Source organism: Providencia sp. UF-224 (assembly GCF_058245955.1).
In genome coordinates, this window is record NZ_JBSICC010000004.1 from 1 (window position 1) to 115,343 (window position 115,343).

The window sequence follows — 115,343 nt, forward strand, 5'->3', positions numbered from 1 at the left end:
TATTTAAGTCGTCATATTTTGCACCGCAGCGTTGTTGGCGACACTTAGCTACCCTAATCACATACTTTTTGTATGCTTGTAGGGATAGCTGCACTGTAAACTATTTACGTTGTTGAATAACTGAAAATGAAAACAAGATAATTCATCTATCTAAATGGCTGATTTTAGATGCTCATCAATAATAGAGAGTGCTACACTTTACTGCCTAAGTTACGGGTTAACATGCACGGCTAGGATGCCTAGCTATCTTAAACTAATAAAGGGTTAACGATGTTTGGTTATCGCTCAAATGTACCCAAGGTACGCCTGCTCACTGATAGAATGATTATTCGTTTGACTTATGAGCGAGATAATTATCGCTTAGCTGACTATTACAGCTTGAATAAAGACTTTCTTATCCCTTGGGAACCAACTCGAGATAACTCCCATTATCAGCCCGCGGGGTGGCAAAATCGTTTGCAAGTGATGAACGAAATGCATCGCGAAGGCAGCGCTTATCATTTTCTTTTATTAGATAAAGAAGAAAACGAGGTGATGGGTGTGGCAAATTTCAGTAATGTCCTGCGTGGCTCATTCCATGCGTGTTATTTGGGGTATTCACTGGGCGAAAAATGGCAAGGTCAGGGCTTAATGTTTGAAGCGTTAACGCAAGCTACTCGCTATATGCAACAACATCAAAAAATGCACCGTATCATGGCGAACTATATGCCGCATAATATGCGTAGCGGTAATCTATTGACCAAACTCGGTTTTGAGCGTGAAGGTTACGCAAGGCAGTATCTGCAAATCAACGGTGAGTGGCGTGACCATGTATTGACGGCGCTAACGGATAATTCGTGGACAACCAACAAAGCGTAAACTCTTAATTTACTTTTCAATCGTAGTCAGTGGCAGCACGCGCTGTTAAACTGATACGATTGTTTACTTTTAGCCTATCAATCATGAATTTATTAAAATCGCTGGCGGCAGTAAGCTCAATGACCATGATGTCTCGGGTCCTTGGGTTTATTCGTGATGCCATCATTGCTCGGGTTTTTGGTGCTGGCGCGGCTGCCGATGCCTTTTTTGTGGCATTTAAACTGCCAAACTTGTTACGCCGAATTTTTGCCGAAGGGGCATTTTCTCAAGCGTTTGTCCCGATATTAGCCGAATATAAAAACCAACAAGGTGAAGAAGCCACTCGCACGTTTGTCGCTTATATTGCGGGAATGCTAACCCTCGCTTTAGCAATCGTGACCGTGCTGGGTATGATTGCAGCACCTTGGATTATCTATGTAACGGCTCCCGGGTTTACGGATGATGCGGATAAATTTGTCTTAACAACGGACCTTCTGCGAGTCACATTTCCCTATATTTTTCTGATCTCACTCGCTTCCCTTGCTGGGGCAATTCTCAATACGTGGAATCGCTTCTCAGTACCTGCGTTTGCACCCACATTACTGAATGTGAGTATGATCATTTTTGCCGCCTTTGCTGCGCCGTATTTTGATCCGCCAATTATGTCACTGGCGTGGGCGGTGTTAGTGGGTGGGGTGCTGCAATTGGTGTATCAGCTTCCTCATTTGAAGAAAATTGGTATGTTAGTGCTACCGCGCCTTTCGTTTCGCGATAGCGGTGTTTGGCGCGTAATGAAAATGATGGGGCCTGCGATTATCGGGGTGTCAGTCGCACAAATCTCATTAATTATTAACACGATATTTGCCTCATTTCTGCAATCAGGGTCTGTTTCGTGGATGTATTATGCGGACCGATTGATGGAGTTACCCTCTGGTGTGCTTGGCGTAGCATTGGGAACGATTTTACTGCCATCCCTCGCAAAAAGTTTTACGAGCGGAAACCAGAATGAATATCGTCAATTAATGGATTGGGGGCTGCGTCTTTGCCTATTATTAGCATTACCGTGTGCTCTTGGTTTGGCTATTTTATCGGAAGCGTTGACCGTCTCATTATTCCAGTACGGTAACTTTACGGCTCATGACTCCTTAATGACACAATATGCCTTGATAGCCTACTGCGTGGGTTTAACAGGCATGATTTTAGTGAAGATTTTAGCGCCAGGCTTCTATTCACGCCAAGATATCCGTACACCCGTTAAAATTGCGATTGTGACCTTAATTTTGACGCAATTAATGAACCTAGCCTTTATCGGCCCATTACAGCATGCCGGTTTGGCGTTATCTATTGGTTTGGCAGCGTGTTTTAACGCAGGCGTTCTGTATTGGCAATTACGTAAACAAGATATTTTTCAACCACTCGCGGGTTGGAAAGGCTTCCTATTTAAATTACTCATCGCGTTAGTGGTGATGGGAGCAGTGTTGTTTGGTTTGTTGCATTTTATGCCATCTTGGCAAGAGGGCAATATGCTGATGCGTATGCTGCGTTTAATTGGTGTGGTGATTGTTGGTGCAGGAAGCTATTTCGTTGCTTTATATGCGTTGGGCTTCCGACCACGTGATTTTATGAAAAGAAGCATCGCGTAACACGCGGAAAGTCCGTTAATTTAATGAAAGCCCATTAATTTGGGCTTTTTTGTCTCGATATTCTATCGTTTTACACCCCATTGTATTTTCTATCCATTTTCAATCTTTTCGTCTCTTTTAATAATTCCTCAATCAATAATGCCATAATTATTTTATGATATATCAAGTAATTGTTTTTGTTGATAAAAATTACAAACATTGTTGATTTTACGATATATTTAAGGTGCGCTTATTTATTTACCAATAAAGCGTAGGAGGCCACTAGAAATTGGCATAAATCGCACTGTTGACTAATGTCAACGTTTTTGGTTATAGTGTATTTATCGGAGGGCGATGAAAAAACATCCGAATAAGCATATTCAAGCAGCCATTGAATATGCGATCGCTAACGGCTGGTTTTGGGTGAGTGCAGGGAGTTCATCACATACATTTTGTAAATTACGATGTGGTAACGCTGTTGATGAGCACAAAACACATATGATGAGCGTTTGGTCAACACCAAGAGTGATGGAAAACCATGCCAAGCAGATCATCCGGAAAGTGGATCACTGTATTGCACTTTCGAAATAATTATAGCGGCTTAGGCCGCTTATTAGATGAAAAAACAGAATAAGGAGCTTTGATGGCGCAACACACATTCATATTAACACTTTCTGGGGTAACGGTAGATACTGCGGGTTTAGAAGATGCCTTATTTGCAGCAGGTTGTGATGATGCCTTGGTTTGCTACTATGGTAAGTCCGTTTATTTAGAGTTTGATAGAGAGGCGAGTTCACTGGATGCGGCTATAGAAGCGGCAATTGCTGATATTGAGAGCGCAGAAATCCCAATGCAAGTGGCGTCAGTAGATAGCACGTTGGTTGGTTTAAGTGATATTGCAGAGTTAGCAGGGTTAACACGCCAAGCTGTTGCATTATTAAAAGATGGAACGAGAGGCAAAGGCAATTTTCCAGCTCCAGTGCAACGTTTAAGTGGCAACTCACCTTTGTGGGATTGGGCTAGTGTGGCTAGGTGGTTAAAGGATAATAATCGTTTAGGGCATGACCCTGAACTTTGTGAAAAAGCAAAAACATTGTGCAAGTGGAACCTAGTCTTACAAAATTGTGCAAATGAAAACGTTGAAGAAATTCAGATTTTGACGCGAAAATTATTTGCACAGCGTAAAGAAAAACAGCCCACCGAGGCGAGCTGTTAATCAAATAACGACAAGTAATTACATTCTTTCGACAGTTTCAATACCTAGTGTATCTAGACCTGTTTTTAAGGTTTTTTGCGTTAAAGCGGCTAATTTTAAGCGGCTTTGGCGTACGGCTTCATCTTCTGTCGATAAAATTGGGCAATGTTCGTAGAAACCAGAGAATAAACCAGCCAGTTCGTACAGGTAAGCACACATAACGTGTGGCGTTCCGTCACGTGCAACAGTGAGAATGGTTTCTTCAAACTGCAATAAACGTGTTGCCAGCGCGATTTCTCGTGGGTCTTGCAGTGAGATTGGTAACGTGAGATCTGCTTGCGTTAAGTTGGCTTTTTTGAAGATTGATGCAACACGGGTATAGGCATATTGCATATAAGGCGCGGTGTTTCCTTCAAAGGCTAACATGTTATCCCAATCGAAAATGTAATCCGTGGTTCTGTTTTTTGATAGGTCTGCATATTTCACGGCACCGATACCAACGACATTTGCCACATTCTGTAACTCATCTTCTGGCATGTCAGGGTTTTTCTCGCGGATCAGTGCTTGCGCACGTTCAACAGCTTCATCTAATAAATCAGATAGGCGAACAGTGCCACCCGTACGGGTTTTAAATGGCTTGCCATCTTTGCCTAACATCATGCCAAACATGTGGTGCTCAAGTGCCATAGACTCAGGGATGTAACCCGCTTTACGGACAATGGTCCAAGCTTGCATTAAGTGTTGGTGCTGACGTGAATCGATATAATACAATGAGCGATCAGCATGAAGTGTTTCATAACGGTATTTCGCACAAGCGATGTCAGTCGTGGTGTATAAGAAGCCGCCGTCTTTTTTCTGGACAATCACGCCCATCGGCTCGCCTTCTTTATTTTTAAATTCATCAAGGAAAACGACCGTTGCACCTTCACTTTCAACGGCTAACCCTTTGGCTTTTAAATCCGCGACGATACCCGGTAACATGCTGTTATATAAGCTTTCACCCATAACATCATCTTCTGTTAGCGTCACGTTTAAGCGTTGATAAGTTTCTTGGTTCTGCTTCATCGTGATATCAACGAGCTTACGCCACATTGCACGGCAGTACTCATCACCAGATTGCAGTTTTACAACATAGCCACGTGCGCGAACTGCGAATTCTTCATCTTCATCATAGTGTTTTTTGGCTTCACGATAAAACTCTTCCAGATCAGCCAGTGCCATATCATTGGCATTTTCATTTTGCACTTTTTCAAGATAGGCAATCAACATGCCGAACTGGGTTCCCCAGTCGCCAACATGGTTAGCGCGGATCACTCGATGGCCGATAAACTCTTGAGTACGCGCTGCCGCGTCACCAATAATGGTTGAACGCAGGTGACCTACGTGCATCTGTTTGGCGACGTTAGGGGCGGAGTAGTCGATAACAATGGTTTCGGCTTTTACAGGTGCAAGGCCTAAACGTTGGGATGCTAGCGCTTCTTCAACGTGTTTTTCAATCCACGAAGGCTCAAGAAAGATATTAATAAAGCCAGGCCCGGCAATTTCGACTTTGCTGGCAATGCCGTCTAAATCTAAGTGAGTGAGGATCTGTTCAGCGAGTTGTCGTGGTGGCATCCCCAGTTTTTTAGCCGCGCCCATCACGCCATTGGCTTGATAATCACCAAACTGTGCTTTAGCGGATTGACGCACGAGCGCATCACTGTCAGCTGGAGCACCCGCTGCAAGCATTGCAGCACTAATTTTATCTGAAAGAATCGCCTGAATATTCACTGAATTACCTTAAATTACCAACATAGTTACCACATTGTGCCATCACATGCGAAGAACTAAAAGGTGGAAGAGAAAAATCGGCAGGTTTTATACCATATTTTGGGGGAGTCATGCTACAGTCAGCGCCATTGTTTAGCGGATTAGTAAATAAAAAGAGGTTTTTGTTGTGCTGCCATTTTGTGACGTTCCACAATTAAACGATTTATGGGAAGACTTACCTAAATTTGCCGACCAATTAAAATCAATGGCGCGAGTGCTTGATATATCATTAACAGATTACGTTATTGACCACATTTCAATGCGTTGCCATCACCTTGAAACTGCTTTGCGTTGGCATGAGGGTTTACAGCAATGCAGTCAGCTTATTTCCGATAACATCATCAATGGCAGGCCAATTCGCTTGTATGAGCTTGACGAACCTTTGCAAATTGCGGGGCAAGACGTGTTTATTATCGAGTTACCGTTTCCTAAAGATAAAAAATACCCACAAGAAAGCTGGGAACATATTGAAATGGTGATTGATGTACCACCGACTGAACTGGAGAAAACTGCGCGAGCCTTGTTATCTAAGGTGTTACCTGCAGGGATTAGCATAAAAGTGAGTCAACCCAAAGGTCAGCAAGAACGGTTGCCTAATCCAACATTGGCAGTATCAAATGGCAATATAACCGTTAAATACCATCCATTTTCGCTAAAAAAGATAATTGAAAGTGAAAAATAAGTGATGCAATTAACGTTATTGATCAATAATGCCAGTGTTTTTTTCGGGGTGTGATATCCATCCGATAACATTTTTTAATAAATGGCATTATTCGAAACGGAATCAACAATACATATTCTGCCCCTAACTATTTGTATTAGGGAAATTTAAAGCATGGGCTTTATTACCACAGTTGGAGGTAATCATGGCAAAACTGGAAATTTGCTGTTTCGGAATTGAATGTGCTCAAGTAGCGCAAGAATACGGGGCTGACCGTATCGAATTATGCTCTGGTGCCGCAGATGGCGGTTTAACACCAAGCTACGGCTATCTGAAATTAGCAAGGGAAAAACTCCACATTCCAGTTCATCCTATTATTCGTCCTCGTGGTGGTGATTTTTGCTATAACGTCAGTGAGTTTGACGTTATTCGTGAAGATTTAATCATGATTAAGGAAATGGGGTTTCCGGGGGCTGTCATCGGTATTCTTGATAGCGAAGGGCGCATTGATATTAACCGCATGCATGGGTTGATGGAAATCGCCAAAGGAATGAATATTACTTTCCATCGTGCGTTTGATATGTGCATTAATCCACTCCTCGCCTTAGAGCAATTAAATGAATTGGGCGTAGCACGAATTCTCACGTCAGGCCAACAGCAAAATGCTGAATTAGGCTTGCCATTATTAAAAGAATTGCACGAAAAAAGCCAAGAAATCAATGGCCCGAAAATCATGGCGGGAGCTGGGGTTCGTTTAGCCAATTTAAGCAAGTTTATGGAGATTGGACTCGCAGAGGTGCATAGCTCAGCGGGCAAAACGGTTCCTTCAACCATGAACTACCGCAAAGTCGGCGTGACGATGGCATCTAACAGTGAAACGGATGAGTTCACACATTATTGCGTTGATGGGCCAACAGTCGAAGCCATGAAAGACTTTATTTCTATCACGGAAAAAGTGTTGGTTTAGTGCACCATCAGAACATAAAGGAGAAACCTGTTTTAGGTTTCTCTTTCTTTTATTTAATCCAACTTGGTTCGGTCATAAATAAAAGTAGTAACATTATAATTTCTATAAATATTCTCTATTCGTCATCTTCCCTGCAATAGTCAATTATGCGCTAAAATCAAACAAAACATATGGATTATTTGGTTTACGTAGACAACATATTCACAAACTCGCCTTGGTTGATGCACATCAATTAACCACATGAAATACATGCCTACTATCTAATTATTATAAAAATATATTTTTTAGTTAATTTAATAATAATTAGAAGGTAGCAATGTAATGATTAATCACTTTGGAAAGAAAACGTTAAGCAGGAGGCGATTTATTCAAGCCTCAGCTTCGGTCGCAACAGCAACCGCTGTTGCAGGTTCTATCTCATTACCCTTCACGGCACAAGCCGTTCCAATCACGAAAATTCAGCCAGATGAAGTGAATGAAAAAATCAAATATAGCGCTTGTTTAGTGAACTGTGGCAGTCGGTGCCCACTAAAAGTGCATGTCAAAGACGATGTTATCACGCGCATCTCTAATGAAACGATGTATGACGACAGCCAATTTGGCTTACATCAGATACGCCCGTGCTTAAGGGGGCGTTCGGTACGTTGGAAAACGTATAACCCAGACAGAATAAAGTACCCGATGATACGTGTCGGTAAGCGTGGAGAGGGCAAATTCAAACGCATTACTTGGGATGAAGCGACGACTATCGTTGCTGAAAAACTAAAAGAAACAATAAATAAATATGGTAATGAAGCGATTTATTACCAGTATGGTTCAGGCTCGACAGGGGCAAACTTACAAGGGCGAAATGCCTGTAAACGCCTTTTAAATCAATTAGGTGGCTTTCTTGATCAACATGGAACGTACTCAACGGCGCAGATAAACGGGGTGATCCCGTATGTATATGGCAAACTGGATGATTCCTTGCTCTCTGAAATTGCCAATAGCGATTTGGTCGTTATGTTTGGGCACAACATTGCGGAAACACGGATGTCAGGGGGCGGGCAATTTTATGAAACCTTGCAAGCGTTAGAAAAAAGTAAAGCCAAGGTGATTATTATCGACCCTCGTCGAACCGACAGTGTAACAACGTTAGGGGCGGAGTGGATACCCATTTACCCCGGCACGGATGGTGCGCTAGTCGCTGCCATTATCCATACTTTAATTAAAGAAGAATTAACGGACGAAGCCTTCCTTGCTCAATATTGTGTTGGCTGGGATAGCAAAACATTACCCGACTCAGCCCCTGAAAATGCGTCCTATAAAGATTACATTTTAGGGTTTGGTGACGATGGAATCGAAAAAACGCCGGAATGGGCGAGTAAAATTACTGGGATATCACCAACCCGTATCATACAACTGGCGCGTGAGTTAGGGACGGCTAAAGCAGCTTGGATTTCACAAGGGTGGGGTTTGCAAAGAACTGCGTCAGGGGAGCAAGCTGCACGGGCGGTGATGATGTTGCCTATCGTGACGGGGAATATTGGTCGAGCAGGGACGAATGCGGGAGGATGGGGTGGTAACGTCGCTTACCCAGTTCCCGGATTTGCAATACCAAACCCAGTGAAAACCAAAATTCCGTGCTTTATGTGGACTGACGCTATTGTGCGTGGAACCGAAATGACGGCGGAAAACGCCACATTGCTAGGGAAAGAAAAACTTGACACTAACGTGAAATTTCTTTGGCATTACGCCAGTAATGTGACGGGAAATCAGCACTCAGATCTAAATAAAACCCATAAAATTTTGGCTGATGAATCTCTTTGTGAATTTATTCTTGTGTGGGATATCCACATGACGCCATCCACAAACTATGCGGATTTAATTTTACCGGATGTGAGCAGTGTTGAATCAAATGATTTAATTAATAACTCCTATGCCAGTGGGGCATATCATTATGCTATACGCTTGCAAAATGCCATTACACCGCTGTGGGAATGCCGCCAATCTTACGATGTATTAGCTGATATTGCTGAAAAACTGGGAATTAAAGACCAGTTTACAGAAGGGCGAACGCATGAGCAGTGGATAGAGCATTGTTATAATCAAATGCGAGAAAAAAATCCGCAGTTACCGACATTTGAAGAAACAAATGACATGGGGATTGTCGATAGAAAACTGGCGAATAGTGCAGATTATATTGCCTTGAAGTCTTTTAGAGATGCACCAACGGAAAATCCACTACCAACACCGTCAGGGAAAATTGAAATCTACTCTGCGCGATTGGCGAAAATTGCCCACGAGTGGGAATACCCAGATGACCAGCGTATTCCAGCCGTACCAGAATATTGTGTGAATACCGAAGGGGTTGAAAACACACAGGCAAGGGAAAAATATCCGCTACAAATGACGGGGTTTCACGATAAAGGCCATGCTCACTCATCCTACTTTAATGTTGCCGTATTGCGTGAGGCAGTACCCCATCAATATTGGATAAACCCAATCGATGCAGCGACCCGTGGCATTCAAGATGGAAATATTACTGAAATTTTTAATGACAGAGGGCGTATCAAAATAAAGGCGAGGGTGACCGCGCGAGTCTTACCGGGCGTGATTGCCGTACCGCAAGGGGCATGGCGTGAGCTCGATAGCGAAGGGGTTGATATTGGCGGTTGTATTAACACGTTAACAACTCAGCAGCCTTCAGCTTTAGTGAAAGGCAATCCTCAACATACTAATCTCGTTGATGTGAAACGTGCATAAGGAGTGGCAAATGAAACAGTATGGTTTTTATTTTGACTCGACCAAATGCACGGGATGTAAAACCTGTCAGGTGAGCTGTAAAGACGAAAAGGATTTAGACCTTGGCCCTAAGTTTCGCCGCATTTATGAATTTGGTGGAGGGAGTTGGCAGCAACAAGACGGTATTTGGCAACAAAATGTGTATAGCTATTATTTGTCAATCTCATGCAATCACTGCTCAAACCCAACGTGCGTCGAGGGGTGCCCAACGGGTGCGATGCATAAAAGAGAGCAAGATGGTTTAGTGGTTGTCGATCAAACCATTTGTGTTGGCTGTCGTTATTGCGAATTACGTTGCCCTTACGGTGCACCGCAATACGATGAAAAGAAAAAGCTGATGAGCAAATGTGATGGCTGTTATGAAAGAGTTGAAAAAGGCATGAAGCCTGTGTGTGTCGAGTCGTGCCCGCAACGTGCGTTAGATTTTGATGATATTAACGTGTTACGAGAACGCCATGGCCAAATCAGTGGAATTGCCCCAATGCCAGACCCAAGTTTAACAAATCCCAATATTGTCATTAAGCCACATAAAGATGCTAAGCCATCGGGTGATAAAAGCGGCACACTACAAAACCCTGCGGAGGTCTAACATGCACGAGCTTCCTCTTGTCTTTTTTACGGTGTTTGGTCAATCCGCAGCGGGGCTTTACCTGTTTGCCTATTTAAGCAAACGAATCGGTTGGTCAAGTAGTGAACAACTGCGTAGCGCTAACATGCTGGCCTTTGTGTTGATGCTTATTGCATTAATTATTGGTAGTTTGCATGTGGGGCAACCGCTACGTTTCTTTAATATGTTGTTAGGTGTAGGGCGTTCACCAATGAGTAACGAAGCCCTATTAAGCGGGATTTTTGTTGCCTTTGGTGCGGGCATTGTCTTTTTTACGTTGTTTGTCAAAAATGCGATGCTGCGCGAAGTGTGTAATGTGGGCGCAATTATTTTTGGACTCGCATTCACTTGGTCAATACCGCAAGTCTATAACATTGAAACAGTTGCTAATTGGTATACGGTTTTCACCACGCTGCAAATGTGGATGACATTGTTTGTTGGCGGTGGGGCACTGGCGATTTTAATGGGGGCACAGCGGCTCGGTTCGATGGCTTTCCTACTTGGGGCAGTGATTATTTTCGCTACAAGGGCTGCCTATATCTCATTTCTCGGTGAAACAGGGCCTGTACTCAGTGGTGAACAAGCGGGTTTTTGGGCATTCCAGTTAGTGGTTATTGCGGTGATGCTTTTTGTTTATCCTGCGCTGCTATACCGAGGTCGAAATGCAGTTTTCGTTCTGGGGATTTGTGCATTAGCGGTGATCGTTGCCGAATTATCTGGGCGAGTTGCATTTTACAACTTATGGCAGATAACAATGTAGTGATAGGGTGATTAAATGTGCCTATGGGCTAGACCGATAGGCACATTATTTGTTACGGCTTACGTGCGACTAAAATTGCACGTAACGGAGCAGGATAGCCTTCAATGGTCTTGGTTTGATCGTTCGGGTCTAAAAATTCGGCGAGTGAGTCCGTCTTCATCCACTGCGTTCGGCGCTGTTCGTCTAACGAGGTCACCGCTTGGTCAACAATACGTACATCCACAAAACCGCATTTTTCTAACCATACTTTGAGCATTTTAGCAGAAGGAATAAAATAGACGTTACGCATTTGGGCGTAGCGGTCACCTGGGATAAGGCATTGAAATTCATCACCCTCAACCACTAAACTTTCAAGCACTAATTCACCTTCACTCACTAACTGGTTTTTCAATTGCCATAAGTGATCAAGTGGGGAACGACGGTGATACAGAACTCCCATGGAGAATACGGTATCAAAGGCTTTTAACTCAGGAAGTTGTTCAATACCAAGGGGTAACAAATGTGCCCGTTGGTCATCCCCCAATAACTTTCTAACAGCTTCAAATTGGCATAAAAAAAGCTCTGTAGGGTCAATGCCGACAACAAATTTGGCTTCTTGCCCTAACATACGCCACATATGGTAGCCACTACCACAGCCAACATCTAACACATATCGGTCTTTGAGTGATGAAATATGGGGCAAAACGCGATCCCATTTCCAATCGGAACGCCATTCGGTATCAATATTGACGCCATAAAGGGAAAACGGGCCTTTACGCCATGGCATTAATTGCTCAAGGATATTATTCAAACGGCGTGTTTCGCCAGAGGTAAGCTCAGGCTCGCGAGTTGCGGTCACACTGTTCACTAAGTCCAGCTGAGTTGGGTGCATGATAGGCAAATTATCGAGCATTTTTTCCCACGAGGAAAAACCACCGTGTAAACCTTGTTTTTTCCACTCAGTTAACTGCGCAGGTAATGTTTCTAACCAATGGCTTAATGGGCCAACGGCAATTTGTTGGTAGAAACGACCGAAATCAATCATTTTTAAGCCTCTTTAAGCGCTAACAGTGAGCCGAAATTAAAACATTGGAACCACACTTCGCAGTGGCTAAACCCAACCTGTTTAAGACGTGCTTTGTGTGTTTCAACGGAGTCAGTCAACATGACGTTTTCTAACATGCTGCGTTTTTGGCTGATTTCGAGCTCGCTATAGCCATTCGCACGTTTGAAATCATGGTGCATATTGAACAGTAACTCGCCGATTTCGTTATCTTCAAAATTAAACTTTTCAGAAAGCACCAAAATACCGCCGGGTTGTAACCCTTGATAAATTTTTTCGAGTAATAACAGACGGTCATTTGGGTTGAGGAATTGCAAAGTAAAATTGAGTACAACCATTGATGCATTTTTAATTTTCACATCACGAATATCCCCTTCGATGACCTCAACAGGGGTTTCTGCACGATAGGCATCAATATGACGGCGGCATCGCTCCACCATTGCAGGGGAGTTATCAATAGCAATTATTTTGCTATTTTCAACGGCAATATTGCGCCGAATAGAAAGCGTTGCAGCACCTAATGAGCAGCCCAAATCATAGACGTGGCTGTTTGGTTTTACAAAACGGCCAGCAAGCATGCCAATCATGGTAATAATATTGGAATAACCCGGCACAGAGCGCTGGATCATATCGGGGAAAACTTCGGCGACTTTTTCATCAAATTGCCAATCACCAAGGTTAGCAATCGGCGCGGAAAAAAGACTGTCTTTGTGGTTAGGATCCTGACTTGACATAAGTTCTGTATTAATAAGCAAACAAAAGTAGTGGGGGATTGTACCAGAAAGGCGGCGTAGTGAAAATCAATCCATTAAGAATGAAATAATGAGGCGGCACATTAGGTTGTGCCGTAGAAAACCGCTAAAGATTGAATGACACGATTTGCAGCCACGGTAGGTAATAAGTATTGGCGATAACCATTAATGCCATCGAAAGGTAAGTGGCAACCATACCTGAGCGACGATAAGAATAATCATGGTTTTTTAAACCATAAGAGTGAAGTAGTCGACCTGCAATCAAAATTAAACCACAAAGATGGATCATCCAAACTTGTGCACCGTTCATCTCCATTAAAAGCAGTAAAATAAGGGAAATAGGAATATATTCAATGGCGTTACCATGAACACGGATTGCGGTTTGCAGTTCATAAAAACCACCATCACCATAGGCTATACGGTACTGGCTACGCAGCTTCACAACATTTAAAGATAATCTAAGTAGCAGTAAGGCACCCAGTACAGCGTACAAAGAGCTGACCATTTTTTACTCCACCATAAAACGAATCAAATTATGAAAACACCTAAAAATATAAGTTATAGTAATGGGTATTAACGATATTTTCTAAATTGTAAATCCTAAAATGCCGTTCGACAAATGAATTCACAACTTTTTTGGGTAATCACGTAGGGTTATTTGACCAAACCATCTTGTTTTAATTGGGATAGAACAGCGGCGGCGGTTGTGGAGCATTGAGGCAAATCTTCACTGGTAAACCACGCTAATTCAGCAATCTCAGCCGCGGGCTGTGGTTTTCCTTGGTAATCAGCAAAGTAACAACGTATACACACTTGTGTCCCGTCTTGTTTTCCATCCGCAAGGCCCAAAAATTCACCGTAAAAACGAACTGTTTCGGTGTCTAATTGTAATGTTAATTCTTCTTCAATCTCGCGGCATAAAGCTTGCTCATCACTTTCACCTTGCTCGCGTTTCCCCCCAGGGATGTAAAACAAGCTTTTATTGTGAGAGCGCACCATGGCAACTTTATTTTCAGACAAAGCAATTAACCCAAGCTTATCAATAATTTTAGCACTCATGATTTTACCACTCTTGTTATTAACGATGGTTATTTGAATCAATCTGGTTGAAATGAAATAAAGCCATTAAGCAGGTAATAGACCTACCTAATGGCTATCAAGAATTAAAATTTATTTCTTTTCAACAATTTTTACAAGTTCATAGCGGATGCTAGGTGCATCAGCCGGTGGGTTTGGTACATCAAATTGTTTAACTTGTAAGATATAAGAGAAGCCAGGTTGATATTCAAAACCTTGAATAGAGTTGTAAAATAACTGCCAGTCATCATTCGGATTTTCTTTGACTTTCATACATTTCATCGGGGCAACACCCATACAGTCTGCGAGTGTAGAATCAACATAAAATGTTTTATTGTTATCAATATCTGCGGTTTTCGCGGTTTGGCATCCAACCAATAACATCAGCATAGATGAAGCAAGTAACAGTTTTTTCATGTGCAATCCTTAAGCGGCAGACGATGATTAATTAGGTTTATTACCTAGTTGAAGGGATTATAGCAAACAGGAAAAGGTAACAATTCCTAAATCGACCTAATTATCGAAATGAATAAGTTTTTTTATGTGATAAAAAGACGTTTGGTAGAATAAAAAGGGGACAAAGACTTTATGGGAAGGGTTCGTGTGCTTTTTGTACAGTAGTCAGTAAATAGAGAAATAAACCTTTACCACAATATATACATGGCGACTTTAGTCCCTTAAAATCAACTTAACCATGTTCTTCATTTATCCCTGTCAAGGGTTGATAATTTAATTGGAATTGATTAACCATCGTAAAATTGATGAAAATATGATTAAAAACAAAATGGTTTAGGCGATAAGCGGTATTCGCAACTATTTGTCTAACAGAATTTCCTGTATAATGTCTGCCTTTTTGACATTCTGAATTTTCAGCCCGTGTTTCGCCAATAGGGTTCAGCAAAATGCCAAAATCCCGCAGCAAGCAAAAGCACAACAGCTGAGTAAAAGGATATTGTATGCGTACTAATTATTGTGGGCAGTTAAACATCGCTCACGAAGGCCAACAGGTCACTCTTTGTGGATGGGTAAACCGCCGTCGCGACTTAGGTGGTTTGATTTTTATCGATATGCGTGACCGTGAAGGCATCGTTCAAGTTTTCTTCGATCCGGATCGTAAAGACATATTTGAAAAAGCGTCAGAGCTGCGTAATGAGTTCTGTATCCAAATCACAGGGACAGTACGCGCGCGTCCAGATAGCCAGAAAAATAAAGATATGGCGACTGGGGAAATTGAAATTTTTGCGCAAGAGCTTCACGTATTTAATAAATCAGAACCGTTGCCGCTCGATAGCAACCAAACGAATACTGAAGAACGTCGCTTAAAATACCGTTATTTAGATTTACGTCGCCCAGAGATGTCTGAGCGCTTACGTACTCGTGCGAAAATCACCAGCTTTGTTCGTAATTTTATGGACACAGAAGGTTTCGTTGACGTTGAAACGCCAATGTTAACCAAAGCAACCCCTGAAGGTGCTCGTGACTATTTAGTCCCAAGCCGTGTTCACAAAGGTAAATTTTACGCGCTGCCACAATCTCCACAACTGTTCAAACAGTTACTGATGATGTCTGGCTTTGACCGCTATTATCAAATCGTAAAATGCTTCCGTGATGAAGACTTACGTGCTGACCGTCAACCTGAATTTACCCAAATCGACGTTGAAACCTCATTTATGACCGCAGAGCAAGTGCGCGAAATCATGGAACGCATGATCCGCAACTTATGGTTAGATGTGAAAAACGTTGACTTAGGCGACTTCCCAATTATGACGTTCGCAGAAGCCATGCGCCGTTATGGTTCAGATAAACCAGACCTTCGTAACCCAATGGAGCTGGTGGATGTTGCTGATATCGTTAAAGATGTCGAGTTTGCAGTATTCTCTGGCCCTGCGAATGACCCGAAAGGCCGTATTGCTGCATTAAAAGTGCCGGGCGGCGCAGCAATGACCCGTAAACAAATTGACGATTATGGCCAATTTGTGGGTATTTATGGTGCGAAAGGCTTGGCTTGGATGAAAGTCAACGAGCGAGCTAAAGGCTTAGAAGGTATTCAAAGCCCAGTGGCGAAATTCCTCAATGAAGAGGTAATTAACCAACTGTTAGACCGTACTGGTGCAGCAGATGGCGATATCATTCTATTCGGTGCGGGTGCGAAAAATGTCGTTACCGACTCTATGGGCGCACTGCGCTTGAAAGTGGGTCGTGATTTCGAGCTGACAAACTTAAACAGCTGGCAGCCTCTGTGGGTTATCGACTTCCCAATGTTTGAAGAAGATGGGGAAGGCGGCTTAACAGCGATGCACCACCCATTCACATCACCGAAAGATTTCTCACCAGAAGAGCTGGCGGCAAAACCTGAAGATGCAGTTGCCAACGCTTACGATATGGTGATCAACGGTTATGAAGTGGGTGGCGGTTCAGTGCGTATTCACCGCAATGAAATGCAGCAAACCGTGTTTAGCATTTTAGGCATTAATGAGGAAGACCAACGTGAGAAATTTGGCTTCTTATTAGATGCACTGAAATACGGTACACCACCACACGCAGGTTTAGCATTTGGCCTTGACCGTTTAGTGATGTTGTTAACTGGAACGGATAACATCCGTGATGTTATTGCCTTCCCGAAAACAACGGCTGCGGCATGTTTAATGACCAATGCGCCAAGCCATGCAAACCCAGATTCACTGACTGAGCTGGCGATTGCTGTTGTGGCGAAAGACGAAGAGTAAGACGGCGAATGACTGCATTTAAGCGCCCTGAATCGGTATTAGTCATCATTGTGGCTGAAACAAGCGGTCGGGTGCTAATGCTACGGCGTAAAGATGACCCAGACTTTTGGCAGTCCGTGACCGGAAGTCTGGAATCTAACGAAAAGCCGTATGAAACAGCGTGTCGTGAAATCAAAGAAGAGACAGGTTTTGACGTCGAACAAAACGGCTTACAAGACTTGTCCCATAACATCATCTTTGAAATTTTCCCGCATTTCAGGCATCGTTATGCACCTGATGTAACACATTGCAAAGAGCACTGGTTTAAATTGGTGCTTGATGAAGAACACATGCCATTACTGGCTGAACATACTGAATTTCGTTGGTTAAGCCCAAATGAAGCGGCGAAACTCACTAAATCATGGAGTAACAGTCAGGCTATTTTAGAATTTGCTAATTAATTATTGTATTGACGTTTTTGGAGATATTTCATGGCAGGTCATAGTAAATGGGCCAATACCAAACACCGTAAAGCAGCCCAAGATTCTAAGCGCGGTAAGATTTTCACAAAAATTATTCGTGAGCTCGTCACCGCTGCACGTTTAGGTGGTGGTGATACCGGCACTAACCCACGTTTACGTGCCGCAGTGGATAAAGCATTATCAAATAACATGACTCGTGACACCTTAAACCGTGCAATTGCACGCGGTGTGGGTAATGATGAAAATGATAATATGGAAACCATCATTTATGAAGGTTATGGCCCTGGCGGTACCGCTGTTATGGTTGAGTGCTTAAGTGACAACCGTAACCGTACCGTATCTGAAGTTCGCCATGCGTTCACAAAAACAGGTGGTAACTTAGGCACTGATGGTTCCGTCTCTTATTTATTTACCAAACGTGGTGTGATTACGTATGCACCGGGTGTGGACGAAGACGCATTGATGGAAGCTGCGCTTGAAGCGGGTGCAGATGACGTTGAAACTTATGACGATGGTGCTATCGATGTTTACACCACGTTTGAGACGTTTGGTATCGTTAAAGATGCGTTAGATGCAGCAGGTTTTACCAGCGAAGCGGCTGAAGTTTCGATGATCCCATCGATTACCGCAGAACTCGATGCAGAGACAGCGCCAAAATTAATGCGCCTTATCGACATGTTAGAGGACTCTGACGACGTTCAAGAAGTTTACCATAACGGTGATATTTCTGACGAAGTTGCAGCGACACTGTAATCAGTGGCGTACTATTTTACATCTGTAATCTAGTCCCTCCGCGTAGAGAAAGCGGGCTGACGCAGCCTGTTTTCTCTAACGCCTTTGTTTTTTCTTCTTCTATACTTTTTGTATATCCCTTGCTTAATACGAAGAATCAAATAGCTATTTAATTGAAATAGATAGTATTATGCTGCTAAGTAATATAATGAATAACGAGTAATAAATATTAAGAGGCACAAATCGATTCTTTATGGCAATTATATTAGGAATTGACCCCGGTTCTCGCGTCACCGGTTATGGCGTCATTCGCCAACAAGGTAGACAATTACTGTATTTAGGCAGTGGCTGCATCCGCACACAAGTTGATGATTTACCAAGTCGTCTGCAACGTATTTATGCGGGGGTCTCGGAAATTATCACCCAATACCAGCCAGATGTTCTTTCAATCGAACAAGTTTTTATGGCTAAAAATCCAGACTCAGCGCTCAAATTAGGCCAAGCTCGCGGGGTGGCGATTGTCGCAGCGGCAAATTTAAGTATTCCAGTATTTGAATATGCGGCTCGCCAAGTAAAACAAACGGTTGTTGGCACTGGTGCGGCTGAGAAAAGCCAAGTACAACATATGGTTAAATCTATACTTAAGCTATCCGCAAATCCGCAGTCTGATGCCGCGGATGCACTGGCGATCGCGATTACGCACTGCCACTTTAATCAGAACTTATTAAAAGTGGGCGATCCACGTTTGGTCTTAACGCGTGGCCGGCTAAGGTAGAGTTTGTCCGAAAGCCGATGGTATGAAAACAAATAGCTTGCAACTGGATATGCATCCAGCATTTTTTGTGGTATAAACAGCACTATTAATAACAGTTGGCTAGATGAGTTTGACTTTAGGCCATAATAGAGGAATTCAATGTGATTGGTCGTTTACGTGGCATCGTATTAGAAAAGCAACCACCAATAGTTTTATTAGAACTGCAAGGCGTAGGCTATGAAGTCCATATGCCAATGACGTGTTTCTATGAATTACCTGATATTGGCCAAGAAGCGATTGTTTTCACTCATTTTGTTGTGCGCGAAGATGCCCAATTACTGTACGGTTTTAACGATAAGCAAGAAAGAGCGCTGTTTAAAGAGTTAATTAAAGTGAATGGTGTCGGGCCAAAGCTTGCATTAGCCATTCTCTCTGGTATGTCTGCTCAACAATTTGTCTCTGCTATCGAACAAGAAGCCATTGCCTCATTGGTTAAATTACCGGGGATCGGCAAAAAGACAGCTGAGCGCTTAGTTGTTGAAATGAAAGACCGTTTCAAAGGGTTGAATGGTGACTTATTCAATCAAACCAGTGATATCAACTTACCCGATGTTAATAGCAAAGTACCAAGTACTGCTGATATCGAAGCAGAAGCGGCGGCTGCATTAATTGCATTGGGCTACAAGCCACAAGAAGCTAGCCGTATGGTGAGCAAAGTCGCGAAACCGGGCAGTGATTCGGAAACATTGATCCGTGATGCCTTACGTGCAGCACTCTGACTAAGAGGCCATTAAGATGATTGAAGCAGATCGCCTAATTACCGCTGAAGTTTTACAGTCGGATGAAGAAGCCATTGATCGTGCGATCAGACCAAAACTACTTAGTGAATATATTGGTCAGCCGCAGGTGAAAGATCAAATGGAAATTTTTATCCAAGCAGCCAAAATGCGGGGCGATGCGCTTGACCATCTATTGATTTTTGGCCCCCCAGGGCTCGGTAAAACGACACTCGCTGGTATTGTTGCTAACGAATTAGGTGTCAATTTACGAACCACCTCAGGGCCAGTGCTGGAAAAAGCGGGTGATTTAGCTGCTATGCTAACTAACCTTGAGCCCCATGATGTGCTTTTTATTGATGAAATCCACCGCCTTTCACCCGTTGTTGAAGAAATTCTTTATCCTGCAATGGAAGACTACCAATTAGATATCATGATTGGTGAAGGGCCCGCTGCGCGTTCTATCAAAATTGACCTCCCACCCTTTACCTTAATTGGCGCTACAACACGAGCAGGGTCGTTGACTTCTCCATTGCGTGACCGCTTTGGCATAGTACAGCGGCTCGAATTTTACCAAGTTGCGGATTTACAATATATTGTCAAACGCAGTGCTCAATATATGGGGCTTGATATAACGGAAGAAGGGGCGATGCAAGTCGCGATGCGTTCTCGTGGTACCCCACGTATTACAAACCGTCTTTTACGCCGTGTACGTGATTTCGCGCAAGTTAAAGGGGATGGTTCAATTGATGGGCTCATCGCAAATCAAGCTTTGGATATGCTCAATGTGGATGCGGCGGGCTTTGATTATCTAGACCGTAAATTGCTTGTGGCGATTATCGATAAGTTTATGGGGGGGCCTGTTGGTGTCGATAACTTGGCCGCAGCCATTGGCGAAGAGCGCGAAACTATCGAAGATGTTTTAGAACCTTATCTAATTCAGCAAGGTTTTATTCAGCGTACCCCTAGAGGGCGAATGGCGACAGCACATGCTTATAATCATTTTGGTTTAACACCAAAAGAAGTTTAATAAAAACGCCATTGTTCAAAATAAACAATGGCGTGAATTAAACGTGGGGTTCACCAATTAGTTTTTTGCTTTAACGGTTAAACTCAGCACAAATAAAATGGCAGAAACCAGGACGACAGAAGGGCCTGCTGGTGTGTCATAAAATGCAGAAAATGCTAACCCACCCGTGACAGATATCATGCCAATTAATACCGCGACAAATGCCATTTGCTCTGGTGTACGGGCAAAACGGCGGGCGGTTGCCGCTGGAATAATTAATAGCGAAGTAATAATTAGCGCACCCACAAACTTCATGGCAATACCAATGGTTAATGCGGTTACTAACATGAGTAATAAACGCAAGCGTTGGATATTGATGCCATCGACAAAAGCAAGCTCAGGGCTAACGGTTATGGATAAAAGCGCCCGCCAACGATAAAAAAGCAATCCGCAAACGACAATCACACCAATAAATATCGTGATAATATCTTCATAGCTAACGGAAAGTAGGTCGCCAAATAAATATGCCATCAGGTCAACGCGGACATTTGCCATTAAGCTGACAACCACTAAACCAAGTGATAGTGAGCTATGTGCCATAATTCCGAGTAATGTATCAACGGCGAGTTGTGGGCGTTTTTCGAGCCAAACTAAAATTAAGGCAAGTAAAAGTGTAACGGCAATAACAGCATAAAACGGGTTGATATTCAGTAATAACCCAAAGGCAACACCCAATAAAGATGCATGCGCTAAAGTATCGCCAAAATAGGACATGCGTCGCCAAACCACGAAGGAGCCTAAAGGCCCCGCGGCGACAGCAAGTAACATGCCTGCTATCCAGCCAGGTAATAATAACTCAATCATGCTTGCAGTCCTTGCTGTGTTGGTGGCCGTTAATAATATTACCTTCTAAATCATGTTGGTGGTTATGTTGATGACGATATACCCCCAGTTGTTGCGCGCCACGGTAGCCGAACATAGCAACAAATTCAGGATGGTTGGATACGACATCAGGCGCACCAGAGCAGCAGATATGGCCATTAATACAGAGAACTTTATCTGTTTTAGCCATCACTAAATGTAAGTCGTGGGAAACCATAAGCACGGCGCAACCAAGCTCTGATCTTAATTGGTTAATTAAATCATATAGTGCAACTTGGCCAGTTATATCAACACCTTGCGCTGGCTCATCAAGCACAAGAAGGTCAGGTTTATTAAGCAACGCACGAGCTAATAAGACTCGCTGCGTTTCACCACCCGATAATTTTTGCATCGGTTGGTCTAGAAGGTGAGTGGCTTTAACACGCTCAAGTGCAGGCAATAAATGTTCTTGGCGAACCCCGAGTTTAAGTAGCATAAAACGCTTCACCGTTAAGGGGAGCGTGGTATCTAGATGGAGCTTTTGCGGTACATAACCAATAGCAAGTGACGAGGCGCGTTTAATTGTGCCTGATGTCGGTGGAAGTAGCCCTAGAACGACACGTACTATGGTTGATTTTCCTGCACCATTTGGCCCTAAAAGCGTCACGATATCGCCTTTATTAAGTTCAAAGGAGACATCTTTGAGGACCTGCTTTTCGCCAAATGAAACAGAAATTTTATTTAAAGTCAGTAATGGTTGCATATGAAAAACATCTTGCAGAAATCATGTTGTGTTATATTATAACATTTCAAAATTAAAATCACGGAAAAAGACTGCTATGATACATAAATCGAAACACATTGCTCGCAAATTTATTTTTGGGGCGGTGGCAACCTCCGTATTAAGTGCGACAATGGCGTCTACTGCGAATGCAGATGTCGTTACATCAATTCGCCCATTAGCTTTTATTGCATCCGGTATTGCTGATGGCGTGACAGAGACGCAAGTTTTACTGCCAGACGGCTCATCACCCCATGATTACGCATTAAAACCTTCTGATTTGAAAAAAATTAAACAAGCTGACTTATTCGTGTGGGTAGGACCTGATATGGAAATGTTTTTACAAAAGCCTATCAATACGTTACCTCAGAATAAACGTCTGGCATTAGCGGAACAAGCAAATATTAAATCACGACTTATGGCCGAGTCACATGAAGATGAACACGATCATGAACATGCTGATGAAGCTAATCATGACAAGGATCACGAACATCATCATCATGGTGAGTATAATATGCACATCTGGTTATCCCCAGAGATAGCAAATTTCGCCGCACAGGACATTCACGATCGCTTAGTAGAGCTTTATCCTGACCAAAAAGATAAGCTAGACGTAAACCTTCGTAAATTCAGAGAAAATATGACGCAAAATGATCAAAAAATTGCTAGTATTTTACAGCCAGCTATGAATAAGGGTTATTTTGTTTTTCACGACGCCTATGGTTACTTTGAAAAACACTATCAGCTCGCCCCTTTAGGGCATTTTACGATAAACCCAGAAATACAGCCTGGTGCGCAGAAATTACATCAAATACGAATACAACTGGTTGAGCATAAAGCACAATGTGTTTTTGCTGAGCCACAATTCAGGCCTGCTGTGATTGAAAGTGTAGCACGTAATACGGGAGTCAAAATGGGAACTCTCGACCCACTCGGAATTGGGCTGGCTCTTGGACCAGATAGCTACATGAAGTTTTTGACACAATTGTCAGAACAATACGCCAGCTGCCTGAATTAAAAATAGAAGGAATTGTTTAAGTGCAGCAAATGGCCAAAGGTCTGGCTCAGGTATATGGTAGCCTGTCTAGAACTCACAAAATTGTGTTAAGTACACTTACAGTCGCTACCATGGCCGTCGCAATTTGGCGGCCAGTACATATTCCAACCACTTCTGATAATGATGGTACACCTGATACCATCATTCCTCTTGCATTATTACCCTCTACAGATGCCACAGATGACATTATCCAAGATAGTAGTGATCAACTGCCTGATGAAGGTGTGGCTGATACGGATGCAGAAGCGGACGAAGCTGGTGGTGATACAACACCGCTAGCTCATGAATATGTTGTTGCGAGTGGCGATAATTTAACAACGATTTTAACTCAGTTTGGTATCGAAGCTGGGGATGTTGCAACACTTTCAAATCAACATAAGTCATTAAGAAATTTAAAGATTGGCCAAACGTTAAATTGGTCTTTAACGGAGCAAGGCGAATTAGAATCGTTAACATGGGAAGTGAATCGCCGCGAAACGCGGGTATTTAACCGTGTAGGCGCGACAAATAAATTCGAAGAAGTTAAGCAGGTTCGTACAGGTGAATGGACTAACAGTGTCTTAACAGGCACCGTTGACGGTTCTTTCGCACAAAGCACCAGTAAGGCAGGTTTAACTCGTAATGAAGGCCGTGAGGTTATCAAGGCTCTGCAATGGCAAGTGGATTTTCGTAAACTGAAAAAAGGCGATAAATTCAGTGTATTAATGAGCCGTGAAATGCTCAATGGCCGCAGTGAACAAAGCCAGCTTGTTGGTGTGCGTTTGCAAACCAATGGCAAAAGTTATTTTGCGTTCCGAGCTGAAGATGGTAAGTACTATGATAGCGAAGGAAATGGCTTAGAACGTGGTTTCTTGCGTTTTCCAACCGCTAAACAATTTAGAGTTTCCTCTCAATTTAACCCTCGCCGTGTTAACCCTGTAACAGGTCGGGTTGCCCCCCATAAAGGTGTCGATTTTGCGATGCCAGTTGGAACACCCGTTTTAGCTGTTGGTGACGGCGAAGTAATTGTATCGAAATACAGTGGTGCGGCAGGAAACTTCATTGCTATTCGCCATGGTCGCCAATACACCACTCGATATATGCACTTACGTCAATTACTTGTTAAGCCAGGTCAAAAAGTCAAACGTGGTGATCGCATCGCATTATCAGGCAATACAGGGCGTTCGACTGGGCCGCACTTGCATTTTGAAATGTGGGTGAATCAGCAAGCGGTTAACCCTTTAACTGCTAAACTACCAAGTTCAGGCGGGTTAACAGGTAAAGAGCGTAAAGAATATTTAGCATTAGTTAAAGAAACAAAACCTCAACTGAAGCTGTAATATATTCTTCTTCTTCTTCATAACTGGCAGGTACTTGTATCTGCCAGTTTTTTTTGAAATGCTTCCATAAATCATTATTTTAAGCTATAAAAATATAGCCATTATTCACTTGAGTGCAGTATGAATAAAGATAAAGACACAGACAGTAAAAAAGGTTATGTGCCAACATTCCACCGTTCCTATTTATTGCCTAAATATTGGGGCGTTTGGTTTGGAGCTGCAGTATTTGCAGGCCTTGCTTATGTTCCTGTTAAAGTGCGTGATCCCGTGCTGGCGAAAATAGGTAAATGGGTAGGGCGGATAGCGAAAAGTGCCCGTCGCCGTGCGAAAATCAACTTACTTTATTGCTTCCCTGAATATACAGAGGAACAACGAGAAGATTTAGTTGACCGCATGTTTGAAACTGCTCCCCAATCTTTTGTTATGTTGGCTGAGTTATGTATTCGTGGCGCAAACAAAACACTGGCTCGCACACATTGGCATAACGAAGAAATCATTCTTCAGTTACAGGCGCAAAAAAGCAATGTAATTTTTATGGTGCCACATGGTTGGGCGGTGGATGCGCCTGCGATGTTATTAGCCGCCAAAGGGCAGCAAATGGCCGCGATGTTTCACCACCAGAAAAATCCTGTTGCTGATTATCTGTGGAATAAAGCACGTTATCATTTTGGTGGCCGCCTTCATTCACGGGAAGCGGGTATAAAGCCGTTTATTGCATCGGTCAGGCAAGGGTACTGGGGCTTTTATCTTCCAGACCAAGACCATGGTGAAGAGCACAGTGAATTTGTCGATTTCTTTGGTACATACAAAGCCACACTCCCTGCCATTGGGCGTTTAATGAAAGTTTGTAAGGCGAAAATTGTTCCATTATTTCCAGTGTATGACCATAAAACGCATCAGCTACATATCTATATTCGTGAACCTATGGATGATATCGATGGTAAAGATGATGAATACATCGCACGTAGAATGAACGAAGAGCTTGAATTCCTTGTTTCACCAAATATAGAGCAATACACCTGGATCCTAAAGTTATTGAAAACCCGCAAAGAAGGGGAAATAGAGCCTTACCAACGTAAGGATTTATATCGATAACTGTGTAAAATAAACACATAAAAGCCACCACACCATGTGGTGGCTTTTTATACAAAACAATGAAAATTCGTCGCGTTATTTCCTAATTTCCTATCTATTAAATGAATTGAACCCTGTATAGTAATCTTCGTTGATAAATAATAATGAAGGCGTGAAAAGCAATGGCAATTGATCGTATGGATTGGCACTATGGCGGCGATTACCCTGAAGGGCTCCCAACTGAAAACGGTGGAACACACATCGGTTTTTACCTTACGTGGATTATTCAAAATGATTTAGTGGGCGAGTTTCACCTTGAAGAGTCAGAGGATGAAATTGCGTTAGTTAAATCGCGTAAATTGGATGGCCGCGAATTTTTAATGTCTATGTGTGATGAAAAATTCATCAGTGAAGATTTAAATGATGAAGGTAACGAATTCACTGAATTCTATTACGCTGCGGAAGAAGGTGGGTATTTCGATGATTATGAGCGCGTTTTGCAAGGCGAGCTCCCTTCTACATATCATGTCGAAAACAGCTGGGAAAATTACGATAAAATCGCTGCGGTGATCAGCGATGCTTATGCAAAATGGAAACTAGCGAAGTCTTGAAAGCAGGGATAGGGTATAGGCAGCCAATTCTAGCTGCCTTTTGTGTAACTACTTGTCTATGTCAGCATAAGGCCAAACGGGATAAAATAATGGCCTGCCATCATTGACTACACCATCGTAACTAGCTAAAAAAACTTGAATTTCTTGACTTAATAGAAAATCGGCAAGTGCTTTAGCCCCTTGATAATTGACGTTCGGGTGACGAATGGGATTCGTTTCCATAACAATATATGGCCGGCGCATAGTCGGATCTTGGTCAACAAGAATAGCCATTTTATCGTTAGCTTTCCACTTTCCAACATAGACTGGCATTCGCCCTGTAATAATGTAAGCATTGCGGTCAGCGACCTGTTGCAGAAAATTCGGCCCACCACGTAAATCATCCTTTAGCACCCAATCACCAACAGGTTTTACGCCTGCTTTTCGCCATAAGTTATGTGCCATTTCACGAGGGCCTATCCCTTGAAAATCGATCCAAGGTGACTGAGTATTGGCAATTTTTGCTAAAGCCGCAGCGCCATCCTTCATGCCTCGAATACCCGCAGGATCAGAACTTGGCCCCCAAATAACAAGGTCGTTGCGTGTCCATGGACGCATGTTGATACCATGACCATCAGCAACGAGATCTGTGGTAATATCCCCTGAGTGCATAGTCAGTAAATCAACATTGCCAAGCTCAATAGCTTCTTTAAGTTCAGGGCGCTCACCTGATATGACCACTTGAACTTCATAACCTGTTTTTTCCTCAAAACGCTGAGCAATTTGGCGCCATAAATCAGCGTAAACCATGCCCCCAATAACGGCCACTCGCACGGTTTTTTCTTGTGTAGGCTGCGCAATGCTGTGCAATGGCGTTAAAAATATAAGCATTGCCAGCAATAATAATGAACGTCTAGTTTGTCTTAACATATGTATTTCCATCAAAATTCAGTTTTTACTTGGAAGAACCATTCTCTGCCTGGACGAGGGAAGTTCAGTGCTTGCTCGTAGTCTTTATCGAAGAGGTTTTTGACGGTAAATTGCCAAGTGACAGGTTTCCATGGTGAAATGCCAGACAAGCTGAAATCCACTAATTGATAATTATCTAACTTAACGGGTGTTTGCGTTTTACCTTGATATTGCACGCTATCCCAAAATGATTGCGCTTGGATAGAGGCATGCATATCGAGAGGTAAATCTGCGTTTAATCCAATGGCTACACTGTGTTTTGGGCGACCTTGCAAAGCAGATTTTGAGTTATCATTCCCTTTATTTTTGGCTTTTAACCAAGAATAACCCACAGTTACGTCAATACCGTCGGTGATAACGTAGCTCAAGTCTGTTTCGATACCTTGAAAGCGGTAGTGATCAAAGTTTTCATAACGTTCACCAGTGTCAGTCGTTGCTTTCTCGATATAATCATAAATATCGCTTGAATATAGGCTTAAATGCAGTTGTAGATCCGTAAAAATGAGTTGCTCTAAACCAATCTCATAATAGTTAGAGGTTTCTGGTTTTAAAGATGAGTTACCAAACTCAGTTTCATATAACTGGCGCAGATCAGGGTAACGAACACGATGAGATGCAGAGCTATATAAGCGTGTATCTTCAGCAGGGTACCAAAAAGCAGAAATTTGCCCAGCATAATCAACACTGTTAGCGGGATTATTGTGGTAACCACCTCCACCAACTGCAATTCCATAGGTTTTTACGGGGTGATATTGATATTCTACTACCCATTCTTGCTGGTCAATTGTGCGATGTTGGTTTTCAGTCCCACATTCGCCCGTGCAGCGCCAGTTGTCTTGGAAAATACGTAATCCATTAGTGATTGTATGATTTTCTTGTGAGTAAACCCATTGCAGGTTACCACCATAGCTTTGACTAACAGTGCGCTGATCACCAGGGAAAGCATAATGTTTATAATGGATATCTCGGGCTTCACGTGAGTACCATGTATAGCCACGCAATGTATTTGCATCGGTTAATTGTGTATCAAATGTAGTTTGAATATTGTAATGCTCTGAAGGGTTAACACGCTGATATTTATTATTTTGTTTAGTATTATTGTTAGTTGGCACTAAGGCGTTATGAACAGCGTTGTTACCACCGCCATTTCCACCGCCGTTACCACCACCATTTCCACCGCCGTTTCCACCGCCGTTTCCGCCGCCGTTTCCACCGCCATTTCCACCGCCGTTTCCACCGCCGTTTCCGCCGCCGTTTCCACCGCCGTTTCCACCGCCGTTTCCGCCGCCGTTTCCGCCGCCGTTTCCGCCGCCGTTTCCACCGCCATTTCCACCGCCGTTTCCACCCCGATTTAATTTATCGGGTACACCCCAATTATCTCGATGATAATCGATATTAAGTCCAAGTTGAGTGAGTTCAGTCGCTTGCCAACTTAACGAGGTCGATATTGCATGGCTTTTACTATCGCTATTTTCTCGTAATCCTTTGCCTTGCTGGTTTAAGGGATCAAAATGACTAGACATAGGGAATCCATTACGGCTATCGAAAACATAACTCGCGGTGTATCCAAGTGAATCGGTTATACCTGAAGTACTGCCACTTAAATTATAATGTTCACCATTCCCAGCGCCCAGAGAAACGCGTGTTTTTGGAGTATATTGCCCATGAGTAATCACATTGATCACACCACCAAAGCCGCCCGCACCATATAACAGTGAACCTGAACCTCCTTTGATGATATCGACGCGTTCAATTTGTTCTACTGGGATCAGTTGTGGGTCAAATTGGCTATTCCATGCATTATTTTGAGGGACACCATTGACTAAAAATGTGATGTGACGAGACTTATATCCCCGAATATCAAGTTGTGGGACACCTTGTCCACCGTAACGTAGTTGAATACCAGGGGTGTTTTGTAAAACATCTGCTAGGTTCAAGCTGCCTTGTACTTCCATCATTTCTTTACTGATAGAAAGAGATGTGGATGTCATGGCCTGCTGGTTTGGCATCGTGGAGTTTACCACGATGACATCTGAGACATTACTTAAAGAAGCCAATGAAAAAGGGGAGAAGAGGAGTAGCGCCAATGAAGAACGACGGTGCATTGCTATGTTTCCTTTATTATTTTAATAAGTAAATATTGTCGCCATTACAGCGAAAAGAACGAGAGGGATTGATGATACCGATCAAACTAGCGTTATATAAGATTTAATATATCGAATTTTGGCACAATGTTATGGTTTCATTATGACTTAAGGTCGAAAAAGGAAATTAAAAAAGGAGATAGGCAAAAGAACCCCGCTCGGTTGAGCGGGGTGGGAAGATTATTCGACTTCTAAGATACGACAAGTGTTAGTGCTTCCGACTGTACCCATTAAGTCACCTTGGGTCACGAGGACAATATCACCACTCATTAAATAGCCGTTATCACGTAAACGCGTAACTGCTTCCGCCGCAGCTTCAATACCATCAGTGTGTGTGCTACAGAACACAGGGGTAACACCACGATACAGGGAACATTGGTTCAGTGTTTTTTCATGGCGCGACATAGCAAAAATAGGCAAGCCAGAGCTGATGCGGGACATCATCCGTGCTGTACGGCCTGATTCAGTCATCGCAATAATCGCTTTCACGCCTTTCAGGTGGTTAGCAGCGTACATCGTTGACATCGCAATGGCTTCTTCTGGGCTACTGAATTCAGCATCTAAACGGTGTTTAGACACGTTTAAGCCTGGCATTTTTTCTGCACCAAAACAAACTTGTGCCATAGCGGCAACGGTTTCTGCTGGGTATTGGCCTGCGGCAGTTTCGGCAGATAACATTACCGCATCTGTGCCATCTAATACCGCATTTGCCACGTCCATGACTTCTGCACGGGTTGGCATTGGGTTAGTTATCATCGACTCCATCATTTGGGTTGCAGTGATAACCACGCGGTTTAATTGACGTGAACGGCGGATCAGTTTTTTCTGAACCGCGACAAGTTCTGGGTCACCAATTTCTACGCCTAAGTCACCACGAGCGACCATCACAACATCAGAAGCAAGGATAACTTCATCCATCACTTGGTCGTTTGCGACGGCTTCTGCACGCTCAACTTTTGCGACAATTTGGCATTCACAACCTGCATCGCGGGCTAAACGGCGTGCGTAATCTAAATCTTCACCAGAGCGCGGGAAGGAGACGGCTAAGTAGTCGACGTTAATTTTCGCTGCGGTTTTGATGTCTTCTTTATCTTTGTCAGTTAATGCTTCAGCGGAAAGGCCACCGCCTAATTTATTGATACCTTTGTTATTTGATAATTGACCACCCACAGTTACTTCAGTAAAGACTTGCAAACCTTGTACTTCACGGACTTTTAATTGAACGCGCCCATCATCGAGTAGCAGGATATCGCCAGGAACAACGTCAGCAGGTAACCCTTTATAGTCGATGCCGACTTTTTGCTGGTCACCTTCACCTTTGCCTAAGTTGGCATCAAGAATGAATTTATCACCGATATTTAAGAAAACTTTACCGTCTTTAAACGTAGAAACACGAATTTTTGGACCTTGTAAATCACCGAGGATCGCAACATGGCGACCTAAACGAGCGGCGATTTCACGCACTTTATTAGCACGTAATTGATGGTCTTCTGGAGTTCCGTGGGAGAAGTTAAGGCGAACAACGTTGGCACCTGCATTGATGATTTTTTCGAGGTTATTATCACGATCGGTAGCTGGACCAAGGGTTGTAACAATTTTAGTTCTTCTAAGCCGTCTAGACATGTATGACTCCGTTGACCTGTAATGGCGTTGATAAAAGGGTGAAACCATTTCACCCCATTTCGAAACCTGTTTACTGCAAATAGGGATGCTGACACGAACACAGCTATTATATACTGCGAATTTCTTAATGCTATCAGGTCTGTAAAACTATTAAAGCCCGATAAGCATAGAAAGACACTTTATCCTGCCAGTTTTAGCTTTAGACGTTATCAAACCGCGAATCACGCAAGGCTTCTTTGACGCGCTTCAAGTTATCTCTAAATTTTTCACCTCTTCTTAACGTAAACCCAGTTGTTAAGACATCAATAACAGCAAGTTGTGCCATTCGAGAAACCATTGGCATGTACATATCAGTATCTTCTGGGACATCAATAATGATAGACAACGAAGCGGCTTGTGCCAGTGGAGAGTTTTCTGAGGTAATTGCGATGACAATTGCGTCATTTTGTCTCGCCAATTGAGCCATATCGACAAGGGCTTTGGTTCTTCCTGTGTGGGAAATCAACACAATCACATCCCCTTCAGTACTATTCATACAGCTCATGCGCTGCATGACAATATCATCAAAATACATGACAGGAATATTAAAACGGAAAAACTTATTCATCGCATCGTGTGCCACGGCAGCGGAGGCACCAAAACCAAAGAAACTAATTTTTCGAGCTTGAGTGAGTAAGTCAACAGCACGGTTAACCGCGCTGATATCGAGGGTATGCTTCACATGGTCAAGCCCCGCCATCGCAGACTCAAAAATCTTGTGCGTGTAGGTGTTTACTGTATCCGTCTCTTCTATATGGCGGTTAACGTAGGGCGTGCCATTAGCAAGGTTTTGGGCAAGGCGAAGTTTAAAATCTGGAAAGCCTTTGGTGTCCATTTTCCGGCAAAATCGGTTAACGGTAGGTTCACTGACATCAGCTAATTGTGCAAGAGCTGCGATACTGAGATGAATAGCGCGCTGTGGCATCCCTAAAATCACTTCAGCCACTTTTTTCTCCGATTTACTTAAAAAATCGAGGCTGGTTTTCATTTGTTCTAAAATATTCATATAGCAAAAGCGCCTATTTCATCAAAAGGAGAAATTTTTCTGCCATCACGCTATGTTATGTTTGATTATAGCTTGCTGTCGTGAGGCAATCACTTAGAGTGAAAATATACTATGTAGGGTAAGTAGACTATCTGAATGCGGGTGATCAATGGCAGCTTTTTTATGAAACTTTGAAGCGTATCTAATTTTCACCTCAGTAAGTTGGGTACTTTTTTTGTCATTTTATTTCAGAAGCTGGCTCCTTTCAGTTTTTGAGTAAGTTTTATGGGTAGGATGGCATAAAGTGTATAATGACAGTTAAGAACAATGATATGCTGCTTTTTTCAGCATAAAAACTGTGATCAGTATCATGAAGATTTACTGAACACCAGCAACAGGGTACATTAGCGGAATTAGGGCTAATTTTAACAAAATTACAATAAGGTCTATCCTAGTTAGGCCTTAGATTCCGCAAATTGAGGAGAACCAATATGGCGGTACATAATGCTGCTCAAGCTTGTGACTTAATTATTTTCGGTACCAAGGGAGACCTCGCGCGTCGTAAGCTGCTTCCTTCTTTATATCAGTTGGAAAAGGCGGGTTACATCCACCCTGATACCCGAATCATCGGTGTAGGCCGTGCAGATTGGACACAAGCTGATTATGTCGAATTCGTTAAAGAAGCGTTAGACAAATTCTTAAAAGAAGAACTCGATTCAGCATTGTGGGAAAAACTCAGTGCCCGCTTAGATTTCTGTAATTTAGACGTTAACGAAACAGACAGTTTTGTGCGTTTAGCGGATATGCTAAAGCAAGACTCACATCCTGCGATTCATTACTTTGCTATGCCGCCGAGTACATTCGGTGCCATGTGCCAAGGCCTTGGCCACGCAAAATTAAACAAAAAACCAAACCGTGTGGTAATGGAAAAACCATTAGGTACCGATTTGGAATCTTCCCAAGAAATCAATAACGAAGTGGCAAAATACTTTGATGAAAGCCAAGTTTATCGTATTGACCACTATCTGGGCAAAGAGACAGTTTTAAACTTATTAGCGCTGCGTTTTGCAAACTCGTTATTTATTAATAACTGGGATAATCGCACTATCGACCACGTGCAAATTACCGTTGCAGAAGAAGTTGGAATTGAAGGTCGTTGGGGTTATTTTGACCAAGCAGGTCAAATGCGCGACATGATCCAAAACCACTTACTGCAAATCCTGACCATGATTGCCATGTCCCCACCTGCGGATTTAACTACTGACCGTATTCGTGATGAAAAAGTAAAAGTGCTGCGTTCATTACGTCGCATTGACCATACAAATGTGCGTGAAAAAGCGGTTCGTGGGCAATATACATCTGGTTTTGTTCAAGGTAAAAAAGTGCCAGGCTACCTTGAAGAAGAGGGCGCTAACAAGCAGAGCATGACGGAGTCATTCGTTGCACTGCGTGTGGATATCGACGATTGGCGTTGGGCAGGTGTACCTTTCTATTTACGTACAGGTAAACGCCTACCAGCAAAATGTTCAGAAGTAGTTGTTTACTTTAAAAAACCTGCGCTGAATATTTTCTCAGAAAGCTATCAAGATTTACCACAAAACAAACTGACTATTCGTTTGCAGCCAGATGAAGGGATTGATATCGAAATTATGAACAAGGCGCCGGGTCTTGATCATAAACACCGCTTACAAACCACAAAGCTGGACTTAAGTTTCTCTGAAACGTTCAACCAAACTCACTTGGCTGATGCCTATGAGCGCCTGTTGCTTGAAGCAATGCGGGGCATTCAAGCGTTATTCGTTCGTCGTGATGAAGTCGAAGAAGCATGGAAATTTGTGGACTCCATCATGGATGCATGGGCGATGGACAACGAAGCACCAAAACCATACCAAGCAGGTACGTGGGGGCCAATTGCCTCTGTTGCAATGATTGCCCGCGATGGTCGTTCTTGGAATGAGTTTGAATAAGCGATAACTAAACGCGATTTATTGATAAAAGCCAAACCGTCGAGTTTGGCTTTTTTTATGGCTCATCGAAATAAGTTAAAGCACTAATTCACTGCGACCCGTTGCCACCATATGGATGATCCCTTGTTCGATACGTAAACATGCCATTTTTGCGGCATCAGGGACGGATAGGCCAGCAAGGAGTTGTGCCGTCAGTTCCGCCCCAAATAAATCACCTGTTCCCTTTGGCGTGACAGGGTAACGTTTATGGCGGATCACGGCAACATCATCTTTCGTCACACAGACCACTTCAATATTATCGTCATCAGGTTGGAAGGCACTGGTAATAATGACCCATTGTGTATGGCCTTTTAATAAGCTGCGAGCGGCAATAATCGCTTCGTCTAAGTCATTAACCTGCTGCCCACTTAAGGTCATCAATTCGAATTTATTCGGGATAATGCCTGTTGCTAATGGGATCACTTTGTCACGATAGACATCCGCAATTTCAGGTGGAATATAAAAACCGCTATCTTCATCTCCCATTACTGGGTCGACAATGACTGGTAATGTAGGGCGCTGTTCACGCACTTTTTCCAGCCAATCTGCTAAATCCCGCGCTTTGTCTGGTGAACCTAAATAACCCGTTAGAATTGACCTGACGGAGTCTAAGCTACCGCGTTCCACAAAACCGTTTAAATAGCCCCGAAACCATTCCCCCGGTAATTCACCACCATAGCAGGTTGGATAGTGAGGAGTATTACTTAATACGACGGTTGGAATTGCAGCGACACGTAAACCTTGCTTGGTCAGCGCGGGAACGGCGATACTGTTTCCTACACTGCCATAAATCACTTGGGATTGAATAGATACGACATCATAAGGGAGTGGCGTTGCGTCTGCGGCATTTTGAAAGCTATTGGAGGTTAGGCTGAAGGTGTTCATGTCTCTCTCTTTGGTGTAACTCAATCATATGGTTACTATAAGAAGCTTGTTCCTTTAGCTTGTCAATGTGAAAGATCAAACAGCGCACGCATTGGGCTAGCAAAGTCAAAAAAGTGGTAAAAATAAATTTTTTTATTAAAAAACACTAAAAGAAAATGTCGAAATAACGGTTGGATATTCGGTTGAAGCTTGATGGCTCTAGGGTTAGTTAGCATATTAATGAATAAGTATGCATATTTTTATGCAATATAAAAGGTGTTTGTATTCATTGACTTAATAAAAAAGGCATGCTAAAAATATGCTGTAATCAACTATCAACATGAGGGTTCGGAGTAAATTGGGTGGATGTCCGCCTGATGAAAAGAATAAGATATCATGCTTAGCTCAACTAGCGGCAAGATCAGCAAGTCCCAAAAAAGAACGACACACAGGCTTTTCCTTTCAGCTATCCTTTCCAGTGAACACTACTGGTGTGGTGCATTATAGCGTCTCTCTCGAATATTCATTTCGCTGAATAAAATCAGCATCGTATTGTTTTTATTTGAATTTTCAACAACTGCGTTAACGCTTTCTGTTTGCATGATCTGTACAAAAAACAGGCTGTGACGCGGCTGTATATAGAGAGATATTATAATGATTTATTGGATATTTTTAATATTAGCTATCGTAACTGAAGTTATTGGTACCTTATCAATGAAACACGCCAGTGTGAGCGGCGATTTCACCGGTATGGTGGTCATGTACGTGATGATAGCCACTTCTTACATTCTTCTTGCTATCGCGGTAAAAAAAGTCGCATTAGGTGTTGCTTACGCACTTTGGGAAGGTATCGGTATTTTGTTTATTACTACCTTCAGCGTTATGTGGTTTGGCGAAACCTTGTCACCAATGAAAATAGGTGGATTAGTATTACTGATCACCGGTATTGGTCTGATTAAATCAGGAACCAAAAAAGCAACAGTTCGCGGATCGGCTCAAAAAGTAAAACAAGCCACTCAACATGCGGTCAACGCAGCCAAATCAAGTGCTTTAGTTGGACGCGAAGCTAAGTCGGAGGCGTAATATGGCCAGTCATTTTGAATGGTGGCATGCTGCGTTTTTGATCCTAGCCGTTGTATTGGAAATCATTGCGAATATCTTGTTAAAAATGTCGAATGGCTTTAAACGATATTGGCTTGGGATCCTCTCGCTAGTAGCCGTACTGGGGGCATTTAGCTCTCTCGCACAAGCGGTAAAAGGTATTGAGCTATCCATCGCTTATGCGCTCTGGGGGGCATTTGGGATCATCGCAACAGTGGCAGCAGGGTGGATACTGTTTAACCAACGGCTGAATTATAAAGGCTGGGGTGGAATAGTGTTGCTGTTGTTAGGTATGGTGTTGATTAAGATGTCCTAATACGCGTTATATTTTGTGCTGTAGCGTTGTTGGCTGCACTTGCTAACCCAAGTCACATACTACTGTATGCTCCTTGGGATTAGCGCGATTGCCGCCTAGCTACACCACAAACAAAAAAGGGCTTACCAAAAATGGTAGCCCTTTTCTCTATGAGGACGTTGGCTTAATCAATTGCCGCAACAACTTTGATTTCAACTTTGTATTCGGGTTTCATCAGTAGGGCTTGAACCGTACAACGAACAGGTGCGCTACCTGCGACAACCCATGCATCCCATGCTTGGTTCATTCCCGCAAAGTCCGCTTTATCCGCAAGGAAAATAGTGGCATCAAGAATTTTACTCTTATCAGAACCGACACGCTCTAACATCACGTCAATAGCGGCTAATGTATTCGCGGTTTGAGCGACAATATCCGCATCCAAATTTTCGGGAACACTGGTGTAATAAATCACATTATTGTGAATAACAGCTTCAGACCAACGATTATCGGGGTCAATACGTTTAATAGTCATAATTATTCCTTATTATTTATTCTGTTCAAGGATAGCAGCTTGCGGACGGGATGAAAATCGCTTGATCAATGAAACCATAATTAGAACAGCACAGAGGAATAACTCATGGTAAAGTGAGCGTCTTATTTTTGCTGACAAATAGGTTTTTGTAGTGCACGACGACTTTTCTGCTGACGGCTTCTTGGCTAAAACAATTTCAGGCTTTCAACCGCGTGCCGCGCAGGTGACGATGTCTAATGCAGTCACAGAGGCCATTGAACAACAACATGTTTTAGTTGCAGAAGCGGGTACTGGAACAGGGAAAACCTATGCGTATTTAGTACCAGCGCTAAGAAGCGGTAAAAAAGTGATTGTTTCCACGGGGTCAAAAGCACTGCAAGATCAACTTTATCACCGTGACCTGCCAACGATTATTAATGCGATGAATTACACCGGGCGCACAGCTTTACTAAAAGGGCGCTCGAACTACTTGTGCTTAGAACGGTTAGATCAGCAATCACTAGGTGGCGGGAGCTTAGAGCCGGAAATTTTATCCGCCGTGGTGCGATTGCGCAGTTGGTCTATTGAATCTGAGCTAGGTGATACCAGCACTTGCCATGATATTGCAGAAGATAGCCCAGTTTGGCCGCTAGTCACTAGCACCAACGACAACTGCCTTGGTAGTGACTGCCCGCGTTACCAAGAATGTTTTGTGTTAAAAGCGCGCCGAAAAGCGCTAGAAGCGGATGTCGTGGTGGTTAACCATCACTTGTTTATGGCGGATCGTGTCGTTAAAGACACTGGGTTTGGGGAGTTGATCCCGCAAGCCGATGTCATGATCTTCGATGAAGCCCACCAAATTCCTGATATTGCTAGCCAATATTTTGGGCAACAACTCAGTAGCCGGCAGTTACTCGATCTTGCTCGCGATATGATAATGACCTATCGCACGGAATTGAAAGACCAAGTTCAACTGCAAAAAAGTGCGGATAGACTGACACAGAGTACTTTAGATTTTCGCTTGAATTTGGGGGAAAACAGTTTCCGTGGCAATTTGCGTGATTTATTAAAACTGAATGAAGTTCAGCGTGCCTTAACCTTGCTCGATGATTCCTTAGAACTTTGTTATGAAGTCATAAAAACGTCGTTAGGGCGTTCCCAAAGTTTAGACTCTATTTTTGAGCGCGTGACTATTTACCGTAACCGATTGAATCGTTTAAAAGATGTCACCATTCCCGGCTACAGTTATTGGTTCGAAAGTTATGGACGTCATTTTTTACTTGCGTTAACGCCCCTTACAGTTGCAGATAAATTTAGCGAAATGATAGCGGGTACGCCAGCGAGCTGGGTGTTTACCTCTGCGACGCTGTCTGTGAATGAAAAGTTGAGCCATTTTACGGATCGTTTAGGGCTCACTAAAGCAAAAACGTTGTTGTTAGCCAGTCCTTTTGATTACGAAAGCCAAACGATGCTGTGTGTCCCGCGTTTTCTGCCTGAACCAAATCAACGGGGTAGCGCGCAGAAGTTGGCAACCATGTTGCGGCCGTTGATTGAAAAAAATCAGGGGCGCTGTTTTTTTCTCTGTACGTCTCACTTAATGATGCGAGAGCTGGCTGAAGAGTTCAAAGCCTCGTTGACCCTGCCTGTGATGATGCAGGGGGAAAGCAGCAAAAATAAATTACTTGCACAGTTTATTGCCGCAGGTAATGCGGTGTTAGTCGCGACGAGTAGCTTTTGGGAAGGCGTAGATGTGCGTGGTGATGAGTTAACCTGTGTGATCATCGATAAACTCCCCTTTACCGCACCCGATGACCCACTATTAAGAGCGCGTATTGAAGATTGTGAACTACGCGGTGGTGATCCATTCGCGGATGTGCAATTACCTGATGCGGTGATCACCTTAAAACAAGGGGTGGGGCGTTTAATTCGTGATACCAGTGATTACGGGGTGATAGTGATTTGCGATAATCGCTTAGTCACGCGTCCTTATGGTGAAGTATTTTTGCGCAGCTTGCCGCCATCACCACGGACACGCAGCTTAACCAAGGCGATAAATTTTCTCGCGGAAAAAAAGGCACAGGCCGCCGCGAAATAACTGCGTGTTTTTCTGCAATCCTGTCGGCGGTTTATGCTACTATAAGCCGCATCTTTCAATTGAAATCTGTTAATTTGCCGGAGTTTAGGCATGTCGAGTCGTATTCTTGCTGTCGATACAGCAACTGAAGCCTGTTCTGTCGCACTATTATGTGGTGATGACATTATCTCACGTTTTGCTATTTCACCTCGCGAACACACGCAAAAAGTTTTACCGATGGTCGAGGAAGTGCTAGCAGAGGCGGGTGTCACTTTAAATCAACTAGATGCACTCGCATTTGGCCGCGGGCCGGGAAGTTTTACCGGTGTGCGTATTGGTGTGGGCATTGCTCAAGGTTTAGCACTCGGAGCTGATTTACCGATGATTGGCGTGTCATCGCTGATGACCTTGGCGCAAGGGGTATTTCGTACAACCAACCAATCAAACGTGCTGGTGGCGATAGATGCCCGTATGTCTGAAATCTATTGTGCACAGTATTCACGTACTGCTGAGGGTGTTTGGCAGGGCGAAGAAACAGAAGCTGTCTTATTACCTGATGACTTTAAAACCAAATTTGCTGGTATTTCAGGGCAATGGAGTTATGCAGGAACAGGGTGGGAAGCATATCCATCATTACTAGACGGTTATGAATCTCTCAATAACAGCCAAATAACCCTGCCTGCTGCACAAGATATGCTGCCTATTGCTGTGGAATTATGGCTTCAAGGTAAAACCGTTGCAGTTGAAAATGTGGAGCCGACCTATTTACGTAATGAAGTGACGTGGAAAAAACTTCCAGGCCGCGAATAAGTCTAACGACAAAACCATTAAAATAAACAGGCTATTTTTCACAAATAGCCTTTTTTTGATGGATAAAAAAACACATCGAATCCTTCATAAATATAGGATATGATTAATAAGTATCCTATTTACATCTATCCGATTTAACATATCGTGTCTTCTTTGCTACAGACTATTTTAAACCGTATGACCTGAATTTATACTGTTGCTAATCGGAGGTAGTCTATGAACATTGAATTAAACTGCCGTAATGCACTGAAAGGCCTTTTTATTGCAAGCGTATTAGCACTAACCGGGTGCGTTTCGATACCTGCATCAATTCAAGGGTCAGTGAAAAATCCAGCAGATAGCTTAACATCTGTACAAAATGCACCTGAAATGTATATTGGTCAGGAAGCGCGCTTTGGCGGTAAAGTACTCGCCGTGGCGAACGAGCCTACCCGGACGCGTTTAGAAATTGCGGTGATGGCACTAAGTAAATATGACGCTGCGCCTGAACTCAATGCGCCATCTATTGGCCGTATTTATGCCTATATTAATGGCTTCCGTGAGCCAAGCGACTTTACGAACCGTTATGTGACTGTTGTTGGGAAAATTACCGGAGAACAGCAGGGGAAAGTTGGGCAAGTTCCTTATAAATATGTCACTTTAGATGTGACAGGCTTCCAACGTTGGAATGTCGCACAAAGCGTGATGATCCCACCATCAGGCCCATGGGGCTACGGCTATTATGGTGACCCGTACTACTATAATCACCCTTGGGGTTATGGTTACGGTTATCCGGGAGGCCCTGCACAAGTCCATACCTACCTAACTGAATAATCATCAATTTCTGTTAAAGCTGGCATTCATGTACTGAATGTCAGCTTTATTATTAGGCATAATTTGTCTCATTATGATGGATAATGAATAATATTATAAAATTCCACATCTGCCTGATGCCGATTAATGTACGTATGCTCTTGATCAGCATTGAAGCGTAAACATTCTCCAGCCGCGACATCTTTTATCTCACCATTAATTGAAATTGATACGGAATCCTTTAAAGGCAATATGTCTTCAACCACGCCCTTATCATGGGCGCATGATGAGTGAATAGAATTTGCTTTTAATGTGATCTTTAATATTTCATAGCCGAGAACATCGCAATAAGGCTTAATATTTTTGACTGAAACGGTTTCATCTTCATGTTGCATTGTCCCGTCATTACCTGGTTCTAAGGGGATGAATTGACTTAATGAAGTATGAAATCCCATCGCTATTTTCCAGAGAGTCAAGACGGTAGGATTACTTTCTTCTCGCTCGATTTGACCTAACATCGCTTTGCTGATCCCTGTTTCTTGGGCCGTTCTATCTAAACTCCAGCCCTTTTCTTTGCGTATTGATTTTAGTGTTAACGCAATATGGTTTAGGAGAAATGACATCGATTACCTCTATTAATCTTGTGCGTTATAACATACACTGATTTCCTTGTGCATTATAACGCACAAAAGACTACCAGCCAATGTTCAATTAAACAAATAAATAGGGGCAAAATGTGCGCGCAATACTGCTTGGCTTACTGGCTTCATGCTTTTTTTCCTCAGCCTTTATCTTTAATCGGGCAATGGAGGTTGGAGGGGGAAGCTGGTTATGGAGTGCTTCCTTGCGTTTTATTTTGATGGCACCAATTCTGTTTTTCATTATTGCGATAAGAGGGCAATTAGCTGCCAGTATGCGGCATTTATCTCAACATTTCTGGGCGTACCTTATCTGGAGTACTGTGGGTTTCGGCTTGTTTTATGCTCCACTTACATTTGCAAGTGTATATTCACCAGGATGGTTAGTCGCGGGTAGTTGGCAAATTACCATTATTGCAGGTTCCTTATTATTACCCTTTCTTAGTAAAACATCGGCTCAAAAAAGAATTCCTTGGAAGGAGCTAAAATGGTCATGTGTGATTATCATTGGCGTATTTTTAATGCTTTGGGAACAAATCACGCAAGTGAGTGTATTTACTGTTCTTGCGGGTTTTTTACCCGTGGTATTGGCTGCATTTATGTATCCATTAGGTAACCGCAAAATGATGCAAATTTGTGACGATGAAATCAAAACACCAGAAAGAGTATTCAATATGACCCTTGCAAGTTTGCCGTTTTGGTTACTTATTTCACTTTATGGGGGGATAGCTCATGGAGTGCCATCAATGGCTCAACTTTCTTATTCGTTTATTGTCGCGTTATTTTCGGGGGTCATTGCAACATTGCTCTTTTTTTCTGCAACAAATAGCGTGAAAAATCAGCCAAATCAGCTAGCAATCGTAGAAGCAACACAGTCAGGTGAGGTACTTTTTACTCTATTTGGTGAAATGCTGCTTTTAGGCTCACAATTACCCTCGACTACAGCGCTATTAGGCGTTTTTTGTATTATTTTGGGTATGGCCATTCATAGTATGATATCAATGCAAGCAACAAACAATTTAGCTAAGAAGCAAATAGCATTAGATAAAAATACGTAAATAATTCATCAAAAGGTATTTTATTTCTTATTAGCTTACAATTATGATGCTTACAAGTTGAATTGGTTGCAGATTCTTCTGATAACACCTCCAAAATTAGTCAAGTTCAGTGTATAATTAGGCATAACTTATGCAGATTAACATCTGATTAACGAAATTTAAGAAAACAGGGCGGCGGATGCCGCCTTATTTTTTCTTGAAGGGACTAAAATTTATTTAGTGATAGACCTCTCAACCTTGACATTGTCTGTTTTTCAAACTGGTACAATGAGTTAATAATTTGTTAAGGAGACGTTGGGTATAATAACTTCACTAAATTCAGGAGCAACATTTTGGAAAAAATCTGGCTAAAAAATTACCCTGCTGATGTGCCGGAAGAAATCAATCCTGATCGCTTCGCTTCTTTAGCAGAGTTACTGGAAAACGCGGTTTCTCAATATGCCGATCAGCCTGCTTTCATTAATATGGGCGCAGTGATGACGTATCGGAAATTAGAAGAAAGAAGCCGTGCCTTTGCTGCCTACTTACAAAATGGACTGGGACTTAAAAAAGGCGACCGTGTTGCCTTAATGATGCCTAACTTATTACAGTACCCAATTGCTTTATTTGGAATATTGCGAGCGGGAATGGTTGTGGTGAATGTAAACCCACTCTATACCCCAAGGGAGTTAGAACATCAGCTTAATGATAGCGGCACAACCGCGATTGTGATTGTCTCAAACTTCGCCTCTACGCTTGAAAAAATCGTTTATAATACCAAAGTTAAACATGTGATTTTAACCCGTATGGGGGATCAACTATCGCGGCCGAAAGCGACAATTGTTGATTTTGTCGTTAAATACGTAAAACGCTTAGTACCCAAATACAATTTACCCGATGCCATCTCGTTTCGCCGTGCTATGCATTATGGTTACCGGATGCAATACATTAAACCCAATATTTCAGGCGGTGACTTGGCCTTCTTGCAATATACCGGGGGGACCACTGGGGTGGCGAAAGGGGCGATGTTAACCCATCGCAATATGTTAGCTAACCTAGAACAAGCAAGAGCTGCATATGGCCCTGTATTGAAATTTGGTGCTGAGTTCGTGGTGACAGCGTTACCGTTGTACCATGTGTTTGCGTTAACCGTAAATTGTTTGCTTTTCATCAACGTGGGGGGCGTTAATTTACTGATTACTAACCCACGGGATGTACCTGATACCGTCAAGCAGCTGGGGCGTTATCCTATCACTTCAATAACTGGGGTTAACACGCTGTTTAATGCGTGGATCCACAATGCTGAGTTTCAAAAGTTGGATTTCTCACGCTTGAGATTGTCAGTAGGCGGTGGGATGCCTGTGCAAAAAGCGGTGGCTGAAAAATGGCAACAATTGACAGGCAAACACTTACTTGAAGGTTATGGTCTAACTGAGTGCTCGCCGTTGGTGACAGGGAATCCATATAATCTTACGGCATACAGTGGTAGTATTGGTTTACCGGTTCCATCAACCGATGTGAAATTTCTTAATGATGAAGGCCAAGAAGTCCCTCTGGGTGAGCCCGGTGAAATGTGGGTAAAAGGCCCGCAGGTGATGAAAGGGTATTGGAATCGCCCAGATTCTACCGCTGAGGCAATCGTTGATGGTTGGATAGCGACAGGCGATATCGCAGAAATCGACAGTGAAGGTTACATCCGCATTGTCGACCGCAAAAAAGACATGATCATTGTTTCAGGGTTTAACGTCTATCCTAATGAAATTGAAGATGTTATTGCAACTCACCCTGATGTTATTGAATGTGCGGCGATTGGCGTACCTAGTGAAAGCACTGGGGAAGCCGTGAAAGTTTTTGTTGTCACGAAAAATGCGAATTTGACGGGGGATGAGCTAAAAACATTTTGCCGTCGTTCATTAACCGCGTATAAAGTGCCTAAAATATTTGAATTTCGTGAAGAATTGCCTAAATCAAACGTTGGAAAAATCCTACGAAAAGACTTACGCGATGAAGAAAAATTGAAAAGAAATAAGTCACCCGCCTAAAAGTGATTTAGAATGTATAAATATAACGAATAGATGACGCCGGTTTATACCGGCGTCTCTGTACTGAAAATAGACAAAGAGAAACGTGTTTTGAATTATCGTTTAGTGACCACAGATAGCGAACTCGCTCAAATATGCCAAGAAGCTAACGATGCACCTTGGCTTGCACTGGATACTGAGTTTGTTCGTACAAGAACATACTATCCTCAATTAGGTTTGCTACAGTTGTATGATGGAAAGCAAGTTTCGTTGATTGACCCACTTTCAATATCAGATTTCAGCCCTTTTAAAGCGCTGCTGATGAATCCAAATCAGCTTAAATTTTTACACGCTGGTAGTGAAGACCTTGAAGTGTTTATGCACGATTTTGATTGTGTACCAGAGCCTATGATTGATACTCAAATCGTTGCGGCTTTTTTAGGGTACCCAATTTCATGTGGCTTTGCGTCATTGGTTGCAGAGCACCTTGGTATTGAGCTGGACAAAAGTGAATCACGGACAGATTGGCTAGCACGTCCGTTAAGTGAGAAACAATGTGACTATGCCACTGCGGATGTATTGTATTTATTGCCATTAGCTGAAATTCTCATGCAGAAGGTTACTGAAGCAGGGTATTTAGACGATGCGAAAGATGAATGCCAGCGTGTAGTTGCGCGTCGCCAAAAAGCGCTGAAACCAGAAAAAGCGTACTTAAATATCCGTAATGCGTGGCAGTTGCGTGACGAGCAACTTGCTTGTTTACAACTGCTCGCTGATTGGCGTTTGAACCAAGCCAAAGCACGGGATATGGCAATTAACTTTGTGGTGAAAGAAGAACATTTATGGAAAGTTGCTCATTTCCTACCGACTTCCCTTGGCGAGCTAGATAACCTTGGTTTGACAGGGCAAGAAATTCGTTGCCATGGCAAGCGCTTGCTGAGCATTGTTGAGCAAGCTAAGAAGCTAGATGCAAGCCAATATCCAGCACCAGTGGCGAATATTACCGAACAAAGCCAATATAAAAATGTCTTTAAAGAAATTAAAGCCGTAGTTAAAGATATTGCTGAAAATGAAAAGTTTAATGCAGAGTTATTAGCATCAAGACGCCAAATAAATCAGTTATTATCTATTCATTGGGGGATTAAGTCTTCCAGCACACCACCTGAATTATTAGCAGGTTGGCGCGGTAAATTACTGGCTGAACCACTTACTAAATTATTGTCGAGCTTGTGATTTAAATTTAGTCTGAAAATGGCATGCCAAAAAAGGAATAATTAACGTTATTCCTTTTTTTATTTTTTATTCTTATTGGTTTTCATATAACTATCAATTTGATTATATAAATTATTAAAAAATAAATAATGAAAGGCATATTTGTATTTTAGGTGCACCTTAATATACTCGATTCGATTTAATTGAAAAGCTAACAGAGGTTAGCCTGAAATAGTATCAATCTGATTATAGAAAAGGATGAGTATATGACGAAAGTATCAACCGTAATATCAGTTGCTTCATTTATATTTTTACCTGCAATGGGAATGGCTGATGTTTTATCTCAACAAAGCCAAAGTTATAACCAAGGCAAGACAGACATTGACGTTGGTAAAACACAGTATGAAGGTGGTGGGGACGTGAAAGAGGGTGACCCCGGTTTAGGTTATCGTTTCGTGACAGAAGGCATCACAATTTCATTATCAGAGCTAAAAGAGAAAGGCACTAAAGCAGCTAATGGTGTTTATATCATAGATAAAGCAGAAGATTATCACGGCAGCATAGGTAGGTTTAATTTTACACAAGTTGCAGACGCCGAAATCTATTATGGGGATTGGTCTCAAACCGGCGATATAGCGGATTCAAAGCACACCGCGTTTTATTCTGGTAAAGAAATAAGCAACGATATCCCAATAGAAGGCCAAGCCAGTTATACAATCAGTGGTGTTAACCAGTATGAAAGTAGCAGTAAAATGCCCGGCACATTCTTGGTTAATTTTGGACAAAAAACGTACGAAGGCACATTGGATGGGCAACTGGCTAACATCAAATTTAGTGGTGAAATTGGTGAGAACGGTAAATTTTCAGGTGTTGCACTTGCTAATGACCAAGCCGAAGGCATAAGTGCTGGACAGTTATTTGGGCAAGATGCTGCACAGGTCGCAGGTATTACTAGCTTTGCAGGAAATCACCAATACGATACAGCATTTGGTGGCGTCAAAAATTAAGTTATAGATAAATTAATTATATTCAATGGGCGAATAATACTTGCCCATTTTTATTTTAAAAGATAGGTATGTTGAATCCTTATTATTAATAAACCAATTCCAAATTTCAAAATGAACTTAGTCTTAAAAACTTATCTATTTAAGTAAAATACTAACTCTAAATTTTAATTTATACCCATTAATACTATGCGGGATATAAAGTAATTTATTGAAATAAAAATAAAATAAAACTCTCTGTGAATTAATTATTTAAATTCAAATTATAATTAACCTATTTGTAAATGAAAATCATTTTCATATACTTGATCTCGGCTTAATGGAATGACTAAAGAGAGTTAGTCATTAATATGAGGATTTACCTCGTTATATCCTAAATAAGGAAATACAAATGAAAAAATTAACATTAGTTGTATTAATGGCGTCATTATCAGGGGCTTCTACCAGTGTATTTGCAGAGGCCACATCACAACAAAGCCAAAGTTATACTGACGGTGTTGTCGATATTCGTATCGATAAAACTGAGGCAATGGGGGGGCCTCATGGTGGAGTTGCGGGTGCACCGGGTATCGGTTATCGCGGTACGCATAATGGTAAGACAATCGCATTTTCAGGTTTGAAGATGATGTCCACGCAAAAACCTGATGATGTGTACCAGTTAGAAAGCAGCGGCGGCCGACATGTCAATATGGGTAAATTTCAATTTAGCCAAGTTGCGGATGCTGAAATCTATTATGGGGATTGGTCACAAACTGGGGTAAATGGCGATAGCACACATACCGCTTATTTTTCAGGTAACAATGCGAGTACCGAGGTTCCCACCAATGGAAGCGCAGTATATAACATCGAGGGAATTAACCAATTTGATGGTGAAGGCAAGCTAACGGGTACCTTTAATGCAAACTTTGAAAATAAAACGTATGAGGGCTTACTGGAGGGGAATGAATTAAAGCAATCCATGGAAGGGGATATTGTTGAAAATGGTAAATTTGAAGGAACAGCGACAGCCACTTCACATGATTCTATTTCAGGGAAAAGCATGGGGCAATTCTTTGGGGAGAATGCGGAGCACGTCGCCGGTATCACCTCATTCAAAGATAATCATGAGTTAGACACCGCATTTGGTGGCAAAAAAGCGGACTAATTATTGCTAAATAACCAATCTTAAATATGTAAGAGTAAAAAGTAGGCACAATGCGTTGCCTACTTTTTATTTTATAAAGGTAAACTATTTATGTTTAATACTATTAAAATTGGAATTAATTTTTTTATTGTTATTTTATTATCTTGTTTGTCTTTTTTTGTTTTCTCTCAACCTGAAAAACAAAAACCTTTTGTTGATATTTTAAATAAAGCAAATAATCAAAAACAACAACGCTCTCATTATTTAGAAGAAAATAATCAAAAAAACATCGACGAAATGGGTTTTCTCCTTTATGATTTCCTGCGTAAAAAAGAGCTAAAAAAAATTGATGCAATAATTAATGAATATATACGCTATCAACAGCATGATAAAAACTTGGTGAAATTTATTTTCGCCGAAAAAGAAATAATAAAACGAAGTTATGATAAGGCAATATTGTATTATCAAGAAATATTGGAAGATAAACCAAATACACTCGCTGTTGAATTAAAACTCGCACGGGTTTTATTTGATATTAAACGCGACCAAGACGCGTTATCGGTATACCAAGGGATACGCCTTAGTTACAAAAATAAATTACCGATAAGAATAGAAAGATTTGTTAATCAGCAAATAACCTACTTACAGAATAAAAACAGTTGGCAAGGCGCAATCAAGTTTGGTTCCAGTTATAATATGAATTTAAATGAGGCATCAAATAAAAATAAACAACATTGTGCTTATCGAATCTGTATGGGCAGTGGGAGTAAACCGATCGCAGGTGGGAAATGGCAGTATAGCGTTGACCTTTCCAAACGGTATCCAATATATCAGCAACATGGGGGCAAATGGTTACTGGGTGGTTCAGGTATCGAGCCTATGAAAGATATAACAAGCCGGAGAAATAGCCTATTTATTGGTGGGGGGTATCAGTTTGAAGATGACGTTAAAAAAGTTGAGTTATTCCCTGTGTTTAAAACTCACTGGTGTGATAACCAATTTAGACATGCAAGTATTGGTATTAAATCGGCAATAGGCTATTCGTTAGATGAACAAGTGGTATTATCCGGTTATTTGGCAGTCGATAAAAATTATCATATAGCTAATTATGATTTTAATGATGGTCGTGAGATGTCTTATGCTTTGGTGGGGCGACATATAATAACCCCAAGTACAGTATTATCATTAAGCTTTCATGGCGTGAATAGGGATAAAAGGTTATCCAGTGACAGCTATCAACAACAGGGCGTTAAAGCTGATATTTTAAAGTATTATGATCTATTCGAACTATTAATAAGTACGGGGTATAAGAATACGCAGTTTAAGTCCTTTGACAGAAGTATTAATGTTAAAAGGGAAGACCATAATTGGTATTTAAATACACAGTTATCACTCAGAAATAAAAGTATCTTTAAATTTACTCCATCTATCTATTTTAATAATCAATTAAACAAAAGCACAGCGGATGTTATTTATTCTTTTAAGCAAAGTGAAGTCGGTGTCAATTTTATTAAGCGATTCTAATTTTCACCGGAAGGATTAATGAAAGTAAAGACAGTAATAGCAATCAATATTGCGACAGGGTTATCCTTATGCTGTATGCCAAGCGTATTATCTGCACAACTACGTGAAGATATTGGTGCCATTCAGGTTAATGACAAAGCCAATACGATCAAACAGCGGGATAAAAAAAAGGCGGATGAACAGTACGATAAAGATGAATCAAACATCTATATTGGTAAAGAGGAAGTGGAACGTTATAAAGGCACCAACCCCGCGGATACCATTAACCATGCCGTTGGTGTTTACAGCGGTGATGCACGTAACAGTGGCGCATTAGACCCCAATGTCCGTGGGATACAAGGGCAAGGGCGGGTTCCTGTAACCGTTGATGGTACAGAGCAAGCGATCACGGTTTGGCGGGGGTATAACGGGGCAAATAACCGTAATTATATTGACCCTAATATGATTAGCAGCATTTTGGTGATGAAAAGCGCAACATTAGACCGTGATGTACGCACATCAACAGGGGGCGGCATTGCAATTAGCACAATCGGTATTGATGATGTGGTTAATCCTGATGACAAATTTGGCTTTGATATTAAATTAGAAACCAGCAGCAATACCACTAAGCCAAGGCTCGGTACATTAAACCATGGTATAGATTATCGCGACGATAAACGTTTATTTGACTCATTAAGTTATGACCGATTTTGTGCCATTTTTTTTCAAGATCAAGAGGTATTAATTAACCCACACGCTAAGGGCAGCGCCAATTTTTTTAATTTACAGGATAACGCAGCACGTATTGCCATCGGCACACGACAAGAAAAATTTAATGTAACGATGGCATACAGTGTTCGCCATCAAGGTAACTATTTTGCGGGAAGCCGTGGGGCGGAGCAATATGATGAAGAGATGATTACCTATGATGGCAATTATGGCAAAAAACAGATTGACCCTTACATTCCTTTCGCGGCTAAAGTTTATGGTCGAAATAAAGAGGTCGGAAATACTTCAGCGAAAATGTCGACATGGTTGACCAAGCTAAATTTTATGTTGCCACACGGGCAAGATGTGTCCTTCGGTTATTACCGAACGGGCAGTCATTATGGCGAAATCATGCCATCCAAAATTCGTTATAATGATTTGGATGGCAAAGTGGTCCAATGGCCTTTAGCTAACCTCGCCTTAAATACGTTTTATGCAAATTATGCATTTAAGCCCGAGACGCATGATTGGGTGGATTTTCGTTTAAGCTATTGGTTAACTCGAACAGATTTAAATTCAAATACAGCGGGAGGGCAGCCACGAGAAGCTTATGATAGAGATAAGATTTTTGAAATAAAGCACCTGAACAAACCAAGAGATCCCAATATTGATGGGACATTAGTCGATGGCATTAAATTAAATCAGCTGAATAACCGCCACGGTGTTTCACTTTCGAATAAATTCCAGCTTACCCCAGACTTTAGCCTAACATTGATGGGCAATTTAATTGATGAGCGTATAGACAGCCGAGTTGATGTTTATAGCTCACGCACGACCCCTAAATCAGGCATGTTTAGAGCCGTTCCACGGGAAGGCCAGCGCAGGGAATATAACGGCGCAGTTAGGTTGGATTGGCAGCCAACAGATTGGTTAAAGTTCAATGCAGGGGCGCAATACATCAGCTATTGGTCGAAAGATACTTTAAAAGAAAGGCGAGTGGCAGCCAAAGATGAACGGTTTGCCTTATATAGTGAAAAAACGGCAAGAAACTTCCAGTTATCCCGTGTACTGACTCCTGAAGAGTACCAAAAAATCCAAAGCTATGTTGATAGAAAAGGGCAGACTTTTGAAGAACTAAGAAATGGGCGACCATATGAGCGAGAACGACTTGTTGAAGAAGCATTAGGCATGCCAGCTCATTCTTTAGAATATGCAACGTTTTGGCGTGGAAGGGAAAGTAACAAAGACTTGGAGTTTCGAATTTCAGAAAAAAACCGAATAGTTAAATGGCAGGCGGATGAAAATAAACGCTTTACCCGTAAAAATAACCCTTTTTATAACGGTGAAATAGATTTAAAAGAAACGGTTGTTGACCCCGTCACGCAGCTGACCACAGTAAAATATAGGGCAAGTGATGCGCAAGACCGCTGGGATGAAATTAAATTCACGGGTGACGAACGGTTTAGACCACCAAAAAGAAAGGAAGACGCTGCGTGGGCACCTGCATTAGGGGCAACTATTTATGTGACAGAAAATGACCGTATTTTTGCTCGTTATTTAGAAACGGTCAGAATGCCCAGCATTTTTGAAAGCACTGTCGGTTTTTCTGGTGGATCAGTGGATAACTATATTGCCCCCACATTTTTACCCGAGCGCAGCCACACCATAGAGCTGGGTTATGTGCGTAATTTCCAAGAGTTATTGAATGCACAAAACCACGCCGATTTACGAGTCAATTACTATAGTACCGTAGTGGCGAATGCCTTTGATCGGGATATGGACCTAAACTTTACCCAAGTTGATAAACACAATACGGCAGGGTTAGAGCTACTTGCCCGTTACGATAACGGGGCTGTTTTTGGTGATATTGGCATTGATTACCGCTTAAAAAATGAGGTGTGTGACCAAGTCAATTTTATGTTGATGGACCCTAAAAATGAATTTGGGGGCTCTGAATGCATAACCGCAGGTTTCCCCGGTGGTTATTTGCGTACTCAATTACAGCCGAAATACAGCATCCATGCCAATTTTGGTCTGCGTTTCTTAGATGAAACACTAGAAGTGGGTAGCCGTATGCGTTATCACAGCACGGCCAAAAATGAAGACGAAGCGGAATTTATGGATAAATACCCGTATCAATTTATGCCGTTAAATAACAGCCCAATGCGTTGGAATGCGGTGTTTACGACGGATGCTTACGCAAATTTCCATGTGAATAAAAATCTATCGTTGGAGTTTATTGCAACAAACCTTCTGGATGAATATTACATTGACCCACTTACTCGTAGCATGATGCCAGCACCAGGGCGGGCTTTCCGCTTTAGTGTCACCAGCAAATTCTAACTGCAAGCCCTTTGTACCTCGGTATAAGGGGCTTTTTATTGGAATGTAAAATGACGAATTCACGTTTTCTATTTGCCATAATTGGTTCTTTAGCACTGCATGGTGGGCTGGTGTATTACCACCTATTGAATCACAGTGATTCGAGCAAAATCATGATGCCAATAAATGCACCAGCTATCGCCATCGCGGTGACCCAAGCGGTCGTTGAGAAACACATCGCTAAAGTGGAGGAGATTGTTGATGACAGTGGCGGGGCAATTCATTCACCTATTGAGGTCGATAAAGCCGTTATTGAAGTGGCAAAAGCGCGCAGCGAGAAAGCCAAAGACGGTCAATCGTCTAAAAAGCCTATTAACCCCACAAAGCCAGAGAAACCGCGCAAGATTGAGCCTAAAAAACGTATTGAAACGGAGAAAAAAGTAAAAAAAGACCAAACTGATGAAATTGAGCAGCAAGCAAAGTTGGGGGATAGCCAAGCTGAATCTGTCGCCAGCGGTGAAGCGGGGACGCAGAAAAATTCAGTTGCGGGGGAAAATATTACGGATATTCGGCTCGCATATTTAGCCAAAGTGCGCAATGAATTAGAACGCCATAAACAATACCCACGGCGAGCACGGGCGATGCAAATTCAAGGTGCTGTTGTGGTGCATTTTCAAATTACGCAACAAGGTGATTTGGTGAATGCCACGATAGTTAAATCTGAACGCAGTGAAATATTGGGAAAGGCGGTACTTGATGCAACAAAACAGTACAAATCGGTAGGGGAAAGGCCTGCGGGTGTATCTCCGTTAGTAAGCTTAGTGATCCACTTTAATTTAGATAAATAAAACCAATAGGTGAACGTTGGCGCTTGGCGCCAAAGAATTGAGGTATATTTAACGTAAAAGCAAGCCGCCATACAACATAGCGGCTTCTTTGCGAATTATTTTTCTGTTGTTGTGGTTTTAATTTCGTCACCTTCTGGTAGCGTGACGTTTAACTCAAGAACAGAAATATCATCGTCTTTTTGTTCAAATTGTACGGAGAGCATCTCAGGGTCAACTTGAACATATTTACAGATGACTTGCAAAATATCACGTTTCATATCAGCAAGATATGCGGGTTCGCTATCACCGCGGCGGCGTTCCGCAACGATGATTTGTAATCGCTCTTTTGCGATATTCGCTGTCGTCTTTTTTCTCGACAGAAAGAAATCCAATAAAGCCATTATTTACCCCCCAAATAGGCGTTTTAAGAAGCCTTTCTTCTCTTCTTCAATGAAACGGATAGGGCGATCTTCACCTAAAATACGCGCGACACAGTCGTCGTAAGCTTGGCCTGCTTCAGACTCTTTATCTAGAATAACAGGTTCACCTTGGTTAGATGAGCGCAAGACAGATTGATCTTCTGGAATAACCCCAATTAATGGAATGCAAAGGATTTCCAGCACATCTTCCATACTTAACATATCACCGCGAGTAACACGACCTGGGTTATAACGCGTCAGTAGAAGGTGTTCTTTTATTGGGTCTTGGCCTTTTTCTGCACGACGTGATTTAGAGGCTAAGATGCCTAAAATACGGTCAGAGTCACGAACTGAAGACACTTCTGGGTTGGTGGTAATAATCGCTTCATCAGCAAAATACAGCGCCATTAATGCACCGCTTTCAATACCCGCAGGTGAGTCGCAAACAATAAAATCAAAGCCAAGGCTATCACTGAGCTCATCAAGGATTTTTTCAACGCCTTCACGGGTTAGTGCGTCTTTATCGCGCGTTTGCGAAGCAGGTAAAATAAACAGATTTTCGGTACGTTTATCTTTAATCAAGGCCTGATTTAGCGTTGCATCACCTTGGATAACGTTGACGAAGTCATAGACAACCCGACGTTCACACCCCATGATGAGGTCAAGGTTACGTAGACCGATATCAAAATCGATTACGACGGTTTTTTTCCCTTTTTGTGCTAGGCCAGTTGCTATGGCCGCGCTTGAAGTGGTTTTACCAACGCCACCTTTACCAGAAGTCACTACAATTATGCGTGCCATGAATAATTCCTTGTAAATAAGGTCTAATTTAAATATTCGATGTTAAGTTTGTTATCAACTAAACGAAGTTTAGCTGCTTTGGCGAGAAATTCAGCAGGGATTTGATCGCTCAGCCAATATTCACCTGCAATAGAGACCAACTCTGCTTGCAAATGAATACAATAAATCTGACTTTCCGTATCACCAGAAGCACCTGCTAAGGCACGACCCCGCATCACACCATATATATGAATATTACCATCTGCTAACAGTTCTGCACCTGCACTCACGTTACTTGTGACGATAAGATCACTATTTGGTGCGTAAATACGTTGCCCAGAACGAACAGGGGTATTGATAATTCGAGTCTTACGATAAACCGGCTCATTTTGGACTGCGGCAACACTTGCCTCAGTCTGAATTTCAACAGGTTTCTGGCTTTTACCTTCACTTAATATCGGTAAGCCAGCTTCATTGGCTTTTTGGCGCAATAAAGGGTCTGTACATCCACTAACCCCAACAATACGCAATCCCGCAGAAACCACAGATCTATGAATGCTGTATAAATCTGCCTGTGCAGTTAATTCTGCAATATTGATAACAACAGGAGCATTTTTAAAGAAATCAGGGGCTTGGTTTACTTTATCTTGCAGCGCTTTTTTGATGAGTTTAGGCTCTTCACTGTGTAAGTGAATAACTGAAAGAGTAAAACTGCTGCCTTTAAGTTCTATTGGCGATTGTGGCATCTATCTAGACTCAGCAAATTAAAATTTCCGAAACAATCCTCGGGCGAAGATATTCTGTAAAACAATAGCATGTTATAGTTACTGTATTCTTCAAGCAAGCTAATGAACTAAGAAAAAGAGTTAAATATAATGATTTGTGCAATTTATAGAAGCCCTAAGCGTGAGCAAACCTATCTTTATGTTGAAAAGAAAGATGATTTTTCACGCGTTCCTGAAGAGTTATTAGCCCAATTTGGAACACCTCAATTCGCCATGGTGATTGCGTTAGATAAGCGTGAAAAGCTTGCTAATGCTGACTTGGCGCGAGTTAAGGCTGACTTACAAGAAGTTGGTTATTATTTACAATTCCCGCCTCCAGTGGAGGATCTACTTTCAGAACATAAAGAGCTTAATATTTAAAGCAATTTAAGAAAAACCTGAAAAAACTTGAGTGTTCTGGAGGATACGAATGAAACCAACGTTATTATATACATTAGTCGCTGGTTTGCTTTTAGCAAGTTGCTCGACAAAACAACATGAAACAGTTGCAGCTCAACCGATTACGGCAGAACAAAATGCCGCGATTATCCAAGAAGTTGCTGCACTTGATAAAGCGTTTCCTATTGAACAGCGTGAACCTTCGCAATTCCCTGCTTATGTGGAATTATTGAAAGAACATGCTATTGCGCAAGGGATCAAACCCGCTACGATTGAACGTGGTTTCGCCAATATTCATTTTATAGAGCGCGTGGTAAAAGCGGATAAAGGGCAGCCTGAAAAAAGAGCAACTGTCACATTAGCCAGCTACTTAAAAAATGTTCTTCCGCAATCACGTATTAATGCGGGATATGATAAGTATATTGAAAACAAGGCACTACTTGATTCAATTAGCCAAAAATATGGTGTTCCACCACAATTCATCGTCTCACTATGGGGACTTGAAAGTGGGTTTGGGCGCTCACAAGGCAAGGAAGATGTCATTTCAGCACTCGCCACGTTGTCTTTCGAGGGACGTCGTGAAGCGCTTTTTAGCAAGCAATTGCTGGCGGCGCTTGAGATAATGGATAAGGGCTATATTCCTGAAGACCAACAATTAAAAGGCTCGTGGGCAGGTGCGATGGGTCAAAGCCAGTTTATGCCAACATCCTATTTGTCCTATGCGGCAGATGGTGATGGTGATGGAAAAATGGATATTTGGAATAATAAAGCGGATGTTTTCGCATCAATCGCCAATTATTTATCAACAGAAGGTTGGCAATCCCAATTACCATGGGGTTACCAAGTCAGTTTGCCGGCGGACTTTAACCGAGCTCTAGAAGGCGTTAAAGCAGAGCAAGGTAAAACCGTCAGTGACTGGCAGCAATTAGGGGTTAAATTACCTGCATTTGCACAACTATCACCGGATGTAAAAACATGGGTTGTTATTCCGGATGATCCTGAAGGTAGAACATTTTTAGTGACTGAGAACTTTCGCACCATCATGCATTGGAACCGCTCATACTATTTTGCATTGAGTGTTAGTTTGATGGCCGATGGCATCGCTCAAAAAATACAATAACGATAATAGGAGTTACCCTTATGTATCAACATCGTGACTGGCAAGGTGCTTTACTTGATTTTCCAGCAAACAAAGTTGTTTGTGTAGGTAGTAACTATGCCAAGCATATCAAAGAGATGGGCTCAGCAGTACCCGAAGAGCCTGTCATTTTTATCAAACCTGAAACCGCACTTTGTGATATCACTCAATCAATTGTTATTCCAAAAGATTTGGGCGAGGTTCACCATGAAGTCGAAATGGCAATCCTGATTGGTATGCCGTTAAAAAATGCGGATGAAGACCGAGTTTCCCGTGCTATTGCCGGTTATGCTGTTGCACTGGACTTAACATTGCGTGATTTACAGGCAAAATTTAAGAAAGCGGGTCAGCCTTGGGAAAAAAGTAAAGCATTCGATGGCTCATGCCCAATTTCTGGGTTTATTCCTGTCAATAATCCAAGTGAACTGCAAAATGTTCAGCTATCACTGGAAATTAATGGGGAAATTCGCCAAGAAGGCTCAACGCGTGATATGATCACCCCGATTTTACCTCTTATTAGCTATATGTCCCGCTTCTTCACATTACGTGCAGGGGATGTCATTTTGACGGGGACCCCAGAAGGTGTCGGTCCATTGGCCTCTGGTGATATGTTAAAGCTATCGATTAATGACCACTCGCTGACTACTCGAGTTATTTAAGTATAGGATTAATAAGTATTATGTCGCAGTTCTGGCAGGTTAAGACACTAGATGAAATGACAGATGATGAATGGGAATCTTTGTGTGATGGATGTGGGCAATGTTGCTTACATAAATTAATGGATGAAGATACTGATGAAATCTATTTCACCAATGTGGCTTGCAATCAATTAAATTTAAAAACCTGCCAGTGCAAGCATTATGAAAATCGCTTCGAATATGAAGCGGATTGCATCAAACTCAATCGTTATAATTTAGAAACTTTTGAGTGGCTACCAACGACGTGTGCTTATCGCTTATTACTTGAAGGAAAAACCTTACCTGCTTGGCACCCGTTAAAAACGGGTTCCAAAGCCGCAATGCACAATGAAGGTATATCTGTGCGTCACATTGCCGTCAGGGAAATTGATGTGGTCGATTGGGAAGACCACATCATGAATAAGCCAAAGGGTAGGGGTTAACTCATTGGTTTTATTCAGTTAAGTTATTATCTATTTAACGCTTGGGGCATGAGTGGGGGCATTTTCTTCAAAACTTTGGTTTAGTAATGCTATCTGACTATCATTTTTATCAGACATCCATTTTCCATATACTGTAAATAAAGCGTAAACAAATAACTAATTCAAACCAACCCACTCCGGTGGGTTTTTTATTGCTTGAATTTAATGTGTCATTGGTTATTTAGTCTATTTCTGACTGCAAAGTATCACCTAATAGAATAGCATTACTTAAACTAACTTAAATTAGATAGGGAAGTTAATGAAAAAATTATTGCTAACAGCTACCGTGGCTCTATTATCCTTTGGCTCATACGCAAGTGAAGGAAAGGAATATACAGCTGAACAATTACACAAGATGATAGATAGTAAAGAATACCCAGCAGTTTCAGCATACAAAGAAACGGGTAGTGGAGAGATGGGGGATATTAAGTCATGTAAGGAAAGAGTAGTAAGTAGGTCTGTTAATTTCTCAGAATACCCAATTACAGTCGAGCGTGACATTGAAAATGAAGTTTATGAATCAACTGTGTGGATGCCATTAAAGGCACAAAAAGTTATTTGTGAGATTAAAGATGGAAATGCAAGAGGGGTGCAGTTGGATGCCTCGTATGAGTAAGCGAGTAACATAGAGTTTTTCATCCAACTTGACCTGCTTCGGCAGGTTTTTTATTGTCTGAAATCTGCATCTATCCTAGTATTCACGTACTTAACTAAAATATGGTGATGTATGAAAAAGGGAATTATTGCAGGTTTATTAACACTTGCTTGTTTTAATGGGTATGCAATAGAGGCAAGTACTGAAGCAAAAGCCCCGTTTGGCTTGGAGTGGGGACAACGTTTTGAAGACGTTGAGAAAGTTGAAGATATTGATTTAAGTAATTGCAAAAGCATGGGTGGGTATAAAGCGTGTGAGATAGATTTCTTCCTTGAGGGCCAAGAACCTTTCATGCCATGGACTAGTAATGCCATGCTGACGTTTAAAAATAACAGGCTAATATCAGTTGTGAACTCATATCCTGTGAGCGAATTTAAAAAGAGTGATTGTGGCAACATACCTAAAGAGATTAACTATTTATCAAGTCTAGGTATCGATACGGCGCAATTAACAGAGTTTAAAAAATCCTGCCGTGATTTTGAAAATAAAAGCATGAAGAAAATTATAAAGACAAATTATGGCTCTGTTGAATTTGCAGTAACAAAGGTTCCTTTTGCAGGCGTAATTGGTTACACCTTTTATAAACTAGACGGCGAATAGAATTTGCACTCCCGGTACGCTAACATTACTGAAACTAATTGATGGGATGGTGAGATGAAAAGGATAAACAGGTATCACGAAAATGACTTTATTGCCACTGAAAGCGATATTGTTCTCGATAGTGATGAGGTTACTGTATCAATAAAGAACGATATTGTTATTGGTTTAGAACCAGAGCAAGTCGTCAACTTTGAAAGCTTGAAGGGATTTATAGTTGAAATTAGCAGAAATATTCCTAATTTTGACAATCAAGTTCAAAGGTACTTTTACAACATCGACAAAGAGCCTGACTTTCCTCATAACTTGTCAGTTATTTATATAGAAGATAACTCTGCAATATTGGATTACTGGTCTGAGGAAGTAAATAATCAATTTACCATGACATTCCAATACAATAATGGCATATGGAAGCTAATAGATGCAAACGGTAGAAAACCTGATTGAGCAACTATATATCTAGCCCGTCCTTGGGCTAGGTGGTTATTTTTTGTTGGGTATATCATCATCCTCATGGATGCTCCCGCGCTCAACCATTTCTTGGTATAGTTTCAGTCTCTGTAAAACTACCTTGTTAAATGTCTTTCCAGTTTCTTCTGCTTGGGCCATAAGCGCATCGTATACGCCTGTGGGGAAATGAAACCAATGGTCGGTTTCCCTTTTCGGCCTTTGGTGCATCTATGGAGAAATTAGTTTCATCCCCAGTAGCTAACCACTCATATGGAACAGATAGCACTTCCGCAAGGGCTGCAATTGTCTTTGGACGAGGTTTATTTACACCAGATTCGTATCTTGATATTTGAGCAGGAGCAATCCCTGTTAACTTAGCTACCCAATCTTGAGTGTAACCAAGCTCAGCTCGTTTTCTTGTTAACCTGCTAGCTAAAGTGTCATGATATTTAAATACTAAAGATGATGAAAAAGATAAAAACTATAGCTCAAATAAAGGATATTGAGTTATTCAAAAAAAAATGTTAGCTAAGGTTGAAAAGGATAGTTCAACCAGTTGCTGGCTGTGGCGAGGAAGTAAAAATTATGATGGTTATGGTAATTTTTCTTTCGAAAGGCGTATAAACCAGCACTGACGTGAGAATATAGCAATCTCTGTTTCTTGTTTTATAATTTAAAGGGAGAAAGGAATAGGATTTTCTTGGCCAAATAGTTTTGATGTTTTTTCATTTACAATGCATTCGCAAATGGAAGGTTTAATGTGATTACTGTTATGCTTTTCCCTTTAGTGTTAAGTGGTTTTATCGCTGTTGGTACGATAGACCCATTTCTGATTTTTAAATTATCGTTGCTGGTGCTGTAGTACTCCTGAGAATATCTAGGCAGAGCAGAGCAGAGCAGAGCAGGGTATTTTAGTAAGAGGCGTGCCTCTTTTTTGAAATGTTAGAGGCACGCTTTTTAGCTTTAAAAATTTTCTCCATCAATGAAGAAGATTCTTTCCTGTGTGTTAGATATGAGAAGTAAGGATCCCAACACTCAGTGCTAGAATCGACCAGAACCCAATAAATAAAGTATATTTTGTTAGCATAGGGTTTACTCCTTTAATTTTACTTATGTATATATACTTAGTTAATTTAAAGTTAAATATACAGTAAAATAAGCTAACAAAGTTTTACATGTTTTACAATATTGTTTCATTAAAGTTTGATTGATTATTTTTTAATGCGTAGATATACGTAATAAAATTGTTATTAACCAATAATTTTGTTAAGTTGCATCCTTATTTGGGTAGATATGTCATATTAGAATGAAAATTTTACTGGTAGTTATTTGTTTTACTCTTATTTCAGGGTGTTCTTCAGCACCAACTTATGAACCAAATAAGCCCACATGGCCTAAATCGCATAAGGACTCGCGTACTTCGACGCAAAAAAGAATAGATAGAGAAGCTGTTCATGAGCAGCAGCGAGCTATTATGCGTGGAGAAAGACCTGATTATGGTGTTTTTGATCGTTATTAAATCATTTTTTTTAAACGTTTAAAAATTGAATAGTTTTATCGCTGTGAGTTGCTCTCTTATCATATTAGAGGTAAATTTTAGTCATGTTTTCAGCAAGTGGTTTTTTATTGTGATTGCAATTTTTTTTCGTATACTCTGCTTTTTAATTCTAGTCCTTTTTGCATTTGTTCTGGGTGTTTCATTTAATCTTAATCCTCAACTTGATGTGACTGCTCAAGCTAAGTTGATGGTGACAAATTTTATGTATCAACCTAAAGCAACAGAATTTAGAAATGTAAAACTTTATGCTGCAGCCCCAAACTCCCCACATAATATTGTCGGTAATGTTTGTGGTGAAGTGTTTACGTTCAAAGATGAAGCTCCTTACCATTATGAAAAATTTATTATCCAAGTTGCAAAAGATCATAATGGGAAAAATATCTTATCGTTTCCTTTATTCGATTTTGAAGGTGAAATGATACCCAAAGAGGATTTTCAGAAAATCTGGCAGCAACGCTGCGTTAATGAAATTTCAATAGTTGAACTATAAGGCTCGATATAAAAGGTTGTGGCTTTATTTTTTATATGTATAGGTACTCAAATGGAAGCATCTTTACCTGCTCTTGATTTAATTACATTATTAGATATCTTATTTTCATCATCACACTCCCCACTTTTAGAGAAATTAAGCTACCACGCATTAATGATTAATTATGCTTTCTAACTATTTCCTCGTGTTATGGCTTTGCAAACAAATAATATTACGAATCGAATTTAATATAATTGTTAGTTTATTGTAATTTTATTGTTAGAAAAGAATAAAAGAAAAGGAAAGCAATTTTGCTTTTATTAAGATTGTTAGTTAACATATCCTAAATTAAGGTAATCTAAGGGGAACAGAATGAAAACGTTTGGTGTCGTTTTAACGATTATTGGGCTCATTACTGCTTTTCTATCCTATAATATGGATGTAAGTATTCCCATCGTCTATGGTGAGAATGTAAAAGATGCAGGTCTTGCATTTGATAGGCAAAATTACATCATAGGCAGCTTTGTTGTTGCTTGCTTAGGGGTTTTAATTGTTCTTTTTGATAATCGTAAGAAGAAATAATTTGGTTCAGTAATTACTCATGATTTAGATACTTGTCGCGCTGAGTAGGCTAATTATAGGAGTATTGGCAAGTAATTCTAGAGAACGTTGAAAAAAATAGCCCATCGTGAAATGGGCTGAACTTACATGATTTGTTATTCGCGTTCATCATAACCAATAAAATAATGACATTCTGTAAAAAAGTGGTTCAAATTCACTGTGTTTTGTTATATTTCTTTTTTGTAAAATCAATACATTCAAAATATCAAATTTATATACAATAAAAACAGTTGGTTAGATTTGTTCTGTTGTATTCCCTTTGTTTCTTCTTTGTAACACCTCGAAAAAATAATTTTCAACCAATTAAATAAGATTGCAACGCAGCTATAGGATTTTATCCAGATAAAATGGTGAAAAGTATATGATGAGGGTTTGTTATATCCTCATTATGATGTTAGGCCGGAATCTGACCACGATAATATTGCTCAGGCTATCTGGTTGGAATAAAATAAACCAACTTAACCTAAATAAGGGTGTATATGAAAAATCTTCTGGTATTTTCAGCCTTGGTTTTAATTGTGGGGTGTAGCGCAAAAGAAACCACTGAAACGAAGCCTATTGGAATGGCTAATCCAGCTTCGGTTTACTGTGAGAAATTAGGCGGAACATCTAAAATTACTGACACTGCACAAGGGCAAGTAGGTATTTGCACATTACCTTCAGGTGAGAAAGTAGAAGAGTGGGCCTTATACCGTAGAGATCAGCAATAAATTTTCTAGCCTTTCTCCTAAAGCAAAAGCCTTTTTTGGTTTTTGGTTTTTGCTTTGTCTTAGCTAAAAATAAATCATTTTGTACTCACCTTTTTCTGTTATTGACCGATAACAGTAGTACCGCTATCTATTTACTAGTTTTGATAAAACTGAGTATAAACTTTTGTGGGGGCATTAAGAGTTTCTATGGCGATATTTTTATCGTTTCATATTGCTTTTGATATCCCGGTTGATCGAACTATCATAAATTATTGATGTAAAATATTTTTATGGAGTGTTGTCTCATTATGTTCAAAAAAGAATACTAAAATATAGTTAGCTATTTTATGTTATTGAATAGAGGTAAAAACGGGTCTTATTGTACGAATTGAACATGCATAAGAACGTTATGATGATATTAAGAGTACGGACTTGCTTGTTTTATAGTCTTTTTTTGATGTGTTTAATGTGGTAGATCACACTCTTACACACTATATGCGTAAATTAGGAATATTCCTAATGCTAAAAATGAGGGGTAATATCTTATTTTTTGATACTGTTCGTTTTAAGAAATCATGATGATTTTCATATGGTTATAAAACATGAAAATTGATATAAAACAGTTTGTTTTTTATGCTAACTGATTGGCTTTTTTATCTTATATCAAAAACAATGATAATTTTTTTTTACATTGCTTCTATTACTGATACTCTTATTTAGGTAATTTGCTCGTTTGTGTGATTGAATGAATAAAGCATTTTATTGCGATTTTATTATGGTTTTCTCAATTATTTTGTTTTCAATATTCACTTATATTTTCTTATTTGCAATAAATCAGATTTAAATCACCCCATAACTTATAAATCCCTCCCACTTTCCTGTATAAAGCCAATTATTAATATAAACAACCCTGAATACTCGTTATGTGTGTTTTGTCGGGGGTAAGCATAATAATTCGCTATTATCATTTCTTTAATTGCAGGTAAGTCACTTACTTTTGGTTGAAAAACACATAAATATTTCTTATATGTATTAGTGTATTCACTACTGGAAATATGAAGTGTTTGGTTGTTATTTTGCGACTAAAAGTATCTAAATGTAAGTCAAATGTCTTTTTTGTTCATTAAAACCAAAAAAACACATTTTATAAAAAACCATGCAAATCAAAATAAATTATGTAATTCACTATAAAATTATAATAAATCACTTTTATATCTAAAAATTGAACTTTTTACGTGTAAATCAGCGAAAATAACACATCAGATAACTCAATCAATAGATCATTTTCAATAGGTATCGCCTATCAAATATTTTGATATGCGATGATAAAAACGATTTAATAAAATTTAAGTTATTATGTATCCTCTCTGCGAAATCATATAGAGCATATGATTATGAATTCTAAGTAGGACTAATTAAGAAATATATTTATTTGCATTATTGCAGAAGGTTTCGGAATGAAACATAAGCCTGAGTATTCGTATATTCATTATACGATAGGATTTTTGTTTTCATTTTTTACCACTAAATAAAACAAAAACTTAATGAGTTCTGTAAGCGTAAAAATAAAAATCTCATATTAGGAAATGAAAATGAAGAAAGTACTACTGACTGCTATCGCAACAACAATCATCGGCTTATCAACTGCTAATGCAGCTGACACAAAGGTTGGCGGTGGCCAAGTGACTTTTAACGGTAAAGTTACGGATGTTTCTTGTAATGTTTCTATCGATGGTCAAGGTAGCGATGCAAACGTCTATTTAGCACCTGTTTCATTAGAAGAAGTTAAAACAGGAGGTGCTGGTAAATTACTGAAACCAAAATCTTTCGTTATCGATGTAACTAACTGTTCAGCGGCCAATGCAAAAGATGACAAAATTGGTGTGGTATGGACTGGCGGTAACTTATTAAGTGGTAGCGAAAAATTAGGTTATTTAGCTAACACAAATTCTACTGGTGCACAAAACATCCAGTTTATCTTATCTGCAGATGATACGAAAAAATTTATCGTTCCTAATGGCGAGAATCAACAAAAATCTGAATTAGTTACTGCAATCACTAATGGTTCACGTTTCGAATACTATGTTGGTTATATTACTAGCAAACCTGCTGATGTCACTGCGGGTGAAGTAAAAAGCTACGCAACATACCAAATCACTTACAACTAATTATTGATATATTTTAGTTAAATATGCGTTTGATATTTAAATAATATTCTTATTGTAAGCGGTAGAATCAGTACCGCTTTTATCTTTTGAGGAAAAAATGAAAGCAACTCTATTTTTATTCTGCTTCATTTTCAGTATGAGTTCGTTTGCAAATAATATCATCGTGAATGGCACGCGATTTATTTATCCTGGGAATGAAAAAGAAATTACCGTGCAATTAACGAATACAGCTGATCGACCTGCGGTAGCACAAGCTTGGCTTGATACTGGTGATGCCTCAGAAACACCAGATACGATTAAAACACCCTTTCAAATTACGCCACCTATCTCGCGCATTGAAGCTAAGGGTGGACAAAATATTCGAATTAAATTAATGGATAAAGGCAGTATTCCTCAAGATAGAGAAAGCCTATGGTGGCTTAATATTCTAGATATTCCGCCAATGGTTAAAGGGAAAAATGGAGAGGTCCAAAATGTTTTGCAACTCGCAATTCGTTCAAGATTTAAGTTCTTTTATCGTCCAACGGGTTTGAGTAGCCGAGAACTTGCCGCAGAGGAACTGATTGTTAAGTCAAATGGAAAAAATATCATCATTGAAAATCCATCCCCCTATTTTATTACTGTTACAAAAGTATCAGTGAATGGCGATGTGGCGCTAAATGATAAAACTATTTTATTAGAACCAAAGAGCCAGTCTATTGTGATGCTAAAACAGGCAGTTAAAGCAGGCAATAATATCGTTATTAATAACATAAATGATTATGGTTCAGATATTGCGGTAAAGACTACTGTTAAATAGGAACTCGAAATGAAACAGCGAGAGTTAAAAATTAAAATTAGTAATACACTCTCTGTAACGTGTCTTCTTGCTTGCTGCATGGGGGGGATATCTTCAGCCTCAGCAAAAGAGGATGCTGATTATGAATTCAATACTGGCTTTATTATTGGTAGCAAGGATGATGTTAATTTACAACGTTTTAATAGCTATGGAATTAGCCCAGGCGCCTATTCAGTAGATGTTTACACCAATAATAATTGGAAAGGGCGTTATGAGCTTGACTTTAAAGAACGCGAAGGTGGTCAACTAGGTGTTTGTTATACCGCGAAAATGTTGTCAGAATTTGGCGTCGATACTGAAAAGCTAAATCCTCAAATGAAGAAAGATAATGATGATTGTTTACCGCTAGATCAATGGAACAGCGATAAAGATATTTCGGATACTTTTTTATCTTCTACATTGCGATTAAATATTTCTGTTCCACAAATTTATGAGCAAAAACAATCAAGAGGTTACGTTTCACCTCAATTTTGGGAAACAGGTATTCCTGCGCTCAATTTTGGTTATGTGGCAAACTACTATGATAGCCACACCAGTGGCGCGCAAGGGCAAAATCAATCGACTGCTTTTTTGGGTGTAAATGCAGGGTTTAGTTATGACGGCTGGCTAATTAAACATACAGGAAACTTGAGTTGGCAACGCGCTAACGGGACTGATTGGACTAGCAATCAGACTTATTTGCAAAGACCTATTGCGACATTAAAGTCGAAAGCAACTGCTGGGCAATTTTATACAGATGGTGACCTATTTGATAGCATTAGCTTGCGTGGGGCTAAGATTGCGACCGATGATAATATGTATCCTGATGGGATGACAACCTATGCACCAGAAATTCGAGGTATTGCTCAAAGCAATGCCCTTGTGACCATTAAGCAAAATGATAACGTTATATATCAAACAACGGTGTCACCAGGTCCTTTTATACTCAATGATGTTTATCCATCAGGGTATGGTAACGATCTGAATGTCACTGTAAAAGAAGCGGATGGCAGTGAAACTAATTTTAGTGTGCCGTACACTTCACTTGCACAATTATTACGGCCTGGTTTTAGTCGATATCAAATTGCAGGCGGTAAGGCTGATTCGGAAGGTTTAAAAAACCGCCCATTCATCGTGCAAGGAACAATACAGCATGGTTTGAATAATATGTTTTCATTATATGGTGGAGTTACCGCGTTTGATGACTATCAAGCTTATTTGATTGGTTCTGGTGTGAATACGGGGATTGGTGCTTTAGCTGCTGATATTACTCAGTCACGTACTGCATTAAAAAATGAAACTAAAAATGGGCAAAGCTATCGAATAACATTTAGCCGGTTGTTTATGCAAACGGATACAAACTTAGTTTTAGCGGCTTATCGGTATTCAACAAAGGATTATTACAGTGTCAGTAATGGCCTTTATGCCCTAGATAATGATAAACGCGGTCTAGAACAGTATTTAGGTCGTGAAAAAAATGGTTTTAGTTACACGATTAATCAAAACCTACCTGAAGGCTATGGTGGTATTTATTTTACTGGGCGAGTTTCAAGTTACTGGGATAAGTCAGGCACTGAAAAACAATATCAATTAAATTATAACAATAATTATGAACGCCTGTCTTATGGCCTCTCTTTTGTCAGAGTTTATAAAGAAAATAATAATCAGAAAGATGACAGAATTAGCTTAAATCTGAATATCCCATTCTATTTTGGGGAAAGCCAAAGCACGACAATTTCTGCGTTCACTAACTTTAATAATGAGAAGTTTGGTTCAGGTCAGGTCGGAGCAAGTGGTACAGTTGATAAAGATAATAATTGGACTTATGGGGTTAATACTTCTGTAGCCAATGGAGGAGAGCATAATTTTGGCTTAAACACGGGGTACCGCACTCCTGCTGTAAATACGAACTTTAATTACAGCCAGGGTCAAGGATACCGCCAATACGGTTTAGGAGCGAATGGTTCAGTAGTCGTTCATTCTGGAGGGGTAACATTGACGCCGAACAGCTCTGCGACAATTGCATTGGTTGAAGCAAAAGGTGCTAAAGGGGCTTCTATTGTTGGTGCACAAGGAACCTCAGTTGATGGAAATGGTTACGCAGTTGCCCCTTATGTTCGCCCATATCGTATTAATAGTGTTGAAATTGACCCTAAAGGTAGTCCAGAAGATATTGTGTTTGAAAACACATCAATGCAAGTTGTTCCTTATGATGGAAGTGTAGTTAAAGTCATTTTTGGCACTAAAGTTGAGAAGAATGCGGTATACAACGTCGTCAGAGCTGACAACAAACCGTTGCCATTTGGGGCTAATGTGACCAATCAACAAGGTGATTCCATCGGTGTTGTTGGGCAAGGTGGTACAGTCTTTATCAGCAATGTCGAAACAAATATCGGCATTATTAAGTGGGATAAAGGTGAATGTAGATTTGTAATAGACGCTGGGGAAAGTAAGGAAAAATTATGTCAATAACAAAATACTGGCGTTGGTATATTGGAGTTGGGGTGCTTTTAACTTCAAGTATTGTTTCAGCAAAATGCACTCGTTTAAGTAATTATGTCTATGAGCTTGATATGGATATGGGGAGGGTGGTTGTAAGCCCAGACCTGAAAGTTGGTGATGTCATTAAAGAAGAAACTTGGACATTAAACTCTGGCGGTGGTCGTATTGCATATTGCGAGAAAGATACCAAAATCGAAGCTGAAATCGCAATGAATGGGTTAAAGCTTTGGCGTGATAATATTTATCAAACAAACGTCGAAGGTATAGGTATGAAGTTTCATCGAGGTGGTGAAATATCAATGACTTACCCACATACATTTGTGACACCAAGGAACAATAATTACTCGTTTGCAAGTTCTAAATTTACTTTAACACTAGTTAAAACAGCACCGATAACAGGATCAGGTACAGTCGCAAGTGGAATTTATACGACGTATGGAGATAGGCGAGCCCCCCCTGCTTTTTTGAGAACATATTTAAGTGCTAATGCAATTACGGTTGTTTCACCATCATGCCAAATAACCAGTGGTGTTAATCAAAATGTTAATCTTGATCCAATTAAAAGAACGCAATTAACAGGGCGTGATACTTGGGCGAATGAAACTCCTTTTTCAATTCGTTTAAGGTGTAATGGTGGAGTTAGTCTTTCAGGACAAGCGAATGTTAATTTAGTATTTTCAGGATCTAAAGCTACAACGACACAAGTTAATGGTGTTCTCGCGAATGAAAGCCCAAAAAATGCAGCGAAAGGAATAGGAATTCAAGTTGTTAATCGTAATGATAGAAGTCCTATTAATTTTAATGGCAAAACTAAATATATTGTTGCTAAGCTCACCAATAATAAAGATAAAGATATAGAGTTAAATTATTTGGCTCGTTATTTTCAACATGATGAAGTAACGACGCCCGGTGAAGTGTATGCAAAGATGCGCTTTGATATTACCTATGACTAATAAACATAAAACTGGATAGGGAAATTAGATATTTAAGTGATATTAACTCAAGAGTGAATATTGGTTTTTATCGTTGAACGTCATTTTTATAATTTTATGTCCTGATAATCTCCTGATTTATATTTTAACAGTTGAAAAATAACATAGACTTTAATGCCTATGTTATTTTTTTTGATTTATACAAAAGAGTTCGATGACAGGATTTTATTAAGAATACTCTTTAGATGAGATGATAATACTTTCAGCAGCATATACTAGCTCTTTATTTATTTCACGATCTAGTTCATTTTTTTTGATTTTTGATGAACTTACACAATCTTGAAAAAACCATTCGATAGGGCAATTTAGTGCTTCAGCAATATCAACTAAATGATTAAGAGGTATTTTATTAATTCCATTTTCATAACGTGATATTTGCTGTTGGCTTAAGTGTAGTTTATCAGCTAAATTCGCACCTGAAAGACCTAACTCTTTTCTCCGGTTTTTTATTTTAAGACCAATAATTGTATGAATGTCCATATGACATCCTCGATTTTTTGTGAAGGGTTATTATTTGATTTTTAGTCAACTATTACGAGAGTAGTATATTAAAAAATAAAGCGGTTTAAAAGTTTTAATGTGCATAATTATGATGAAAACCTCTATTTATAATAAAATAACTAATATCATTATTTTTTGTGTGGGATAAGGATTGGAATTAAAACTGAATTTTTAATTTTTATTGTTAATATAATCAATAAAAATAATCATATCAATGATATCAAGTCATTATATTTATAATTAAAAATGAATGTTTCAATATGAAATCATTTTTAATTAGTTAATTAAAATCAATGTATTATGATGTTTTTTAAATGCATTAAATTACCTTTTATTAAAATAGGTTAATGCATGGATAATTCATTGTTAATAAAATGATCATTAGTGTCTGGTTTAGATAATTAAAGATTGATTATATTGATTAGTAAATAGCATAATTTAATAAATGTTAGCCAAGGCAGAATATTAAAACCTAAAAAACATCTTATATGATGTTTTTTGCAAAGGGATCATTACTAGGATTTTGATTCCATAAATATTCCATCCTTAAGGCAATGTTTTTAGCTATTTCGATACCATAAAAGTCGCTGACGATCTGCAAAGACATATCAATACCAGCACTAATGCCTGATGATGTATAAAACTTACCATCATGCACCCAGCGTGCTGACGGTTGCCATAAAACTGATTGATTTAAGGAGGTAACCCAGTCATATGCCAGTTTATTCGTCGTTGCTTGAACCCCATTTAATAACGCAGTCTTTGCCAATAAAGCAGCCCCAGTACAGACCGAAATAGCTGTATCCGCAAATTCAAACTGGGCTTTTACCCATTGGATATAATTCGCATCCATCGAAAGAGGGCGGGTTCCTTGGCCTCCAGGGATTAAAATATGTTGGTAGACAGGAACGGGCACCGCACGAGTATTGAGGGTAACGCCTTGAGAGCTGGTCATCGCCCCGCCATTAGGTGAAATAAAATCTATCTGACAGTGCTCTAATCGGCCAAAGACTTCAACAGGCCCCATTACATCAAGTGTTTCAAACTGATCAAACAGAATAATAGCAATATTAGTTATGGGCATGGCGATTAAATTCTCATTTCAAAAATGATTATTTTGCCATAATCTTATCTTTTCGATTGGGATTTTGTGCACTAATACGAATATGCCTCAGACAAAAATCAATCACAAAATATGCGGATTAACATATACTATTATTAGGTTCTACGAGCGCTTATCACTATCTGTGAGGTGAAAAATGAAACTGTATATTTATGACCACTGCCCATTTTGTGTTAGAGCAAGAATGATTTTTGGATTAAAAAACATTGCAGTAGAAAACATTGTTCTGTTGGATAATGACTATGAAACACCCATTAGAATGATTGGTAAGAAAATGCTACCCATTTTGGAAAAGGAAGATGGTAGCTATTTACCCGAAAGCTTAGATATCGTGCATTACATTGATCAAAAAAGCGAAATAAAATACGCAGCAGGTGCTTTATCATCACAAATTGAAACGTGGTCTAAAGCCGTCTCTAGTGTCGTTTATAAATTAGTGACACCTCGTTTTGTCGAAACTGATTTTCCTGAAATAAGCACAAATGAAGCAAGAGCGGCATATATTGAGAGAACATCGAAATCCTATGGCGACCTTGCTGAGTTTCGAAAAGAAACGCATACATTACTGGTCGAGCTTGCTCCTCAACTGTCATTACTAGATGTCTGGCTAGAAAACCGTAAAGAGGTTATTGATATAAATGATTTTTATATATTTCCTACGCTACGTAGCCTGAGTATTGTTGCTGGTTTAGCGTTTAGTAGCAATATTCATAATTATATGGATAAAATGTCGGATATAACGAAAGTTGGCTTGTTGTTTGATAAGGCAAAGTAGAATCGAACGAATGCTTGCCGATAAAACCGTACACATTTTAAACCACATTAATGTGTACGGTTTTGCATTGAGAATATTAAGTTAATTGACGTAATCGCGAAGGGAATACACTAACTTGTAATGCCCTTGAATTAAAACCAGTTGGTTGTTTTTTAAATTAATTGTTGCGCCCTCTGTAAGCATGCGCTTTAACATCGTATCCCATTTAGATAAATCCTCATCAACACATTCAAGCTCAGTCTTACTTAAGTTTTTAACGGTAATTTTGGCGTTATTTATATTGCCTAACCCATTAAAATCGTTGCACATTGAGGCAGAAACAAACATTTTTTCGCCAAACGAGATATATGGCACAGTTTGTTTATTTTTTATTGCTTTCCCATCAACCTCTGTTAAAACAAAACGATGGTGGATTAGGGCATTTTCAACATTGCGGTCATCATTTTTTGCATCAACTTGGTGTGTTTGGCACGCGGCTAATAATAACCCCAAAATTGTCAGTGGAATTAAACGCTTCATCATTCTAACGTCCAATTATGCATTAACAGTGTTAGGGCAGGCTTCACCACGACTTACTTGAGCAATATTATTGAGAGTTGTTTGGCTAATACTGGTTAGCGCCTCTTCAGTTAAAAATGCTTGATGGCCAGTAAATAAAACATTATGGCAAGAGGAGAGACGGCGGAAAACATCATCTTGAATAACATCATTAGACTTATCTTCAAAAAATAAATCTCGCTCGTTTTCATAAACATCCATACCGAGAGAACCTATTTTCTGGGATTTCAATGCATTGATTGCAGCAACAGAGTCAACTAATGCTCCCCGGCTGGTATTGATGATCATGACGCCTTTTTTCATTTTATTAAAAGCGCCTTCATCAAGTAAATGATGATTTTCAGGTGTAAGAGGGCAATGGAGTGAGATAACATCAGATTGTTTATATAATGTATCTAAGTCGACATACTCTGCACCTAAGTCTAAAACCGCTTGATTAGGGTAAGGGTCATGAGCAAGTAAGCGCATTCCAAAACCTTTTAATATGCGCAAAGTGGCTTGCCCAATTTTGCCTGTTCCAATGATCCCAGCGGTACGATTATGCATGTTAAAACCCGTTAAGCCTTCAAGTGAGAAGTTTGCATCTCGGGTACGTTGGTAAGCTCTGTGGATCCTACGGTTGAGACATAACATCATTCCAACAGCATGTTCAGCAACGGCTTCTGGTGAGTATGCAGGAACTCGAACAACCTGGATGCCTAATTCTTTTGCCGCTTCAAGATCAACATTATTAAACCCAGCACAACGTAAGGCTAAAATGTGAATATTTAATGCCGCAAGTTCTTCTAAAACTGCACGATTCGCTTCATCATTAACAAAGATACAAACAGCGTCTGCGCCAACAGCATTTTTTGCGGTCTGAACGGTTAATGGAAAGTCAAAGTATTCAATACTAAAATTAAATTCTGAACCTTGATTAACTTGCTCCATATGCTTACGGTCATACTGTTTGGTACTATAAGAAACAATTTTCATCGCGGAGACTCCAATTTTTAGGAACCAATAAAAAGAGTAGGTAAAATAGTGTACCTACAAAAGATAAACCCAGAATAAGACAATTAAGTTTGTAAATCACCTAGAAATTAAGAAAATAGGTATCTGTTCACATCTAATTATGGTTTATGCTTTTTAGGCAACGGGTTAATGGGTAAATTGAATTAAAATTGAACAATAATGGTATGAAGCTAATCAAACAAGGGCGCAGTTAATGCAGGTATTTAAAAGAGCAGGCAAAGTATTACTCTGGTTTATTGGAGGAAGTGCTGTTCTGTTAGCTGTATTATGGATAACGATTGCTCGCTGGCTACCTGTCGTCGCTTCTCATTATCTACCAAAACCACTCCAGTTATCATTCTCAGACCCTCGAATTAGTGACGGGCAATTGCATATTTCACTGCTCAGTTTAACTGCAAAAAATTGCAAACTTGTTGAATTAAGTGATGCACGTCTTTCCTTTTTCCCGCTTCATTTGAACGTTGATAATGCAAATATCTCTACCGAATGTGTGAGCGCACTTGAAACTGAGCAAGATAATTCAAGTGAACCACTGAATATTGCTGAGCTGATAGATAATATCCCGCTATTTTCGTTGGTGATAAATAATATAAATATTCAGCCGTGGAATGACTATCAGGGAAGTATTTGGTTACGCCGTACAGATCAAAATACGCCTCTACAGTTTGAGTTTAGAGGCGATAACCTAAGGTTATCCTCGTTAATTACTAAAGATAAACAGCTGGTAATCAGTGAATTTTCTGCATTCTTACCAGAACAACAGCAAACAATAACATTAACGGGTGATGTTCAATTACCACTGATTGCAAGCGAGTTACCACAAAAAGGGGCGTTGGCAGCAAACTTCAAATTATTCAACCCCGAGAAGTATCTAGAAGCAAAATTAGCGTGGCAGGGTGACAAAGGTGCATTAATTGTCACCGACACAGGTACGCAAAAAACGTTACTTAATCTTCCATGGGCATTATCTGCATCAATGTTTACCGTTTCACAAGGACAGTGGCAATGGGATGAGGCGGGGATCCCAGTCGAAGGTGGTATCAGCTTTCAAATTGAAAATTGGAATCAACCCTTAGGGGATATGGCCTTTTCTGGCCGCTTGAATATGCTAACCCAAGCGAAGAAAGGTAAAGGAAATATCGTTTTAACATTACCAGAAACGCATCTCGATTTATTAAATACAGATGTCAATTTTAGGCTAAACGGGCAAGTTAAATATGACGATATGGTACTTGATATTAATTTGCCAGCAAAAATTTCAGGGCAATTAATATCGCCTAAAGTTTCTTTTTTATCTGGCTCATTATTGAGAGCTTATGGACGAGCATCGCCAACAATGGTGTTAAAAGAAATCAGGTTACCTTTAGCGGGAACGTCATTAAGCGAAGAGGGAATATCCGGCAGGTTGCAAGCAATATTAAAAGTGCAAGAGCAATACTGGGGGGACTTTGATATCCACCTTGATGGTAAAGCCAATAAATTTACCCTTGATAATGGCAAATGGTTCTGGAATTACTGGGGGAGCGCTAAATTACCATCATTAGCTGCACGTTGGGATATTAAGGGCAATGGTAGTTGGCAAGACACATTAATTACCTTAAATAACCTGACAACAGGCTTCGACCAAATTAAATATGGTTTGTTATCGATGAGTGCCCCTCGTTTAAAACTCACAAAACCATTGCAGTGGCAAAGAGATAGGACAAAAGCTAGTTTTAATGGTGCATTGCAATTAACCAGTAATCGAATGCAATTTGGTACCGAAAGTTATTTGCCTAAAATAACAGTTAACATGGATATTAAAGGAAAGTCGCCAGCTGAATTTCAATTAAAAGGCGATTTAAGCACAAAAGACGTGGGCCCCATCGTTGTTTTTGGGCGTTGGGATGGAGAGAGACTTCGGGGGGAAGCCCGTTGGCCTGAGCAGTCTGTGACAGCTTTTCAAACGTTGATACCTGCTGATCTTGGGCTCGAGCTAAGGCAAGGTAAATTATTCTCGCAGGCAGCATTTTCAATGACCCCAGAAGATGGGTTTATCGCTGGTGGGCATTGGCGTGTTGAAAACACCAGTCTTTGGCTAAAGGATGGTGAGTTATCGGGTTTGGATTTTGTATTGCCGTGGCGTTTAAAGCAAAGTACCTGGACTTTTGGCGAAAAAACGCCCGTTGAATTGCGGGTAAAAAAGCTCAACAATTTGTTTGAATTAACAGATATTCGCGCTGATTTAGAGGGGACATATCCTCCAACAGATTCGACCCCACTAAACTTATCAAATGTCGGGTTTAAAATGTTGGGTGGCGATGTTTCAATGGACTTATTGCGTTGGCCACAAAACGATGCATCAACTATTAGGTTACATCAAATTGAACTAAGTCAGTTATTTACCATACTAAAAGTATCGCAATTCGCCGTTTCAGGCAAAGTAAATGGTGAGTTGCCATTTTATTTAAATAATCCTGAGTGGATAGTAAGGCAGGGTTGGTTGGAAAATAGCGGGCCTCTGACATTGAGATTAGATACCCAATTTGTGGAATCTATACAGAAAGATAATATTTCAGCCGGTTCAGCCATTGGTTGGTTACAGTACTTAGAAATAAAGCGTAGCCGTACTGATGTGAATATCACCAATTTAGGGCAGCTGACCATGAAAACGATTTTGGAAGGGTTCAATGCCCAAGAAAAGAAAAAGCGCGAAGTGCATTTAAACTATCAACATGAAGAAAATATCTTTCAGTTGTGGCGTAGTTTACGATTCGGTAGTTCTTTAGAAGAATGGCTAGAAAAGAATCTATGAAGGTTCTAAGGAATAACGTGGGTACATTAAAAGCAAGTGCAGTGATTATCATGGCCTTTTTATTAGTGGCGTGTTTACGGGTGGAAGTCGCTACTCCTGATAAGCCAATTAATATTAATATGAATGTGAAAATAGAGCATGAAATACAAATAAAAGCCGATAGGCAAGTTGAAGAGTTGCTTAAAGAGAATAGTGATTTATTCGGGGAGGTCAGCGATAAATGAACCGAATAATAAAAGTATTAACGTTATGCTCATTATTAAGTGTGTTTTCTGCATTTGCACTTACGGTGGATGAAGCAAAAGAAAAGGGCATGGTGGGTGAAACGTTATCAGGCTATTTAGCAGTGGTAAAAGCGAATAATGCGGAAGCCGTTAAATTAGCAGAACAAATTAATCGCGAACGTGAAAAGAAATACAGCGAAATTGCGTCTAAAAATAACCTTAAAACGAATGACGTTGCTCGAATTGCAGGGCAAAAATTAGTTGAGAGGGCGAGCGAAGGGGAATATGTTCGAGGTATTAATGGCCAATGGCTTAAGAAAAAATAAAAATGCGCACTAGGAAAGTGCGCAAAGTATAACAAAGGTAGCTTAGGTTGTTTTGATGATTGATTTAGTCAACAAGCTTATCAATATGTAGTTGAGCTTGTTCGTGAGCTTTTTCTACTGAATCAGTGCCTAAAGCGGTACCTTCAGCAAAAATAAATTCAACATCCTTAATGCCCAGGAAATTTAAAAATAAAGTCATATAAGGCACCATGGTATCTGCTGGAGTGTCTTTATATATTCCACCACGGCTTGTTAAAACAAATGCACGTTTATTTTCCAGCAAACCGACAGAACCTTGTTCGGTATACTTAAAGGTATGGCCTGATCTGGCAATAAAATCAAAGTAATGCTTTAAGTGTGAAGAAATCGTAAAGTTATACATTGGCGCAGCAATGACAATGACATCGTGTGCTTTTATTTCTTCAATTAATGTATTAGACAGGTCTAAATGTGCTTGTTGTTGCTCAGTTTTCGTGTCACTAGGGCCAAAAGCTGCTAAAATTTCACCATCAATGGCAGGGATCGGCTCATTGACGAGATCTCGAACAGTCACTGCGTCCTCAGGGTTCTTTTCTTGCCATTGTTGAATAAAGTAATCGGCCATTTTATTGCTTTGAGAGTAGTCTGCCAGAATACTTGATTTCAATAGTAATACGTTACTCATTGTAGTCCTTAAATTTATTGATATTGCTTTACGTATAATCATACGTGATACATAACTGATTGATAGAAAGAAAATTAGACTGCCTTCTTCAAAAAAATTGATGGTATTTTTTATGTGATAACAACAACTAAAAACTAAAACGAAATATTGTTGCTAAACGACGAAGTACAAGGCCGTCGTGCATTATAATTGATTAAAAATAAGGGTTTAAAGCGTGAAATCCATACTGACGGCATTAGATGCTGAAATAGGACAAACTTCACTGCGTGATCAGTGGTTATTGAGAAAAAGAATTCATGGTATTGCAAAAATTCGTGATGAAAAATCGCGTAGTGCGGTACTGGATGCTATTAAGGCAGATATCGAATCAGCGAAACAGAAAGTTGCGGTTAAAAAACTCAATCCACCTAAAATTGTTTACCCAGATAACCTTCCTGTTAGCCAAAAGAAAGATGCCATATTAGAGGCAATTAAAAAGCATCAAGTGGTCATTATTGCGGGTGAAACAGGGTCAGGAAAAACAACGCAGATCCCGAAAATTTGCCTTGAACTAGGCCGTGGTATCCAAGGTTTTATTGGCCATACACAGCCGAGACGACTGGCTGCACGTTCAGTTGCGACGCGTCTTGCACATGAGTTAGAGTGCGAACTTGGTACAAATGTGGGCTATAAGGTGCGTTTTAGTGACCAAGTTAGCGAATCAACTCAAGTCAAACTCATGACCGACGGGATTTTGCTGGCGGAATTACAAAATGACAAATTGCTCTTGCAATATGACACCATCATCATTGACGAGGCTCATGAAAGAAGTTTAAACATTGATTTCATCTTAGGTTACCTTCGCCAGTTATTGCCAAGGCGCCCTGATTTAAAAGTTATCATTACTTCTGCAACCATTGATCCTGAACGTTTTTCTAAACACTTTAACCATGCACCTATTGTCGAGGTTTCAGGGCGCACTTACCCAGTTGAGGTACGTTATCGACCAATTATGGGGGATGATAACGATAGTGAACGTGACCAAATTGATGGGATCATTGATGCAGTTAATGAGCTCTCTGTTGAAGGCCATGGCGATATCTTGATTTTCATGAGCGGTGAGCGGGAAATTCGTGATACTGCGGATGCATTATCTAAATTATCATTGCGTCATACTGAAATTTTGCCATTATTTGCAAGGTTGTCCAATAGCGAGCAGAACCGAATTTTTCATCCTCACGGTGGGCGTCGTATTATTTTAGCAACTAACGTTGCGGAAACGTCACTTACTGTACCTGGCATCAAATATGTTATTGATACTGGTTATGCGCGAATTAGCCGTTATAGTTACCGAACAAAAGTTCAGCGCTTACCAGTTGAGGCGGTTTCTCAAGCTTCAGCAAATCAGCGAAAAGGCCGCTGTGGGCGTGTTTCAGATGGTATTTGCATTCGGTTATATTCAGAGGAAGACTTCCTTTCTCGCCCTGAATTTACCGATCCTGAAATCCTAAGAACTAATTTAGCTTCCGTTATTTTGCAAATGACCTCGATAGGATTGGGGGATATTGCCGCATTTCCATTTGTTGAAGCGCCGGATAAGCGCAATATTCAAGATGGGGTGAAGTTGCTCGAAGAGCTAGGTGGTATTAAACCGCATAAACAAGTGGATAAAGGTTATCAACTTACGGATACCGGTCGACAACTCGCACAATTGCCAGTCGATCCTCGGTTGGCTCGTATGGTGATTGAGGCGCGAAAACACGGTGCAGTGCGTGAAACGATGGTTATTGTATCGGCATTATCGATTCAAGATCCAAGAGAGCGCCCATTAGATAAGCAGCAGGCTTCTGATGAAAAGCACCGTCGCTTTCATGATAAGCAATCGGATTTTATGGCGTTTTTGAACCTTTGGGATTATCTCAAAGAGCAACAAACACAGCTTTCGAATGCACAATTTCGCAAAATGTGTCGCCAAGATTTTCTAAATTACTTACGTATTCGTGAGTGGCAGGATCTTTATACTCAGCTACGTCAAGTGGTGAAAGAACAAGGTTTTGCAATTAACAGTGCTGAAGCAGATTTTCGCGGTATTCATGTCTCATTATTGTCAGGCTTGCTCTCGCACATTGGGCAAAAAGATGCTGATAAACATGAGTTTACTGGGGCACGAAATGCGCGTTTCACCATCTTCCCGGGCTCAGGTTTATTTAAGAAGCCGCCGAAATGGGCTATGGTTGCAGAGTTAGTTGAAACATCGAAATTATGGGGGCGTATAGCGGCTTCTATTGATGTTGAATGGGTGGAGCCTCTCGCTGGGCACTTAACCAAGCACAATTACAGTGAGCCACATTGGTCAAAATCAGAAGGTGCGGTCATGGCATCTGAAAAAGTGACGTTATATGGCTTGCCAATTGTCGCATCACGGCAAGTGAATTATGGCAATATTGACCCACTGCTGTGCCGTGAGTTATTTATTCGCCACGCCTTGGTTGAAGGGGATTGGTCAACACGTCATGCATTCTTTAAAGAAAACCTGAAATTGCTCTCAGAAGTTGAAGATTTAGAACATAAATCTCGACGCCGCGATATCCTTGTTGATGATGAAACTCTGTTTGCTTTTTACGACCAACGTATTCCAAACGATGTGATTTCATCCCGTCACTTTGATAATTGGTGGAAAACAGCGTCAAAACAGCAAGCTGATTTGCTGAATTTTGAAAAGAGCATGTTAATCAAGGAGGATGCAGGAAATGTTTCTGCGCTTGATTATCCTAATTATTGGTATCAAGGGGATTTAAAATTCCGTTTAAGCTATCAATTTGAACCAGGAACAGATGCAGATGGGGTGACGGTACATATTCCATTGGCAATTTTAAATCAGGTGCAAAATATTGGGTTTGATTGGCAGGTACCGGGCTTGCGCCATGAGCTGATTGTCGCGTTAATTAAATCATTACCTAAGCCTATCAGAAGGAACTTTGTTCCTGCACCTAATTATGCATCAGCTTTTCTTGAGCGTGTCCCCGAGCCTGACGGAAATGTATTAGATAAGCTGGAAAAAGAGCTGCGCAGAATGACGGGTGTCACCGTTGATCGTGATGCGTGGCAACTTGACCAGCTTCCTGTGCACTTAAAAATGACGTATCGCGTGATTGGTGAAAAAAATAAAACCATCGCGGAAGGACAAGACCTTGATATTCTAAAAAACAACTTAAAAGAAAAAGTACAAGAAACGCTTTCTGAGGTTGTTGACGATGGTATTGAGCAATCAGGTTTACACATCTGGAGTTTTGGTGAACTGCCTCAACGTTATGAACAAAAACGGGGCGGTTATTCAGTGAAAGCCTACCCAGCGTTGGTTGACGAAAAAAATAGTGTCGGTATTCGGGTATTTGAAACAGAATTTGAGCAGCAACAAGCCATGTGGAGTGGTGTTCGTCGGTTATTATTGCTTAATATTCCTTCACCTATTAAATACTTACATGAAAAATTACCCAATAAATCTAAATTAGGTTTGTACTTTAACCCATATGGAAAGGTATTGGACCTCATTGACGATTGTATCGCTTGCGGTGTCGATCAACTGATAGCTAACTTTGGTGGCGCGGTGTGGGATGAAACGCAATTTGAGAAACTCAAAGAGTTTGCCCGAGCTGAGCTTAATGATGTAGTCGTTAATATTGCGAAGCAAGTTGAGCAAATTCTTAGTGCCGTGTTTGCCATTAATAAACGCTTAAAAGGGCGGGTTGATTTTTCCATGGCGTTAGCGCTTTCTGATTTAAAAGCACAGATGGGCAACTTAGTCTTTAAAGGGTTTGTTACTGCGCATGGCTGGAAGCGTTTACCTGACGTACTGCGTTATTTAAATGGTATTGAACGCCGCCTTGAAAAATTGGCGATTGACCCAAACCGTGATCGCGCACAAATGAGTAAAGTTGAGCATGTGCAAAACATGTGGCAACAATGGTTAGCCAAACTTTCACCCATTCAAAAGAATATGCCGGAAGTACAGGAAATTCGCTGGATGATTGAAGAGCTACGCATAAGTTTATTTGCTCAACAATTAGGAACGCCATACCCAATTTCAGACAAGCGAATTATTCAAACGATGGAAAGTTTGTCGCAAAAACTCTAGTATTTTTTGAAGTTAGATAAATAAAACCGTTTTGGGCTTAATAGCTTGAAGCGGTTTTTTTATAGTTAATGGTATTAAATTTCCATTTAGTTACAACATACTATTTGTTTGGTAAAAACCAGACACATTTGAGTCAATACAACAGTTTTAGCTCACTAAGTGAAAATGGGAAATAACGTGAGGTCACGAGTGGGAGGTTTGAGTGAATAGAGGGGGAGATGCTATATGAGAGGTTTGTATTGAAAGGTGGTGAGCAAGGAGGGCTGAGACCCTCCTTTTGCCTATTAAGCAACTAAATAATAAAGAGCTGGTAGTGCTGTGATCATAATGGCGAATGCTATGGTAGTCTCAATGACTTTCAATGGGGCTTTGTTGGATTGCTGTTGGCGTGCATAGTAAAAGACCAATATCCCCGGTGCGTATAACACAACAGACAACATGAGATTAATTAACCCTGAGGCATACAACAGCCATAGGCCGTAAACACTCGCGACAAATCCAACCATTAACAGTGCTTTGCTGTGTCTTTCAAAAGCAACCTTCATTAAGAATGCACCGACCAGAAAATATGGCACTAAAATCATCTCAGAGGCAATTGTTAGTAGTGTATTGTAATTGCTGCCGCTAAGCCAAATTAACACCAATGATAGCTGTACAGCACCGTTTGTTAACCATAAAGATGAAGAGGGGGCATCATTTTTATTCAGCTTATTGAAGATTTTTGGGAAGGACTGATATTGCGCTGCAATATAAGGCACTTCAGCGGCCATAATAGTCCAACTCAGATAAGCCCCACAAACCGAGATAATTAACCCAGCAGCGATGATGATATCACCGCTAGACCCTATCAAATTAACCATCAAAGTGGCCATTGATGGGTTTTTAATTTCAGCCAATTCAGCACGAGGCATAATGCCTAGTGATAATAACGTGACAAGTATATAAATAATGAGGGCAGAGCTAACTGCAAAGATGGTTGCTAATCCCACATCTCGGCGGTTTCTGGCGCGGGCGGAAACGACAACAGCGCCTTCGATACCAATAAATACCCAAAGGGTGATTAACATGGTGTCTTTAACCTGTTCCCAAACTGGCATTTTAAGTTCAATCCCAGTGAAATCAGCATTAAAAACATCCAATTTAAATGCAAAAAAAGCCAAGACGATAAATAATCCAAGTGGGACTAATTTTGCCATGGTAGCTAATTTATTGATGCCAGCTGCTGTTTGTACGCCACGTAGAACCAAATAATGGACAAACCATAGCAGGATAGATTCACCTATCAATGCTTGCCATGTATTACCATCACCAAAAATAATGTTGTCAGGAGTATCGGTGAAAAAACTGATCGCCGCAAAAACGATAACTAAGTAGGAAACGTTGGCCACAACGGCACAAAGCCAGTAACCCCACGCGGAGCAAAAACCAACAAGCTCACCAAAGCCAACTTTTGCGTAGGTAAAAATGCCCCCATCAAGATCAGGACGAATGCGTGATAGCAATAAAAGGGCAAATGCGAGAAATAAGATACCAACGCCTGTAATAGACCAACCAATGATTAATGCCAGTGGGCTAGCCACTTCAGCCATATTCTGAGGAAGACTAAATACACCTGCACCAACCATTGAACTAAGAACAAGGGCAGTTAACGCAGTAAGGCTTAACGTATTTTTCAAAGTAAATCCTGAATGTTCAACAATCAAAAGTTAAAATGACGTTAAAACGTCATTGTAGTAATAAGTTTAACTAATAGCTTTCAATAATCCAGTGAGATTGACTGCTATAATTTGAGTGGTGGATTCTACGAATGAAATGGCCGTTATGCAATGGGAAAATATGCATTTTATCAGGTGATTTATTCACTTTTGAGTTAATCGTGAAAAAGGGAGGAAAGAAATGGGATAAAGGGCGAGGGAGAGGAGCAATCAAGGGTGAAAAAAAACCAGCCTAGGAACGTAGACTGGTTTTTATATGTGAGAACTATTTATTATTTAAATAGGTCTGCACTAATGGTCACACTGCCACCATTAGACTGCCATTCTCTTGTAATATGGAAATATTTTGCACCTTTAGCTTCTGCACGTTTCGCAATTTGATAACGTACTTCAGGGGTATTGGTGTAATAACCAGAGAATGTGATTGAGTCAAATGGAACCATCTGCGCAGCAGCGGTTTTATTAACTTCTTCAATTACATAGCCACTTGGTAAAGTGACACTAGTACGGCCCGGTTGGCTACTTGAAGTTTCGAAGAAACGACCAACCGCGGTTGTTGGTTCTTCTGATGAAGCAACCCCTGGGATACGTACTTTTTTAGCAGCTTCGCCACCTTCAGCTAACAGAGCACGCCCTGCATCTGAATCAGCTGGTACAACAGCTTCTTCGTTAAGAACTTGGCGTTTTGGCGCATCTTTCTTATAGATATAAGCGGTTGCTAATGTATTTCCGCCATCATTCATTGCAATATTGCGAACAACGTAGAATGAAGCAGCATTCTTTTCGAGTGCTTTTTTCGCGATGGCTTCATATAAGTCTGGCTGGGAAGGGTAAAAACCACTTACAGTAACAGTATCGAAAGGTTCGTACTGAGCTGCATCAGTTTTAGACATTTCTTCAACACCACCGAATATACGGCGTTTTGGCTCATCGACACTTGGTGCATCTTTGGCATAGACATCAGCCACAACACGCATGTTGCCACTATCACCTATATCATCAAGGCTTTGAATGTAAAAGGCATATGCCCCCATTTTATCAGCCCTACGGGAGACGGCATCGGATGCTTCATAGATAGCATTAAAGCGCCCTGTGACTGTTATACGCTCATAAGGTTTTAATTCAGTAGCCTGTTTTGGCGTCAACTCAACAGCCGCCTGAGTAGCAGTTATACTTGTTAATGATAACACCGCGGCTGCGATGACCGTAGTTTTCAGCTTCATACAAAATCCTTCCGCCTTGCGCAATTTATTATAATAAACGTGCTGAATCTTAGTTGTATCACATGTAGGTGATTATTACACGTAACTGAACCTGTTGTCTCATGATTTTCTTTTTATAAGAAATAAATAATTATTGACTAGTCAAATTTACCAGATTTTTTAAAGTATCCAGTATTTTATTGACCTAAAACTAAGATTTTCACTGTGAATTCCATTTACTGTCTAAGAATCGTGATCAATTATGGATCAAGAAGCATATTTTCAGTAGGTTATTAGAACATTTAAAATCTGTTTTATGCACAAAATAAGACTTTTCTCTGTGATGATGGTCATTATTTTAGCAAGCACCCTATAAACAACATTACATTAGGCTTTAAAAAGGGAACATTATGCGTATTGGTATACCAAGAGAACGACTTGCCAATGAAGCGCGTGTTGCAGCTACACCTTCAACAGTTACACAACTTCTCAAGTTGGGTTTTTCTGTTTGTGTAGAGCAAAATGCAGGACATTTAGCCAGTTTTGATGATATTGCCTACGAGCAAGCTGGGGCGGAGATTGTCGATCGTGACACAGCCTTTGCCGCGGATATTGTTTTTAAAGTCAACGCACCATTTGAAGATGAAATCCCTCTGTTACAAGAAGGGGCTACACTGGTGAGTTTCATCTGGCCAGCACAGAATGCTGAGCTAATGGAAGCTTTAAAAGCACGTAATATCAACGTGATGGCAATTGATGCAGTACCTCGTATTTCCCGTGCACAATCACTGGATGCGCTAAGTTCAATGGCAAATATTGCAGGGTATCGCGCCATTGTTGAAGCCGCACATGAATTTGGACGTTTTTTTACTGGGCAAATAACTGCGGCAGGTAAAGTGCCACCAGCGAAGGTGATGATCATCGGCGCTGGGGTGGCAGGGCTTGCTGCGATTGGTGCAGCTGGCAGCCTTGGCGCGATTGTGCGTGCATTTGATACGCGCCCAGAGGTGAAAGAGCAAGTTCAAAGTATGGGCGCGGAATTCCTTGAATTAGATTTCAAAGAAGATGCGGGCAGCGGTGATGGCTATGCAAAAGTGATGTCTGAAGCCTTTATTAAGGCGGAGATGGAACTGTTTGCAGCTCAAGCAAAAGACGTTGATATTATTGTGACGACAGCGTTGATCCCAGGTAAGCCAGCACCAAAATTGATCACTAAAGAAATGGTTGAATCAATGAAGCCGGGCAGTGTTATCGTGGATTTAGCGGCACAAACGGGCGGAAACTGCGAATTAACACAAGCGGATAAACTCGTTGTTACTGATAACGGCGTTAAAATTATTGGTTACACTGATTTACCAAGTCGTTTACCAACACAATCCTCACAGTTATACGGCACCAACCTTGTTAACTTGATGAAACTCCTCTGCAAAGAAAAAGATGGTGAAATTAATATTGATTTCGATGATCTGGTTATTCGCGGTGTGACAGTCATCAAGCAAGGTGAAATCACTTGGCCCGCACCACCAATTCAAGTATCTGCACAACCGCAGGCGAAACCGAAAGCGGTGGAGAAAGTTAAAGCGCCTGAGAAGAAAATGTCGCCAGCGTTGAAATATGGTTTGATGGCATTAGCTATCATCCTTTTTGGCTGGTTTGCAAATTCTGCACCAAAAGAGTTTTTATCACACTTTACGGTATTCGCGCTTGCATGCGTGGTGGGTTACTACGTGGTTTGGAACGTGACACACGCGTTGCACACACCATTGATGTCAGTCACCAATGCGATTTCAGGGATCATTGTTGTTGGTGCGTTACTGCAAATTGGCAGTGGTGGCTGGGTAAGCTTCTTATCCTTTATTGCCATATTGATCGCTAGTATCAATATTTTCGGTGGGTTCACAGTAACTCAACGCATGTTAAAAATGTTTCGTAAAGGGTAAGGGGTAACTTATGTTGTCGAGTGGAATTGTGACAGCGGCGTACATTGTTGCTGCTATCCTATTTATTTTCAGCCTAGCAGGGCTATCACGCCATGAAAGTTCCCAACGTGGGAACACGTATGGTGTGGTCGGTATGGCTATTGCGCTCATCGCCACCATTTTGGGGCCTCACAGTGCTAATGTAGGCTGGATGATCGTTGCAATGGTTATTGGTGCCGTGATTGGTATTCGTTTAGCGAAAAAAGTTGAAATGACGGAAATGCCTGAACTGGTTGCTATTTTGCATAGCTTCGTCGGTTTAGCGGCAGTGCTAGTAGGCTTTAACAGCTTTATCGCGAGTGAAGGCCATGCTGATGTCGTCATGGAAAACATTCATTTAACCGAAGTTTTCTTAGGTATCTTCATCGGTGCAGTAACCTTTACGGGCTCTGTTGTCGCTTACGGTAAGCTGTCAGGCAAAATGTCATCGAAACCGATGATGCTGCCAAATCGCCATAAACTTAACTTAGCGGCACTGGTTGTTTCATTTATCTTACTCGTGATTTTCGTTAAGACTCAAAGCGTTGGCTTGCAAGTGTTCTTAATGTTAATCATGACCGTGATTGCATTAGCTTTTGGTTGGCACTTAGTGGCCTCTATCGGCGGTGCAGACATGCCAGTGGTTGTTTCGATGCTGAATTCATACTCAGGTTGGGCAGCGGCGGCGGCAGGTTTCATGCTAAGCAATGACTTGCTGATTGTCACAGGGGCATTAGTTGGTTCATCCGGTGCTATTCTGTCTTACATTATGTGTAAGGCAATGAATCGTTCATTCTTCAGTGTGATAGCGGGGGGCTTTGGTACAGATGGCTCTTCAACAGGTTCTGAAGAAGAAATGGGTGAGTACCGTGAAAGCACCGCTGAAGAAGTTGCTGAAATGTTGAAAAATTCAACGTCTGTGATCATCACTCCGGGCTACGGCATGGCAGTTGCTCAAGCACAGTACCCAGTTGCGGATATTACAACTAAACTGCGCGAGCGCGGTATTAATGTCCGTTTTGGTATTCACCCAGTTGCAGGGCGTTTGCCAGGCCATATGAATGTGTTACTGGCTGAAGCCAAAGTTCCATATGATATTGTTTTGGAAATGGATGAAATCAATGACGATTTCTCTAACACTGATACAGTATTGGTTATTGGGGCGAATGATACGGTCAACCCAGCAGCGCAAGAAGATCCAAATAGCCCAATTGCAGGTATGCCTGTACTGGAAGTTTGGAAAGCGAATAATGTGATTGTATTTAAACGTTCAATGAATACGGGATATGCTGGTGTGCAAAACCCATTGTTCTTTAAAGAAAATACACAAATGTTGTTTGGTGATGCGAAAGACAGCGTCGATGCTATCTTACGTGCATTATAATCACTAAATAATTAAGTCGTCTTGTGGGGTTATTGGCCAATGCCAGTAACCCCATTTTTTAATTATTTATCACTGCAAAAGCGAGCACAGTTGGTTAAACCGCGTGCAAAAGTAAAGACTAATAAGAATGCAAGTGCTGCGATCGTCAACATACTTGCCATTAAAACGCCACCATCGAAGTGATCCATCACATACCCGCCAACTAAGCTACCAATAGTAATTAAAATCAAGAACATAAAGGTAATTAGTGCCGAGCCTTTTTCTGTTAATTCAGGTACATGCACATGCATCCACATATTGATGGTGGCAGGAACCATCCCAGCCGCTACACCCCATGAAAAAACAAATATGACACTGGTTGCCCAATTAAAATCTAAAACTGATAGCGCTAAAAAGGCTAAGGCTAGCAGTAATGCACTGATGGCAAAGTTATAGCGAACGTTATATTTCCCCACGTAACCCGCTAAAATATTGCCTACCACGCTCGCGAGACCAAAAAATAGTAATAGTGCAGAAATTTGCCCCTCAGCAAACCCAGCGGTTTGTTTGAAAAACACGGTAAAATAGTTATAAGCCGAAAAATGCGCTAAGAAAATCAACGTGAATATCACCAGCCCTTTACGTGCGATAGGGTGTGATGGCATGAGTAATAACTCATTCCACTGCATTGATGATGACGGTTTCAACGAAGGTAACGAAAAATATTGCATTAATAGCGCTGCAATACCCGCAATAACTAATGCGATGTAAGGCATTCTCCAACCGTAATTGTCAGATAACAATGCACCTAATGGAACGCCGATGACGGTGACTAATGTTACCGCGGAAAAGAATATCGTCACTGATGTGGTAATTGCCATATTTTTAGGCGCTAAGCGGATCACTAGGCCAGCCGCAACGCCCCAAAAACCACCTAATGCGATACCTAGCGCAAATCGGCCTAATAAAACTAAACTAAAACTGGATGCAAACGCGGTGATTGCATTGGCAAATATCATCAGTGCAACCAAAAAGAGTAATACTTGGCGCCTATCGATATTTTTTGCATAAATTGGCACAAACAGAGCTGAAACCATCCCCGCAATAGAGGTGACAGTGACGGTAAGACCTGCAGTTCCCGTTGATATTTGAAAATCGCTAGCGATATCATTTAGCACGCTAATGGCTAAAAATTCACCAGTAACAATAATGAAGCAGGCAAACGTTGCAGATAATAGTGAAAGCCAGTTACCATTGTGCGACGAAAGATTAATTGTTGTCATGTGCTTTCCATGGAAAATTGAGTAATATGTAAAAATATAATTTTATAGTGACCGCTATAAAATTATTACGCTATTCTTTATACTTATTTAATCGCTGTCAATTATTTTTATAGTGATCGTTATGAAATAGTTGTGCTACAGTATATTGATTACTGGTGAAGTGAGAATATGAAACCGACAAAACGTGGGCGGCCCAAGGGGTTTGACCAACAGGACGCATTAGAAAAGGCCATGTTATTATTTTGGCAAAATGGTTATGTGGCGACATCGATTAGTGACCTAACGCAAGCGCTAGGCATCACTGCGCCCAGCCTTTATTGCGCGTTTGGTGATAAAGCGTCGCTGTTTAATCAATGCATTGATTACTATTTAACTAACGAAGCATGCCCAATTTTATCTATCGTTAAGCAAGCGAAAACAGCCAAGGTGGCGATAGAGTTGTTGATGTATGAAAGTGCTAAAAAACTTATTCAACCAGGTAAACCAGCGGGTTGTATGTTGATTACAGCCACGATGAATGGTTCTAAGCAAATAGAAGATGTGCAATTAAGTGTGCAAGAAAAGCGCAAAAGTTACCAAGAAATTTTGTTGCAGCGTATGCAAAAAGGGATTGAAGATGGTGATGTTGCGCCTGATGCCCCCATTCATGCCATTGTGGATTTTTATATTACGGTGATTGATGGTTTTACCATCCAAGCTTGTGATGGTATTGAGTTAGAAAGACTGAACCAAGTTATTTTTAATGCGATGCAGGCGTGGCCGTTGCTCAATACAAGTCTACAACAATAATGCCTTTAAATAGAAAACCCCCAATGAATGGGGGTAATAACGTTATATTTTAGGCAATAGATTAATCGTCATCATCAGCGACGTTAATCGGGCACACAAAACCATCCGGTTTTATTGCCAATAAGTCACATTTCAGCTTATCGATAACGTGCTCAGCCGTATTTCCTAAGAATGCCGCGGATAGGCCTGTGCGGCCTAAAATACCAAGTACAACCACACCAGCTTGTAATTCCTCACACATTTCAGGAATGATTTTTTCCGGTAACCCTTCGCGAACATGAGTGTATTTCTCATCGATACTGAATTTTTGCCTTAATTCTTTCATGGCAATGAGATGCTGGCCCCGTAACGCATTGTTATACAGGCTAGGATCAAAGTCTGGAAGTTCAATCGCGATATTCATCGGTGCGACAGGGTAGGCGCTGACAAGATGAATTTCTTGTTCCTTAATAATGCGCGTCGCTAAATCACGCGTTTTTTCGACTAACTTAATATTTAAGTCGTCGTGGTAGGATTCTTCATTGGATAAATTAACTGCAACTACCACTGAGCCATGATCAGGCCAGACCTTATCTTTTACCATCCACACCGGAGATGGACATTTTCTGAGTAAATGCCAATCTAAAGGGGTGAAAATTATCGATTCAAAATTATCCGTTTGATGCGCCATTTTTAATAACAAGTCATGCTCGCCACTGATGACTTCTTGAATAATGGCTTCATAAGGCTTGTTATGCCAGATCACTTTAATTTCGATATCAATACCCGCTTCGAGGTAGAAGTGGGCTTGCTGTTTAATCCACGCCGCTTTTTGGCTAATGACACCTTTGCGCATCGCATTACGTTCTTCAGGAGAAAGTAATGTCGTCATGTCATAAGATAAATCATAGATAGGTAAAAACGCTTTTATCCGTCCACCATTACGCTGCACGATGTAGACGGCACGTCTTAATGCAGGTTGATCATCCTGATTTGGGTCAATTGCAACTAGCAGGTTTTTATAGTTTGCCATATTGGAGTCCTCTCGATACACGGATATTTCCACATAGATAAACTAAGATATTGGCGTTAAATAGGCAAGAAATCTGGGAAAAAAAACAAAAACGGATCACGGTTAATGTGATCCGTTTGGGGAAGTTAGCAAGTAATTGCTGAAACTTTACCAGCAATATCAGTCAATTTGGTCATATCTTCGATAGTGATATACTTGCCTTTTACGCTAAGCATGCCACTTTTTTGGAAGCGACCTAATAGGCGACTAATAGTTTCAACGGTTAAACCAAGGTAATTACCAATATCGCCACGGGTCATGGTTAATCTGAATTCTCTTGGTGAAAAACCACGTTCAGCGAAACGATGGGAGAGATTAAGAATAAATGCAGCTAAACGCTCTTCTGCATTTTTCTTAGATAATAAAAGGATCATTTCTTGATCGCCTTTAATCTCACCACTCATTAAACGCATGATTTGTTGACGCAGATTAGGCATTTTGCCAGATAAATCATCTAACGTTTCAAATGGAATTTCACAAACCATTGATGTTTCAAGTGCCTGTGCAAAACTTGGGTGCTGTGTATGAATAATGGCATCAAAACCAACGAGATCGCCCGCTAAATGGAAACCTGTGATTTGCTCATCACCTTCTTCAGTTATAGTGTAGCTTTTTATTGTGCCTGAGCGGATGGCATATAAAGAACGTAACTCATCCCCAGCCTTAAATAACGCTTGGCCTTTTTGAATAGGTTTTTTACGCTCAATGATATTATCAAGTTGATCCAGTTCATGTTCATTCAGTGTGAAAGGAATGCAAAGTTGACTAATACTGCAGTCCTGACAATGAATTGCACAACCACCAGACTGGATGCGACGAACAACTCTTTTTTCTGGGATCATATTAAATGCTCAATCAAGTTAAAATTATTGATATGAGTCAATTTTAACATAAGATAAGGCAGCTGGTAAGTAGTAATATATGACAGAATTGGCTAATTAAATAAAATAGCCAGATAAGTGAAGGGCACCAAGTTAGGAAAATTAGACGTTAATGCTAAATTAACGCAGATTACTAAATATTATGTTTGATATAGATTAAATATTAACACCTAAACAATAAAAAGATGACTTATGTCATCATTAGAATTAATACTTAAAAATGCAATTTTAAAGCACGATTCATTAAACTTATTAGCATTAATTTAACACAAAAATAAATTTAAAAATATCAATTTTTCAAATTAACCTCAAAAAGGAGACCATGATGACTCATGTTCAACAGCCTTTACCAATCACAATGACCGTTGTGGATATTATTGAACCAGGTGGCCCTGAAAAATTGCAATTAATTGAAAAACCACTGCCCAGAATTTCTGCAGGATATTTACTTGTTAAGGTAGAAGCCGCTGGAGTTAATCGTCCCGATATCTTTCAGCGAAAAGGCTCTTACCCACCACCCGCGGATGCGTCTCCAATTATGGGGTTGGAAATCGCAGGAACGGTTGTTGCAAAAGCGGATGATGTCGACAATTGGCAACTGGGTGACTCGCTTTGTGCATTAGTCGCAGGTGGGGGATATGCGGAATATTGCTTAGTGCATAAAGATATTGCATTACCACTAGGGAATTTGTCCTTTATTGACGGTGCTGCCATTCCTGAAAACTTTTTTACTGTCTGGGCAAACATGTGCCAGATTGGCCAACTAAAAAAAGATGAAACGGTGCTTATTCATGGGGGTACATCTGGTATTGGCAGCGTGGCTATCATGATAGCAAAAGCAATAGGCGCTACAGTGATAACGACTGTCGGCTCTGAAGAAAAAGCCAATGTGGCAAAAACCTTAGGCGCAGATTGCATCATTAACTACCGAACTGATGATTTTGTCGAAGCCACACAGAACTTCACATTATCACGCGGTGTAAATATGGTGGTTGATATTATTGGTGGTGATTATGTGGAAAAAAACTATTTAGTCGCTGCAAAATTTGGGCGAATAATTCAAATTGGCATGATGAAAGGAAACCCAGAACGGCTCAACATGATGCCGCTCATGGTTAAACGGTTAACGCACACAGGTTCAACCATGCGCTCACGCTCTATTGATGAAAAAATACAGATTGCGGCAGAGTTAAAAGAGCACATTTTACCTATGTTACAAAACGGTAAAATAAAGCCAATAATTAACAAGTTGTATACGTTATCGCAAGTGAAAGAAGCGCATCAATATATGGAGTCAGGCGATTTAATTGGGAAAATAGTTTTATTAAATAGTTAGTTATGAATGATTGGTTATGAAAGTACGACTTCCCACTGGACTATGGGAAGTCGTTGCAATCAATTTCATTTATAACAAATAATTTACATTATCAAGCTTTTTTAGCGTAAATAACTCTTTACAGCTGAATAATTTTTCATTTTTTGTACCCGCCCACAATTCCAAACAATATTCTGATTAGTTTGTTAATAATTAAATAAAAATGAATTATACCTATAAGTAAGTTGGCCATTAACGGTTTGTTTATCAATAAGTAATACTTAAATGATATTTTAAAATGTATATCATTAATATATTGATATCTTTTATATAAACACAGTCCGTTATGCACTCTCCAATGATATTAAGTGAATAGACTTAAGACAATTAATGTTAATTAGTTGTGAATTGAAGGTGTGTGAAATGCGTAATTTTAACAATTCAAAAATGAATGTAGATGCACTATTTTTAGGTCCAAAATCTGAAAATGCAGTATTTTTCAAAGAGATGATGGAATATTCAGTGATGGAACACATGCATTGGCGTTCAAGTTACCATCCGGAAGACCCTGAGCACATTACAGCTGTAGATCGTTATGCTCCTGAGTATAGAGACACACTGTATCGAACTGAAGGGATCCTCAATCAACTCTCCTCAAAGCTAAAAAGTACATCCGTGCCTTGGTTTTCTCCTCGTTATATGGGGCATATGAATGCCGATACACTGATGGTGTCAAATCTCGCCTATGTAATGGCGATGATGTATAACCCAAACAATTGCACACAAGAAGCTTCGCCGACGACAACTGCCTTAGAACTTGAAGCAGGGTTAGATCTGTGTGCAATGTTTGGTTATGACGTGAACAATGCATGGGGGCACATTACTTCAGGAGGGACAGTTGCAAACTATGAAGGGTTATGGGTGGCTCGAAACCTGAAAAGCTTGCCATTAGCTATTGCTCAACATGAAGAATCTGAGCATTTATTAATGGGGAAATCAGAAAAAGAGCTGCTTAATTTACCGGTGACCGCTGTTTTAGATCTTATTGATGAGCTAAAAAAATCAAATACTTTTGAAGAAGTTAGAGAGTTAACAACCCGAGGTGTAGGTGCGTCACCACAAACATTGGGTAAATTATTAGTCCCCCAATCTAAGCATTATTCATGGATGAAAGCGATGGATATCTTGGGGCTTGGTCAGCAAAACATTGTGCAGCTATCCGTTGATGCAAGCTATCGCACTGATGTGCAGAAAATGCGTGAAACAGTATTTTCATTAATCGAGCAAGGAGAACCTATTCTTGCCGTCGTTGCGGTTGTTGGTACGACAGAAACAGGCGCTATAGATAATGTAAAAGCTGTTATTGATTTACGTCGTGAATGTGAAGAACAATTTGGTGTGTCTTTTTATGTGCATGTCGATGCCGCATATGCAGGTTATGCTTGTGCGATGTTTCGAGATGAAGACAACCAATTTATGGAATATGACGCACTTATTCATCGTTATCATCAGGAAGGTATTTTCCCCAATGATGTTACTTGGCCAAAAGCCGATGTTTATGAAAGCTTTAAAGCACTAAACCAAGCGGACTCGATTACAGTTGATCCTCATAAAGCTGGTTTTATCCCTTATGCAGCGGGAGCCATTTGCATGAAGGATAAGCGCATTGTTGATTTAATTTCTTATCATGCAGCCTATGTTTTTGAAGAAGTTCAAGAAAAACACCGTAAATCAGACAAACAGCAAAATGTTGTTTTAGGTTCATCAATCATGGAAGGTTCGAAAGCAGGCGCAACCGCAGCGGCGGTTTGGGCTGCGCATCGGTTAGTTCCTTTGAATCTTTTAGGGTATGGCAAAGTCCTTGCTGCGGGTATCACTACCACTAACTGGATGATAGAAAAAATCAAACAATGCGAACCATTTGATATTGATGGGCGCAAGTTTACAATTTTTGCGATGCCAGACCCGGATTTCCATATGATTAACTTTATGTTCCGTGAATTAGAGAACCCATCTTTAGAAAAGCAAAATCAATTAAACAAACGGCTTTATGAACTGTGTTCTTATGCAACCGGCCGTAGTTATTCAAACGATTTTTTAACCTCATCTACATCACTCACCTATGAAGAGTATGGTGATAACCCATTGAATCTATGCCGTGATGCTAATTTTTCTGACAGTGAATGGCATAAGGTCAAGTCTGTGTATGTTTTACGATCCGCTGTAATGACCCATTGCTTACGTGATAAGGAGTATTTCGAAAATTACTGGGATGCATTAACCACAATTTTTGAAGAAAAGTTACAGCAACTCGTTGATGAAGAAAATAAAATAAAAAATTCCAATTATAAATTAGCCTCTAATTAATTTGTTAGGATCTCAATATGAAAAATCGCACATTGGGTAGTGTTTTTATCGTTGCAGGCACGACAATAGGTGCTGGGATGTTGGCAATGCCAATCGCAGCTGCGGGTAATGGTTTTTTAGTTAGTTTAGCCATGTTGTTAGCCCTATGGGCTTTGATGTGTTATACCGCGCTTCTATTGGTGGAGGTTTACCAGCATGAATCTTACGAAACAGGGATCGGCAGCGTAGCTCAACGTTATTTAGGCTCGGGTGGTAAATTTATCACTGGTTTTAGCATGATGTTCCTGATGTACGCTTTAACTGCGGCTTATGTGAGTGGTGCGGGCGAAATCATTACGTCAAATCTAAAAAGCAGTTTTTCAGTTGAAATGGCAGATTGGATGGGGATTGTCCTGTTTACGGTAATTGGTGGTGGGGTCGTTTGCTTCGGAACTTCATCCGTCGATTTTATTAACCGCATACTGTTTACTGCAAAAATTATTTTCTTGGTCATTATTTTGGCGCTAATGATGCCACATGTAGAGCAGCAAAATTTGTTGGCAGCGCCAACAGAGAAGGTTCTTATTTTATCTGCAATCCCTGTCTTTTTTACCTCATTTGGTTTTCATGGCAGCGTCCCAAGCATTGTGAAATACATGGGGGGGGACGTCAAAAAGCTGCGAGTTATTTTCATCATTGGTAGTGCCATCCCGCTCATCGCTTATATTTTATGGCAGATAGCAACATTAGGGAGCATTGGAACAACAACGTTTGTGGGCATCTTAGCAGAAAATGCAGGGCTTAATGGATTATTGGATGCAATTAAAGATGTGGCACAATCAGGGCGCACAGAGTTAGTTGCACAAATGTTTATGAGCTTGGCATTGGCAACATCCTTTTTAGGGGTAGCGTTAGGGTTATTTGATTTCTTAGCCGATTTATTTAAGAGGCAAGATAACGCAGCAGGGCGCATACAAACAGGTTTGTTGACGTTTGGGCCTCCTTTAGTATTTGCACTGTTTTATCCGAAAGGATTTGTGATGGCGCTGGGTTATGCGGCAATCGCCTTATCCATTCTTGCTTTATTATTACCAAGCGCAATGGCATTTAAATCACGAACATTAAATCAGCGCCGATACCAAGTATTAGGTGGGCCCATTGGTTTACTCGTCGTGTTTTTATGTGGAATTGTCGTAATTGGTGTTCAACTGGGTATTGTATTTAAAGTTTTACCCGATATCGGTTAACCAGCTATTTTAAAGATAAACCAGTCTGCGGGCTGGTTTTTTTATGCACAAAATAAGCGATTCAGATAATTTACAGCACAATAATGACTGTTTTACAGTATATCAATGCGTATAATCCAACTAAGAATGATTATCATTAGCACGTTATGCGCAAAAACAGATATATCTAAAGCTAGCATTTTTCGTAGAAATGACTATTATATCCGATATATCGGTTTTGGCATCAAAACAATTACTGAGAATTTGAATGGCAAACGAACAACAGCTTGATCCTTGCTTATGTAATGGCAAAAGTGTGAGTCGAATGTTTAACCCTAAGCAGCTTAGAATATATATTCTACACTTACTGGTTGGGGGAATAAATTATGGCTATGAGCTGATCAAAAAAATTTCAGAAGAAACAGCAGGGTTTTATTGTCCAAGCCCAGGGGTTATTTATCCCACATTGACGTTATTAGAAGAGTTAGGTTTTATTACTGCAGGTGTAGGTAAAGAGAATGATAAAGGGCGTAAGTGTTTTGTCATCACACCAGAAGGGCGGTGCTTTTTATTATTAAAAGCTGAACTTTTAGCAGAAGTTCAACTAAAGTTAAATTATGCACAAGAGCTTAAAGCGGGAAACCAATTTGCCAATGAAATTGAATGTGCAGTGGATAAATTTAAATCACTCTTAAGACATAAAATTGTATTACAGCAATTAAGTAAAGAAGAATCAGCAAAAGTCGTTGAAATCATTAACCTAGCAGTTGAAAGAATAGAGGAAGTCAACGCGGTATTAGTGAAAGAAGGAAAATCAAATGGCTAAAACTAATGACATAATTCAAGCAAAAGAGCACTTATATATGACAGATAATCGTAAAACGACACAGGAAAATACGTCTCCACCGATGGAAGCTGAAAAAAGTACAAAAAAAGAAGATAAATTTAAAGAAGTTATCTGCCCAAATGTGCCTACATCATATTTTAAACGCGCAAAAAAACAAAAAATTAAATAGCAAGATGGATGGCTTACAAAATCTTTATTCAACAGTGGCTTGAATGAATGGTTAGCTTTCTCTAATTGGTTACTGTTTAGGCTATAAGCGGCGAGCTAGTTTTATGTGCAGATAAAAGGTTCGTCCATTTCTGGCATCATTCGTTTATCGAAATCGACGTTATGTGCAACCAGATAATCAGCGCCTTTGTAAGCATCAATTACATCTTCAATAAACGGGAATAGCTCCAGCATCTCATTGGTGATGTGGTGAATAGCCATTACGCTTATTGAGATTGGTTTCTGTGGGTTTACAAAGTGGGATTGCTGCGAGTTATAATCAATTTCTGTATCGTTTAAAACGATGCTTGCTATTTCAACTATTCCGCCATCAAAATCACAAGTCTCAGTGTCAATAGTTTTGTATTTAGTCACCAACTTTCCTACGCCCCATTGGTAATTCTTGAATGTCACGATAAGGGGAAAGTGTTGCTTATCTGGGTAATTCTCATGTTGCGTCATTACGTGAATACTTTTGCTTCACGGTTATTAATTTCATGCTGAATGATATTTGTACGCTCTATTGAATATTTCATTTTCCACTGAAAGATTAAGTCGTAGATTTGCGCATTTTTCATTTCAGACTCGTAAAGCAGGGTGAATATTTGTTGTTTTTAATGTTTCGTTTCCTTCGCTCCATCTGTCCTCATCCTTGAGGTAACGAGTAATTCCAGATTGTGATTGAGCTAAACAAAGTTTGTATTTATCAATATTCATGCTTACTTCTATATGTGCGAGACCCTCACTTATCGATTGATAGTGATTGTTTATGTGGTATATTTTGTTTTTTATAACTGCATGATTAAAAATAAAAATTATGAGGACGTTATGTTATTTTTTTCTTTAGGTATGGCGATATCATCGATACCCGATTTAATGTTTCCAAAGCACCCCTTTTATATATTTCAGATGATAGAAGGGTATATAATGGGGATGTACATGTTGTATTAGTTCTGGTGTTGGTGCGGAGTGTTACTGCTTTGTCGGTTCTGGTAATTCCTGCCAGTGGGTTGCTGTTATCTCCTGCTCATATCTATTAAATCTATTTCCCTTTAATCGGTTTGCTTCAACAACATGTCTGTATATCGTTGTGATAAGGGCTCGCTTATTAACTAAAGGCAATTGCTCATCACAGCGAATCCTGCCGTTATTATCATTTGCCATTTCCTATTTCTTAAATATGCGTATTCCTCACTATTAATAGTGATATAAGCGGTTTCTTATTGATTTAGTTTCTTTAATGCAGTGATATGCTGTTGTTAAACACAAGGAGATTCTATGTATATTAATTTTGCATATGACATGGTGAATATTGGTTGGTTAACGTTTGTTATCTTTATGCCTGTTGACCCTATTTTTTCATATTCTGCACTATTAGATATATCTACATTATCAGTAAATGCAGTTAAATAAGGTGTTATTGCTGGCCGAGGGCTTTAGTATTGCTAAACGAGTTTTTTCCATTGACGATTCGTATTTATTATCCCATCTTTGCTTAAATCCGTTACGTTGCATCTCAACCAAAGCCTCTAATCACTCTGGTTGTATTGTATTGGAGCGACGGGGGGGATGGGCGACAGAAGGGAAAAGCAAAGTTGGTTATTCATCAACTGCGGTAGGTTTTAACGGTTTACTCTCAGAAAATGAATACAAAACTTTGGAGCTTTAATGAACAGCATGATTAAATTTTTAGGGTGCTTAATTCTTTTATTTATATCCTCGTCTTATGGGTACAGCCCCAAGCAAGGAGATATTATATTTCAAACTTCAAAATCACCTCAGAGTCTTGCTATTCAAAAAGCCACAAAATCGCCATATAGCCACATGGGGATAGTATTATTTAACAATAATCAACCGTATGTTTACGAAGCTTCTAATGTTGTTAAATTTACTCCGTTAGAAAAGTGGATAAAGCAAGGAAAGTCGGGGAAGTATGTTGTTAAGAGAATGAATGGATTAACTGACAAGCAAGAGGCTATTTTATATAAAGAGGCAATGAAATATCGCGCCAAGCCTTATGACCTATATTTTTCTTGGTCGGATGAAAAAATATATTGTTCAGAACTTGTTTGGAAGATTTATTTCAATGGCTTGAATATTAAAATAGGAAAGTTACAAAAAATGAAAGATTTTGATTTAAGCTCTGAAATAGTGAAATCAAAACTTACAGAAAGATACGGTAAAAATATTCCTCTTGATGAGGTCGTTATTTCACCAAATGCAATTTTTGAATCACCATTACTTACAACTATATTTGAGAACTAATACTAGGTTTTGAATTTAATTTATATCTAACTTTTTCTTTATATCCTCTACTTGATTAAAAAACCCCTGACTACAAGCGTAATCAGGGGCTAAATTTATAACCCTAATTGGGCTTGTATCTGCGCTATTTCATCAATCCATTGTTGCTGAAGTTGTGGTTTTTGGTGGCTTAATTTACGTTGCTTATCAGCATGCAATTTTTCCTCTAAAACCAATAAGTTCTCTAACAACTCGTCCTCATGTGAAATAACCTTTGTCTGAACATTTACCGTATTACAGTGTTCAACATCTTCAGTCGGACTACTAGATAATAATTGGGCCTGCTGTTCAATTTTATGATAAATATCATCAATGTTCAGATATTCTACTAACTGATGTTCATCAATAAACCAAAAACGTTGGCAACTATTTTCAATCAACCATCTGTCGTGGCTGACGACAAGTAATGCTCCTGAAAATTGGCTAATTTCTTCACTCAGTGCTTCTTTTCCTTCAAGATCAAGGTGGTTAGTCGGCTCATCCAATAAGATAAGTTCATACTGGGCTAAACTTAAACCAATAAAAAGCAGCCTTGCGCGCTCACCACCACTGAGTGTTTCCACGGTTTGTTGATGGCGTGAATAGGCAAATCCAGCACCAATAAGTGCCATTTTGCGTTGTTCATCTGTAATAGCGGCAAAGGGGCGTAGCGCATCCAATAGGCTGTCGTTATCATTCAATTGTTCTAATTGCTGGTCGTAATACCCAGCTCGAATTGTTGGATGAAACTTCAGGTGCTTGGTATAGCGTAAATCTTGTTGATAATGCTGCCAAAGCAGGCGCAATAATGTTGATTTACCACAACCATTTGCGCCCATAATGGCGATACGGTCGCCGCTTTTTACCTGATGAAACGCGGTTTTAAACAAATTTTCACCCGTTGGCGTTGAAACCTCAGTGCCTTCGAGCTCTAAAACACGGTCGGCAGGAATCGATTTACCATTTAATGCCAACTTCCATTGATAACCTTCAGTGAGCTCTGTTTGAGTCTCTTTAAGCCTATCAATGTGTTTCTCCATTTGTTTCGCTTTGCGTGACAGCCCTTCGTTATCATACACATGGCCCCAAATAGCCAAACGTTTAGCACTAGACGCTATCCGGTCAATCTCTTTTTGTTCCGCTTGATTACGCCTCTCATCGGTAATGTCTTTTTCGGCCATGGCAAGGCGTGCCTCACTGCATGGTAATCGATAGAAATGTAACGATTTATCACGTAAAACCCATGTACAATTAGTGACCTTATCAAGCAAAGCCTGGTCGTGAGAAACCAATACAAAACTCCCTTTCCAAGACTGAAGGAAATTTCCTAACCAAATCAGGGTAGGTAAGTCTAAGTGGTTACTCGGTTCATCTAGCAATAATAAATCAGGCTGTTCAATTAACGCGCGACCTAACAAAAGGCGAGTATGTTGACCGCCACTAATTTCATTGGCTTTTTGTTCCCATTGTTGGGCAGTAAAACCTAATTCAGACAGTAATACCTCTGCTCGCCAACGTTCAGCGACTTTGTCTTGTTCTGGGATTTTTTGAACAAGCGCATCAATCAGTGTCAGATGGGCAACATCTTCAGGTAAATGTTGTTCGATATACGCCGTGACGCAGTGATTGGCGTAAGTAATGCTACCACTGTTGGGGGATATCTGGTGGGTAAGTAACTTTAATAAAGTACTTTTACCACTGCCATTGTGGCCAATTAAACCGATGCGGTCGCCTTGTTGCAAGGTGAATGAAACATCTTTTAATAGCGTGTTGGTAGAAATGTCGTAATTTAATGATTTTACAGATAATAATGTGCTCATAGCTTACTCAAATTTTAGGCATAACAATGCCTTGGATAGTCATAACGACAACCCAGTAAGCTGAGGGAAGATCTCTTTGCGGCTTCGCTCAGGCAGGGTTATCGCAGTATAAAACTGTGAAAGCCTGAGCTCTGGCGATTACCAAAGAAGTGTGAGTATTCGATAAGATCACACAACAGCATAAATTAGCCTCCTTATTTTTCGTTAGGTTGAACAATGCGCGCATCATAACAAACTGAGTGGGGAGATCAAAACCCAGAAATGCGTTCTTTCATAATTCTTATCGTTATAAGTAAGAAAACAGGTATAAATCTCACTTATATCATGTGGAGTCATATGAATTAAATTGCTAACTGTTGGGCGTTCAAGGTGCAAGGCATAATATTACCGCTCAAATAACAAGAGAGTCGCAAATGAACGTAGAAATAAAGCCAGCAACAGTGAAAGACGCTAAGTTGATTTTAGAGATGATAATTGAATTAGCAGAGTATGAAAAAGCCCGCCATGAAGTTAAGGCCAGCGTTACTGATATCGAAAATTCACTCTTTGGCGCAGATTCTAAAACAGAAGCCCTTATTTGTTATGTGGATGATAAACCCGCAGGGTATGCGGTTTTCTTTACTAGCTATTCAACTTGGTTAGGGAATAACGGTATTTATTTAGAAGATTTATATGTGTCTCCCGATTTTCGCGGTGCAGGTGCAGGAAAAAAACTGCTAAAACATATCGCTGTATTAGCCGTAGAAAGAAAATGCCAACGTCTTGAATGGAGTGTTTTAGACTGGAACCAACCCGCCATTGATTTTTATAAAAGTATCGGTGCGCAACCACAAGATGAGTGGGTTCGTTACCGTATGGATGAAAAAACCATCGCAGAGTTTGCTCGCTAATTGCAAATACAACGAATAGTTAAACGAATATAAATCTTATATGAAAAAAGTCAGTAATAAACTTACTGGCTTTGTTTTTATATTTTTTCATCTAAAGTTGTACAATTAATGCCTTATGGGAAATTTTGTTAATTTATTCTGTTTTTTTGTGATGCAAGGCAACTCCACTTAATCTAAATTTTGATAAACTTTTGTTAAATTAAATAGATAGCTAATGGTTGAACAGCAATTACACTGATTTAGCCTACTTTTAAAATATAATTTCCTTTTTTTGTATTTGGCCATATTTATTTCGCATATTAACAGTTATGTGGCTTTATTAATTTCATCAGGTTAATAAAAATAATTGTTGTTCATTGTTTTCTCATTTAATGGAAAAGGGATGGTATGAAAATAAATAAGCAGAAAATATCTTTTTACATCGTTTTAATATTCATTATTGTTGCTGGCGGCTTCTATTACTGGAGCGTGAATTCCGGTGGGTTACCCGCTGGATTTGCGCAAAGTAATGGGCGCATAGAAGCGACAGAGATTGATATTGCAACGAAAACTGCTGGTCGGATTGAAACCATTAATGTAAGAGAAGGGGATTTTGTTAAAGAAGGGCAAGAATTAGCCCGCATGGATACCCGGGCACTCCAAGAACAACTGCATGAAGTACAAGCTCAATTACGTCAAGCCATTAGTGCTGTGACCACCGCAGAGTCTGCACTTGCTCAACGTAAAAGTGAAAAAGTGGCAGCGCAAGCCGTGGTGCGCCAACGTGAAGCGGAGCTTGATGCCGCGCAAAAACGCCTTAATCGCTCAAGGGCATTGGTAAGAACCAAAGCTGTTTCTCAACAACAAGTTGATGATGATACTGCACAAATGCAGGGCTCACGTGCTGCGTTAGAAGCCTCAAAAGCACAAGTTGCAGCAGCAACATCTGCGATTGACTCGGCAAGTGCAGGTATTGTGCAAGCTAAAAACCGAGTTGATGCCGCAACTGCTACAGAGCGTCGCATCATGGCTGATTTAGATGACAGCATTTTAAAAGCACCTCGCAATGGGCGCATTCAATACCGCGTCGCAGAACCAGGTGAAGTCCTTGGGGCGGGCGGTCGTGTATTGAATATGGTGGATTTAAGCGATGTATACATGACTTTCTTCCTACCAACTGAAGATGCTGGGAAAGTGGCGCTGGGAAGCGATGTACATATTATTCTTGATGCCGCACCCAACATTGTTATTCCCGCAAAAACCACGTTTGTTGCCAGCGTTGCCCAGTTCACCCCCAAAACTGTTGAAACACAAAACGAACGCTTAAAACTGATGTTCCGCGTTCGTGCGCGTATCTCCCCTGAATTACTCGAGCAACACCTTGAATATGTGAAAACAGGTCTGCCAGGTAAAGCTTATGTGCGTTTAGACTCCAATGAATCTTGGCCAGCTGAACTTGAGGTGAGATTACCACAATGACCAATAAACTGATGGATGATGTGATCATTGATATACAGCATGTCAGCCAGCATTATGGTGATAATTGTGCATTGGATGACATTGTGCTTGCTATCCCTGCTCGCAAGATGGTCGGGTTGATAGGACCAGATGGCGTGGGAAAATCCAGCTTAATTTCATTAATAGCAGGTGCGCGGGCTATTCAGCAAGGAAATGTGATTGTACTTGATGGTGATATGAATGATGTCGATCACCGCCGTGCGGTATGTCCCCGCATTGCCTACATGCCTCAAGGACTCGGTAAAAACCTCTACCATACGTTATCCGTTTATGAAAATGTGGACTTTTTTGGTCGCTTATTTGGGCAATCAAAGGCAGAAAGGGAGTACCGCATTCAAGATTTGCTCGAAAGCACGGGGTTAGCACCATTTAAAGACCGGCCTGCGGGTAAACTATCTGGCGGGATGAAACAAAAACTCGGGCTATGTTGTGCATTAATCCATGATCCTGATTTATTAATTCTTGATGAGCCCACTACAGGGGTTGACCCTTTATCTCGCGCCCAATTTTGGGACTTAATTGACCGTATTCGTCTGCGTCAAACCAACATGAGCGTACTGGTGGCAACCGCCTACATGGAAGAAGCGGAACGGTTTGATTGGCTAGTCGCGATGGATGATGGAAAAGTGCTAGCCACAGGCCATGCTTCGGAGTTAAAAGCGCAAACACAATGTGATGACCTTGAAGCGGCCTTTATCGAGTTACTACCAGAAGAAAAACGCAGTGGCCATAAGAAAGTTATCATTCCGCCGAGAGACACCTCGAAAGATGACGTTATCGCGATTGAAGCGCAGGATTTAACCATGCGTTTTGGTAACTTCGTTGCTGTTGATCACGTGAATTTTAAAATTCCAAAAGGGGAGATTTTTGGTTTCTTAGGCTCAAATGGATGTGGTAAATCAACAACCATGAAGATGCTGACCGGGCTGTTGCAGGCCAGTGAAGGGCAAGCTTGGTTATTTGGGCAGGAGATTGACCCGAAGGATATCGAAACGCGTAAACGTGTTGGATATATGTCACAAGCATTTTCACTGTACAGTGAATTAAGTGTGGAGCAAAACCTGGTGCTACACGCAAAACTGTTCCATATTCCAGAAGACAAAATTGCGCGTCGTGTTGATGACATGTGCCAACGGTTTGAGCTCGATGAAGTCAGGGATACCATGCCTGATGACTTACCATTAGGCATTCGCCAACGTTTATCCTTAGCGGTTGCCGTGATCCATGAACCAGAAATGCTGATACTGGATGAGCCAACATCGGGGGTTGACCCTGTTGCCAGAGACATGTTCTGGAATTTGATGGTGGATTTATCGAGACGTGACGGTGTCACAATTTTTATCTCCACACACTTTATGAACGAAGCGGAGCGTTGTGACCGGATATCGCTAATGCATGCAGGTAAAGTGCTAGATTGCGATACCCCTGCCAACCTCACCAAAAAGCGTGGTTTAGCGACACTTGAAGAAACGTTCATTGCTTATTTACAAGATGCAGTCGGTGATGCAGGGCAAGGAACGGAAACGGCGCCCGAGTTCCATGTTGATCCTGAACTCAAAGAGCAAGCCACGGAAGCATTAAAAAAACGTTTTAGTTTACGTCGCTTATTCAGTTATTCAATTCGTGAAGGGATGGAGTTACGGCGAGACCCTGTTCGTTCGACGCTTGCTTTACTGGGTACGGTGATCCTAATGTTTATTATGGGATACGGGATCAGTATGGACGTTGAAAACTTACGTTTTTCCGTGTTAGACCGTGACCAGACAGGTCTGAGCCAGGGTTATACGTTAAACCTTGCAGGCTCCCGTTATTTTATTGAACAACCACCTCTTCAAGATTATGACGAACTCGAAGAAGGTATGCGCAGCGGGCAAATTACGGTTGCTATTGAAATACCGCCGAATTTTGCTCGAGATATTGCCCGTGGTAATAATGTGAAAATCGGTGTTTGGATAGACGGCGCAATGCCAAACCGCGCAGAGACAGTTCGTGGTTATGTACAAGCAATGCACCTTGCATGGTTAAGTACCATGGCTGCGCGCCAACCTGTAGGTGTAGCAGGTATGCCTGCTATCGATATAGAAACACGGTACCGTTATAACCCTGATGTACGCAGCTTACCCGCGATTGTACCTGCTGTTATCCCATTGTTATTAATGATGATCCCAGCCATGTTAAGTGCACTAAGTGTGGTACGTGAAAAAGAGCTCGGTTCAATCATTAACCTTTATGTCACCCCGATCACCAAATTAGAGTTTTTACTGGGTAAACAGCTCCCCTATATTCTATTAGGGATGTTTAACTTCGTACTGCTTTGTATTTTGTCGGTGTATATTTTTGGCGTGGAATTCAAGGGCAGCTTTTTAACGTTAACCTTGGCTGCATTTTTGTACGTTAGTATTGCGACAGGGATTGGCTTGTTGATTTCTTGCTTTATGAAAAGCCAGATTGCCGCTATTTTTGGTACATCGATCATCACATTAATCCCTGCAACACAGTTTTCTGGAATGATTGACCCAGTGTCATCATTAGAGGGAATGGGGCGTTGGGTGGGCATGGTTTATCCGACCTCACACTTCCTCACTATTACGCGTGGGACCTTCTCTAAAGGCCTTAATTTGTTTGATTTACAGGCCTCATTTATCCCGTTGTTGATTACGGTTCCTCTCGTCATCGGGCTGAGCGTGTTGTTCCTGAAAAAACAGGAGTCCTAATGATGATACGTAAAATTCAAAATATCTTTAATTTAGGTGTCAAAGAGTTACGAAGTTTAGGGCGAGATAAAGCGATGCTGGCGTTGATTGTTTTCGCTTTTACGGTTTCGATTTATTCATCTGCAACGGTAACGCCAGGCTCATTGCACAATGCGCCGATTGCTATTGCAGACCAAGATAAATCGCAGTTATCCAACCGTATTATCAATAGCTTTTATGCTCCTTACTTTTTGCCACCTGCGGATATCACACCTGACCAAATAGATGGTTTGCTCAATCGGGGTTCATATACTTTTGCCTTAGATATTCCGCCTAATTTTCAACGGGATGTCTTGGCGGGTAGGAGCCCTGAAATTCAAGTGAATATTGATGCAACTCGCATGAGCCAAGCGTTTTTAGGGAACAGCTACATTCAAAATATTACCCTTGGTGAGGTTAATGAGTTCTTAGCAAAATACCGCAGCAATGCGAGCCTACCCGTTGATTTGGAAGTGCGGATGCGCTTTAACCCTAACTTAACGCAATCGTGGTTTGGTTCAGTGATGGCAATTATCAATAATATCACCATGTTATCGATTGTTTTAACTGGAGCTGCGTTGATCCGTGAACGAGAGCATGGCACGGTTGAGCACCTTATGGTGATGCCATTGACGCCTTTTGAGATCATGATGTCTAAAATATGGTCAATGGGATTGGTGGTGCTGATTGCTTCAGGGGTTTCATTGATGCTGGTGGTGAAAACACTGTTGCAAGTCCCAATCGAAGGCTCGATTTTGCTCTTTATGTGTGGTGTGGCATTAAGCCTTTTTGCGACAACATCCATAGGTATTTTTATGGGGACAATCGCCCGTTCAATGCCACAGTTTGGGTTATTAATGATTTTAGTCTTATTGCCATTGAATATGCTTTCTGGTGGGATGACGGCGCGGGAAAGTATGCCACAATTAGTGCAAGATATTATGTTAACGATGCCGACGACCCACTTTGTGAGCCTTGCACAGGCTATTTTATATCGTGGGGCAGGTTTTCAGATTGTTTGGTCCCAGTTTGCAATTTTACTGGTCATCGGAAGCGTGTTCTTTACCCTCGCCTTAATTCGTTTTCGCAAAACCATTGCCACAATGGCTTAATACCTTCCTAAATTGCACGCTTAAAAATAAAACGCTTGCTGAATATCTCAGTAAGCGTTTTAATGCATCACCTATCAATTATTAATAAATGATTAGATTGTACCTATCAAATCGATAGCGCGTACTGATTGGATTAAGTCACTGCAAAACAGTAACTTAATAGGCAACCAAACAGGAGAACATCATATGTCATTAATTAATACTCAAATCAAACCATTTACAAACCAAGCATTTAAAGACGGCAAATTCATCGAAGTTTCTGAAAAAGACGTTGCAGGTAAATGGAGTGTTTTCTTCTTTTATCCAGCTGACTTTACATTTGTTTGCCCAACAGAATTGGGTGACGTTGCAGACCATTACGAAGAATTCCAAAAATTAGGTGTTGAAATTTTCTCTGTTTCTACCGACACACATTTTACCCATAAAGCATGGCACGCAAGCTCAGACACTATCGGTAAAATCAAATATGCAATGATCGGTGACCCAACAGGCGCATTGACACGTAACTTTGAAAATATGCGTGAAGCTGAAGGCTTAGCTGACCGTGGTACATTCGTCGTTGACCCACAAGGTATTATCCAAGCGATTGAAATCACTGCTGAAGGTATCGGCCGTGATGCAGCAGATTTACTGCGTAAAGTGAAAGCTGCTCAATACGTTGCAAGCCACCCAGGTGAAGTTTGCCCAGCTAAATGGAAAGAAGGTGATGCAACATTGTCTCCATCTTTAGATTTAGTCGGCAAAATCTAATTAATCTTTTGATTGATTATTAGATGACTCGAGTTACAGGCGTTTAGTGCAATGATGCCTTGCCTGTAACTTGCAGTATGACGGGTATATGTACCCGATTTTATGATTAAAATTAAAGGGGATTACATGCTCGACAACAATTTACAGGCCCAATTAAAAGCCTATTTAGAACGTTTAACTAAACCCGTTGAATTAGTTGCCAATTTAGACGACAGCCAAAAATCAAACGAAATTAAGCAATTGCTCGACCAAATTGCCTCGTTGTCTGACAAAGTGAGTGTACGTGAAGAGCGCAATAGTGCGATAAGAACGCCATCATTTTTAATTACTAACCCAGGTGTTGATAGCGGCTTGCGTTTTGCAGGGTCGCCACTGGGACACGAATTTACCTCTCTGGTGCTGGCATTATTGCAAATTGGTGGTCATCCATCGAAAGAAGCGCAAGAGTTACTGGAACAAGTAAAAGGCCTAGAAGGCGAGTTCCAGTTCGAAACGTATTATTCATTATCATGCCATAACTGCCCAGATGTTGTTCAGGCTTTAAACTTAATGGCAGTTTTAAACCCTAACATCAGCCATACTGCAATTGATGGCGCGCTTTTCCAACATGAAATTGATGAGCGCAATGTGATGGGAGTTCCTGCGGTTTACTTAAATGGCAAAGAATTTGGCCAAGGCCGCATGACATTAAGTGAAATTGTTAGCAAAGTTGATATTAATGCTGATGCCCGTGCTGCTAAGTCATTGACAGAACGCGAGCCTTTTGAAGTATTAGTCATTGGTAGTGGCCCAGCGGGAGCATCCGCGGCAATTTATACCGCACGTAAAGGTATTCGCACCGGTGTTATCGGTGAGCGCTTTGGTGGCCAAGTGATGGATACAGTTGATATTGAAAACTATATTTCCGTTATCAAAACAGAAGGTGCCATTTTTGCAGGTGCGTTGAAAAACCACGTTGATAGCTATGATGTTGATGTTATTGATGGCCAATCAGTTGCTAAATTAATTCCTGCCGCTGAAGCAGGGGGGTTACACCAAATCGAAACCGTTTCTGGTGGTATTTTAAAATCCCGCAGTATTATTATTTCGACAGGTGCGCGCTGGAGAAACATGGGCGTTCCGGGAGAGCAAGAGTATCGCACCAAAGGCGTCACATTCTGCCCACACTGTGACGGCCCATTATTTAAAGGTAAACGCGTTGCGGTTATTGGTGGCGGAAACTCAGGTATTGAAGCCGCGATTGATTTAGCGGGTGTGGTTGACCATGTAACGGTACTTGAATTTGCGCCAGAACTAAAAGCCGATTCTGTGTTACAGCAAAAAGCACGCAGCCTGAAAAATGTCGATATTATTGTGAATGCACAAACCCTTGAAGTTAAAGGGGATGGTAGCAAAATGACTAGTCTTGAATACAAAGACCGTACAGATGAAAGTGTGCATTCTTTAGAAGTTGCAGGTGCATTTGTACAAATCGGTTTATTGCCAAATACCAATTGGTTAGGCGATACAGTCGCAAGAAACCGTATGGGCGAGATTGAAATTGATGCACGTAATGAAACCAGCGTAAAAGGCATCTTTGCCGCAGGTGACTGTACAACAGTGCCTTACAAGCAAATTATCATTTCAGCCGGAGAAGGGGCCAAAGCCGCACTGAGCGCCTTTGATTACCTAATCCGCACAAGTACCAGAACCGCTGAATAGGTGTAATTTACTTTATATTCAGTGAGTTGTAGTCAAAAGGCACTCGGGGGCGAGTGCCTTTTTTTTGTATGTTATCTGTACGAAAAAGGCTCAAAAGTGCCTAAAAGTGTTCAAGTGTGGACAACTTGTGGACGATCTAAACGCTGATTTGGTGGTACTTATAAAAATGAAATTATTGAGTAAAGGAAGTATGAAATAGCACTAAGAAAGTTCAAGTGACTTTAACAAGTAATTTTTTAGCGAACGGATATCAAAGGTAGGGATAATGAGTGAGAGTTATCTTATTTACTTAAGTTAAATTTAGCATTAAGACTATGCACTGATATTCGTTAATAGTAAATGGAATTATTATGTTTGATGGTTTAGGTTATGTTCTGGTGATCGGGATAGTCATTTTAATTATTTTGCTTATATCATACATTATTTCAATTTCGAACGCATTTAATGATGTGAAATTAGATAATGAATTACCAAAAAATAATGATAAAGAGGAAAAAATAAACCAAACTGTGACAGACTGCTCTAAAGAAAATATGATTGGTGAGGCGAACAGGAAACAAAAAATTGAAAGTAAAAATAAATGGCAGCATGAAGCGTTAATTATTGCTATCATTTTAATACCACTTTTCAATTACGCTTATTACATTAATGCCAAAATTTCCAGCTCTGTCGGGTTAGCAGGGGATGTCAGTTTTATATTCACGATCAGTACTTTTTTTATTTTTGCAATACCAACTTTTTTTCTTAACATATTACAATTTAAAAAGGTAAAACATCTTACTATTGCATTTTTAACTTCAACAGTTATTTACAATGCAATCTATTTTCCTCAGAAGTTAGACGTTGACTTTGAAAGTAAGATATATGCTTTAATTTCTGTTGGAGATATAAATAATTTAGAAAAAGAGTTAGGGGAGAATTGCAGTTTAGCTAGTTCTAAGCTTGATCATTATATATGGTATGCATCATTTAGGTCTGAAGCCCCCATTGACTCCTTAGAGTTTTTATTTGACTGCCAATTTTATAAAAATAAATTTGATATTAATAAAATAGAAGAGGGTAGACACTACCTTCGGTATTTTTTCGACGAGAAAATATCAATGAATACAATAATGAACCATAATTTTGAGGTTCTTTTTGCTGAAAAATATTTCACTTTACTTGATGAAGAATCAAAGCAAAAATTAATATGGGGATTAGTATATAAAATTGCAAATGAAAGTAAGAAGGAATACAGTGATATATATATTAGTAGATTAGATAAGTTAATTGATTTAAATCCAATTATTGCTAATTATGTTAATCTTCGAGATATTGATTATCATAAAATAATAGAGTATAGAGAATTTAATGCGGCAAATTATTTTTTAACAAGATTACCGCCTAGTAATGAAGATTACAAATTAGCAATGAATATATTGATAAATAATTTACCTTTCATAATTGAGAAGGTTAAGAGTGATCGCGGTATTTTAGAAGATACAATCATCAATGATATTGACTCCTATTTTTATAAAAAGAAAAGTATAAATTTAATTTTTTATGCATTCTATGTTGGTAATGCAGAGGTGATTAGTTACTTGATTGATAATGAGTTATTCAAGATTAAAGATTACAATTATGAAGTTAAAACGTACACTCAGAATCATGAAACAGGGGCTAAAGATATTAATAATGAAGGGTGCAACAACTACTTAGTTACAGGTATAGCAGAGAGTTGGACTCTTAATGAAGAAGAGAAAAAAGCATTGCTACAAAAATTAAAAAGCTTGCCAAATATTTGTGACCGAATGATTGAAGTCGAGTTAAATAAAATTGATAAAAAACTCGCTAAGTACAAGTCTTAATCGCTATCTATATAAGCAAACTGAGCGACTTATTAGCTCAGTTTGCTTACCTTAAAATAATGGAGCGCATACCCACATCTGCTCTGGAACTCTCGGTTCGGAAATTGTGCTAACAGTAACAAATGCCTGTATTTTGTTGATGGGATGGTATTGCGTAAGTTAAATTACACTTGTGTATTAACATTACGCAGAATTATTTTATTTGTTTTTCTGATACTGCAGCCACTATAAAAGCGAAACCCCGAGAGGGACCTAAGCCTGTCTCGGGGATCTAAGTAGATTGTTGGGGGCGCTTAGTGTAATCACCAGAGGGGCCAAACCAACTGCTCTGTTAAAGGATTCTAAACGCTCATGGCAGAAAGTCAAATTTTTGAGAAAACATAAATTAAGTGGTTATGAGTTCGCCGAGGATATACTAAAATCAATCGGGTTCAATCCATGTTGGAGATTTATCTCATAAAAACAATCCCCCAAGAGCTACTAGAAGGTTTTGAAATCCCGATGGATGAGTTACCGAGATCACATAGGTGAGAGAACGGATGGAGATGTTTTGATAAACAGTATTATATTAATAACTTGATTAAGATAATAAGGAATGTTGAATTTTGAAAATTTTAAATACAAACAGGGAGTTAAAATCCAATTTAAAAAGGATGATTTCATGTTATAAGTATATTTCTTTTGGTGTTGCATGGGCTACGTCAAAAACGGATTTATATGAGTTGCTTCTTAGCCATAAAAATAAGATAAAAACAGGAGTCATTGGAACTCACTTTTACCAAACGCATCCCGATGTTTTAGATGATTTTTGTATGTCTAAAAAGGTTAAATTTATCTTACAGCCTAGTGGGGTTTTTCACCCTAAAATATATCTTTTTTGGAATAATCAAGATGATTGGAGCGTAGTTATCGGTAGCGCGAATTTTACATATGGCGCCATGGAAATAAACACAGAGTTGTGTGTATTAATCCAGCAAGAAGATTCGAATTATGAGCTTGAATATTTTGTTGAACTAATAAGTGATTATGAAAAAAATGCCCAAAGTATCACTATAAATGAGGCAAAGAGGTATAGGAATATCTGGAATGTTAGATCTCGATCCTTAAGAAAAATTGCAGAATCATATAATAAAAGTAAAAATACTAATATATTACATAGTAAAGTATTAACAATGGATTGGAATGAGCTATATAAAGAAATACAAAATGATCCATATCATGGGTTTAGAGACCGAGTAAATCTGCTAAAAAAAATTAATTCTTATTTTGAGGGAAATATACATTTCTCAAATATGGATGTAGATGTCAGATGTGGTATAGCAGGGCTTAGAAGTGAAGAAATAAAAAATTGGGCTTGGTTTGGTTCCATGATCGGGGCTGGAAAATATTATAATGCCATTAATTCAAATAACATAAATATATCTAATGCACTAGATGAAATATCGTTAAGTGGAACGATAACGAGAGATTCTTACTTGGAATATGTTGAGTTGTTTAAGCGAGCGTTTCCTGAAGGGCGGGATGGTGTTGGTATTGCCACACGGCTATTATCCATGAAACGACCTGATCAGTTTATTTGTTATAATGAACAGAATAAAAAAGGGCTTGCAGAAGAGTTCTGTTTATCTAAGCGTAACTTAAATTATGAGGAATATTGGGATTTGATTATTGAAAGAATCATGGATACTCCTTGGTGGAACTCTGAATGGCCATCCTCAGGAATAGAACGAAGTGCATGGCAAGGCCGAGTAGCGATGCTCGATGTTCTATTTTATAAGGAAAAATAATTATGTTCAATGATGATACTGAATACGAATTAACAAGAGGCAGCGACATAGTTAGAGACGGTATGTATCTTGAACTAACTATGGCAAATACTGATCCAGTGTTACAACTAGCTGAAGTCTTTTACTCTGACGTTACTCACCAATTCACACTCACTTGTTTTGAACCGAACATCCCTCTTGCGGTTATTGAAACCTTCATTGAGCAAGCTAAAAAACTCCTTCCACCCATTGAAAAATAAGCAAAATAAAAAGCCTCTCGTCAAAAGAGGCTTTATAAGTGTGGTCAATATGTGGACATTGACTATTGATTAAATCCTTTTATATCAATTATATAAATGCATTTTAGATCGCCGCACTTAGCGCCTTTGATTACCTAATCCGCACTAGTACCAGGACCGCTGAATAGGTGTAATTTACTTTATATTCAGTGAGTTGTAGTCAAAAGGCACTCGGGGGCGAGTGCCTTTTTTGGTGCATAAAATCTGAATACCGAAATATCAACCTAGGCTTCTTTGTCGCTAATCCTGACCAATAATTATGTTTAGCTCATCTTTTTGGCTTATACCTTTTTAATCTAAATTATGTGATACAGATCTAAATACCGCACAAAATCAGTCATACCAATGATCATGAATTTCATTCATGTTGTAGTGAAATTAAGTCGCTTTCACTCATTCAACAGCTCTGGCATAAATTAGATAACGCTAACAAATTAACTTATTTACAACATAAAGATTGATGAATGAGAAACAAAAACTTCTAAAAAATCAAGAAGTCAATTTAGTTTCCATCTTGGAACTTAGGGTGCGACAAGACGATGAACAAAAATTTTACATTTACGATTAAAAGTAGTCTTTTTGACGAAAATTATAATCCTTCTGAAAATACACGTATCACAACGAACTTTGCTAACTTAGCCAGAGGGAAAAATCGCCAAGAAAATTTGCGTAACACGCTTGTCATGATGAACAACCGTTTTAATACATTAGCCTATTGGGATAACCCGAAAAGTGACCGTTATTCAATCGAGTTGGAAATTATTTCTGTGGAAATGAGTGTTGAAAATAAAGCCAATACGTTCCCTGTGATTGAAATATTAAAAACGAACATTGTTGATAACAAAACGGGACAACGCACAGAGGGGATTGTTGGAAATAACTTTTCTTCTTATGTCCGAGACTATGATTTCAGTGTTTTATTGCTCGACCATAATAAAGACCAAGCAAACTTTAGTATTCCTGAAAAATTTGGCGATTTGCATGGGAATATCTTTAAATATTTTGTTAACTCGAACGAATACAAAGCACACTTTAATAAGGCGCCAGTCATTTGTTTAAGTGTCTCAAATAAAGATGTTTATCATCGTACGGGTAATCAACACCCTGTGTTAGGTATCGAATATCAGCAAAATGGGGCTTCATTAACGGATCAATACTTTAAAAAGATGGGGTTACAGGTCCGTTACTTTATGCCACAAAATAGTGTTGCGCCATTGGCCTTCTATTTTACAGGTGATTTACTGAGTGATTACAGCAATCTTGAACTGATTAGCACGATCAGTACGATGGAAACATTCCAAAAAATTTATCGCCCAGAAATTTATAATGCAA

At 40.3% G+C, this 115,343-nt stretch carries 105 protein-coding genes and 1 pseudogene (1 of these 106 running past the window's edge); 73 read left to right on the forward strand and 33 right to left on the reverse strand.

What is annotated here, in order from left to right; translation table 11 throughout:
- Positions 1-270: 270 nt before the first annotated feature.
- From rimJ to AC4IFO_RS05350, 4 genes are all read left to right on the forward strand, one after another.
- Positions 271-858: a ribosomal protein S5-alanine N-acetyltransferase gene (rimJ, locus tag AC4IFO_RS05335; protein WP_490732440.1), complete on the forward strand. Its 588-nt coding sequence runs from the start codon at positions 271-273 to the stop codon at positions 856-858.
- Between the two features lie 83 nt (positions 859-941).
- Positions 942-2,480, forward strand: a complete 1,539-nt coding sequence (gene murJ, locus AC4IFO_RS05340) for a murein biosynthesis integral membrane protein MurJ (RefSeq protein ID WP_490732442.1) — start codon at positions 942-944, stop codon at positions 2,478-2,480.
- Between the two features lie 333 nt (positions 2,481-2,813).
- Positions 2,814-3,050, forward strand: coding sequence for a hypothetical protein (locus tag AC4IFO_RS05345; RefSeq protein ID WP_206084153.1), 237 nt, complete (start codon positions 2,814-2,816; stop codon positions 3,048-3,050).
- Positions 3,051-3,102: 52 nt separating this feature from the next.
- The gene (locus AC4IFO_RS05350) at positions 3,103-3,675 is read left to right on the forward strand and encodes a helix-turn-helix transcriptional regulator (protein ID WP_490732444.1); all 573 of its coding nucleotides are present in this window, start codon (positions 3,103-3,105) and stop codon (positions 3,673-3,675) included.
- 18 nt (positions 3,676-3,693) lie between these two features.
- On the opposite strand, the gene argS is transcribed toward AC4IFO_RS05350, so the two are convergent.
- The gene (gene argS, locus AC4IFO_RS05355) at positions 3,694-5,424 is read right to left on the reverse strand and encodes an arginine--tRNA ligase (RefSeq protein ID WP_490732446.1); all 1,731 of its coding nucleotides are present in this window, start codon (positions 5,422-5,424) and stop codon (positions 3,694-3,696) included.
- A gap of 166 nt (positions 5,425-5,590) precedes the next feature.
- Between argS and AC4IFO_RS05360 the strand changes: the two genes are divergently transcribed.
- The 5 genes from AC4IFO_RS05360 (at position 5,591) to AC4IFO_RS05380 (ending at position 11,242) form a co-directional block, all read left to right on the forward strand.
- Positions 5,591-6,145 carry a VOC family protein gene (locus AC4IFO_RS05360; protein ID WP_490732448.1) on the forward strand — a complete coding sequence of 185 codons (555 nt, stop codon included), beginning with the start codon at positions 5,591-5,593 and terminating at the stop codon, positions 6,143-6,145.
- A 184-nt stretch (positions 6,146-6,329) separates the two neighbouring features.
- Positions 6,330-7,091 (forward strand): copper homeostasis protein CutC, encoded by a 762-nt coding sequence (cutC, locus tag AC4IFO_RS05365; RefSeq protein WP_490732449.1) that lies wholly within the window; start codon positions 6,330-6,332, stop codon positions 7,089-7,091.
- A 321-nt stretch (positions 7,092-7,412) separates the two neighbouring features.
- Positions 7,413-9,836 (forward strand): DMSO/selenate family reductase complex A subunit, encoded by a 2,424-nt coding sequence (locus tag AC4IFO_RS05370; protein WP_490732450.1) that lies wholly within the window; start codon positions 7,413-7,415, stop codon positions 9,834-9,836.
- A 10-nt stretch (positions 9,837-9,846) separates the two neighbouring features.
- Positions 9,847-10,464, forward strand: a complete 618-nt coding sequence (locus AC4IFO_RS05375; protein ID WP_273803411.1) for a DMSO/selenate family reductase complex B subunit — start codon at positions 9,847-9,849, stop codon at positions 10,462-10,464.
- Position 10,465: 1 nt separating this feature from the next.
- A complete protein-coding gene (locus tag AC4IFO_RS05380; protein ID WP_273803410.1) occupies positions 10,466-11,242 on the forward strand; it encodes a dimethyl sulfoxide reductase anchor subunit family protein in 777 nt (258 codons plus the stop codon).
- 52 nt (positions 11,243-11,294) lie between these two features.
- On the opposite strand, the gene cmoB is transcribed toward AC4IFO_RS05380, so the two are convergent.
- From cmoB to AC4IFO_RS05405, 5 genes are all read right to left on the reverse strand, one after another.
- Positions 11,295-12,266: a tRNA 5-methoxyuridine(34)/uridine 5-oxyacetic acid(34) synthase CmoB gene (cmoB, locus tag AC4IFO_RS05385; RefSeq protein WP_490732451.1), complete on the reverse strand. Its 972-nt coding sequence runs from the start codon at positions 12,264-12,266 to the stop codon at positions 11,295-11,297.
- A 2-nt stretch (positions 12,267-12,268) separates the two neighbouring features.
- Complete coding sequence (gene cmoA / locus AC4IFO_RS05390) at positions 12,269-13,018, reverse strand: carboxy-S-adenosyl-L-methionine synthase CmoA (RefSeq protein ID WP_490732453.1); 750 nt, start codon at positions 13,016-13,018, stop codon at positions 12,269-12,271.
- A 124-nt stretch (positions 13,019-13,142) separates the two neighbouring features.
- A complete protein-coding gene (locus AC4IFO_RS05395) occupies positions 13,143-13,541 on the reverse strand; it encodes an MAPEG family protein (RefSeq protein ID WP_490732455.1) in 399 nt (132 codons plus the stop codon).
- Positions 13,542-13,690: 149 nt separating this feature from the next.
- Positions 13,691-14,095: an NUDIX hydrolase gene (locus AC4IFO_RS05400; protein WP_490732457.1), complete on the reverse strand. Its 405-nt coding sequence runs from the start codon at positions 14,093-14,095 to the stop codon at positions 13,691-13,693.
- 111 nt (positions 14,096-14,206) lie between these two features.
- Complete coding sequence (locus tag AC4IFO_RS05405) at positions 14,207-14,530, reverse strand: DUF4377 domain-containing protein (RefSeq protein WP_490732459.1); 324 nt, start codon at positions 14,528-14,530, stop codon at positions 14,207-14,209.
- Positions 14,531-15,069: 539 nt separating this feature from the next.
- Here AC4IFO_RS05405 and aspS point away from each other — a divergent pair.
- The 6 genes from aspS to ruvB all read left to right on the forward strand — a co-directional run bounded on the left by aspS (position 15,070) and on the right by ruvB (position 20,592).
- On the forward strand, positions 15,070-16,839 hold the full coding sequence (gene aspS / locus AC4IFO_RS05410; protein ID WP_490732461.1) for an aspartate--tRNA ligase: 1,770 nt from the start codon (positions 15,070-15,072) through the stop codon (positions 16,837-16,839).
- A gap of 8 nt (positions 16,840-16,847) precedes the next feature.
- Complete coding sequence (gene nudB, locus AC4IFO_RS05415) at positions 16,848-17,279, forward strand: dihydroneopterin triphosphate diphosphatase (protein WP_490732463.1); 432 nt, start codon at positions 16,848-16,850, stop codon at positions 17,277-17,279.
- A gap of 30 nt (positions 17,280-17,309) precedes the next feature.
- On the forward strand, positions 17,310-18,053 hold the full coding sequence (locus tag AC4IFO_RS05420) for a YebC/PmpR family DNA-binding transcriptional regulator (RefSeq protein ID WP_273827371.1): 744 nt from the start codon (positions 17,310-17,312) through the stop codon (positions 18,051-18,053).
- 232 nt (positions 18,054-18,285) lie between these two features.
- Positions 18,286-18,807 carry a crossover junction endodeoxyribonuclease RuvC gene (gene ruvC / locus AC4IFO_RS05425; protein WP_206084169.1) on the forward strand — a complete coding sequence of 174 codons (522 nt, stop codon included), beginning with the start codon at positions 18,286-18,288 and terminating at the stop codon, positions 18,805-18,807.
- Between the two features lie 140 nt (positions 18,808-18,947).
- Complete coding sequence (ruvA, locus tag AC4IFO_RS05430) at positions 18,948-19,565, forward strand: Holliday junction branch migration protein RuvA (RefSeq protein ID WP_219248376.1); 618 nt, start codon at positions 18,948-18,950, stop codon at positions 19,563-19,565.
- A gap of 16 nt (positions 19,566-19,581) precedes the next feature.
- Entirely contained in the window at positions 19,582-20,592 is a 1,011-nt protein-coding gene (gene ruvB, locus AC4IFO_RS05435; protein WP_490732466.1) for a Holliday junction branch migration DNA helicase RuvB, read from the forward strand.
- Between the two features lie 57 nt (positions 20,593-20,649).
- Here the strand turns inward: ruvB and znuB are convergent, their stop codons facing one another.
- Together znuB and znuC are read right to left on the reverse strand one after the other, a co-directional pair.
- The gene (gene znuB / locus AC4IFO_RS05440; protein ID WP_490732468.1) at positions 20,650-21,435 is read right to left on the reverse strand and encodes a zinc ABC transporter permease subunit ZnuB; all 786 of its coding nucleotides are present in this window, start codon (positions 21,433-21,435) and stop codon (positions 20,650-20,652) included.
- Complete coding sequence (gene znuC / locus AC4IFO_RS05445; RefSeq protein WP_490732470.1) at positions 21,428-22,195, reverse strand: zinc ABC transporter ATP-binding protein ZnuC; 768 nt, start codon at positions 22,193-22,195, stop codon at positions 21,428-21,430. Before znuC ends, znuB begins: the two co-directional genes overlap by 8 nt.
- A gap of 76 nt (positions 22,196-22,271) precedes the next feature.
- On the opposite strand from znuC, the gene znuA reads away from it, so the two are divergent.
- The 4 genes from znuA to AC4IFO_RS05465 all read left to right on the forward strand — a co-directional run bounded on the left by znuA (position 22,272) and on the right by AC4IFO_RS05465 (position 26,274).
- A complete protein-coding gene (gene znuA / locus AC4IFO_RS05450) occupies positions 22,272-23,231 on the forward strand; it encodes a zinc ABC transporter substrate-binding protein ZnuA (RefSeq protein ID WP_490732472.1) in 960 nt (319 codons plus the stop codon).
- Between the two features lie 20 nt (positions 23,232-23,251).
- Positions 23,252-24,589 carry a murein DD-endopeptidase MepM gene (mepM, locus tag AC4IFO_RS05455; protein WP_490732474.1) on the forward strand — a complete coding sequence of 446 codons (1,338 nt, stop codon included), beginning with the start codon at positions 23,252-23,254 and terminating at the stop codon, positions 24,587-24,589.
- Positions 24,590-24,709: 120 nt separating this feature from the next.
- Positions 24,710-25,684 carry a lauroyl-Kdo(2)-lipid IV(A) myristoyltransferase gene (gene lpxM / locus AC4IFO_RS05460; protein WP_490732476.1) on the forward strand — a complete coding sequence of 325 codons (975 nt, stop codon included), beginning with the start codon at positions 24,710-24,712 and terminating at the stop codon, positions 25,682-25,684.
- Positions 25,685-25,845: 161 nt separating this feature from the next.
- The gene (locus AC4IFO_RS05465) at positions 25,846-26,274 is read left to right on the forward strand and encodes a DUF7832 domain-containing protein (protein ID WP_490732478.1); all 429 of its coding nucleotides are present in this window, start codon (positions 25,846-25,848) and stop codon (positions 26,272-26,274) included.
- Positions 26,275-26,322: 48 nt separating this feature from the next.
- Here AC4IFO_RS05465 and AC4IFO_RS05470 read toward each other — a convergent pair whose 3' ends face one another.
- The 4 genes from AC4IFO_RS05470 to AC4IFO_RS05485 all read right to left on the reverse strand — a co-directional run bounded on the left by AC4IFO_RS05470 (position 26,323) and on the right by AC4IFO_RS05485 (position 32,034).
- Positions 26,323-27,183 carry an ABC transporter substrate-binding protein gene (locus tag AC4IFO_RS05470; protein ID WP_490732480.1) on the reverse strand — a complete coding sequence of 287 codons (861 nt, stop codon included), beginning with the start codon at positions 27,181-27,183 and terminating at the stop codon, positions 26,323-26,325.
- An 11-nt stretch (positions 27,184-27,194) separates the two neighbouring features.
- A complete protein-coding gene (locus tag AC4IFO_RS05475) occupies positions 27,195-29,327 on the reverse strand; it encodes a TonB-dependent receptor (RefSeq protein ID WP_490732482.1) in 2,133 nt (710 codons plus the stop codon).
- Between the two features lie 219 nt (positions 29,328-29,546).
- Positions 29,547-30,989: a pyruvate kinase gene (gene pyk, locus AC4IFO_RS05480; RefSeq protein WP_206084183.1), complete on the reverse strand. Its 1,443-nt coding sequence runs from the start codon at positions 30,987-30,989 to the stop codon at positions 29,547-29,549.
- 199 nt (positions 30,990-31,188) lie between these two features.
- Positions 31,189-32,034 (reverse strand): MurR/RpiR family transcriptional regulator, encoded by an 846-nt coding sequence (locus AC4IFO_RS05485; RefSeq protein WP_490732484.1) that lies wholly within the window; start codon positions 32,032-32,034, stop codon positions 31,189-31,191.
- A 470-nt stretch (positions 32,035-32,504) separates the two neighbouring features.
- Here AC4IFO_RS05485 and zwf point away from each other — a divergent pair, with 470 nt between their 5' ends.
- Positions 32,505-33,980: a glucose-6-phosphate dehydrogenase gene (gene zwf / locus AC4IFO_RS05490; RefSeq protein ID WP_206084185.1), complete on the forward strand. Its 1,476-nt coding sequence runs from the start codon at positions 32,505-32,507 to the stop codon at positions 33,978-33,980.
- 75 nt (positions 33,981-34,055) lie between these two features.
- On the opposite strand, the gene pdxK is transcribed toward zwf, so the two are convergent.
- The gene (gene pdxK / locus AC4IFO_RS05495; protein WP_490732486.1) at positions 34,056-34,904 is read right to left on the reverse strand and encodes a pyridoxine/pyridoxal/pyridoxamine kinase; all 849 of its coding nucleotides are present in this window, start codon (positions 34,902-34,904) and stop codon (positions 34,056-34,058) included.
- A 633-nt stretch (positions 34,905-35,537) separates the two neighbouring features.
- On the opposite strand from pdxK, the gene mdtJ reads away from it, so the two are divergent.
- Positions 35,538-35,966, forward strand: coding sequence for a multidrug/spermidine efflux SMR transporter subunit MdtJ (mdtJ, locus tag AC4IFO_RS05500; protein WP_206084191.1), 429 nt, complete (start codon positions 35,538-35,540; stop codon positions 35,964-35,966).
- Position 35,967: 1 nt separating this feature from the next.
- Complete coding sequence (gene mdtI / locus AC4IFO_RS05505) at positions 35,968-36,300, forward strand: multidrug/spermidine efflux SMR transporter subunit MdtI (protein WP_042843883.1); 333 nt, start codon at positions 35,968-35,970, stop codon at positions 36,298-36,300.
- A gap of 163 nt (positions 36,301-36,463) precedes the next feature.
- Here the strand turns inward: mdtI and AC4IFO_RS05510 are convergent, their stop codons facing one another.
- The gene (locus tag AC4IFO_RS05510) at positions 36,464-36,811 is read right to left on the reverse strand and encodes a RidA family protein (RefSeq protein WP_110591678.1); all 348 of its coding nucleotides are present in this window, start codon (positions 36,809-36,811) and stop codon (positions 36,464-36,466) included.
- A 151-nt stretch (positions 36,812-36,962) separates the two neighbouring features.
- Between AC4IFO_RS05510 and yoaA the strand changes: the two genes are divergently transcribed.
- The 3 genes from yoaA to AC4IFO_RS05525 all read left to right on the forward strand — a co-directional run bounded on the left by yoaA (position 36,963) and on the right by AC4IFO_RS05525 (position 40,487).
- Positions 36,963-38,885, forward strand: a complete 1,923-nt coding sequence (gene yoaA / locus AC4IFO_RS05515) for a DNA repair helicase YoaA (protein WP_490732489.1) — start codon at positions 36,963-36,965, stop codon at positions 38,883-38,885.
- A gap of 90 nt (positions 38,886-38,975) precedes the next feature.
- Positions 38,976-39,674 (forward strand): tRNA (adenosine(37)-N6)-threonylcarbamoyltransferase complex dimerization subunit type 1 TsaB, encoded by a 699-nt coding sequence (tsaB, locus tag AC4IFO_RS05520; protein WP_490732491.1) that lies wholly within the window; start codon positions 38,976-38,978, stop codon positions 39,672-39,674.
- 216 nt (positions 39,675-39,890) lie between these two features.
- Entirely contained in the window at positions 39,891-40,487 is a 597-nt protein-coding gene (locus tag AC4IFO_RS05525; protein WP_490732493.1) for a Slp family lipoprotein, read from the forward strand.
- 71 nt (positions 40,488-40,558) lie between these two features.
- Here AC4IFO_RS05525 and AC4IFO_RS05530 read toward each other — a convergent pair whose 3' ends face one another.
- Positions 40,559-41,089, reverse strand: a complete 531-nt coding sequence (locus tag AC4IFO_RS05530) for a helix-turn-helix domain-containing protein (protein ID WP_490732495.1) — start codon at positions 41,087-41,089, stop codon at positions 40,559-40,561.
- A gap of 113 nt (positions 41,090-41,202) precedes the next feature.
- Between AC4IFO_RS05530 and AC4IFO_RS05535 the strand changes: the two genes are divergently transcribed.
- The 8 genes from AC4IFO_RS05535 (at position 41,203) to AC4IFO_RS05570 (ending at position 52,882) form a co-directional block, all read left to right on the forward strand.
- Positions 41,203-42,162 (forward strand): DMT family transporter, encoded by a 960-nt coding sequence (locus AC4IFO_RS05535; protein ID WP_490732497.1) that lies wholly within the window; start codon positions 41,203-41,205, stop codon positions 42,160-42,162.
- Positions 42,163-42,494: 332 nt separating this feature from the next.
- Positions 42,495-44,183 carry a long-chain-fatty-acid--CoA ligase FadD gene (gene fadD / locus AC4IFO_RS05540; RefSeq protein ID WP_219248341.1) on the forward strand — a complete coding sequence of 563 codons (1,689 nt, stop codon included), beginning with the start codon at positions 42,495-42,497 and terminating at the stop codon, positions 44,181-44,183.
- A gap of 90 nt (positions 44,184-44,273) precedes the next feature.
- Entirely contained in the window at positions 44,274-45,395 is a 1,122-nt protein-coding gene (rnd, locus tag AC4IFO_RS05545; RefSeq protein ID WP_490732833.1) for a ribonuclease D, read from the forward strand.
- Positions 45,396-45,640: 245 nt separating this feature from the next.
- Complete coding sequence (locus tag AC4IFO_RS05550) at positions 45,641-46,381, forward strand: Slam-dependent surface lipoprotein (protein ID WP_490732500.1); 741 nt, start codon at positions 45,641-45,643, stop codon at positions 46,379-46,381.
- Between the two features lie 388 nt (positions 46,382-46,769).
- Entirely contained in the window at positions 46,770-47,522 is a 753-nt protein-coding gene (locus AC4IFO_RS05555; RefSeq protein WP_490732502.1) for a Slam-dependent surface lipoprotein, read from the forward strand.
- A gap of 90 nt (positions 47,523-47,612) precedes the next feature.
- Positions 47,613-49,025, forward strand: a complete 1,413-nt coding sequence (locus tag AC4IFO_RS05560) for a surface lipoprotein assembly modifier (protein ID WP_490732504.1) — start codon at positions 47,613-47,615, stop codon at positions 49,023-49,025.
- A gap of 18 nt (positions 49,026-49,043) precedes the next feature.
- Entirely contained in the window at positions 49,044-52,055 is a 3,012-nt protein-coding gene (locus tag AC4IFO_RS05565; RefSeq protein ID WP_490732505.1) for a TonB-dependent receptor domain-containing protein, read from the forward strand.
- A gap of 50 nt (positions 52,056-52,105) precedes the next feature.
- Entirely contained in the window at positions 52,106-52,882 is a 777-nt protein-coding gene (locus tag AC4IFO_RS05570; RefSeq protein WP_490732506.1) for an energy transducer TonB, read from the forward strand.
- A gap of 95 nt (positions 52,883-52,977) precedes the next feature.
- Here AC4IFO_RS05570 and minE read toward each other — a convergent pair whose 3' ends face one another.
- Genes minE through minC form a run of 3 tightly spaced genes read right to left on the reverse strand, consistent with a single transcriptional unit; the run spans position 52,978 to position 54,806 of the window.
- A complete protein-coding gene (minE, locus tag AC4IFO_RS05575) occupies positions 52,978-53,262 on the reverse strand; it encodes a cell division topological specificity factor MinE (protein ID WP_206084203.1) in 285 nt (94 codons plus the stop codon).
- Positions 53,263-53,265: 3 nt separating this feature from the next.
- Complete coding sequence (minD, locus tag AC4IFO_RS05580) at positions 53,266-54,081, reverse strand: septum site-determining protein MinD (RefSeq protein ID WP_490732507.1); 816 nt, start codon at positions 54,079-54,081, stop codon at positions 53,266-53,268.
- A 23-nt stretch (positions 54,082-54,104) separates the two neighbouring features.
- A complete protein-coding gene (minC, locus tag AC4IFO_RS05585) occupies positions 54,105-54,806 on the reverse strand; it encodes a septum site-determining protein MinC (RefSeq protein WP_490732508.1) in 702 nt (233 codons plus the stop codon).
- 129 nt (positions 54,807-54,935) lie between these two features.
- On the opposite strand from minC, the gene AC4IFO_RS05590 reads away from it, so the two are divergent.
- The 7 genes from AC4IFO_RS05590 to AC4IFO_RS05620 all read left to right on the forward strand — a co-directional run bounded on the left by AC4IFO_RS05590 (position 54,936) and on the right by AC4IFO_RS05620 (position 59,219).
- Positions 54,936-55,205 carry a YcgL domain-containing protein gene (locus tag AC4IFO_RS05590; RefSeq protein ID WP_219248329.1) on the forward strand — a complete coding sequence of 90 codons (270 nt, stop codon included), beginning with the start codon at positions 54,936-54,938 and terminating at the stop codon, positions 55,203-55,205.
- A gap of 49 nt (positions 55,206-55,254) precedes the next feature.
- Positions 55,255-56,343 carry a lytic murein transglycosylase gene (locus AC4IFO_RS05595; protein ID WP_490732511.1) on the forward strand — a complete coding sequence of 363 codons (1,089 nt, stop codon included), beginning with the start codon at positions 55,255-55,257 and terminating at the stop codon, positions 56,341-56,343.
- A 20-nt stretch (positions 56,344-56,363) separates the two neighbouring features.
- On the forward strand, positions 56,364-57,020 hold the full coding sequence (locus AC4IFO_RS05600) for a fumarylacetoacetate hydrolase family protein (RefSeq protein WP_490732513.1): 657 nt from the start codon (positions 56,364-56,366) through the stop codon (positions 57,018-57,020).
- A gap of 20 nt (positions 57,021-57,040) precedes the next feature.
- Positions 57,041-57,481: a cysteine cluster protein YcgN gene (gene ycgN / locus AC4IFO_RS05605; protein WP_490732515.1), complete on the forward strand. Its 441-nt coding sequence runs from the start codon at positions 57,041-57,043 to the stop codon at positions 57,479-57,481.
- A 298-nt stretch (positions 57,482-57,779) separates the two neighbouring features.
- On the forward strand, positions 57,780-58,136 hold the full coding sequence (locus AC4IFO_RS05610; RefSeq protein ID WP_490732517.1) for a hypothetical protein: 357 nt from the start codon (positions 57,780-57,782) through the stop codon (positions 58,134-58,136).
- Between the two features lie 111 nt (positions 58,137-58,247).
- Positions 58,248-58,775: a hypothetical protein gene (locus tag AC4IFO_RS05615; RefSeq protein WP_490732519.1), complete on the forward strand. Its 528-nt coding sequence runs from the start codon at positions 58,248-58,250 to the stop codon at positions 58,773-58,775.
- A 54-nt stretch (positions 58,776-58,829) separates the two neighbouring features.
- Positions 58,830-59,219 carry a hypothetical protein gene (locus AC4IFO_RS05620; protein WP_490732521.1) on the forward strand — a complete coding sequence of 130 codons (390 nt, stop codon included), beginning with the start codon at positions 58,830-58,832 and terminating at the stop codon, positions 59,217-59,219.
- Positions 59,220-59,346: 127 nt separating this feature from the next.
- Here the strand turns inward: AC4IFO_RS05620 and AC4IFO_RS05625 are convergent.
- Positions 59,347-59,646 (reverse strand): annotated as a pseudogene (locus AC4IFO_RS05625) (helix-turn-helix domain-containing protein); the annotation flags it as partial.
- 1,204 nt (positions 59,647-60,850) lie between these two features.
- Here AC4IFO_RS05625 and AC4IFO_RS05630 point away from each other — a divergent pair.
- The 8 genes from AC4IFO_RS05630 (at position 60,851) to AC4IFO_RS05665 (ending at position 68,999) form a co-directional block, all read left to right on the forward strand.
- The gene (locus tag AC4IFO_RS05630) at positions 60,851-61,270 is read left to right on the forward strand and encodes a hypothetical protein (RefSeq protein WP_490732523.1); all 420 of its coding nucleotides are present in this window, start codon (positions 60,851-60,853) and stop codon (positions 61,268-61,270) included.
- Positions 61,271-61,321: 51 nt separating this feature from the next.
- Positions 61,322-61,444, forward strand: coding sequence for a hypothetical protein (locus AC4IFO_RS05635; protein WP_490732525.1), 123 nt, complete (start codon positions 61,322-61,324; stop codon positions 61,442-61,444).
- A 177-nt stretch (positions 61,445-61,621) separates the two neighbouring features.
- Positions 61,622-61,831 (forward strand): hypothetical protein, encoded by a 210-nt coding sequence (locus AC4IFO_RS05640; RefSeq protein WP_490732527.1) that lies wholly within the window; start codon positions 61,622-61,624, stop codon positions 61,829-61,831.
- A 518-nt stretch (positions 61,832-62,349) separates the two neighbouring features.
- On the forward strand, positions 62,350-62,580 hold the full coding sequence (locus AC4IFO_RS05645; RefSeq protein ID WP_490732529.1) for a putative hemolysin: 231 nt from the start codon (positions 62,350-62,352) through the stop codon (positions 62,578-62,580).
- A 1,571-nt stretch (positions 62,581-64,151) separates the two neighbouring features.
- On the forward strand, positions 64,152-64,727 hold the full coding sequence (locus AC4IFO_RS05650; RefSeq protein WP_490732531.1) for a fimbrial protein: 576 nt from the start codon (positions 64,152-64,154) through the stop codon (positions 64,725-64,727).
- Between the two features lie 97 nt (positions 64,728-64,824).
- The gene (locus tag AC4IFO_RS05655; RefSeq protein WP_490732533.1) at positions 64,825-65,526 is read left to right on the forward strand and encodes a fimbrial biogenesis chaperone; all 702 of its coding nucleotides are present in this window, start codon (positions 64,825-64,827) and stop codon (positions 65,524-65,526) included.
- Positions 65,527-65,535: 9 nt separating this feature from the next.
- The gene (locus AC4IFO_RS05660) at positions 65,536-68,016 is read left to right on the forward strand and encodes a fimbria/pilus outer membrane usher protein (protein WP_490732535.1); all 2,481 of its coding nucleotides are present in this window, start codon (positions 65,536-65,538) and stop codon (positions 68,014-68,016) included.
- A complete protein-coding gene (locus tag AC4IFO_RS05665; RefSeq protein ID WP_490732537.1) occupies positions 68,007-68,999 on the forward strand; it encodes a fimbrial protein in 993 nt (330 codons plus the stop codon). The genes AC4IFO_RS05660 and AC4IFO_RS05665 overlap by 10 nt, the downstream gene beginning before the upstream one ends.
- 207 nt (positions 69,000-69,206) lie before the next feature.
- Here the strand turns inward: AC4IFO_RS05665 and AC4IFO_RS05670 are convergent, their stop codons facing one another.
- Together AC4IFO_RS05670 and AC4IFO_RS05675 are read right to left on the reverse strand one after the other, a co-directional pair.
- Positions 69,207-69,518 carry a helix-turn-helix domain-containing protein gene (locus AC4IFO_RS05670; protein WP_490732539.1) on the reverse strand — a complete coding sequence of 104 codons (312 nt, stop codon included), beginning with the start codon at positions 69,516-69,518 and terminating at the stop codon, positions 69,207-69,209.
- Between the two features lie 505 nt (positions 69,519-70,023).
- Positions 70,024-70,623, reverse strand: a complete 600-nt coding sequence (locus AC4IFO_RS05675) for a DJ-1/PfpI family protein (RefSeq protein WP_490732541.1) — start codon at positions 70,621-70,623, stop codon at positions 70,024-70,026.
- 175 nt (positions 70,624-70,798) lie between these two features.
- Here AC4IFO_RS05675 and grxB point away from each other — a divergent pair, with 175 nt between their 5' ends.
- Positions 70,799-71,437, forward strand: a complete 639-nt coding sequence (gene grxB / locus AC4IFO_RS05680) for a glutaredoxin 2 (RefSeq protein ID WP_490732543.1) — start codon at positions 70,799-70,801, stop codon at positions 71,435-71,437.
- A gap of 81 nt (positions 71,438-71,518) precedes the next feature.
- Here the strand turns inward: grxB and AC4IFO_RS05685 are convergent, their stop codons facing one another.
- On the reverse strand, positions 71,519-71,959 hold the full coding sequence (locus AC4IFO_RS05685) for an META domain-containing protein (protein ID WP_490732545.1): 441 nt from the start codon (positions 71,957-71,959) through the stop codon (positions 71,519-71,521).
- Between the two features lie 12 nt (positions 71,960-71,971).
- On the reverse strand, positions 71,972-72,970 hold the full coding sequence (locus AC4IFO_RS05690; RefSeq protein WP_490732547.1) for a 2-hydroxyacid dehydrogenase: 999 nt from the start codon (positions 72,968-72,970) through the stop codon (positions 71,972-71,974).
- Between the two features lie 232 nt (positions 72,971-73,202).
- Here AC4IFO_RS05690 and AC4IFO_RS05695 point away from each other — a divergent pair, with 232 nt between their 5' ends.
- Genes AC4IFO_RS05695 through AC4IFO_RS05705 form a run of 3 tightly spaced genes read left to right on the forward strand, consistent with a single transcriptional unit; the run spans position 73,203 to position 76,353 of the window.
- Complete coding sequence (locus tag AC4IFO_RS05695; RefSeq protein WP_490732549.1) at positions 73,203-75,803, forward strand: YdbH family protein; 2,601 nt, start codon at positions 73,203-73,205, stop codon at positions 75,801-75,803.
- Positions 75,800-76,027, forward strand: a complete 228-nt coding sequence (locus tag AC4IFO_RS05700) for a YnbE family lipoprotein (RefSeq protein ID WP_219248296.1) — start codon at positions 75,800-75,802, stop codon at positions 76,025-76,027. The genes AC4IFO_RS05695 and AC4IFO_RS05700 overlap by 4 nt, the downstream gene beginning before the upstream one ends.
- Positions 76,024-76,353: a YdbL family probable chaperone protein gene (locus tag AC4IFO_RS05705; protein ID WP_490732551.1), complete on the forward strand. Its 330-nt coding sequence runs from the start codon at positions 76,024-76,026 to the stop codon at positions 76,351-76,353. The genes AC4IFO_RS05700 and AC4IFO_RS05705 overlap by 4 nt, the downstream gene beginning before the upstream one ends.
- A gap of 64 nt (positions 76,354-76,417) precedes the next feature.
- Here AC4IFO_RS05705 and AC4IFO_RS05710 read toward each other — a convergent pair whose 3' ends face one another.
- The gene (locus tag AC4IFO_RS05710) at positions 76,418-77,017 is read right to left on the reverse strand and encodes an FMN-dependent NADH-azoreductase (protein WP_490732553.1); all 600 of its coding nucleotides are present in this window, start codon (positions 77,015-77,017) and stop codon (positions 76,418-76,420) included.
- A 214-nt stretch (positions 77,018-77,231) separates the two neighbouring features.
- On the opposite strand from AC4IFO_RS05710, the gene hrpA reads away from it, so the two are divergent.
- Positions 77,232-81,131 (forward strand): ATP-dependent RNA helicase HrpA, encoded by a 3,900-nt coding sequence (hrpA, locus tag AC4IFO_RS05715; protein ID WP_490732555.1) that lies wholly within the window; start codon positions 77,232-77,234, stop codon positions 81,129-81,131.
- 284 nt (positions 81,132-81,415) lie between these two features.
- On the opposite strand, the gene AC4IFO_RS05720 is transcribed toward hrpA, so the two are convergent.
- Both AC4IFO_RS05720 and ydgH read right to left on the reverse strand, forming a co-directional pair.
- Positions 81,416-82,756: a basic amino acid/polyamine antiporter gene (locus tag AC4IFO_RS05720; protein ID WP_490732835.1), complete on the reverse strand. Its 1,341-nt coding sequence runs from the start codon at positions 82,754-82,756 to the stop codon at positions 81,416-81,418.
- 362 nt (positions 82,757-83,118) lie between these two features.
- Positions 83,119-84,069 (reverse strand): DUF1471 family protein YdgH, encoded by a 951-nt coding sequence (gene ydgH / locus AC4IFO_RS05725; RefSeq protein ID WP_490732557.1) that lies wholly within the window; start codon positions 84,067-84,069, stop codon positions 83,119-83,121.
- Positions 84,070-84,458: 389 nt separating this feature from the next.
- Between ydgH and pntA the strand changes: the two genes are divergently transcribed.
- The gene (pntA, locus tag AC4IFO_RS05730) at positions 84,459-85,988 is read left to right on the forward strand and encodes a Re/Si-specific NAD(P)(+) transhydrogenase subunit alpha (RefSeq protein ID WP_490732559.1); all 1,530 of its coding nucleotides are present in this window, start codon (positions 84,459-84,461) and stop codon (positions 85,986-85,988) included.
- Between the two features lie 13 nt (positions 85,989-86,001).
- Positions 86,002-87,390: a Re/Si-specific NAD(P)(+) transhydrogenase subunit beta gene (gene pntB / locus AC4IFO_RS05735; protein WP_490732837.1), complete on the forward strand. Its 1,389-nt coding sequence runs from the start codon at positions 86,002-86,004 to the stop codon at positions 87,388-87,390.
- A 62-nt stretch (positions 87,391-87,452) separates the two neighbouring features.
- Here the strand turns inward: pntB and AC4IFO_RS05740 are convergent, their stop codons facing one another.
- Complete coding sequence (locus AC4IFO_RS05740) at positions 87,453-88,652, reverse strand: MFS transporter (protein ID WP_490732561.1); 1,200 nt, start codon at positions 88,650-88,652, stop codon at positions 87,453-87,455.
- 168 nt (positions 88,653-88,820) lie between these two features.
- On the opposite strand from AC4IFO_RS05740, the gene AC4IFO_RS05745 reads away from it, so the two are divergent.
- A complete protein-coding gene (locus tag AC4IFO_RS05745) occupies positions 88,821-89,441 on the forward strand; it encodes a TetR/AcrR family transcriptional regulator (RefSeq protein ID WP_490732563.1) in 621 nt (206 codons plus the stop codon).
- A gap of 61 nt (positions 89,442-89,502) precedes the next feature.
- Here the strand turns inward: AC4IFO_RS05745 and uspE are convergent, their stop codons facing one another.
- Together uspE and fnr are read right to left on the reverse strand one after the other, a co-directional pair.
- The gene (gene uspE / locus AC4IFO_RS05750; protein ID WP_490732565.1) at positions 89,503-90,453 is read right to left on the reverse strand and encodes a universal stress protein UspE; all 951 of its coding nucleotides are present in this window, start codon (positions 90,451-90,453) and stop codon (positions 89,503-89,505) included.
- A gap of 125 nt (positions 90,454-90,578) precedes the next feature.
- Entirely contained in the window at positions 90,579-91,334 is a 756-nt protein-coding gene (gene fnr / locus AC4IFO_RS05755) for a fumarate/nitrate reduction transcriptional regulator Fnr (protein WP_068443675.1), read from the reverse strand.
- A gap of 364 nt (positions 91,335-91,698) precedes the next feature.
- On the opposite strand from fnr, the gene AC4IFO_RS05760 reads away from it, so the two are divergent.
- The 5 genes from AC4IFO_RS05760 (at position 91,699) to AC4IFO_RS05780 (ending at position 97,276) form a co-directional block, all read left to right on the forward strand.
- Positions 91,699-92,709, forward strand: coding sequence for an NAD(P)H-quinone oxidoreductase (locus tag AC4IFO_RS05760; RefSeq protein WP_490732839.1), 1,011 nt, complete (start codon positions 91,699-91,701; stop codon positions 92,707-92,709).
- Positions 92,710-93,111: 402 nt separating this feature from the next.
- The gene (locus AC4IFO_RS05765) at positions 93,112-95,055 is read left to right on the forward strand and encodes a pyridoxal phosphate-dependent decarboxylase family protein (RefSeq protein WP_490732567.1); all 1,944 of its coding nucleotides are present in this window, start codon (positions 93,112-93,114) and stop codon (positions 95,053-95,055) included.
- A 77-nt stretch (positions 95,056-95,132) separates the two neighbouring features.
- Positions 95,133-96,281 (forward strand): tyrosine transporter TyrP, encoded by a 1,149-nt coding sequence (tyrP, locus tag AC4IFO_RS05770; protein WP_490732569.1) that lies wholly within the window; start codon positions 95,133-95,135, stop codon positions 96,279-96,281.
- A gap of 247 nt (positions 96,282-96,528) precedes the next feature.
- Entirely contained in the window at positions 96,529-97,086 is a 558-nt protein-coding gene (locus AC4IFO_RS05775; protein ID WP_490732571.1) for a PadR family transcriptional regulator, read from the forward strand.
- Positions 97,079-97,276, forward strand: a complete 198-nt coding sequence (locus AC4IFO_RS05780; RefSeq protein ID WP_490732573.1) for a DEAD/DEAH box helicase — start codon at positions 97,079-97,081, stop codon at positions 97,274-97,276. The genes AC4IFO_RS05775 and AC4IFO_RS05780 overlap by 8 nt, the downstream gene beginning before the upstream one ends.
- Before the next feature lie 101 nt (positions 97,277-97,377).
- Here the strand turns inward: AC4IFO_RS05780 and AC4IFO_RS05785 are convergent, their stop codons facing one another.
- The 3 genes from AC4IFO_RS05785 to AC4IFO_RS05795 all read right to left on the reverse strand — a co-directional run bounded on the left by AC4IFO_RS05785 (position 97,378) and on the right by AC4IFO_RS05795 (position 98,478).
- Entirely contained in the window at positions 97,378-97,776 is a 399-nt protein-coding gene (locus tag AC4IFO_RS05785) for an exonuclease domain-containing protein (RefSeq protein WP_490732575.1), read from the reverse strand.
- 117 nt (positions 97,777-97,893) lie between these two features.
- Positions 97,894-98,031 carry a host cell division inhibitory peptide Kil gene (kil, locus tag AC4IFO_RS05790; RefSeq protein WP_490732577.1) on the reverse strand — a complete coding sequence of 46 codons (138 nt, stop codon included), beginning with the start codon at positions 98,029-98,031 and terminating at the stop codon, positions 97,894-97,896.
- Between the two features lie 255 nt (positions 98,032-98,286).
- Complete coding sequence (locus AC4IFO_RS05795; RefSeq protein ID WP_490732579.1) at positions 98,287-98,478, reverse strand: DUF551 domain-containing protein; 192 nt, start codon at positions 98,476-98,478, stop codon at positions 98,287-98,289.
- A gap of 235 nt (positions 98,479-98,713) precedes the next feature.
- Here AC4IFO_RS05795 and AC4IFO_RS05800 point away from each other — a divergent pair, with 235 nt between their 5' ends.
- Together AC4IFO_RS05800 and AC4IFO_RS05805 are read left to right on the forward strand one after the other, a co-directional pair.
- Positions 98,714-98,983 carry an antiterminator Q family protein gene (locus AC4IFO_RS05800; RefSeq protein ID WP_490732581.1) on the forward strand — a complete coding sequence of 90 codons (270 nt, stop codon included), beginning with the start codon at positions 98,714-98,716 and terminating at the stop codon, positions 98,981-98,983.
- Between the two features lie 8 nt (positions 98,984-98,991).
- The gene (locus tag AC4IFO_RS05805; protein ID WP_490732841.1) at positions 98,992-99,579 is read left to right on the forward strand and encodes a YiiX family permuted papain-like enzyme; all 588 of its coding nucleotides are present in this window, start codon (positions 98,992-98,994) and stop codon (positions 99,577-99,579) included.
- Positions 99,580-99,674: 95 nt separating this feature from the next.
- Here AC4IFO_RS05805 and AC4IFO_RS05810 read toward each other — a convergent pair whose 3' ends face one another.
- A complete protein-coding gene (locus AC4IFO_RS05810) occupies positions 99,675-101,417 on the reverse strand; it encodes an ABC-F family ATP-binding cassette domain-containing protein (protein ID WP_490732583.1) in 1,743 nt (580 codons plus the stop codon).
- 413 nt (positions 101,418-101,830) lie between these two features.
- Here AC4IFO_RS05810 and AC4IFO_RS05815 point away from each other — a divergent pair, with 413 nt between their 5' ends.
- The 10 genes from AC4IFO_RS05815 to AC4IFO_RS05860 form a co-directional block, all read left to right on the forward strand.
- Positions 101,831-102,307 (forward strand): GNAT family N-acetyltransferase, encoded by a 477-nt coding sequence (locus AC4IFO_RS05815; protein ID WP_490732585.1) that lies wholly within the window; start codon positions 101,831-101,833, stop codon positions 102,305-102,307.
- A 387-nt stretch (positions 102,308-102,694) separates the two neighbouring features.
- Positions 102,695-103,765, forward strand: coding sequence for an HlyD family secretion protein (locus AC4IFO_RS05820; RefSeq protein WP_490732587.1), 1,071 nt, complete (start codon positions 102,695-102,697; stop codon positions 103,763-103,765).
- Positions 103,762-106,518, forward strand: a complete 2,757-nt coding sequence (rbbA, locus tag AC4IFO_RS05825; RefSeq protein ID WP_490732589.1) for a ribosome-associated ATPase/putative transporter RbbA — start codon at positions 103,762-103,764, stop codon at positions 106,516-106,518. The genes AC4IFO_RS05820 and rbbA overlap by 4 nt, the downstream gene beginning before the upstream one ends.
- Positions 106,519-106,523: 5 nt before the next feature.
- Positions 106,524-107,648, forward strand: coding sequence for an ABC transporter permease (locus AC4IFO_RS05830; RefSeq protein ID WP_219249430.1), 1,125 nt, complete (start codon positions 106,524-106,526; stop codon positions 107,646-107,648).
- Between the two features lie 186 nt (positions 107,649-107,834).
- Positions 107,835-108,398, forward strand: coding sequence for an alkyl hydroperoxide reductase subunit C (gene ahpC, locus AC4IFO_RS05835; RefSeq protein WP_206084249.1), 564 nt, complete (start codon positions 107,835-107,837; stop codon positions 108,396-108,398).
- Positions 108,399-108,524: 126 nt separating this feature from the next.
- Positions 108,525-110,099 (forward strand): alkyl hydroperoxide reductase subunit F, encoded by a 1,575-nt coding sequence (gene ahpF, locus AC4IFO_RS05840; protein WP_490732591.1) that lies wholly within the window; start codon positions 108,525-108,527, stop codon positions 110,097-110,099.
- A 350-nt stretch (positions 110,100-110,449) separates the two neighbouring features.
- Positions 110,450-111,946, forward strand: coding sequence for a hypothetical protein (locus AC4IFO_RS05845; RefSeq protein WP_490732593.1), 1,497 nt, complete (start codon positions 110,450-110,452; stop codon positions 111,944-111,946).
- A gap of 605 nt (positions 111,947-112,551) precedes the next feature.
- Entirely contained in the window at positions 112,552-113,733 is a 1,182-nt protein-coding gene (locus AC4IFO_RS05850; protein WP_490732596.1) for a phospholipase D-like domain-containing protein, read from the forward strand.
- A 2-nt stretch (positions 113,734-113,735) separates the two neighbouring features.
- Positions 113,736-113,972 (forward strand): hypothetical protein, encoded by a 237-nt coding sequence (locus AC4IFO_RS05855; protein ID WP_490732598.1) that lies wholly within the window; start codon positions 113,736-113,738, stop codon positions 113,970-113,972.
- A gap of 578 nt (positions 113,973-114,550) precedes the next feature.
- On the forward strand, positions 114,551-115,343 hold the 5' portion of the coding sequence (locus AC4IFO_RS05860; RefSeq protein WP_490732600.1) for a DUF1852 domain-containing protein. It continues 185 nt past the right edge of the window; the window shows 793 of its 978 coding nt (coding positions 1-793); the start codon lies at positions 114,551-114,553; the stop codon falls past the right edge of the window.

Excerpts from the sequence above, each read along its gene's own strand:
- rimJ (WP_490732440.1), top strand. The coding sequence starts at position 271 with ATGTTTGGTTATCGCTCAAATGTACCCAAGGTACGCCTGCTCACTGAT.
- murJ (WP_490732442.1), top strand. The coding sequence starts at position 942 with ATGAATTTATTAAAATCGCTGGCGGCAGTAAGCTCAATGACCATGATG.
- AC4IFO_RS05345 (WP_206084153.1), top strand. The coding sequence starts at position 2,814 with ATGAAAAAACATCCGAATAAGCATATTCAAGCAGCCATTGAATATGCG.
- AC4IFO_RS05350 (WP_490732444.1), top strand. The coding sequence starts at position 3,103 with ATGGCGCAACACACATTCATATTAACACTTTCTGGGGTAACGGTAGAT.
- cutC (WP_490732449.1), top strand. The coding sequence starts at position 6,330 with ATGGCAAAACTGGAAATTTGCTGTTTCGGAATTGAATGTGCTCAAGTA.
- AC4IFO_RS05370 (WP_490732450.1), top strand. The coding sequence starts at position 7,413 with ATGATTAATCACTTTGGAAAGAAAACGTTAAGCAGGAGGCGATTTATT.
- AC4IFO_RS05375 (WP_273803411.1), top strand. The coding sequence starts at position 9,847 with ATGAAACAGTATGGTTTTTATTTTGACTCGACCAAATGCACGGGATGT.
- AC4IFO_RS05380 (WP_273803410.1), top strand. The coding sequence starts at position 10,466 with ATGCACGAGCTTCCTCTTGTCTTTTTTACGGTGTTTGGTCAATCCGCA.
- cmoB (WP_490732451.1), bottom strand. The coding sequence starts at position 12,266 with ATGATTGATTTCGGTCGTTTCTACCAACAAATTGCCGTTGGCCCATTA.
- cmoA (WP_490732453.1), bottom strand. The coding sequence starts at position 13,018 with ATGTCAAGTCAGGATCCTAACCACAAAGACAGTCTTTTTTCCGCGCCG.
- AC4IFO_RS05395 (WP_490732455.1), bottom strand. The coding sequence starts at position 13,541 with ATGGTCAGCTCTTTGTACGCTGTACTGGGTGCCTTACTGCTACTTAGA.
- AC4IFO_RS05400 (WP_490732457.1), bottom strand. The coding sequence starts at position 14,095 with ATGAGTGCTAAAATTATTGATAAGCTTGGGTTAATTGCTTTGTCTGAA.
- AC4IFO_RS05405 (WP_490732459.1), bottom strand. The coding sequence starts at position 14,530 with ATGAAAAAACTGTTACTTGCTTCATCTATGCTGATGTTATTGGTTGGA.
- aspS (WP_490732461.1), top strand. The coding sequence starts at position 15,070 with ATGCGTACTAATTATTGTGGGCAGTTAAACATCGCTCACGAAGGCCAA.
- nudB (WP_490732463.1), top strand. The coding sequence starts at position 16,848 with ATGACTGCATTTAAGCGCCCTGAATCGGTATTAGTCATCATTGTGGCT.
- AC4IFO_RS05420 (WP_273827371.1), top strand. The coding sequence starts at position 17,310 with ATGGCAGGTCATAGTAAATGGGCCAATACCAAACACCGTAAAGCAGCC.
- ruvC (WP_206084169.1), top strand. The coding sequence starts at position 18,286 with ATGGCAATTATATTAGGAATTGACCCCGGTTCTCGCGTCACCGGTTAT.
- ruvB (WP_490732466.1), top strand. The coding sequence starts at position 19,582 with ATGATTGAAGCAGATCGCCTAATTACCGCTGAAGTTTTACAGTCGGAT.
- znuB (WP_490732468.1), bottom strand. The coding sequence starts at position 21,435 with ATGATTGAGTTATTATTACCTGGCTGGATAGCAGGCATGTTACTTGCT.
- znuC (WP_490732470.1), bottom strand. The coding sequence starts at position 22,195 with ATGCAACCATTACTGACTTTAAATAAAATTTCTGTTTCATTTGGCGAA.
- znuA (WP_490732472.1), top strand. The coding sequence starts at position 22,272 with ATGATACATAAATCGAAACACATTGCTCGCAAATTTATTTTTGGGGCG.
- lpxM (WP_490732476.1), top strand. The coding sequence starts at position 24,710 with ATGAATAAAGATAAAGACACAGACAGTAAAAAAGGTTATGTGCCAACA.
- AC4IFO_RS05465 (WP_490732478.1), top strand. The coding sequence starts at position 25,846 with ATGGCAATTGATCGTATGGATTGGCACTATGGCGGCGATTACCCTGAA.
- AC4IFO_RS05470 (WP_490732480.1), bottom strand. The coding sequence starts at position 27,183 with ATGTTAAGACAAACTAGACGTTCATTATTATTGCTGGCAATGCTTATA.
- AC4IFO_RS05475 (WP_490732482.1), bottom strand. The coding sequence starts at position 29,327 with ATGCACCGTCGTTCTTCATTGGCGCTACTCCTCTTCTCCCCTTTTTCA.
- pyk (WP_206084183.1), bottom strand. The coding sequence starts at position 30,989 with ATGTCTAGACGGCTTAGAAGAACTAAAATTGTTACAACCCTTGGTCCA.
- AC4IFO_RS05485 (WP_490732484.1), bottom strand. The coding sequence starts at position 32,034 with ATGAATATTTTAGAACAAATGAAAACCAGCCTCGATTTTTTAAGTAAA.
- zwf (WP_206084185.1), top strand. The coding sequence starts at position 32,505 with ATGGCGGTACATAATGCTGCTCAAGCTTGTGACTTAATTATTTTCGGT.
- pdxK (WP_490732486.1), bottom strand. The coding sequence starts at position 34,904 with ATGAACACCTTCAGCCTAACCTCCAATAGCTTTCAAAATGCCGCAGAC.
- mdtJ (WP_206084191.1), top strand. The coding sequence starts at position 35,538 with ATGATTTATTGGATATTTTTAATATTAGCTATCGTAACTGAAGTTATT.
- mdtI (WP_042843883.1), top strand. The coding sequence starts at position 35,968 with ATGGCCAGTCATTTTGAATGGTGGCATGCTGCGTTTTTGATCCTAGCC.
- AC4IFO_RS05510 (WP_110591678.1), bottom strand. The coding sequence starts at position 36,811 with ATGACTATTAAACGTATTGACCCCGATAATCGTTGGTCTGAAGCTGTT.
- tsaB (WP_490732491.1), top strand. The coding sequence starts at position 38,976 with ATGTCGAGTCGTATTCTTGCTGTCGATACAGCAACTGAAGCCTGTTCT.
- AC4IFO_RS05525 (WP_490732493.1), top strand. The coding sequence starts at position 39,891 with ATGAACATTGAATTAAACTGCCGTAATGCACTGAAAGGCCTTTTTATT.
- AC4IFO_RS05530 (WP_490732495.1), bottom strand. The coding sequence starts at position 41,089 with ATGTCATTTCTCCTAAACCATATTGCGTTAACACTAAAATCAATACGC.
- AC4IFO_RS05550 (WP_490732500.1), top strand. The coding sequence starts at position 45,641 with ATGACGAAAGTATCAACCGTAATATCAGTTGCTTCATTTATATTTTTA.
- AC4IFO_RS05555 (WP_490732502.1), top strand. The coding sequence starts at position 46,770 with ATGAAAAAATTAACATTAGTTGTATTAATGGCGTCATTATCAGGGGCT.
- AC4IFO_RS05560 (WP_490732504.1), top strand. The coding sequence starts at position 47,613 with ATGTTTAATACTATTAAAATTGGAATTAATTTTTTTATTGTTATTTTA.
- AC4IFO_RS05565 (WP_490732505.1), top strand. The coding sequence starts at position 49,044 with ATGAAAGTAAAGACAGTAATAGCAATCAATATTGCGACAGGGTTATCC.
- AC4IFO_RS05570 (WP_490732506.1), top strand. The coding sequence starts at position 52,106 with ATGACGAATTCACGTTTTCTATTTGCCATAATTGGTTCTTTAGCACTG.
- minE (WP_206084203.1), bottom strand. The coding sequence starts at position 53,262 with ATGGCTTTATTGGATTTCTTTCTGTCGAGAAAAAAGACGACAGCGAAT.
- minD (WP_490732507.1), bottom strand. The coding sequence starts at position 54,081 with ATGGCACGCATAATTGTAGTGACTTCTGGTAAAGGTGGCGTTGGTAAA.
- minC (WP_490732508.1), bottom strand. The coding sequence starts at position 54,806 with ATGCCACAATCGCCAATAGAACTTAAAGGCAGCAGTTTTACTCTTTCA.
- AC4IFO_RS05590 (WP_219248329.1), top strand. The coding sequence starts at position 54,936 with ATGATTTGTGCAATTTATAGAAGCCCTAAGCGTGAGCAAACCTATCTT.
- AC4IFO_RS05595 (WP_490732511.1), top strand. The coding sequence starts at position 55,255 with ATGAAACCAACGTTATTATATACATTAGTCGCTGGTTTGCTTTTAGCA.
- AC4IFO_RS05600 (WP_490732513.1), top strand. The coding sequence starts at position 56,364 with ATGTATCAACATCGTGACTGGCAAGGTGCTTTACTTGATTTTCCAGCA.
- ycgN (WP_490732515.1), top strand. The coding sequence starts at position 57,041 with ATGTCGCAGTTCTGGCAGGTTAAGACACTAGATGAAATGACAGATGAT.
- AC4IFO_RS05610 (WP_490732517.1), top strand. The coding sequence starts at position 57,780 with ATGAAAAAATTATTGCTAACAGCTACCGTGGCTCTATTATCCTTTGGC.
- AC4IFO_RS05615 (WP_490732519.1), top strand. The coding sequence starts at position 58,248 with ATGAAAAAGGGAATTATTGCAGGTTTATTAACACTTGCTTGTTTTAAT.
- AC4IFO_RS05620 (WP_490732521.1), top strand. The coding sequence starts at position 58,830 with ATGAAAAGGATAAACAGGTATCACGAAAATGACTTTATTGCCACTGAA.
- AC4IFO_RS05635 (WP_490732525.1), top strand. The coding sequence starts at position 61,322 with ATGGAAGCATCTTTACCTGCTCTTGATTTAATTACATTATTAGATATC.
- AC4IFO_RS05640 (WP_490732527.1), top strand. The coding sequence starts at position 61,622 with ATGAAAACGTTTGGTGTCGTTTTAACGATTATTGGGCTCATTACTGCT.
- AC4IFO_RS05645 (WP_490732529.1), top strand. The coding sequence starts at position 62,350 with ATGAAAAATCTTCTGGTATTTTCAGCCTTGGTTTTAATTGTGGGGTGT.
- AC4IFO_RS05650 (WP_490732531.1), top strand. The coding sequence starts at position 64,152 with ATGAAGAAAGTACTACTGACTGCTATCGCAACAACAATCATCGGCTTA.
- AC4IFO_RS05655 (WP_490732533.1), top strand. The coding sequence starts at position 64,825 with ATGAAAGCAACTCTATTTTTATTCTGCTTCATTTTCAGTATGAGTTCG.
- AC4IFO_RS05660 (WP_490732535.1), top strand. The coding sequence starts at position 65,536 with ATGAAACAGCGAGAGTTAAAAATTAAAATTAGTAATACACTCTCTGTA.
- AC4IFO_RS05665 (WP_490732537.1), top strand. The coding sequence starts at position 68,007 with ATGTCAATAACAAAATACTGGCGTTGGTATATTGGAGTTGGGGTGCTT.
- AC4IFO_RS05670 (WP_490732539.1), bottom strand. The coding sequence starts at position 69,518 with ATGGACATTCATACAATTATTGGTCTTAAAATAAAAAACCGGAGAAAA.
- AC4IFO_RS05675 (WP_490732541.1), bottom strand. The coding sequence starts at position 70,623 with ATGCCCATAACTAATATTGCTATTATTCTGTTTGATCAGTTTGAAACA.
- grxB (WP_490732543.1), top strand. The coding sequence starts at position 70,799 with ATGAAACTGTATATTTATGACCACTGCCCATTTTGTGTTAGAGCAAGA.
- AC4IFO_RS05685 (WP_490732545.1), bottom strand. The coding sequence starts at position 71,959 with ATGATGAAGCGTTTAATTCCACTGACAATTTTGGGGTTATTATTAGCC.
- AC4IFO_RS05690 (WP_490732547.1), bottom strand. The coding sequence starts at position 72,970 with ATGAAAATTGTTTCTTATAGTACCAAACAGTATGACCGTAAGCATATG.
- AC4IFO_RS05695 (WP_490732549.1), top strand. The coding sequence starts at position 73,203 with ATGCAGGTATTTAAAAGAGCAGGCAAAGTATTACTCTGGTTTATTGGA.
- AC4IFO_RS05700 (WP_219248296.1), top strand. The coding sequence starts at position 75,800 with ATGAAGGTTCTAAGGAATAACGTGGGTACATTAAAAGCAAGTGCAGTG.
- AC4IFO_RS05705 (WP_490732551.1), top strand. The coding sequence starts at position 76,024 with ATGAACCGAATAATAAAAGTATTAACGTTATGCTCATTATTAAGTGTG.
- AC4IFO_RS05710 (WP_490732553.1), bottom strand. The coding sequence starts at position 77,017 with ATGAGTAACGTATTACTATTGAAATCAAGTATTCTGGCAGACTACTCT.
- AC4IFO_RS05720 (WP_490732835.1), bottom strand. The coding sequence starts at position 82,756 with ATGGTTGGTGCAGGTGTATTTAGTCTTCCTCAGAATATGGCTGAAGTG.
- ydgH (WP_490732557.1), bottom strand. The coding sequence starts at position 84,069 with ATGAAGCTGAAAACTACGGTCATCGCAGCCGCGGTGTTATCATTAACA.
- pntA (WP_490732559.1), top strand. The coding sequence starts at position 84,459 with ATGCGTATTGGTATACCAAGAGAACGACTTGCCAATGAAGCGCGTGTT.
- AC4IFO_RS05740 (WP_490732561.1), bottom strand. The coding sequence starts at position 88,652 with ATGACAACAATTAATCTTTCGTCGCACAATGGTAACTGGCTTTCACTA.
- AC4IFO_RS05745 (WP_490732563.1), top strand. The coding sequence starts at position 88,821 with ATGAAACCGACAAAACGTGGGCGGCCCAAGGGGTTTGACCAACAGGAC.
- uspE (WP_490732565.1), bottom strand. The coding sequence starts at position 90,453 with ATGGCAAACTATAAAAACCTGCTAGTTGCAATTGACCCAAATCAGGAT.
- fnr (WP_068443675.1), bottom strand. The coding sequence starts at position 91,334 with ATGATCCCAGAAAAAAGAGTTGTTCGTCGCATCCAGTCTGGTGGTTGT.
- AC4IFO_RS05760 (WP_490732839.1), top strand. The coding sequence starts at position 91,699 with ATGACTCATGTTCAACAGCCTTTACCAATCACAATGACCGTTGTGGAT.
- AC4IFO_RS05765 (WP_490732567.1), top strand. The coding sequence starts at position 93,112 with ATGCGTAATTTTAACAATTCAAAAATGAATGTAGATGCACTATTTTTA.
- tyrP (WP_490732569.1), top strand. The coding sequence starts at position 95,133 with ATGTTGGCAATGCCAATCGCAGCTGCGGGTAATGGTTTTTTAGTTAGT.
- AC4IFO_RS05775 (WP_490732571.1), top strand. The coding sequence starts at position 96,529 with ATGGCAAACGAACAACAGCTTGATCCTTGCTTATGTAATGGCAAAAGT.
- AC4IFO_RS05780 (WP_490732573.1), top strand. The coding sequence starts at position 97,079 with ATGGCTAAAACTAATGACATAATTCAAGCAAAAGAGCACTTATATATG.
- AC4IFO_RS05785 (WP_490732575.1), bottom strand. The coding sequence starts at position 97,776 with ATGACGCAACATGAGAATTACCCAGATAAGCAACACTTTCCCCTTATC.
- kil (WP_490732577.1), bottom strand. The coding sequence starts at position 98,031 with ATGAATATTGATAAATACAAACTTTGTTTAGCTCAATCACAATCTGGA.
- AC4IFO_RS05795 (WP_490732579.1), bottom strand. The coding sequence starts at position 98,478 with ATGGCAAATGATAATAACGGCAGGATTCGCTGTGATGAGCAATTGCCT.
- AC4IFO_RS05800 (WP_490732581.1), top strand. The coding sequence starts at position 98,714 with ATGCAGTTAAATAAGGTGTTATTGCTGGCCGAGGGCTTTAGTATTGCT.
- AC4IFO_RS05805 (WP_490732841.1), top strand. The coding sequence starts at position 98,992 with ATGATTAAATTTTTAGGGTGCTTAATTCTTTTATTTATATCCTCGTCT.
- AC4IFO_RS05810 (WP_490732583.1), bottom strand. The coding sequence starts at position 101,417 with ATGAGCACATTATTATCTGTAAAATCATTAAATTACGACATTTCTACC.
- AC4IFO_RS05815 (WP_490732585.1), top strand. The coding sequence starts at position 101,831 with ATGAACGTAGAAATAAAGCCAGCAACAGTGAAAGACGCTAAGTTGATT.
- AC4IFO_RS05820 (WP_490732587.1), top strand. The coding sequence starts at position 102,695 with ATGAAAATAAATAAGCAGAAAATATCTTTTTACATCGTTTTAATATTC.
- rbbA (WP_490732589.1), top strand. The coding sequence starts at position 103,762 with ATGACCAATAAACTGATGGATGATGTGATCATTGATATACAGCATGTC.
- ahpC (WP_206084249.1), top strand. The coding sequence starts at position 107,835 with ATGTCATTAATTAATACTCAAATCAAACCATTTACAAACCAAGCATTT.
- ahpF (WP_490732591.1), top strand. The coding sequence starts at position 108,525 with ATGCTCGACAACAATTTACAGGCCCAATTAAAAGCCTATTTAGAACGT.
- AC4IFO_RS05845 (WP_490732593.1), top strand. The coding sequence starts at position 110,450 with ATGTTTGATGGTTTAGGTTATGTTCTGGTGATCGGGATAGTCATTTTA.
- AC4IFO_RS05855 (WP_490732598.1), top strand. The coding sequence starts at position 113,736 with ATGTTCAATGATGATACTGAATACGAATTAACAAGAGGCAGCGACATA.